At 58.2% G+C, this 91,775-nt stretch carries 72 protein-coding genes and 2 pseudogenes; 52 read left to right on the forward strand and 22 right to left on the reverse strand.

What is annotated here, in order from left to right; genetic code table 11:
* Positions 1-115: 115 nt before the first annotated feature.
* Positions 116-1,462, reverse strand: coding sequence for an orc1/cdc6 family replication initiation protein (locus SM754_RS18485; RefSeq protein WP_323677637.1), 1,347 nt, complete (start codon positions 1,460-1,462; stop codon positions 116-118).
* Between the two features lie 1,286 nt (positions 1,463-2,748).
* Between SM754_RS18485 and SM754_RS18490 the strand changes: the two genes are divergently transcribed.
* The 11 genes from SM754_RS18490 to SM754_RS18540 all read left to right on the forward strand — a co-directional run bounded on the left by SM754_RS18490 (position 2,749) and on the right by SM754_RS18540 (position 20,942).
* Entirely contained in the window at positions 2,749-3,015 is a 267-nt protein-coding gene (locus SM754_RS18490; protein WP_323677638.1) for a hypothetical protein, read from the forward strand.
* Positions 3,012-3,500 (forward strand): DUF7985 family protein, encoded by a 489-nt coding sequence (locus tag SM754_RS18495; RefSeq protein ID WP_323677639.1) that lies wholly within the window; start codon positions 3,012-3,014, stop codon positions 3,498-3,500. The genes SM754_RS18490 and SM754_RS18495 overlap by 4 nt, the downstream gene beginning before the upstream one ends.
* A gap of 72 nt (positions 3,501-3,572) precedes the next feature.
* Entirely contained in the window at positions 3,573-5,630 is a 2,058-nt protein-coding gene (locus SM754_RS18500) for a DUF8186 domain-containing protein (protein ID WP_323677640.1), read from the forward strand.
* Between the two features lie 4 nt (positions 5,631-5,634).
* A complete protein-coding gene (locus tag SM754_RS18505; RefSeq protein ID WP_323677641.1) occupies positions 5,635-6,546 on the forward strand; it encodes a hypothetical protein in 912 nt (303 codons plus the stop codon).
* A gap of 3 nt (positions 6,547-6,549) precedes the next feature.
* Positions 6,550-8,352, forward strand: coding sequence for a TrbL/VirB6 family protein (locus SM754_RS18510; protein WP_323677642.1), 1,803 nt, complete (start codon positions 6,550-6,552; stop codon positions 8,350-8,352).
* On the forward strand, positions 8,352-12,089 hold the full coding sequence (locus tag SM754_RS18515) for a VirB4 family type IV secretion system protein (protein ID WP_323677643.1): 3,738 nt from the start codon (positions 8,352-8,354) through the stop codon (positions 12,087-12,089). Before SM754_RS18510 ends, SM754_RS18515 begins: the two co-directional genes overlap by 1 nt.
* Positions 12,089-16,141, forward strand: a complete 4,053-nt coding sequence (locus tag SM754_RS18520; RefSeq protein WP_323677644.1) for an ATP-binding protein — start codon at positions 12,089-12,091, stop codon at positions 16,139-16,141. Before SM754_RS18515 ends, SM754_RS18520 begins: the two co-directional genes overlap by 1 nt.
* The gene (locus SM754_RS18525) at positions 16,138-17,007 is read left to right on the forward strand and encodes a bifunctional DNA primase/polymerase (RefSeq protein ID WP_323677645.1); all 870 of its coding nucleotides are present in this window, start codon (positions 16,138-16,140) and stop codon (positions 17,005-17,007) included. The genes SM754_RS18520 and SM754_RS18525 overlap by 4 nt, the downstream gene beginning before the upstream one ends.
* Entirely contained in the window at positions 17,004-18,533 is a 1,530-nt protein-coding gene (locus tag SM754_RS18530; RefSeq protein WP_323677646.1) for a primase-associated protein, read from the forward strand. Before SM754_RS18525 ends, SM754_RS18530 begins: the two co-directional genes overlap by 4 nt.
* Before the next feature lie 643 nt (positions 18,534-19,176).
* Positions 19,177-19,722: a DUF8030 family protein gene (locus SM754_RS18535; RefSeq protein ID WP_323677647.1), complete on the forward strand. Its 546-nt coding sequence runs from the start codon at positions 19,177-19,179 to the stop codon at positions 19,720-19,722.
* 104 nt (positions 19,723-19,826) lie between these two features.
* On the forward strand, positions 19,827-20,942 hold the full coding sequence (locus SM754_RS18540) for a hypothetical protein (protein ID WP_323677648.1): 1,116 nt from the start codon (positions 19,827-19,829) through the stop codon (positions 20,940-20,942).
* Between the two features lie 420 nt (positions 20,943-21,362).
* On the opposite strand, the gene SM754_RS18545 is transcribed toward SM754_RS18540, so the two are convergent.
* From SM754_RS18545 to SM754_RS18555, 3 genes are all read right to left on the reverse strand, one after another.
* Positions 21,363-21,656, reverse strand: coding sequence for a DUF3006 domain-containing protein (locus tag SM754_RS18545; protein WP_323677649.1), 294 nt, complete (start codon positions 21,654-21,656; stop codon positions 21,363-21,365).
* The gene (locus tag SM754_RS18550; protein WP_323677650.1) at positions 21,653-23,092 is read right to left on the reverse strand and encodes a lamin tail domain-containing protein; all 1,440 of its coding nucleotides are present in this window, start codon (positions 23,090-23,092) and stop codon (positions 21,653-21,655) included. Before SM754_RS18550 ends, SM754_RS18545 begins: the two co-directional genes overlap by 4 nt.
* A gap of 92 nt (positions 23,093-23,184) precedes the next feature.
* A complete protein-coding gene (locus SM754_RS18555; RefSeq protein WP_323677651.1) occupies positions 23,185-23,724 on the reverse strand; it encodes a hypothetical protein in 540 nt (179 codons plus the stop codon).
* Positions 23,725-23,944: 220 nt separating this feature from the next.
* Between SM754_RS18555 and SM754_RS18560 the strand changes: the two genes are divergently transcribed.
* Positions 23,945-26,254 (forward strand): hypothetical protein, encoded by a 2,310-nt coding sequence (locus SM754_RS18560; RefSeq protein WP_323677652.1) that lies wholly within the window; start codon positions 23,945-23,947, stop codon positions 26,252-26,254.
* Positions 26,255-26,584: 330 nt separating this feature from the next.
* On the opposite strand, the gene SM754_RS18565 is transcribed toward SM754_RS18560, so the two are convergent.
* Entirely contained in the window at positions 26,585-27,622 is a 1,038-nt protein-coding gene (locus SM754_RS18565; protein ID WP_323677653.1) for a hypothetical protein, read from the reverse strand.
* A gap of 135 nt (positions 27,623-27,757) precedes the next feature.
* On the opposite strand from SM754_RS18565, the gene SM754_RS18570 reads away from it, so the two are divergent.
* A complete protein-coding gene (locus SM754_RS18570) occupies positions 27,758-28,579 on the forward strand; it encodes an IS5 family transposase (RefSeq protein ID WP_323677654.1) in 822 nt (273 codons plus the stop codon).
* Positions 28,580-28,643: 64 nt separating this feature from the next.
* On the opposite strand, the gene SM754_RS18575 is transcribed toward SM754_RS18570, so the two are convergent.
* Both SM754_RS18575 and SM754_RS18580 read right to left on the reverse strand, forming a co-directional pair.
* Positions 28,644-28,853, reverse strand: a complete 210-nt coding sequence (locus SM754_RS18575) for a hypothetical protein (protein ID WP_323677655.1) — start codon at positions 28,851-28,853, stop codon at positions 28,644-28,646.
* Between the two features lie 539 nt (positions 28,854-29,392).
* On the reverse strand, positions 29,393-29,593 hold the full coding sequence (locus SM754_RS18580; RefSeq protein ID WP_323677656.1) for a hypothetical protein: 201 nt from the start codon (positions 29,591-29,593) through the stop codon (positions 29,393-29,395).
* Positions 29,594-29,644: 51 nt separating this feature from the next.
* Here SM754_RS18580 and SM754_RS18585 point away from each other — a divergent pair, with 51 nt between their 5' ends.
* Positions 29,645-29,896, forward strand: a complete 252-nt coding sequence (locus SM754_RS18585) for a hypothetical protein (protein WP_323677657.1) — start codon at positions 29,645-29,647, stop codon at positions 29,894-29,896.
* Positions 29,897-30,151: 255 nt separating this feature from the next.
* On the opposite strand, the gene SM754_RS18590 is transcribed toward SM754_RS18585, so the two are convergent.
* Positions 30,152-32,626 carry a PIN domain-containing protein gene (locus SM754_RS18590; protein WP_323677658.1) on the reverse strand — a complete coding sequence of 825 codons (2,475 nt, stop codon included), beginning with the start codon at positions 32,624-32,626 and terminating at the stop codon, positions 30,152-30,154.
* Between the two features lie 1,432 nt (positions 32,627-34,058).
* On the opposite strand from SM754_RS18590, the gene SM754_RS18595 reads away from it, so the two are divergent.
* The 15 genes from SM754_RS18595 to SM754_RS18665 all read left to right on the forward strand — a co-directional run bounded on the left by SM754_RS18595 (position 34,059) and on the right by SM754_RS18665 (position 44,487).
* Positions 34,059-35,090, forward strand: coding sequence for a single stranded DNA-binding domain-containing protein (locus SM754_RS18595; protein ID WP_323677659.1), 1,032 nt, complete (start codon positions 34,059-34,061; stop codon positions 35,088-35,090).
* Between the two features lie 443 nt (positions 35,091-35,533).
* The gene (locus SM754_RS18600; RefSeq protein ID WP_323677660.1) at positions 35,534-35,851 is read left to right on the forward strand and encodes a hypothetical protein; all 318 of its coding nucleotides are present in this window, start codon (positions 35,534-35,536) and stop codon (positions 35,849-35,851) included.
* Entirely contained in the window at positions 35,844-36,212 is a 369-nt protein-coding gene (locus tag SM754_RS18605) for a hypothetical protein (RefSeq protein WP_323677661.1), read from the forward strand. The genes SM754_RS18600 and SM754_RS18605 overlap by 8 nt, the downstream gene beginning before the upstream one ends.
* A gap of 281 nt (positions 36,213-36,493) precedes the next feature.
* A complete protein-coding gene (locus tag SM754_RS18610; protein ID WP_323677662.1) occupies positions 36,494-36,751 on the forward strand; it encodes a type II toxin-antitoxin system HicB family antitoxin in 258 nt (85 codons plus the stop codon).
* A 33-nt stretch (positions 36,752-36,784) separates the two neighbouring features.
* The gene (locus SM754_RS18615; RefSeq protein WP_323677663.1) at positions 36,785-36,997 is read left to right on the forward strand and encodes a type II toxin-antitoxin system HicA family toxin; all 213 of its coding nucleotides are present in this window, start codon (positions 36,785-36,787) and stop codon (positions 36,995-36,997) included.
* 91 nt (positions 36,998-37,088) lie between these two features.
* Positions 37,089-38,048, forward strand: a complete 960-nt coding sequence (locus SM754_RS18620) for a replication factor A (protein ID WP_323677664.1) — start codon at positions 37,089-37,091, stop codon at positions 38,046-38,048.
* 83 nt (positions 38,049-38,131) lie between these two features.
* The gene (locus SM754_RS18625; protein ID WP_323677665.1) at positions 38,132-38,740 is read left to right on the forward strand and encodes a DNA-binding protein; all 609 of its coding nucleotides are present in this window, start codon (positions 38,132-38,134) and stop codon (positions 38,738-38,740) included.
* Positions 38,741-38,968: 228 nt separating this feature from the next.
* Positions 38,969-39,925, forward strand: a complete 957-nt coding sequence (locus tag SM754_RS18630; RefSeq protein ID WP_323677666.1) for a transcription initiation factor IIB — start codon at positions 38,969-38,971, stop codon at positions 39,923-39,925.
* Positions 39,926-40,109: 184 nt separating this feature from the next.
* Entirely contained in the window at positions 40,110-40,616 is a 507-nt protein-coding gene (locus tag SM754_RS18635; RefSeq protein WP_323677667.1) for a hypothetical protein, read from the forward strand.
* 53 nt (positions 40,617-40,669) lie between these two features.
* The gene (locus tag SM754_RS18640) at positions 40,670-41,293 is read left to right on the forward strand and encodes a hypothetical protein (protein ID WP_323677668.1); all 624 of its coding nucleotides are present in this window, start codon (positions 40,670-40,672) and stop codon (positions 41,291-41,293) included.
* An 86-nt stretch (positions 41,294-41,379) separates the two neighbouring features.
* Positions 41,380-42,129 carry a PD-(D/E)XK nuclease family protein gene (locus tag SM754_RS18645; RefSeq protein WP_323677669.1) on the forward strand — a complete coding sequence of 250 codons (750 nt, stop codon included), beginning with the start codon at positions 41,380-41,382 and terminating at the stop codon, positions 42,127-42,129.
* A gap of 2 nt (positions 42,130-42,131) precedes the next feature.
* Positions 42,132-42,272 (forward strand): hypothetical protein, encoded by a 141-nt coding sequence (locus SM754_RS18650; protein ID WP_323677670.1) that lies wholly within the window; start codon positions 42,132-42,134, stop codon positions 42,270-42,272.
* A 56-nt stretch (positions 42,273-42,328) separates the two neighbouring features.
* The gene (locus tag SM754_RS18655; protein ID WP_323677671.1) at positions 42,329-43,192 is read left to right on the forward strand and encodes a DNA polymerase sliding clamp; all 864 of its coding nucleotides are present in this window, start codon (positions 42,329-42,331) and stop codon (positions 43,190-43,192) included.
* 4 nt (positions 43,193-43,196) lie between these two features.
* Positions 43,197-43,481, forward strand: a complete 285-nt coding sequence (locus SM754_RS18660; protein WP_323677672.1) for a DUF8069 family protein — start codon at positions 43,197-43,199, stop codon at positions 43,479-43,481.
* 136 nt (positions 43,482-43,617) lie between these two features.
* Positions 43,618-44,487, forward strand: a complete 870-nt coding sequence (locus tag SM754_RS18665; protein WP_323677707.1) for an ArdC-like ssDNA-binding domain-containing protein — start codon at positions 43,618-43,620, stop codon at positions 44,485-44,487.
* Positions 44,488-44,661: 174 nt separating this feature from the next.
* Here SM754_RS18665 and SM754_RS18670 read toward each other — a convergent pair.
* Positions 44,662-44,775 (reverse strand): annotated as a pseudogene (locus SM754_RS18670) (IS5/IS1182 family transposase); the annotation flags it as partial.
* A gap of 157 nt (positions 44,776-44,932) precedes the next feature.
* Here SM754_RS18670 and SM754_RS20635 point away from each other — a divergent pair.
* The 10 genes from SM754_RS20635 to SM754_RS18720 all read left to right on the forward strand — a co-directional run bounded on the left by SM754_RS20635 (position 44,933) and on the right by SM754_RS18720 (position 51,924).
* Positions 44,933-45,829: an AN1-type zinc finger domain-containing protein gene (locus SM754_RS20635; protein ID WP_501993823.1), complete on the forward strand. Its 897-nt coding sequence runs from the start codon at positions 44,933-44,935 to the stop codon at positions 45,827-45,829.
* A gap of 229 nt (positions 45,830-46,058) precedes the next feature.
* On the forward strand, positions 46,059-46,775 hold the full coding sequence (locus tag SM754_RS18680) for a hypothetical protein (protein ID WP_323677674.1): 717 nt from the start codon (positions 46,059-46,061) through the stop codon (positions 46,773-46,775).
* 200 nt (positions 46,776-46,975) lie between these two features.
* Positions 46,976-47,725: a hypothetical protein gene (locus SM754_RS18685; protein ID WP_323677675.1), complete on the forward strand. Its 750-nt coding sequence runs from the start codon at positions 46,976-46,978 to the stop codon at positions 47,723-47,725.
* A gap of 177 nt (positions 47,726-47,902) precedes the next feature.
* A complete protein-coding gene (locus SM754_RS18690; RefSeq protein WP_323677708.1) occupies positions 47,903-48,574 on the forward strand; it encodes a helix-turn-helix domain-containing protein in 672 nt (223 codons plus the stop codon).
* Positions 48,575-48,689: 115 nt separating this feature from the next.
* Positions 48,690-49,280, forward strand: a complete 591-nt coding sequence (locus SM754_RS18695) for a DUF7342 family protein (RefSeq protein WP_323677676.1) — start codon at positions 48,690-48,692, stop codon at positions 49,278-49,280.
* 3 nt (positions 49,281-49,283) lie between these two features.
* Positions 49,284-49,766, forward strand: coding sequence for a toxin-antitoxin system TumE family protein (locus tag SM754_RS18700; protein WP_323677677.1), 483 nt, complete (start codon positions 49,284-49,286; stop codon positions 49,764-49,766).
* A gap of 250 nt (positions 49,767-50,016) precedes the next feature.
* On the forward strand, positions 50,017-50,319 hold the full coding sequence (locus tag SM754_RS18705; RefSeq protein WP_323677678.1) for a hypothetical protein: 303 nt from the start codon (positions 50,017-50,019) through the stop codon (positions 50,317-50,319).
* 22 nt (positions 50,320-50,341) lie between these two features.
* On the forward strand, positions 50,342-51,409 hold the full coding sequence (locus tag SM754_RS18710; protein WP_323677679.1) for a hypothetical protein: 1,068 nt from the start codon (positions 50,342-50,344) through the stop codon (positions 51,407-51,409).
* Between the two features lie 6 nt (positions 51,410-51,415).
* Entirely contained in the window at positions 51,416-51,655 is a 240-nt protein-coding gene (locus tag SM754_RS18715) for a DUF8129 domain-containing protein (protein WP_323677680.1), read from the forward strand.
* Positions 51,613-51,924, forward strand: coding sequence for a hypothetical protein (locus SM754_RS18720; RefSeq protein ID WP_323677681.1), 312 nt, complete (start codon positions 51,613-51,615; stop codon positions 51,922-51,924). Before SM754_RS18715 ends, SM754_RS18720 begins: the two co-directional genes overlap by 43 nt.
* Positions 51,925-52,026: 102 nt before the next feature.
* Here the strand turns inward: SM754_RS18720 and SM754_RS18725 are convergent, their stop codons facing one another.
* Positions 52,027-52,554 carry a hypothetical protein gene (locus SM754_RS18725; RefSeq protein WP_323677682.1) on the reverse strand — a complete coding sequence of 176 codons (528 nt, stop codon included), beginning with the start codon at positions 52,552-52,554 and terminating at the stop codon, positions 52,027-52,029.
* Positions 52,555-52,776: 222 nt separating this feature from the next.
* Here SM754_RS18725 and SM754_RS18730 point away from each other — a divergent pair, with 222 nt between their 5' ends.
* From SM754_RS18730 to SM754_RS18750, 5 genes are all read left to right on the forward strand, one after another.
* A complete protein-coding gene (locus tag SM754_RS18730; RefSeq protein ID WP_323677683.1) occupies positions 52,777-53,658 on the forward strand; it encodes a hypothetical protein in 882 nt (293 codons plus the stop codon).
* 525 nt (positions 53,659-54,183) lie between these two features.
* Complete coding sequence (locus SM754_RS18735; RefSeq protein WP_323677684.1) at positions 54,184-55,164, forward strand: phage NrS-1 polymerase family protein; 981 nt, start codon at positions 54,184-54,186, stop codon at positions 55,162-55,164.
* A gap of 59 nt (positions 55,165-55,223) precedes the next feature.
* On the forward strand, positions 55,224-56,249 hold the full coding sequence (locus SM754_RS18740; protein ID WP_323677685.1) for a DUF6610 family protein: 1,026 nt from the start codon (positions 55,224-55,226) through the stop codon (positions 56,247-56,249).
* A gap of 107 nt (positions 56,250-56,356) precedes the next feature.
* Positions 56,357-56,653: a PadR family transcriptional regulator gene (locus SM754_RS18745; RefSeq protein ID WP_323677686.1), complete on the forward strand. Its 297-nt coding sequence runs from the start codon at positions 56,357-56,359 to the stop codon at positions 56,651-56,653.
* Positions 56,654-56,814: 161 nt separating this feature from the next.
* On the forward strand, positions 56,815-57,039 hold the full coding sequence (locus SM754_RS18750; RefSeq protein ID WP_323677687.1) for a DUF8139 family protein: 225 nt from the start codon (positions 56,815-56,817) through the stop codon (positions 57,037-57,039).
* A 144-nt stretch (positions 57,040-57,183) separates the two neighbouring features.
* Here the strand turns inward: SM754_RS18750 and SM754_RS18755 are convergent, their stop codons facing one another.
* The 3 genes from SM754_RS18755 to SM754_RS18765 form a co-directional block, all read right to left on the reverse strand.
* Entirely contained in the window at positions 57,184-57,939 is a 756-nt protein-coding gene (locus SM754_RS18755; protein WP_323677688.1) for a CBS domain-containing protein, read from the reverse strand.
* Positions 57,940-58,254: 315 nt separating this feature from the next.
* The gene (locus SM754_RS18760) at positions 58,255-59,631 is read right to left on the reverse strand and encodes a DNA cytosine methyltransferase (protein ID WP_323677689.1); all 1,377 of its coding nucleotides are present in this window, start codon (positions 59,629-59,631) and stop codon (positions 58,255-58,257) included.
* A 47-nt stretch (positions 59,632-59,678) separates the two neighbouring features.
* On the reverse strand, positions 59,679-62,621 hold the full coding sequence (locus SM754_RS18765) for a helicase-related protein (protein WP_323677690.1): 2,943 nt from the start codon (positions 62,619-62,621) through the stop codon (positions 59,679-59,681).
* Between the two features lie 119 nt (positions 62,622-62,740).
* On the opposite strand from SM754_RS18765, the gene SM754_RS18770 reads away from it, so the two are divergent.
* Entirely contained in the window at positions 62,741-63,784 is a 1,044-nt protein-coding gene (locus tag SM754_RS18770; RefSeq protein ID WP_323677691.1) for an HNH endonuclease, read from the forward strand.
* 18 nt (positions 63,785-63,802) lie between these two features.
* Here the strand turns inward: SM754_RS18770 and SM754_RS18775 are convergent, their stop codons facing one another.
* The 5 genes from SM754_RS18775 to SM754_RS18795 form a co-directional block, all read right to left on the reverse strand.
* Positions 63,803-67,966 (reverse strand): Eco57I restriction-modification methylase domain-containing protein, encoded by a 4,164-nt coding sequence (locus SM754_RS18775; RefSeq protein WP_323677692.1) that lies wholly within the window; start codon positions 67,964-67,966, stop codon positions 63,803-63,805.
* A gap of 161 nt (positions 67,967-68,127) precedes the next feature.
* A complete protein-coding gene (locus tag SM754_RS18780) occupies positions 68,128-69,057 on the reverse strand; it encodes a phospholipase D-like domain-containing protein (RefSeq protein ID WP_323677693.1) in 930 nt (309 codons plus the stop codon).
* Between the two features lie 28 nt (positions 69,058-69,085).
* On the reverse strand, positions 69,086-71,044 hold the full coding sequence (locus tag SM754_RS18785; RefSeq protein ID WP_323677694.1) for a DUF8724 domain-containing protein: 1,959 nt from the start codon (positions 71,042-71,044) through the stop codon (positions 69,086-69,088).
* A 6-nt stretch (positions 71,045-71,050) separates the two neighbouring features.
* A complete protein-coding gene (locus tag SM754_RS18790; protein WP_323677695.1) occupies positions 71,051-74,878 on the reverse strand; it encodes a helicase-related protein in 3,828 nt (1,275 codons plus the stop codon).
* A gap of 524 nt (positions 74,879-75,402) precedes the next feature.
* Positions 75,403-76,197: an HhH-GPD family protein gene (locus SM754_RS18795; RefSeq protein WP_323677696.1), complete on the reverse strand. Its 795-nt coding sequence runs from the start codon at positions 76,195-76,197 to the stop codon at positions 75,403-75,405.
* 177 nt (positions 76,198-76,374) lie between these two features.
* Here SM754_RS18795 and SM754_RS18800 point away from each other — a divergent pair, with 177 nt between their 5' ends.
* Positions 76,375-78,621, forward strand: a complete 2,247-nt coding sequence (locus SM754_RS18800) for a DNA cytosine methyltransferase (protein ID WP_323677697.1) — start codon at positions 76,375-76,377, stop codon at positions 78,619-78,621.
* Between the two features lie 380 nt (positions 78,622-79,001).
* On the opposite strand, the gene SM754_RS18805 is transcribed toward SM754_RS18800, so the two are convergent.
* On the reverse strand, positions 79,002-82,106 hold the full coding sequence (locus SM754_RS18805) for a DEAD/DEAH box helicase (RefSeq protein WP_323677698.1): 3,105 nt from the start codon (positions 82,104-82,106) through the stop codon (positions 79,002-79,004).
* A gap of 138 nt (positions 82,107-82,244) precedes the next feature.
* On the opposite strand from SM754_RS18805, the pseudogene SM754_RS18810 reads away from it, so the two are divergent.
* Together SM754_RS18810 and SM754_RS18815 are read left to right on the forward strand one after the other, a co-directional pair.
* Positions 82,245-82,923 (forward strand): annotated as a pseudogene (locus tag SM754_RS18810) (IS6 family transposase).
* A 61-nt stretch (positions 82,924-82,984) separates the two neighbouring features.
* Positions 82,985-84,715 carry a hypothetical protein gene (locus SM754_RS18815; RefSeq protein WP_323677699.1) on the forward strand — a complete coding sequence of 577 codons (1,731 nt, stop codon included), beginning with the start codon at positions 82,985-82,987 and terminating at the stop codon, positions 84,713-84,715.
* Between the two features lie 646 nt (positions 84,716-85,361).
* Here the strand turns inward: SM754_RS18815 and SM754_RS18820 are convergent.
* The gene (locus SM754_RS18820) at positions 85,362-86,468 is read right to left on the reverse strand and encodes a tyrosine-type recombinase/integrase (protein WP_323677700.1); all 1,107 of its coding nucleotides are present in this window, start codon (positions 86,466-86,468) and stop codon (positions 85,362-85,364) included.
* 901 nt (positions 86,469-87,369) lie between these two features.
* On the opposite strand from SM754_RS18820, the gene SM754_RS18825 reads away from it, so the two are divergent.
* Both SM754_RS18825 and SM754_RS18830 read left to right on the forward strand, forming a co-directional pair.
* Positions 87,370-88,365, forward strand: a complete 996-nt coding sequence (locus SM754_RS18825) for an AAA family ATPase (RefSeq protein WP_323677701.1) — start codon at positions 87,370-87,372, stop codon at positions 88,363-88,365.
* A complete protein-coding gene (locus SM754_RS18830) occupies positions 88,362-88,847 on the forward strand; it encodes a DUF7970 domain-containing protein (RefSeq protein WP_323677702.1) in 486 nt (161 codons plus the stop codon). The genes SM754_RS18825 and SM754_RS18830 overlap by 4 nt, the downstream gene beginning before the upstream one ends.
* Before the next feature lie 104 nt (positions 88,848-88,951).
* On the opposite strand, the gene SM754_RS18835 is transcribed toward SM754_RS18830, so the two are convergent.
* Positions 88,952-89,899 (reverse strand): DUF4268 domain-containing protein, encoded by a 948-nt coding sequence (locus tag SM754_RS18835; protein ID WP_323677703.1) that lies wholly within the window; start codon positions 89,897-89,899, stop codon positions 88,952-88,954.
* 147 nt (positions 89,900-90,046) lie between these two features.
* Positions 90,047-90,595 (reverse strand): DUF8170 family protein, encoded by a 549-nt coding sequence (locus tag SM754_RS18840; RefSeq protein WP_323677704.1) that lies wholly within the window; start codon positions 90,593-90,595, stop codon positions 90,047-90,049.
* Between the two features lie 128 nt (positions 90,596-90,723).
* Between SM754_RS18840 and SM754_RS18845 the strand changes: the two genes are divergently transcribed.
* Entirely contained in the window at positions 90,724-91,137 is a 414-nt protein-coding gene (locus tag SM754_RS18845; protein WP_323677705.1) for a MarR family transcriptional regulator, read from the forward strand.
* A 123-nt stretch (positions 91,138-91,260) separates the two neighbouring features.
* Positions 91,261-91,584 carry a DUF6788 family protein gene (locus tag SM754_RS18850; RefSeq protein ID WP_323677706.1) on the forward strand — a complete coding sequence of 108 codons (324 nt, stop codon included), beginning with the start codon at positions 91,261-91,263 and terminating at the stop codon, positions 91,582-91,584.
* The last annotated feature ends 191 nt before the right edge of the window (positions 91,585-91,775 follow it).

Raw genomic sequence — 91,775 nt, forward strand, 5'->3', positions numbered from 1 at the left:
AAATGAAATCTTGCGTACCCTTGTCAGACACTTCTAGTAAAACTTACTACTATTCCGTCGATACCACACCCCGTGTGCGAGATGAATCCGTCGCCGATGTCGAGGACTCTTCGAGTTAGTTGCCCTCGAAGAAATCCTCTATCTGCGCATTGACAACAGGCCGAATCAAATCCTCATCGTGTTCTACCTCTTCGAGTCGAATATCAGCTTGAAGCGTCTCAGCGACCACTTCTGGGTCGTCGACGAAGGTATACTCCTTGTGGACACCGCTCCCATAGCCACGCCCTCGTTTCTGCGAAGTGACGAAGTTGTAGGTCTCCGCCTCGCTCATGTACCGTAAGTAAGAATCCCGGGATTTCTCATCAGCATCGAGTAGGTCAGTGAGGTACTGATATACGCGGTATGCAACCGTGCTAGGAACAGCGTTCAGGTTGCGCTTCGAGTGAACGGGAACGATCGCAGTGGCATAAAGCGAGAGCTTCTTTTGTGTCGATAGACCCTGCATCTGGGTTAAAGTCCGGTCGCGTTCAGCCTCTTTCTGGGCATCGCGAACGTGCCCTTCACGAATCGTGTCTTCACCGGATCGATCCGCAATCTCACCGGCTTTCCTGAACAGATCAATAGCCTTTCGAGCATCACCGTGGTCCTGGGCGGCGAACGCGGCACTGAGTGGAATGATACCGTCCTCTAGTACATCATCTTGATATGCGTCACGACGTCGCTCGAGAATCGACTGCAGTTGGTTCGCATCGTAGTCCGGGAAAACGACATCCTGTGGATTGAACGAGCTCTCGGCCCGGCCGTCGAGATCCTTCATGAACCGGGGATCATTCGTGAGCGCAGCGACCGAAACGTGCCCCTCGATGCGACCGAGCTGTGAGGCTCGAGACAGCTGGTAGAGAAGTTTCGAATACGCCGGCTCGTCGTTCGGATCTCGTTGCCGGCCGACCAGAAGGTCAACCTCGTCGAGGATGATAATGACCGAGTCGAAATTGTTGCTCAGAATTTCGTAGAACCGATTGAGCTTTTGGTCCGTCGAGATGCCACTTTGAGGAATGCCGACTCCGACACCAGCTTCGTCAGCTGCATTCTTCGCCAAGCGATAGACAGCCCGGTCGTGCGATTTGATTGTCTGGCAGTTGATTTTGATAACGCCGAACCGGTCTTCCTGAGAGTTCGCGAGTTCGAGAACCTGTTGACAGACCGCATTGATGATGAGCGATTTCCCGGTCCCTGACGGCCCGTAGAGGAGCATGTTGGGAGGGCGGTTTCCCTGCAGTGCCGGTCGAAGGTAGGTGATGATGTCGTCCAGCTGGTCATCACGACCGACGATTCGGTCCTCGTCAATGACGGCATCTGGGTCGAGAAGTCCTTTATCTCGAAAAACAGAATTCTGAACACCCTCTTGAAGACGGCCCTTGATAGATTGTGAGAGAGACTGTTGATTGTCGCCGTCAGCCATGTTTGCGCAGTTATGTCGAGAGTATAAATAACTATGGGACACCGTGTGCAAGGTTAAATCGGGTGGATTTACGCAATAGAAGCGGTCTTAGGGCGGGTGTCTAGTGGAGTCTGGTGACCGTGGGCGAAGTCAATTACCCGTAGTGACCCCCCGTGTGCGATATGAAATCACAGATGGTTCATCGAACAGCCGTCGATACTGATGGGAGTCAGAAGATCTCGACGGACACCCCTGTATGCAAGGTGAAATACCAGACGTGGTCTCACTCCGGATATGTCCGAGAGTATCTCTTGACGATTCCGAGTGAAATCGGAGCTCGCCCGGTAAGTTACCCCCACACCCCGTGTGCGATATGAATTTGTCGAGAGGGTAGGCAGAGATGGACGATCCAAATAATCCGAGGAATGGACGGAAGAGTTCATGAGAAGACGTAGAACCGACAAAGACACTCAGTCTACAGGGGAAGAAAGCGATAGACGAAACGAGTCATATCACGAAACATATCGTTTCGCTTCGACTGACTCTAGTTGTACTACGGTTTTGGTTGACAGACTGGCTATGTAAAGGTTTCCTTAAGCTATGCCTATTTCGATATTGCTGGTTTTGGAACCTCTCCTCCTTGAAATCGTGAATACTTGGTGTTTCGTGGGTTCTCTCTTCGATACCCCCCTTCCGTCGTTTCCCGAATTCATATCGCACACGGGGTGTGGGGGTTCGCTATCGTGAGAACTGCGATTAACCAACAGACCGTCGTCAACTAACTCAGGTGTTGGTTAATATTGCTCATCTTTCGCGATCACCAGCAACTCCAAAATCTGTGTCTCTACAGCGGCAAAATCGGCACCGAATTTAACCTGAATTCGTCAATCCGGTAGACCGCAAGTGCTTTCAGGTAGTTGTCATCACAGCAGCGAATCCGGCCCCGAACGCGCCAGCCCAAATAAGGCTTGTGCGGTCCAGGATTCGAGTATCTTCCAACCTCTGATGAGGACTTTGCGACAGTCTAAGGCCAGAATCCGACAGTTTACACTTCGAACACGGGGTGTGCCATCAGTGGCGAGACCGAGCAGACCTTCATAGTCAGGGACGAGTCACACCCTCGAACGTGCGGGCGAGTGTGGATATTGGCTTGGTATCTGCGTTCACGAGTGGATCTGACTAGCGTGATTGTCTGAAACCCGGTGAGGGGAACGCTTACACATATTTTCACACACGAACACGGCAATCAGAAGTGTTTAATGGCAATATCCGCTACCTACATTTCGACGAATGACGGTGAAATAAAAATGGGTGGGGTGCCAGACAAGCAATCCACGACGGTCACGATCGACCTTGCAGACTACGTCTACCTCACCTGGGCAGACGACATCAACCGCTCCGGGCTCTTCCGGAAAGCTGTCCGCCGACGGATGCGCGACGACGGCATCACGCCCGCACACCTCCAGGATCGACTCACTGCCGCCCTCGACGCCGGCGTCACCAAGCAAGCGCTCCTGGACACGAACAACCAGTACGAACTCGACCGCCTCCTCACCGACGAACTCAACGGATGACTCACTCGACACCCCCCACCCCCAGCCGCACGTATCGCGTCCTCACCACGACACTCATCGCCTGCATCGCACTCACTGCAGTCCTCGCACTCGCCGTCCCGGGCGTCGCCGCGATGCCCGATAGTGACGGCGACGGTGTCAGCAATGGGAACGACAAGTGTCCGAACCAGGCCGGCGCGAAATCGAACGGTTGCGTCGTCAACGTCAACATCTGTGATACCGGCTTCCTGCCCCAGATCGCGAACGCCATCATCCAGCTGTGTATCTACGGCGGCGGTGCCGGCATGTTCCTCACCGTCATGAGCACGAGCGCGATGGAGAGCCTCCCCAGTCTCGGCGAAGAACAACGCCAGAGCCTCAAACGCGCCCGCCGGTTCTCCATCAGCGCCGGCGGGAAACTCTTCGCCATCGGCCCGATATCCATCCTCATCATCGAAGCCACCGGCATGCCCTGGGCGCAGTGCATCAACCTCTTCCCGTTCTGATCGCTCGGGGACGCCGCGCCATCGACCACACTCGCAAGGATCAACCACCACTCGACGCCTGGGATGCCACCGATGCCACTCTCCACTCGACGCACAACCGCGGGCACGCTCCTCGCTCGAGCGCTGCTCATCACCGTCCTCTTTGGAAGTCTCGCTGTCAGTGCGATCGGCGCGACGACTGCTGACCCCACCACGCCTCGATACGAACAAACACCGGCCGTCGACCATGTCGACGCACCCGCAGTCACCACGACGAGTCCTGGTCTCGCGAGTCCGCCTGACGACGAGTCGGACGGGACGGAGCATCCGATGTGCCAGCATTACGGCGAGAATGGCCTCGCGATCAACGTCTCGGCGGCACTGTTCAGCCGAGATGTCGACCAACTCGACGGCCAGGGCTACACCCGAGTCGAGTACATCGAGCACTGTGGGCACGAGCCGACGTGGGCGACCAACCGCACGCTCGAGTTCGACTACACGAGCATGCAGGCGTTCCCGCAGGTCGGCACGTGGAACCGCCGTGACGTCGGTGACGTCCCGTTCCCGACGCCTCGCGGGCAGGTGAGTCTCCACCCGGAAGGCGAATCGACGTACGACGCGGGCTATCTCAAGGACGCGACCGCGAGCGTGTTCGCGGTCACACCCAGTGTGGCGCTCCGAGACGAAGCCCGCGGCGGCACCACCCTCCTCATCCGCGACAACACCACCATCCATGGGACCCAGTCCTACCGCACACAGCTCCCTCGAGGGCTGAACGATACGAGTGGTCGCACGCACGTCACGTACGACGTCGAACGCCACCGCGTCGTCGGTGCGTGCCTCCTCGACGGCGACTATCGCAGCGACGCCGGTACCCTCCACGAGAACGAATCAGCGACCCTCTGTCGGAGTCACACGCCACTCGCGACGGGCGCCGGTCTGAACACTGGTGGCCCCCACGATCCAGCCGCCCGCCGGAACGCGTCGCTGTCGTTCACGTACACGACCGCGATGAACGACTCCCTCTCGTACGTCGCCACCTTCGAATTCCGACTCCAACGGACCGAGACGGTCTGCACCGACTGGAACGGCACGTCGAACACGTGTAACGGGACGTACGTCGTCGAGGAGTTCTCGGAGACGAGCCAGTACACGTCGGCGGTCGACCACCTCGACGTCGAGTACTACAGTCAACCAACCCCGACCGCCGAGGTTGCTCGCTACCCGAACGGTAGCACCGAGTTCATCCTCGAAGCACGCAACACGTACGGCTACCGCCTCGGCTGGGACGCCCTCTTCTCAGGCGTCCGCTTCCCCGACTCGAACACGCAAGCGGGGTGGACGTGGCGCGTGTTCTCGGCGGAACGCCCATCGTGGCGGTATCTCGTCAACGACAGTCGAACGACGCGAACGAGAGCGCGGTCGCCGGCGCATCCACTCCAGAACTACGCCATCCCAGTCGCAACGACGACCGAGGACGCGACAGGGACGCGTCTCAGCACCCAGGGCGCTGTCCGCGTTCAGGACATCCTTCGGTCGAGTCCTGCAATCACGACGCCGAGCATCGACGACAACATCCTCATCTCCGCCCCTGAACCCCAGTACCGACTCCCGTACGCCGTCGTCTACGAATCACCACACGCGCTTGATTTCTCGCGAGCGGAGGTAATCGGCCTCCTGAATGGGACGAACACGACGGGGGTGTACGTCCAGCGCGAGGTCGACATTCGAGCGACGAACCTGAGCGCGACCGTCGAGCGCGTCAACGACACGCACCTACGCGCGACAGTCTCACTCGCCGGCATCCGCGGGACCGCGAACGGCCAGGTCGAAACGCCGCTGTCGACACGGTCGACACTCGGGTACGTCGTCGTGAACGGTGAACGCATCCAGACCGGAGCCGACGGTACTGCAACCGTCACAGTCCGGGATGCCGCGTACGTCGATGTCCGGTACGAGCCAGCGGGCTGGAAACAGCATCGTCGCAACGTCGGGTACCTCTCGAGCGCGCAGAGCGCTCGCGTACCTGACCCTGGCGCCGGATTCCTCCTCCAGTTAGTGAGCGAGCTGATCCTCCTGTTTTTCCCGTTCCTATTGGTGCTGGTAACGCTCCGGCATATCGCCCGCAACAACCCCGAACAAATTCACTGATCCTATGACACCACACACGACGGATTCGACAGACAGCACGCCAACGAAGACGACGCGACGGCGAACACTCGCCGCCCTCGCAGCCAGCACGCTCGCACTCCCCGCCAGCGCAGGCTGCCTCACCAACGACACCGGGAGCAACGCGACCGATGACAGTGGTACGCGTGACTCACCACAGCTCCCGGACGTCTTCGAGTCGGTCTCCGTTGGCGCGTACGAACTGACCGTTGAAATCTCGACCCCCGAGGAACTGGATTCGGTCGGCCTCCGCCGGCCGACGAGCGGGCTTCTCGACCGCCAGCAAGCCCAGGGCACACACAGCTTCCCGCTGATGGAGGAACTGGACCTATACGAGCCGGGCGAGTTCGTGCTGGAAGCGAAGGCGGACTCGGAGGTTGTCGCCGAGCACACCTTCGAGATGGAACCCGACATCCGAATCACAAACATCGAATTCCTCGAAGATAGCTCTCTGAAGGAACTGACCTCGTCGAGGAGCGAGAGTAGTGGAACTGTCTGTGCTGAAAAAGCGAAAACACACCTGTTCACGGTCGAGAATAGCGGAACCGGTCCAGCCGCAGTCCGGTATCTGAAAGCCAACTTCCCAGATTCGATCACCGGCACCCATCGTTCGAAATGGGAGACTCGAAGGTCGCTGTACTGTCATGCAAGAGAGCGAACGGACTGGACGACGACGCCTGTCCTCGCGCCTGGTCAGATGTTGACGTTTGCACCTATGGGGGAGGCGGAAGCCGGCTATATAAGACAGAGTCTCGAGGCCAAGCACGTTATTCAGCTGTCGCTATTGGAGCAAGCCTCTGATACGTGGTTCACGCAGGACGTCCAGATGGGATTCGAAAAAGCCGGGGATGACACCTACTTCCCGGTCTTCGAGACCGTACAGGAAGCGGAAGACTGACCGATGTTTGAGACGTTCCCCGGAATTCTGCAGTTTGTACCGCTCCAGATCGGGATTAGCTGGGAATCGGTCTTTGATATCTTCACCGACCAGCTTCCGGACATGTACAGGTCGTTTGTCGAATGGTCGTTGACACAGGTAATCGACCAATTCCTTGGAAAACAGGGGGACCTCTTCCGCGTTATCCTGCGCACACCGGCCCCCGAGATGCGCAACGGTGGCGTCCTATTCGGCACTCCGAAACAACCCATCTGGAACCATCTGAAGACGCTATACTGGAGTAAATTCCTGCCCGTCGGCTATCTCGTTCTCTTCTTATCCGTGATGGTCAGCAATTTCGGGAAAGCCTGGGGGGTCGGTAGCGAAAAAACGAACCATCGACGAATCGGCCTCGTCGTCGGATTGTTCCTCATCCCTGGCGGATGGTATCTCGCTGTCGCGTATCTGAAACTCATGAACCTCTTCGCGTTGAGTGTTCTTCCCGCACCCAGCGACCTCCAAGATGTCACAGTGGCCACGATGTCGAATATCCTCAGCGGTGAGATTGTGATTGCGAGCCTCGTCGGTGGAGTCGCGATCGTCGCCTATCTTCTCGCGGTGATTGTACACATGGTCCGACTGTTCGCGATTTGGGTGATCGTGCCAACTTTGCCCTTGGTGATGGGGTTCGACCTCGGTGAATTCCCGATACTGGGGAACTTCTCACGGCGAGCGTACAGCGCGTTCATCGTCTTGGGCGCGGTTCCGATTCCAATCGGAATCGGGACTCGGATTATGCTCTCCTTTCAGGGAATGGCAGACAAGGGCGGGAACGTGTTCTATGCGGGGATTGCGGACCTGATGTTCGTATTGGTGGTGCCGACGTTCGCGGCATTGGTTCCGATTTACGTGTTCTCGCAGGCGGCGGACTACGCGTCGATTCGGGGAGCGACTGCGGCGCTCTCGCTGGTTGCAAAGCCCGCGGGCATTGCCGCGGCTGGCTGGAAAGCAGCTGGCAAGAAGGGCCTCTCGAAGATGTTCGGTTCAAGCTCTGACGATGGGGATACCGACGATGACGGTGGTGGTGGCCCAGATGACTCTGGGCCACGCCCATCGACTGACGATGATGACGGCGAGGGTCGGCACCCTGGTCGAGGGAATGGTTCGGCGACTGGCCGCGGTGGCCTCCCGAAACGTCGGCCGTCGGGTGCTCGCCCAGATACGCGTGGTGGGCCGAAGCCGAATCCAGCGTCTGACGTCGACGCCTCGAACTGGAACCCGGGCACCAACCGCCGGGGGACCTCGACAGCCAGCAGCAACTCGGAGCGTCCCGCCCTCCCGGGGTATCAGCACACACACCCGGCGAGTGCGTACCCCGAGACGACACCCGAACAAGCGCAACGAGCGGGCGACCCGCTCGTCGGCGATAGCGCTCGCGCGGATTACGTCGCTGGCGGCGACGCTCGGTCGGATGTCGATTACGTGAGTGACGGCCGGATGGTCGACCCGGAGGTGTCGTTCGCGACGCACGCTGACCGCGAGTTTGCGCGCTCGCAAGTCATCGCGACCGGGGCCGCCAGCCCCTACTTTCGAACGCAGGCACCCACCAACCAGGGGACACGCCGTGGGTCGAGCGATGGCAGTGGCGGTGGTATCGAGCAATCGGACGGCAGCGAGACGCCTGCAATCGTCGACGAGGCGGCCGCGAGAGCGCGACGCCGCCGCGGGAAGCAGCCAGCCCAGACGAATCGAGCAGTCAAGCAGCACGAACGCCGGCGACGCCGGCAAGCCAGCCTCCGCGACCAGTACTACGGTGACGATTCCTGATGACAGACACGTATGCGACCGCGACGCTCGATGGTACCGACGAACCAGACATCATCCCGTTCCTGGGGATCCCGACGAGTGACCTCTGGCTTCTCATCGGCATCCCCGGCCTCGTCCTGTTCAGTGGACTCGCACTCGACCAGCGCGTCTTCGGCATCCTGTTCGGTGCCGTCGCCTTCGCTGGGGTTGGCGCCGTCGTCTACGCGACGCCATCGTTCCTGACCACACGAGACTGGCTCAACGTCCTCAGAGCGCACTACACGACCGCGAGTACGCACGAGAACCGTGTCGTTCGTGACATCGACCTCGGGGATCCGGGGTCGTTCTTCGAGCGGTTCCAGACCGACCAGAGCACGCGCGAACTCACGCACATCGACCACGTCTATCCCGGTCGTGGCGTTGTCGAGCGCGACGACGGACAGCTCGTCGCTGCACTCGAGCTCGACCCGCCGAATCAGGACTTCGCGGGGTCCCGAGAGTGGGAGCACGTCGCCGCGCAGGCTGCGGAGTTCGCGAACAACGCGCTTGATTTCGACCTGCAGGTGTACCTCACCACCCAGCAGTTCGATATCGAGGACTACACCAACACGCTCGCCGAGCGACTCGAGGACGACGAGGTCCGCGACCACGCCATCCTGAACGCGGTCGTCCAGGACACCATCGAATCTCGCCCGCGAGAGCTCGAGGATGCTGGCACGTCGCCAGTCCATGCGTACCTCATCGTGAGTGTCGACCGGACGGACGTCATCATGGACTCCGGGAGCACGGAGTCGAGTGGGTTCGCGAAACTCGGTGACATCCCCCTCCTTGGGATTCCGTTCCAGATTGCGTCCTCGATGCGCGAAGGATTGAGTGATGCTCGCGAGCACGCGCTCATGTTGAGTCGACTCGACAGTCGACTCACGACGATACGGACGGAGTACGTCAACGAGATCGAGGGGGCGGATGCCCGCCAGCTCACGACTGGGGAGTGGCTGGCGCTGGCCGAGACGTACTGGCAGGGAAGCGAGCGCCACGACCACCCCGAGAAACTCGCCCGCAGGAGTCCCGCCATCACCGCCAGTCCTGGGCAAGCAACCGCTCGCGTCGACTCGTATTCGGCGGAGGACGCGTCTGAGCAGCGTCCGAGCGTCGACGGCGACCTCTCGCTGGGCACACCGAACTCGGAAGCCGCCGGCGAGGAAAGCGAGGCGGACACACCCCCTGAAACGAGTCAAAACGGTGATATGTTCGAGGTGGACGAAGACGATTGGCAAGACTTCGACGAGGCCGCTAGCGGCGATGCGACTGACGACACCGAGGCGTCCGCTGCGGAGAGCGAATCAGGCCTGACACCCGTGGCCACTGGGTCGCGCTGGGCGTTCCTGCCGTGGGTCGAATCGACCGAGCGCTCGGACGAAGAGAAACTCGCGATCGTCGACGACGACCTCGACCGTGACCTCCCACCCAACCCCACTGCTTCCAGTGTTAGCGCTCCCGACGCGGACCCCACGATTTCCAGTGAAATCCCCGCGACTGAAGCACTGCAGGGACGCGAAATCGCGCCTGAGGGAATCGAGCGCGAGTACGACCACGCCGTTGTTGGCGAGCAGTATCGGCGTGCGATGTTCGCGCATGGGTGGCCCGACGAGATTGAACCGGGCGCTCTCCGGCATCTCATCGGCGCCACGCCACATCTGGAGTTCGACATGACCCTCCACTTCACACCGCGAGACCGCGGTCGGGTCCAGAAACAGTTGGAGCGGCGCGCGCAGGGGATGTCGGCGGAGTCGAACGCGAACGATGACCTCGTCGACGGGTTCTTCGCGCACGACCAGCGCGAGCGCGTCGAGCGGACCGCCGCGATGCGCGACCACGTCCGCGACGGCGAACGCCCATTCGACGTCTCGCTCTACGTGAGTGCGCGAGCAGACGACAAGGACACCCTCGACGACGACACCGAAGCCCTGCGGAAAGCACTCCAGGACAAACACTCGTATCTGGGGATGAAGACGGTCACGGGCAAGCAACTCCGGACGCTCGAATCCATCGCCCCCATCGGCAAGGACTACCTCCGTCGCGAGCCCGAACTGGATCCGAGCCAGCTCGCACTCGGTGGTGGCGTCGGCGCGCTCCTCGGGTCGCTCACGCGAAGCGAACTCCTCGAGGACGACGGCGTCGAGATGGGCGAACACGCGTTCAACGGCACGCCACTCATCAAGGACCCCTTCGAGTCCGAGACGAACTACAACTGGGTCGTCATCGGCGACAGCGGCAGCGGGAAATCCTACCAGACGAAACTGAACGCGCTCCGGACGCGAGCGGTCAAGGAGAACACGAAGGTCATCATCCTCGACCCGATGCAGGGCTTCAACGGCATCGCGAAAGCGATGGGCGCCAAACGCATCACCCTCGGCGGGTCTCGCGGCCTGAATCCACTCGAGATCCGCGCACCAACGGAAGCCAGCCGGCGCGCAGCGGGCGAGGACATCGACCCACTCTCGGAGAAAATCCGGGACGTGATGAGTTTCTTCGACAACTTCGCGCACCGCGAAGGCATCGACCTCGGCCCGGAACGCATGACGCTCACCACCGCCATCACCGAAGCCTACGCCCGCAACGGCATCACCGCGGACGTCGACACCCACAGTAATCCGAGTCCGACGCTCGTCGATGTCCTGGACGTCCTGGAGGAGATGGCGACCGAACCCGAGGAGTTCATCGTCCGCATCGAGAGCGAGGCCGAGGAGATTGCGGCGAACGCGACCGACCTCATCAATCTGTTCCGGCCGTTCATCGACGGCCAGTACCAGAACCTCGCGGAGCCCAGCGAGTTCGACCTCCGCGACGAGGACGTCGTCTACCTCGACCTCTCCCAGCAGGAGAAACGCCAGAGTGGTGGCGGGTTGATGATGCAACTCGTGTTTTCGCTGGTGTACGAGCGCGCGAAGGAAACAACGGACAACGTGGTGTTCATCATCGACGAGGCACGGTTCCTGATGCGGGATGCCGCGAATCTCGAGTTCCTCGGCCAGCGTGTCCGGCACAGTCGCCACTACGACACGAGTATTCGCTTCATCACGCAGGAAGTGAACGACTTCTTCGATCACGAGGAGGCCGAGGCGATCATCAACAACTCGTTCGTGAAACTCCTGCATCGAACCCAGGAGATCGGGCAGTGGGCGGACGCGTTCGGGCTGAACAGGCAGCAGGTCGGGTTCGTGAAGAACGCGAACACGGGGGCGAACGGGTACTCGGAGGCGCTCGCGGAGATCGACGGGACGTGGTACCCGATCCAGTTGTTCTCGACGCCCGCCGAGCACGCGGTCGTCGACTTCGACGAGCGCCAGGACTCCGTCGAGGACCTCCCTGGGATGGGTGATGAGACGCGGTCGCCGCTCGTCGAACGACTCCGGCATACGCTCCGGATGAAGCCCTACGATGCTGTGGACGACCCACAGCGAGTGCCGGCCCCACCGGGGTCGTCGACACACCGGCAGTTCCACGCACTGAGTGACCGCCAGCAAGAGTACCTGTCGTTGCTGTCGGACACGGAAATCCTGAGCGTCCTCGAAGCCATCGACGCTGGGCGCGACCCAGTGGTGGCGATTGCGGGTCCAGTGACGGAGAAGCTCAATCGCCTGTTCGGTGGTGTCGACGAACGCGACATCCGCGATGTCCTCAGATCTGTGGGACGGGACGAGGGCTCGCGGTCGGAGCAGTCGTCGGACGCGCCGGTCGTGGAGGGTGACGATTGATGCTCGAAGACCGCCCGTACATTCGGGTGACGCCGTCGAACGACACGCTCGACGAGGCGGCGTCACCGCCGCCGGCAGCGTTTCGGAGTCTACACTCGCTCACTGGCGAGGGGAGTCGTGGCTTCATCGACTCTCGAGACCCGCCCGCCGTGTTCGAGGTGCTCGTCATGTCGCGTGGGGAGGACGCACCGGTCGAACTCTACTACGGGGTGGATACGAAGGCGCACGTGGAGACGGTGAAGCGGAATCTCCGCGATATCTATCCGGAGACGTTCAAGGTCGAGCGTGTGATGCGGGCGCCCTGGAAGCGCGTGCTGACACCAGTTCGACTCAGCAGCGAGGAATTCGTCGACCGCCTCCGCGACGACGACCTCCTCGTCGACATCGACGAGATCGCCGTCGACTCGTCGTCGCCGGTCCCGGACGATGCGAAGCATCCCACTCGCGATGTCGAGTTCGTCGTTGATGGCACACACGTCGCGGTGTCGCCCCCGAGCCAGTTCGAGGGCCGCGACGACGAGTCCTTACTGTCGTTGACGTGGCCAACGCTCGCGCCCTCGGGCGCGATCTACGCTCGCCCTGCTATCGAGAGCGTGGACGCTCGGGGGGTCCGGTGGGAGGCGAGCGCGCAACGCAAGCACGACTGGATGACGTGCTTCGAGACCACCACCATCGGGCGCGACACCGACGACGTCCACATCGACTGGGCGCAATCTGGAACACCGGCTCTCCAGTCGCTCATCACGACCGTCGGCGGCGCCAGCGTCCCCACGGCGGTCCAGCTCGTGTTCGAGCCAAAGGACGACTGGACGGCCGAGGCCGAGTCACGCAAGCGTCGGATCCGCGAGCAACGCGACACCATCACCCAGCGCGTCATGGGCACCATCATCCCCACCGGCGACGCGAACCGGTCCGACGCGGAGTATCCGGACGGGGTCCGCCGTCGCCTCGCGCATCTCTCGGCGAAGCACCCGAAACGAACGTTCACCCTGAACATCCGCGCCACCACCGTTCCAACCCGACCAGCATGGGAGCACGACGATGGTGGCACCGAAGATTTTGGAGAGATCCACGAGAGCGAGCGGGTGCTTGACGCGCTGGAGACGAGTCTGGACGCGTTCGCCGGCGAGTACATCGAACTGAAATCGAACCGCATCCACGAGGAATCTTCACCAACAGCGACGACGCTCACGCGCCGACTGCTTGGTCGAGACCTCGTGACCGCTGGCGACGACGGCCTCGCGAACCGGGTCCTTTCGAGTAGTCGCCGGCGCGCGGGTATCGTCGTGAATCCGAGCGAGCTCGCCCGGCTTGCAACTGTGCCCTCCGGCCAGAATCTCCCCGTGGAGGTCTCCCGGGACGCGCGAACTCGGAAACAGGAATCGGTCCCGCTTCCACGCCCGCTCCCGGAGCACATCGACCCGTTCACCGGCACCGGGATGGCGGTCGGGGACGCCCTCGACGAAGCAGGACGGCCATGCGAGCGCATCCAGATTCCCGAGGTCGTCCTCTCTCGGCATTACGCGCGCTTCGCAGCGAGTGGCGCCGGGAAGTCTGTCGGGATTCTGAACGATATGCTGACGCTGCACAGCGATACGTCGGGCCCGGTCGTGCTGATGGACCCGAAAGGCGATGGCATGAGCCAGGAATACCTCCAGGCGCACTATGCGGCGTACGACACGCTTGAGGACGTCTACGCGTTCACGATACCCGAGGACGTTCCCGCAATCGGATTCTTCGACATCCGTCCCGCCCTCGCGGCCGGACTCGACCGGGCGACCGCGATCAAGGACGTCGTGGAGCGCTTCCATGAGGTGCTGCGCGTCGTCATGGGCGAGGACTACGACCAGGCGTACGTCGCCACCCAGATCCTCGGGAAACTCGTGACCGCGCTGTTCGACCCGGAGTACGGCCAGGATGCGTACACGCTCGACGGCCTCCTGACGGCAGTCGACGACATGCAGCGCAGTCAAGCCCTCCCCGAGTTGAGCGCGGCGTTCGTGGACCTGGAGCAGTCGCTGGCGGCGCACTTCGAGAAGCCCGACCGGCAGTTCCTGACGACGATGGACGCCGCCCGAAACCGCCTCGAACAGCTCGCCGACGACCCGGCACTCGAGGCGATGTTCAACCACGTTCCAGCGTTCGACTGGGAGACCGGGATGTATGCGGCCGACGGTATTGGACTTGACTTCCGGCGACTCCTCGACGAGGACGTAGTCGTCCTGTTCGACATGGGGCAGTTGCGGCCGAAGCCCCAGCGCGGGATGACGCTCGTGCTCGTGAGCGAGCTCTGGTACCGGATCCAACTCGAAGAACAGGCCTACGGCGGTTACACGAAGCAGACGAACCTCATCATGGAGGAAGCCGCCGATGTGGTCGCGAGTGATCTCGTCACGGAGCAGTTGATTCCGAAGGCGCGATCGTTCGGGCTGTCGCTGGGGTTGGTGATGCAGTACCCCTCGCAGGTTCGCGAAGTGAGCGAACGGGCCTATCAGGAGATGATGAACAACGTCCAGACCCGCCTGTACGGGAAGCTCGCGAACGAAGCGGACGTGGAGTCGATGCTTGCGTCCTCGCGCGTCGACCCAGCGGAGGTCCGTGATCGGTTGAACGCGATGCCACGCGGTGAATGGATTGCGGAACTACCGAGCCCGAAGTACGGGTCCGAGCACCTCCGCCCCTTCTCACTAGAAGCCCTCGACATCCCATCGGGACACTCCGAGAGTGACACGCCGGTCGACGCATCCAACCCCGGATTCGCGAACGCCTACGACGACATGACGACGGTCGTCGAGGAATCGCTGAGCGTATCGGTCACTCGCCTGGAGACCGAGCCACGAGATACCGTCACCGCACACACGAACACGAGCGGGGCAACGGAGAGCACGACCGGAACTGCGGATGCGACGCCGAGTGAGTCCTTGAGTCCCGAGGCCGAGTTTGGAACCGACGCAACCGACTCCACGGATGGCGACGAGGAACTGGATGAATGGGAGGAGGTATTGGCGGCACGCGACAGGCTCCGAGAGCAGCAAAACAGGGAGATACACCCCAACGAGGAGACCGAGGAGCCGACTGAGGATACGACGTCGGACCCGCTAGACGGCCCGTGGAACGACCTCGGAAGCGACACCGACACTGTGAACGATGCAGGGGCGGAGACCGATAGCACGCCCGGAGAGACGGACACGAATCGGTATGCAGTCCCACTGGACGGCGACGACGCCGAGACGACCGTCGACGAAAACGGGAGCAAAGGCGCTCCGGGTGAGGATGAGTCGGCCGCCGTGGCAGTCGAGACGGTCGAGCCGCCAGCGTCGCCGCTCCCGGCGGCGTACAGCCCGAAGACCGATGAAGAACTCGACGAACTCGGGCTGACGCGCGACGACGAACACTTCCTCCTGCTCGTGTTGCGAGCGATGAACGGCGAACTCGAGGACTACGATCTCCTCGAGAGCATGATCGATTTCCGGGGCGACGCTGGCAACCCAGATGTCGATATGCTCAAAGAGGAGGGGTACGTCCACCAACATCGGGTCGTCAACAAACGGTACTACACGGTCCTTCCGCGAGGGCGGAAACACCTTGAGCGAACGCAATCCGTGAGTCCAGGGGAAGGCGATCTCGGTGAGAAGACCCCACACAAAGTCGGCGTCGAACTGCTTGCGAGAGCGTTCGAGAAGCGCGAGGATATCGACCACGTGAAGCGCTACTATCGTGCGTCCGAAGACGTCAAGTACGATGTCGCCGGGTTCGATGCAAACGACGAGCTAGTCCGGGTCGGCGAGGTAGAGACGCAAACCAACGACTACGATAGTATTGCGAATGACTTCGAGAAGCTCAAAGAGACCGGTATGACCAGTGTGTGGGCGGTCCAGAACGGTGACGCTGGTCGACTCGTCACTCGAATCCTCGCGAAACGCGGATTCATCCCGGAGATTCCGGAGTACGACCGTGCGATGGATTTGCGCGACGATATTGCAGACCGTGACATCGACGGCCTCCAGCAGCTGGAAACGTTCAAACATCTTTCTAGCCGGGTCGACTCATGATATGGCGCGCGGCGACTCAAGATGAGATTCAGGCGTACTATCGCGATGAGTTCACCCAGCATCTCGCAGCGCGCCCTGCGCACATCACCACGACCGGGCCTCGACAGTACGCACTCGCGTTTCGCGAGCCGTACCCGACGCGAACAGACGGTCGGCCGCCTCGGGACTTCATCCGCCGCGACACCCGCACCGCGGATGGGCAATCCGAGTACTTCGACCATATGGGCGATGTCCTCGATTTCATCCGAAATCCGGTGCGGAACGACCCACTCGACGACCTCGCTGACCCCGACACCGTCGACCAGCGCGAACCAGTCCCTGACGCCGTTTATTACGCGCTCGATCACTGGACGCGGTCGTGGCTCATCATGGTCGACATCGACGCGAAAGATATCGCTCGCAACCGCGCCAGGCATATACTCGAAGCCGAAGCGGTCGACCCAGACGACCTAACAAGCGACGAACTCTTCACGAAAGCCGGCATCCGAGACGGGCTACCAAATGGCTATCCGTATGAGTTCACGGACATCCAGACCGCCATCGAACAGGGGTTCGAGGTAGCGGACGTGTTCGAGACGCGATTCAATGCTGAGGAAACGCAGGTGTTCTATACGGGCCAGGGCGTTCACGTCTATCTCTACGACGACGATCCCGACCATGCCTGGGACGCGGCCTCCCGGGAGGTCCTGAACACGATTCTCACCGAGCGCTACGGGATTGCCGTCGACGAACAGGTCACGGCCGATCGCCGCCGCGTCGCCCGCCTCCCGGGGAGCCTCCACGCCGACGTCTCCCGCATCGTCACACCCATCGACAGCCCAAGATTTGACCCGCGAACCGACGCCACTCCGGAGTTCCTCGCATGACCAACGACGCACCCGTCATTGACGACCACCACGACGCCCTCCACCGCGCCGCCCTCCCGAGCGAGCACAGCCAGCTCGAACTCCAGTACCTGTTCGACCACGGCTACACCGCCTTCCACACCGCGGACGGCGACGTCGATGCGGACGGGTTAGCGAGCGCGGTCGAACGGTTCGCTCTTGAAGCGTTCGAGCCCGGCGACCCGCGAGACCGTGATGGCCCCTTCGTCGAGGATCCCGCCGTGCTCGCGACAATCACGTCGCTCGCGACAGTGTGCGTCACGGACCATCCCGCCCTCGCGGACACGTCCACCGACGGCCTTCAGCTAGTCGCGGACCTGCGTGCGCTGTACGCAGCGACCGTTCAGGACCTCGTCGTCGACGCCGGCGACGATCCCGTTCAGGAGCTGGCCGAAGTCATCTACGCGAAAGACCCCGGCGAGCAGGGACCGCATCTCGGGCGTGTCTGCACCGGTGTCGTCCATGACCCCGAGTTCCTCAACGACGAGGGGACGTTCGTGGAGATCCCGATGCCAGCAGCGTCGCCCAAGTGCATCGTTCGTGTCACTGATACTAGACTCGGCGGTGAGTATGATGCTCGGAACGGGACCGTCGACGGCGAGCTCGCCACGCGAGTCTGGGGAAATAATGTGTACGTGCCCGTCGAAGACTGTCGGCGCAAGCACTGGGAACGCCTGAAACGCGGGTTCGGGGCGCTGGTCGATGCGCAGAACGCGAGCCTCGACGCGGACCAGCGTGAGTGGATTCGGAATCGCGCAGACGGAGTCGGCGAGCGCATCGACCGCTTCCTCCAGTCGGGGCAGGAGGGCCGGGTGTGGAAGGGCTGGGATGGCGACGGCCAACTAGTGCGTCTGTTGGCATCGGCGCTGCACGCGTCGGACGTCGACGTCGACGGCATCTATCCGGCCGAGGTGTTCTACGAGGCCTTGCAGCGGTACGAGCCGTCGGCTGGCTGGGAGGCGTCGCTATGCCAGCGTATCTCGAGTCCAAGCACACTCGAAGCACGCCTCACCGACGCCGACAGTGACCGCTTGGAGGTTGTCGAAAACGAGGCTCGTCGACTGTTCGGGATTCGGTCTCGAAGCGGTGGAAACGAGCTAGTGGTCGAGGCCATTGAGGACCTGTTCGAGTTACCGTGCCTGGGGAAGATGGACGACCGCCTCCTGGAGCGCGGGCCGGTCCGGAAGGACCTGTTCAACTTCGTCCGGATGGTCCTCTGGTTACCCGAGTACGAGTCTGCGTCGGTGGACGAAGTGGTCCGCGATCTGCAGGGTGTGTTCGATCGCTGGCCGTGGCACGACCCGACTGAAACGGAGTATCAGATCAAGTACGAGTTCGGGAATACGATTAGTGGGGAGACGCCACTGCCGATGAACTGCGACAACGACGACATGCAGCGCTACTGCATCGGCCAAGACGAGTGCCCGTACTCTATCTGGGGGAGTGTTCCATTTACTGATAGTATGTACGAAGCGGTCGACGACGATAGTACAACTGCACGGTATTGAATGGAGTTTGTCTCCCCATCTTTTCTCATCGTCAGTCGTTCTAAGTCGTATACTCTGAAAGACAGTTCTGTTGGCGAGCCACATCCCGGGCCGGAACAACCGTCAAAACCCACCTCCCGCTAAATTAGAAGCACCGGGAACCGATATAATGCGTTCTCAGGGGTTCCTTTGAATCTGGACTCCCTCTCGCTCTCGACATCCGTCCATTAGATTCCTCTCCCAGTAAATTAGAGGCGGCCCTACCGAATCTAAGCGGATTTACGGCCGTTACATTGGTATTCGAAGTCCCGAGCGTGGGTCTATACGGGGTGTTTCCGGGTGCTGATTCGATAAGAAGGCCTGAGAGGTGCGAATTCGACGGTCCTACCGGAGCTGGCTAGGTTCTACTATGTCCTACCGAATCTAAGCGGCTTAAATTCGATGGGGAGCGATTAGAATCGGTGGGGTGCTGTTTTGGCCTGGTTTTCAGGTGGTGAAAGTTCCGAAGGAGTGGGGGTATCGGGCTGTCGCGAGGGGTGTGCGTGGCCGTGGGCACAGAGGAGGGTGGATGTGTATTGGATGGTGGATACTCGGGGTGTTGTATCAGACTGTTGATGATGTGTGGGTGGGGGTTGTTTGTTGGTCTCCGGGAGGGGGTGGAGAGATGAGTAGTGACCTTGGTGGTGAGGATCGTGGTGCATCGAGCAGTGAATATATCAGTTTTATGATAAAGGCGGTGGGTGACCTTGCGGATGGTGGACTCGGTGAAGTAGTGTCGAGTTCGGAGGTGTCGAGAGACGGGGTGCGTGCTGTGCATGCGCTTCCGTTGCGTATGTCAGGTGAGCGAACGCTTTCGCTGGTCGAGCACCTCCTGGTAGATCTCGAGTACGAGCCGGTGGGGGTGGCGTATCGCCGTCGAACCGTTGGTGGTGTGGAGCGGATCGAGTACCTGGCGGTGCCGGGGTCGAGCGGAGAGGTGTTCGAGCGACATCGGTACGTGCTACGGCATGGGTGGGTAAGTGAGACTGTGTCGCGGGCGACGGTGCGCGAGGACCTAGTGACGGTGTGTCACCGCGACGAAGACGCCGAGCTCGTAGTTCGGTGTCGGGAGTCGCTGGAGAGCGTCCGTGGCGGGTTCGCGCTACGGCCGTGGCAATCGGGTAGTGGCAATCACAACGGTGACGGGGGAGCGGGGATGGCTGTTTGTTAACCCGTCTTCTTTGATGGAACTTTCTTGGTTGAGCATTCAATTTATGTTCGCGATATTTCGAATCCCGGGACAATCATTAAGCATATTTGACTTCTAAGCCCGGTATGCCAGTACTTAAATCGTACTCTGATTCTTATCATAAGGATGGATTCTATGTGCACGCGTCCGTAGAATCCCTCTCTCATCCACTCCCCTTACAGACTCCAAGCGTCACAGCCAATTTGTACAAAAAACTCGGATACCAGGCGGGCGATCAAGTACCGGGTGAACTAACCTGGAAACTCTACAACGCGGGGCTCCACTGGACCGAGAACTCCGGCCCCACACTTGGGAGTGCACCTGCTATTGAATCAGCAATCCGTGGCGGAGACGGACCTCAATTCTCAAATCAAGAGGCAGAGATTCTATTTTCACTTATCGACTCGTATAGAGGAGAGTTCAAGCAAGAACTCCAGGAGTTTGCCGATACTCTTCAGCGAGACAGCTCTATCAAAGAGTCCGGTTCTGGCACCTCCACTCCAGAGTCCACCTCTCTTATACGAGAAAGACTAGATAACCTTTCGAATGTCGATTCGTACCATCCGAGTCTCGAAGAGTACATTGCTGCTAAAGACGGGGAGGTCTCTGATATCGAACTCCAGATCCTCGCTGGTGCCAGTACTCCGAAACAAATCGACCGCATGACCGGCGAGACCTTCGGAGGAAATGGAATCGGCACGACAGACGAGTACTATCGGAAACTACGCGAGTGCTCAAGAGTTGCTGAATCGCTCTACGGACTTACGGTTGGTAGTCCACTTCCGGTTGACTATGTCGTCCCGGTATCACCAGCTATCGGGTATTACTTTGATCTCGAATCAGTGGAGGATGATTCGGAGCTATACTCAGGGCTGACCCATCTCGTGGTCACTGACTATCGATTCACAGAGTCGACGGAGAAAGAGTTCCAAATTACCATTACTCAAACCGGGGTCGGGATATCCGCGTCGATAGTTAATAATCATATCGCGGATTTCACTGCCTATCTAGACCATCATGACCTCGGGAACCTTGATCAAGAAGCGATTCAGGACATCGAACTCGGCGGTGTAGAGCCCGAACAAGTGATGCATCACGGACTCGGCACACTGGTGCAGTTCAGTAAGATCGCGGAGGACTTCTTCGAGGGCATTCCGGAGTATACACTATGCGGAATCACGCCCTTCGCATCCAAGGACTAACAGTACCCCGAGGCAATCAACGTCGACCTTGATCCCGGGTTTCGATTAGATGACGGTGAGAACGCCATCGTCACGCTGGAGAAAGAACTCGAAGCAGACTGGATACTGTGCGACGAGTTTAATCAACTCGGTCTCCACGCGTCACTCGAAGAACGAGACTCATCAGAACACCCACGCTCCTCTCTGCTCTCATCTACCCCGACCACTTTATGCCCGAGCAGGCCCGAACCCACCTCGAAACAATCGATACCTCCCGAAGCTGGCGCTCGATTACGTACGTTCAATGCGCTGGATCCCTCCCCTTGGAGATAAACCTGCCTGCCATTCTGTCTGTCTCACCCCGAGGCGTCAACCGCTTCGAATTCACCGGCCCTATAATACGTCGTCTCGGTGCCATACTCTCGGAGTCACACAGCGTTCCTACGATTCGTCGTCTTCGCTTGGCGGGCGACTCGATAATCGATCAAAGCGATTTTGAGCGGCCTCTTGACGCTCCTCTGTCTCCGCCGGATTGTAGGTCCAGTCGATGACCTCGCCGTCGAGGACGTCGACTGTAAAGAGAGCGTCTGCGTGCCGCCCGTCTTCTGGAAGGTCGCCTGCGTCTCGGACCTCGCTGGCGACGTCCTTGCCGTCTTCCTCGTAGAAGATGGTGGCGAGGCCATCCTCGATCGAATCTACAACTGCCGTGTAGGTGCCGTCATCGAGGTCGATCATTCGTACGTGTACTCAAGGATGACGTCACCTTGGCTATTCCGCACGATCACGGTATCATCACCATTGTTCCAGATGGGGGAGCCACTGCCCCAGTAGAGGTCAGAGGCTGTATCGGACCCACTCCCGGTGTGCACGGTTAGGGTGTCACCCGAGGCAAGCGTTGTACCCTCGGGGACGGTGTACGTGTGGCCGGCTTCATCCGCGATCGTCCACCCGGAGAGGTCGAGTGTGCTGCTGCCAGTGTTCTCGAGGACGACGTACTCGTCGTTGAGATTCTCCCCATCAGCGCCTTCGGCATCCGCATGCACCTCCCGCACTGCGAGCGCACCACCAGCCCCACTCATCGTAGTCGTGCCACCGTCCGTCGCGACCGTCGTCGTAGTCTCCGTCTGCAGACTGCGTCCGTTGAGGACGGTGCGTTCGACAACCTCGCCACTCATACTCGGCTCTACCGGGTTACCCTCTCGAAGCTGATCGGGGTCCGTCGGTGCCTCTGCCTGAGTTCGAACCGACACTCGCTCACCATCACTTGCGAGCACGATATCACCGTGCGTCGCCGTCCAATACGCCGGAATCCCACGCGCACTCAACCGGTCAAGCATCTCCGACGTCGGATGCCCGTACTGCGAGTCGTACGCACTCGAGATGACCACGATTTGTGGTTGGACTGCATCCAGCAAGCCGGGACTGGTTGAGGATGAGGACCCGTGATGCCCTGCCTTCAGGACTGTCGCATTCAGCCGCTCACCGTACTCCGAGACCAAGTACGCCTCCTGGTCATCCTCCGCATCACCCGTCAAGAGCACGCTCGTCTCCCCGAAAGCGAGCTTCAGCACGATACTGTTCTCGTTACGTGCTTCGCTCTCCAGATACGGCTCCGGCGGCCCGAACACGCCGACATCGACGCCCTCGAACTGGATCGAATCCCCCTCGCGCGTCTCGTACAGCGTCACGCCGTGCGCTTCGATCGCATCCAGGTACTGGCTATACGTCTGCGTACTCGCCGCAATCCCTGGATCATACACCGCACCAATCCCGTCCGCCTCCGTCTCGAAGTACTCGATGATCGCCGCATTCCCACCGATGTGATCCGCATCGTTGTGCGAGACGACGAGGTGGTCGATTCGCGTGATGTTGTGAGCCCGTAAGTACTGGAGGACGTGCTCGCCATCGTCCTGATAATGCCCGGTATCATAGAGGAGCGTCTCCCCCGTCGGCCCGATAACGAGGACACTCAATGACTGTCCCACGTTAATATAATGCACCTCCAGCGACCCATTCACCCCACCACCACTACTCGTCCCCGCGTCTGCCGTCGACTCACCCACATTCCCACCCGGCTCAGTCTCCGTCACGGGAACCGCACTCGAACACCCCGCCAACACCACCACGAAAACCACCAAGAGTACACGTAGAGTTCGCCCCGAGATTTCCATACTTCCTCCTACAACAGCCAGTGTAAAGAGCCCCATCCAACCTTCGTGCTCAGGTCCCGTGAATAGGTTCCGTATCTCTTCGATCTCGTTCCCTACTCGTCGTCGCGCGCGTCGATCCCGACATTGAGATTGAACTTGACGTCCACCGGTTCTGCGTTTGGTGACGTCTGTGCCGTGGTGTGATCCAACGCGAGCACCCAATCACCCTTCGGTAAGAGTTGTGCGGTCGAGTGTGACGCAGTATTGATTTTTGAAAGCACTACTCTATATTCGGCATCACCGTCGTTTTTCTGCCATTTCGTGTAGTCCTTGGAATCCATGAAGAAGATGTCAATCGGTCCGCCCTTGGAGATGGCTTCGTATTTAATCTGGCCCGGTTTCTCGGCGGTAATTTGGTACGGTTCAAATTCAGTGGGCGGGATTGTCACTGATTCAGAAATATCGATAATTTCTTTCGATGCCGCAGCATTATCGGGATAATCGTCCTCTGATTTGGGAACACCGTCGTAGTCCAAATCCTTGATTTCGGTTTCTGTCGGTTCTTCCGTCGATTCATTGATGCTCGACAAACACCCCGACACCGAGACCAGTAACCCACTCATTGCCCCGAGATACCGACGTCGCGATGCCATGGCCTAACCCACAAACCTTCAGGTTTTGAATATACCGGCCGCATAGAACGAGTACGCTACGCTCGCCCCGGGAGCTCTACCTACGTTAACCTATTTGTCGTCGCGCGCGTCAATCTCTCTGCGAAGGTACTTCCGCCCCTTCTCCGTGATACGATAGTTGCACTCAGATTCCGATTTTGCCTGCCACAACTGTTATCAGACTGATGAGTAAGGTACGACCATGACGCTTGATCGTTTGAACCGAGTAACACTCCTGTTCGTGATAGGACTTGTAGTGCTTGCACCCCCAATAACGGGCCTCACAGCCGCTACTCACACCTCCACTAACTCTTCCGGACTCGACGTCTCATTGACCCTCCCCTCACAACCAACGGCTGGCGAACAAACCACGATCGGCGCCAGTGCCACCGTCCCCGACCTCGTCGGCTCGTACGAAACCGAACTGACGTTCACCCTCCTCGTCGATGGCAACAGCGTCAGCGAACAAACCGTCACCGTCGCCGATGGTGACACCACACAGACCACGTTCACGCACACCTTCGCAAACAGCGGCAGTCACGAAGTCCGCGTCACCGCAGGTACCGAGATCGCTGGCCAGAGCTTCAACGCTGGTGTCACCAAAACCCTCAGCGTCGAGAGTCAATCGACCACGACACCCGATATCGGCTCCCTCGAGCTGTCAACGTCCGCACCCTCGACGACCACAGTCGATCAATCCACGACCATCACGAGCACCGTCAGCCTCCCAACAATCTCCGGCACCACTGTCTCAGGTGACGTCACAGTCGCTCTCAAAGCAGACGGTCGAACGGTCGCTTCGAAAACCATCACACTCAGTGACGGCGACTCGAAAGAGGTGTCGCTCTCACACGCCTTCACCTCGAGTGGCGAAACAAAACTAACGGTCTCCGCCACCGGGACGATCGCCGACCAAAGCGTCTCCGCGAGCACCTCTCGGACGATCACGGTCGAGTCACAGACGGAGACGATCGACACTACCGGAGTCGTGTTCAAGACGCCGACATCGCTCGAAGACGAAGTCGAGAGCTATCGCTCCCAGCTCGGGCTCGACGGATCGATGAATGCGTTCGTCCTGGCAACGCAGGACTCGCTAACGCTCGTCTTCACCACGACTACTCCCAAGAAGGGGATCGCCAGCGTTCAGGGCCAGGGCACCGATGCAGCACTCTCGTATCAGGACTTCACACTCGACGTCGCAATCGCGACCAGCGTCTCGTACGACCAGACTGGCCGCGACGCGACTGTTCAAGCAATCCAAGACACGCCTGACGACTACCGACTTGACCTCGTTCGCGTCTCCACCGAGTACCGCCGCGTCTCGGTACTGACCGACCCCGACCAGGGCGATGACGTCACCGCAAGTACGACGATCGGGGCGCTCGTCGCAAACCCGAAAAGCGCCACCTCACTTTACGAGGACTCGACGAAGCAAGCGCGAACCCTGGCCCAATACCCGAATGCGACGACCGCCAAGCGCGTCCTCCAGAACCCCGAAGCGCCCTATTTGCCGACGTTCACCTTCGAAAACCAGTACTGGGCGAGCGCACCAGCAACCGTCGACGGCGTCGTCCTCAATCCATCGAGTCGCGCCTACGAGTTCGCTACCACGCTCGACACGACTGGCCTCATCTCGTACGCCGACGAACGCGACGCACCCTCACTCTACGTCGTCGACTCACAGTTCCAGTCCAAACAGTACAATTCGGTCTCCGCGATCACGTCGAATGCAGCCGATTTGGACGGCAATGAAGTCACCATCACCGGTCGCGTCTATCAGACGCGAGTCAGCGTCCAAGAGACCGCCGAACACGCAACGACGACACAGTGTAGTGAAGACATGCTCACTGTCCAGACGCCGAACGGTCCTGCCTGTGTGAACGTGGCCGTGGACGTCCTCGCTGACGGCGGCATCATGTGGACGACCGTCCCCGAGACTCGCGACGACGTCCTCCCCGTGATCGGGCTCTCAGCCACCCATCAAGATACACCCCTCACTGAGGAGAGTGGTCGGTACAAACTCACGGGCGAACTCGTCTCGACGAGCCGCATCAACGAAAGCCTCCCCGAGGGATCCATCCTCGTCATCCACGAAACCGAACGCGTCGGCGACATCGACTATCAGACCGTCGCGACTGAAGCCCGTACCCTCATCGAGGAACGCGCCACCCACCTCCAAGCCTACCACCAACGCAGCGCTGGTAAACCCCTCTCGCAACAATCCACCCCCCAACCAACCACCACTACCACGACCACCACCGCACCAACTATCAGCTCAACCACCACACACACAACCTCGACAACGACCACGCTGGCCGACCAATCAACCAGCGCAGCTCCGAGCACGCAACCAGAAACCAAACAGACCCAGTCCACCACGGAGACGAACCCCAGCGACTCACCGCAAGAACCCGGCAACGGAGACGGACCCCTCGAGGATAGCCCTGTCCCTGGATTCACCCTCCTCCCCGCCATCCTCGCAATCCTCTTCATCGCAGCCCGACGCACCTAGCACCTCTTCTCTGGCGGACTCCACCTGTAGTCGACACCACCAAGCAAGCCCTCAGCCGGCTCGCGGGCGCTCCACGACATATCCGCGCTCCCCGCACCACGAGCGCGGATAGGGGTCGACGGAGACGACCACGCCCGAACGGGCGCGAGCCGGCTTCGCCCTTGCATCCACCAGGACACCGGGAGTTCGGTCGAGCGTTCGCGGCAGGTTTGCGTTACGGGCGTGAACCGGCTGGTCAGAATCACGACGCCAATGCAAGTGTGGCCTGACTATCTATTGTTGAAATGCGAAGCGAAGCAACCTTCGAAATGCCCTAAGCGAATTAGCTTCCTACGCTCGTATTATCCGTCGCGCTTGGAATAGATGATCAAGCCCCTTATTGAACGCATTCTCTCGCTTTTCCCGGGCTTTCGAGGTGTCACACGCCTTGATGAGCATCTCAATTCCGTTTCGGCGTCGCTTGAATATCTGTTTATAGTCGCCAAGGGAGACGGCACCCCTCCTGAGGGTGTACTTCTCGTTGTCTTCCCGAATCTCCACGGTTGCTGCTCGATTCGCTTCGACGAATTTCGACTTGGCTTTGTCCAACTTTGACTGCTCGTGGTGTCGGGCTCCGGCCTCGATTTTGGCTCCCGACTGGAGATAGGACCGCTGAGCCGCCCTAAACGTTTCAAAGATCTCTACCTGTCCGGTTACTTCGGTCCGCACCACGTCAGTGGCTGGCAACAGTCGACTCAGTCGCTGGTCGTCTACAGCATCTGTATTTACGTCCTGTATCCGTTCAATCTCCTCAACTCGATTCTGGAGATGGTCCGTCTGGAACGTTCCTGGAGGGCTGCGTGTCAGAGTGCCCGTGTTATAAAGCGCGGTAATTTCGTAGTTGCCAAGCTGTTGTTGTAGATGACTGCTCGCTTGCAGTGCTTTCAGTAGTGATTCGTAATACTGGACGCCTGCTTGGAGGGTCGCTATTCTCCGTGCAGTGCGAGATCGGTCGTCTGAGCTTGTTTCGTCTCCACTCAGGACCTCCGAGAGATCGCGTTGAGTGCCCGCAATCACCTCTCCATCTTCGACTGAATCGCTACTGAGTGTCGATTTTACAGACTGAACGCGGTCACGAATCTCACCGGACAGCCCCAAAACTCCTCTCGGATCTCTCAAATCAGTCTCGTCCACCTTCTCCGACAAGGCTTCCAGCCGATTTTCTTCCCTTGTGAGTTGTCGGTCGACAGCACCTGGTATCGGAATCGCATGCCACCCGAATGCCGCCACCCCAGTCCCCACCAATAGCTCTCGTCTCCCTATCCTTTCGAAAGCTTGTCTCACTCTCTCAACTTTCTCATGTGGGGGTTCATCTGCCTCCTGTCCCATCTTCTCCTGTAATGTTAATATTCGGAAAGGATTTAAATCCGTTGCACACGCATACCACATTATGAGCACATTAGATCCTGGACGGCTCTGTTGAAATCCTCAGAGGGTTACAGGTTCGCCCGGTAGTTTGACCGAATGCAGGCCCTACCGAAGTCGCGGTTACTCCGGTTTGTTGAGCAGGCGTATCACTTGGCTCGGCGAGCTATCGCTCGGTACTCCTCGAAGTTCTCAAAACGCCGGTACACACTCCACCAACACATCGTTCTGCTGTGTCTCAAGGTTCGGAAGAATACGACGTACCGAACGCTTCTCGACGAACTCATCGAGATGCCCCGGATTCGAAGCGCCATCGATCTGGAGGAACTCCCGTCTCCCTCAACGCTATGTAAAGCGTTCAACCGACTCAATATGGCTGTCTGGCGTGTCCTTCTCAATCTCTCGGTCACACTACTCCCGACCAACGGTGTCGTCGGTATCGACGCCTCCGGTTTCGACCGGATTCACGCCTCAAAACACTACACGAAGCGGACGAACCTGACGATTCAGCAGTTGAAGGTCACACTTCTCGTAGACACGAGGTCGAACACGATTCTCGACATACACGTGACGACGACGCGAAAACACGATTCGCAGATTGCTCCGTGGCTCATCAAGCGAAACACTGGAGAAGTAGCAGTTCTCCTCGGCGACAAGGGATACGATGATAAGAAGATTCGTGCATTAGCCCGTGAAACTGGTGTTCGTCCGCTCATCAAGCACCGCGAGTTCTCGTCTCTTCACAAGGCGTGGAACGCTCGGTTGGATGCCGATCTCTACGGTCAGCGCAGTCAGAACGAGACCGTGAACTCTCGCCTCAAACGCAAATACGGTGCATTCGTCCGCTCACGGCACTGGTGGAAGCAGTTCCGTGAACTAGTTGTCGGCTGTCTCACTCACAACATCGACAAGTCACTCTGAACGTCAGATATATTCGGGATGTATCGCTCTCGAATCCCACACAAGAGTTACGTTCTGTTGCTATTCACCACTTGTCCACGTTTCCACAGTTTGGACACTTTGCCTTAATCTTATCACTCCTAATCAGTTTAGAGTCCTTTTTGACGTTCCCGATATTTTTGAGGCATTCCGAGTGGAATGCGGCTTCACACCGGGGGCATCGTCCGCCATCACTTTTCGTTACTTCTGACCCGCACACGGTGCAGGGGTATGTATCACTGCTGAACAGTCCCATACGAATTGATTGTTAGAGTGGTGTATAATAAATGTTTCCCAGATATGATTTGCCATGCTATCGCATGGCAATTCGAGTGTATCAATCACACGCCGACCGGACGTTTATTCTATTGAGGCAAATATTGGATCAATAGGATTTCAACAGAGCCTCCTGGACGTATTTCGGATATTGAAACCAGGGTTGAGTCTGGTCTCCGGCAACACGCAACGAGTCGCCAGTCAAAAACTCAAGCTATCCAGCTGGCAGACCAGATTGCGTCCGTCGGTGAAACGGCTGCGGACGCCGAACTCCTCGATCTTGATGCTGCCCAGACAGTCCAACAGTCTTTCAACCAGATTACTCCTGACACGCTTCGTCGGCTTCGCAAAATCACTGAGGTTGTTGAAGACAGTTTTAGTATCGACGTTGGACACAGTAAATTTGCCCGAGCAGCAGCCACGGCTACAAACCTCTCCTCAATAGCCGCATTCGTACTCGCAGGACAGAACCTCTTCATCAGCGCGACCAAACTTGATCAAGCACATGAAACAGCAGACTCAGTAAACAACATCAAAACCAAACTCTTCTTCGACTTCTACGCCTCCGCCTGCATATTCATCGCAGAAGGCTTCCTCCTGACGACTCCGTTCAATTTCAAGTTTGCTTGGAAAGGAACGCGCTATCTGAACAACCACTATTTCTACCGGCTCCGAAAATACAGCTCTGCCCTCTATCGATTGATACTCAGCGAGATCCACTACGCCATCCGAGGAATCATCCCCGCAGCTCTCAGAGACACCGACGCCTTCGTGACGTACCTCTCCTCAATGACCGTCCAGACAATCAAAATGCTAGACCAGGTTTCTACCAACGGCATCGAAAACCTCCACCGCGAAGTCGAGAACTCCGTAACTGGATTCAAACAATTCGTGGAAACCAAATACGAAGTCGTAACCCCCGATGTGAACCTCCAAAAAGCCGCTCTTAAAATCTATCAACGCATTCTCGATGAAGTCGACCTCTCTACAATCCCCACCGTCTGGTCTCCTTCAATGCGGTGACATCGAATGAGTGACAGACCGGGGGATTATCGGACCCTATATAATACAATGGGATTCAGTGGGTCAGAATAGGAACAATACTTTTTTGTACGGACGGTAATACTCTAGGTACACGATGAGCGCAACTGACCACTCCCACCAGCACCAGTCATTGACTCTCGAAGATCTCAACGGTGCAAAGCTCACCTACGAGGATGCTGAGGGGGAAACGGTCGTCGTTGAGTTCGACGAATAGGCGCTTTTTCCTACCGTTCTCTACTCGCTTTTCGATTGTTCGATGGTGACAACGTTAACCCCAAGGAGCTTCGAGAACTTCCAGAGTCCGGATTGTGTTTCCGGAAGGAGTAGATACGCTGACTCCGAGGTAACCGCCAGACACAGGGCGAGATAATCCTCGCGACTCAAAAACGCCGCTCCAGCCCCGGAGTCATCCTCATCGCTGTTGGTGGTGCTTCCCAGTGTCTCAGGTGTGAGCCCGGAGCTGAGTACGGGCATTGATTCGTAGTTCGCGTTCGGTGCCTCACACAAAGCGAGTAAATCTTGGTTAAATTCTGAAGGCCGATTACTGTTGGAAGCATTATCAATGATATACTCCGTCGGAATTCGGAAGGTGCAGTATGGGAATTCTGTGTTATCAACCTCGTTCATCTCTGCAGATAGCTGAGAAAGTAGGGACACATCGAGATGATTTTCCGAAATATAGTCCGGGATGAGACGGAGGGCGGATTGCGTCGGGATGACAACGACGTCCTCTAGGTGGCGGTAACTGAGATCGTCAGCATCCGAATCGTAGTAGGGAAGAATTGATTCAGAGGAGACCCAGGTGTTGAGTATTGATTCCGGGGTTCGGGTTGACTGTCGCCCTGAATTAGTGACGGGCAGCGTTGCGTTCGGGTTGATCATGTCGCTGATAGCAGCGAGGATGTCAGCTCTGGTGTGGAGGTTAACACCGATCTGTGGGAGGATATCCGATTCAGGAGAGCTACCGTCTCGAATTGGGGATGAGAGACCGTTGAAATGTCGGATATCGACAGCGGAGATGTCTGTGAGTTGAGCGAGCTCTTGTAGTGACCCGTCGCCGGTTACGAGTTGTGCCTCGGTGTGCTCTGTATATGCGAGTATGTGGAGATCTGCGATGTCGTTGTTGTCGAGATTTGCGTGGATTCGTTCGGGGAGAGGTTGGAAGTGAACGGATAGGAAGTCGAACTGTTCTAAGGTTCGGAGCATCGAGAGGTTTTCGAAGCCCTGGTCGTTGGTGGCTTCTGTGGCGCTTCCCGATTCAGGATGTTTGTTGAGTTCGTGGATGACAGCGTAGGGGATGTGAATGGTGCTGCCATAGAAAAAGTCATGCGTGTATAGGGTATGGAGAATGCTCGTTGGTTGATTATCGACGTGGTCGTGATATAGAGCGTTTGTGTCGAACACCCAGTCTTGGTGTTGCTGTCGCTGATAGCGGGGATATTCTGGGTTTTGGAACTCATATGTGTCACAGCCCAGCTTTTGCTTGATCATATCGGTGACTGCCTTCTTGATCGTCTCCACGCGCTTGATGCCTTCTGGGGCTTCCCACGTGATGCGGTTGCCATTGGCCTCAAGTACCAATGTAACCTGGTCGAACAGAAACAGGAGTTGGTCCCCGGTTTTTCGGATGGGGAGACCCTCGGTCTCTGCAGAGTGCCGCGAGTGAGTTGCTAGATCCGAGAATTGGGGGTTCGCTTCCTGAATTGCCGTATGGACGGTATCGACATCAAGATGAGGCACGTTACCGTCTTCTGCCCCGAATATCACAGGCTGCTTTATTCCTGGAACAATCTGTAGTGCATCGTCAGTGACGCGGATGACCTCCGGTGTTGGATCAGTGGTGGTCGGTCCGACTAAGGCTGCGTATTGTGGAATCTTGTAGTACCACGACGATTTGAACACGCCATAATCGAGAATCTCCTCCCTCGCTTGTTGTGCTTCGTCCGGAGTTAATTGCTCGGTGTAGCACGTGAAGTAGACTTCTTCTGGTTCGTGGACCTCTTTCCGGTAGAGCTCGGTATGCGTCAATTCTGGTCTATCACCGAGGAAATAGTCACGAAAATAGTCCGCCTCCAACTCGAAATAAGGAGTTGAGATCAGGTTGGATGGGTTCCGTTCTCCATGCAGGACTTCGATGATACCCACACCCACCATCATCTGGACGCCATCGATGCAATTCTCGAAAATATCTTCTACTGTCTGGATGAACGAGATGAATTCATCCGCGCTTGCCAGATTCGCTCGACCGTCATCAAGCGTTGGAAGCTCTTCGAATGCAGCGTGAGTAGACTGCTTTAACGCACGTCCAGCATGATAGGCCCCCTGCACTCGGGCATGACGTTCAGTTCCCCCTGGTGAGACCATTTCCTCTTCAATCGGTACAACACGTCCGTATGTCGACTCCTCTCTATCCCCTACAGTGAACGATAACTCTAGTACATCACCCTCCTCAAGCAGACACTCTTCAAACATCCCTTCGGGTAAAAGAATCGAGTACGGGTGAGCGAAGGAAACTCCATACTCTACATCTTGAAACCACTCCAGTTCGGCAATCAGTTCCCCGCGATTTTGGACCACATCTCGAACATAGGAAGCCGAACAATCAACGCGGTCAGCTAGTTCGACGTAGGATAAACCCGGGTGAGCAGCCGACTGATGTAAAATCCGACGCTGTAAGAACGTAAACCCATCGGGGCTATCAGCATCCATCACTCACCCATCCAAGGTCACCAACAAATAGGTTCTCACCGATGCCGATTCAGACTCCAACTCAGAACCAACAATCCTCCCCAGACGAAACGCTCAGCGACAATTCAATCTCAACTCTCAATTGCGGCCCCATGCCAATCGCTTCCCCCTCAGCGAGCACATTCCAATACACTTCGCTAGTACAATCCGGAAAACCACCACTTCTACTTGCCAGAATCACCGCAACCTCAGATCACCGACCCACCGATTGCTCATTCCCCCACAAACTCGACGATATCCACTACCCTCCTCATCTCCCAAGGAACACCCAGCAAGCCCTCAGCCGGCTCGCGGCCGCTCCACGACATATCCGCGCTCCCCGCACCACGAGCGCGGATAGGGGTCGACGGAAGCGACCACGCCCGAACGGGCGCGAGCCGGCTTCGCCCTTGCATTCCACCAGGCCCGCACGAATCCGGCCGAGCGTGCGACCGTCCTTTGACCGGAGGTGAACGACGACGGTGGCCGATCGGCCTAGCATTCGCCGGTGACCGCCGGTCGGATCGATCCAGCATCGGCGTTTCCTCGCGGCGCCCTCCTCGGGAGTCGTCGCGCACGCGCTGAGCGCGCGCACGGATTCCAGTATCGACCCCATGCGGGGTCGCGCCTCGTCGGCCGCCGCGAGCGCTACGCCTCGCACGCCGCCGACCGCTGGCGGCGTGCTCGCCCACGGCGCGTCCGCCGCGCCCACCCATATCCTCCAGGCTTCTCTCTCGGCGCGCCGCCCACGGGGTCGCGACAGCGGTCGCGACTTCCGTTGCGTTCACGACGACCTCGACTCCTCGCCTGGCGGCGAGGTTCTCGACCGTCGTGACGGACGGGGCAGCGCGCCGTCGGAGACACCTCACCGTACGCCGGGGCCGACGACCGCGCCGGCCCCGACGCACGGGTTGCGGTGCCACTGTGTGGCTTCCCGAGGCGCTGTCGCGCCAGGGGTTCCAAAGAAAACCCCTTGAAGCGGTCGATAGCTCGCGGTCCGCACCGCCCGCGAGCGATTCGCGACCCACGCACGTCGCGTCCCGCACCGCGTGCGACGTGCGTGAGTCGCGATCTCGACCCAGCCGGCCGCCGTGGATCGGACGCGCCCACCACGAGGGCGGGCGCGTTGCGCTCCAGCGACGACCGGCAGGCGTCGAGACGACCAGCATCAAGGGGTTTGTCTTTTCGAAACTTCCAGGTGTGGTTCCCGGGGTGATGACAGCCCGCAGGGGCCGCCAGCAATCGCTGTGGTGGGCGGTCGACCAGCGCGCGGACGGCGTGCGAGATCGGTCGGTCGTGCTGCCAATTTATGTGCCCCTGACGGGGTGAGGGGCGACGTAGAGACCTCTCTCGGCGGTTGTGGGAACGAGGCGTGGTAGAGACACGCCTCAAGCGGAATCCAGTGAGAATTCCAATGTACGATAACAGTGATTTCGGTAAGACGGTTTCGGTCGAAACGAGCGAGAATGACGAGTTCACGCGGTCGGTACACGAGCAAGCGCCGCACCTGCGGGAGACGCCAGTCGCCCAACAGGTCGAGGACCCACAGGGCGTGCTGGCGGCAGCGGCGGCGGAGACGGCGCGCGGTGAGGAACTCAGACCCTCGAACGCGCAGGAGTTCGAGGGCGAGCGCGACTACGACTGGAGTACGCGCCCTGGGCTCGACCACCCGTGGGGAGCGACGCTCGCTCAGGAAGAACGTCGACTCGCCGAGGAGCAGGAACTCAGGGAGCAGCGCAAGCGGGCTATGTGGGCGCACGAAGCAGGCGTAAACAGGGCAGGGTCGAGTCGTGTGCAGTGCGAGCGAGAGGCGCGCGAACAGCGAGCGAGGATGGTCGAGCGCGGCCTGGACGACGAGGTGTCGCCGATCCGGGCGGACCCGCGGCCGGAATTTGACGCGGACGTCATCGCGGAGTGCAACCGAGACGCAGACAGACTGTCGAAGGCGCGGTCGTGTGCGCCGACTCGGGCGGCACTCAGTCGGATGCTCGCCGAGCACCGAGCGGACGGGAAGGACGCACTCGCAGCGGTGCTGTCGGTCCAAGAACAACTGGACGGGATGAGCGGCGTCCCACGCGCGATCGAGTCGTTCGAGTCGTGGATGGGGAACCCGAAATACGACGTCCGGGTGACGGTCGAGGCGCGCGTCGAGACGTTGTACTATCCACACTCGACGAGCCAGCAGCAGGTCGCGATCCTCGACGATGGAACGTCGAAGGCGAAGTTGACGGTGTGGCGGCGCGCGCTCGAGGACGCTATCCTCCGTGAGGGCGACAGGGTGCGGGTGACGGGCGGACTCGCAGGATGGTACTCGGGGCAAGCGCAGGTGGCGGTGGATTCGAAAACGCGCATCAGCATCCTCGAAAGCGGCGACGGGCCGGCCACCCGGCGGAGCGACGGCACCGTCTTCGGGGCGAAGTACCGCAAGCGCCAGAACCGGGCATAAACACGCCGCTCTCATTTTTATTGGGCGACCGCCTCCCCGCCCACCGCTCCCGCCCCCTGGCGGGGGCGGCAGCCACGACCCCGGCGACCGCACCGTAGTGACCGCAGAAAACCCACCACGTGCGTCGATGTCGCACGCGTGGAAGTCATACGCGGACAGCACGACGCCACCTCCCACCCGCCTCCAGGTTCCGGGCGACTCACTCCGTCGGGTTCGTCGCCGGGCTTTCCCTCACGTCACCACGTCCACTTTTCAGTGCCTGACAAGACTAGTGTGTTGGTTAGAAAGGCTGCGTACAGCACAACGGGTCCGTTCTATTCACAGACAACGGTCTGAATCCCTCGTATAGTAGGCGTGCATATTTTACAAGCAACTCTCACCATCCCTTGTTTCCTCCGAGAAAGGGGAAACCAGTTATAATGGTTGAATTACTATACATTAGTATGACAGGATGCCGACTGAAGTGGTGCCGGAAAAGCAATGCCCCGCGGCCCGAAGACCAGTACGATTGTGCTGCGCGACAAGAGGCGGTCGAACAGCAGCTCGCCGAGGTCGACGGTATCGACATTGATGACGTGAAGTACGTCAACCCACCACGCCACCTCTCCGGCGATCTGGGACCGCTGTACGACGTCTGCGAACTGGTCCTGGATAACCCCCTCGACTACTATCTCCTGTACGAGTTCCTTACCAGTGACGAACAGAACCAAGTCGAACCGTCCGACCCAGATGTCCTTGATGAGGTCGAGAACGATGAGTGAAGCGGTCGCCGAAACAGAAGCCGATATACGGGAGATGGGCGATTGCGAGAAGTGTATGTCCGAGATTCCGATAATGGCGGAGAGGTGTCCGGATTGTGGCTACGAGCCGTCAAGCCACGGCATCGTCGGCGGGCTGCTACTTGGGCTGCTCTTGGTGAGTTCCATCCTCCTCGCTGGCTTCATTATGATTATCTGGGTTGCGGCCATTGCGTCAGCCCAGTTCGGCATATCCGGCGCTCTGACGCTTACCGCTGTTGTTGGCATCTTCCTCGCTCCGATGGTGTGGATTGTCTGGAAGAGCGCGAATGCGGAGCGCAAGACCGCCACCGGGCATATCCGGGACTGGGATGAAGTCACGTAGGTTCAAAATTGCCGATATTCCAGACCGACGTGGTATAATCTAATTCTGTATCTACCGATTCAGTGGACCACTGGTACTACCCGAGTGGACGCCGATCCGCGACCTGTCTTCATCATGACGTCGGAGCTCCTTCGTGGCAGATCGTTCCCACAGGGGCGAAGGTTTGCATCGCGGGTTGGATCCGTGATTGGTTTCTCACGGCCTTGACGGTGTTGGAGATGCTCGAAACTGAATCCGACCGGGAGAAGACTTTTCCACCGCGTTCCCCTACGGAGACGCGTATGAGTTCCTCGCGCGAAATTCGACTGATCGATGAACCTGATGGTGGCTGGAGTGCCATCGATGTCGATACGAACGTCGCCAGTCAGGGTGACACCCGCGAGGAAGCACTCGACAATCTCGATGAAGCCCTCGCCCTCCACAAGGGCGAAGCCGGGGAGCCGATCGAGGATGAAGAAGCGTTCCTCGAAGAACTTGGTATCGACCCCGATGAAGTCACGGGCGAGAATGAAGAAGACCGACCGCCGTTCCTCTCCTGAGACGTGCGTCGCGATTTCTCTGGTCGCGATCTCGTGAAGGTCCTCCGGAAGCACCGATTTCGACCCATCAATCGCACTGGGAGCCACGTACAACTTCGCTTCGAAGACCCGGAGACCGGAGAGGTACGGAACGTCACTGTCCCGATGCACGAATCGATCTCGACCGGGACCCTCCGCAGTATCGCCTCTCAGGCGGGTGCCGATGACTTCGACGCCTTCTGCGAATGGATTGACCGACACCGCTAACCGCATTTTGTCATCCCCCGGGTGTGGTGCGGGGAGAGATGTGCTGTATCCCGTGTGAGTGATTTCAATGCCTGCAAGTGACTTCGCAGAGATGGCTGCAGAGATTTCCGAACAGTTCGAGGACGCCGGCGCCAACCTCATGCACAGCGAGCGCGAGATCGCCGAGATGCTCGCGACGCTCGTCGACGGCTACCAAGTCCAGCGTAACGAAGCCCTCTCGTCCGTCCAGCATCGCCTCTTGGAGAACACCGACCTCGATGCGACGTCGTTCTTCGGCGGGTCGAATACCTCGCTCGACGCGGGCGAGCTCGACGATTCAAACGTCTGGGGCGACATGGAAATCCAGGTACTCCAGCTCTGGGATGTCGACCACGAGGCGATCGCGCAGAAGGGCCTCATCGGCGACCACTCGGGGACGACGATGTTCACGGCGTTCACGTCCAGTGACCTCCCGCGCTTGGAGGAGGGTGCGTCGTATCGGCTGACGAACGTCGTCACGGACGAGTACGAGGGCGAGTACTCGGTGAAGCTCAACTCGAAGACCGGCATCGAGCCCCTCGGTGAGGACGTCGAAGTTGCGGAGACAGTGACGACGCTGGAGGGCGCGCTCGTGGCGATCCAATCGCCGAGCGGGCTCATCAAGCGCTGCCCAGAGGATGACTGCTCACGTGTGGTGGGGTCGGGGTCGTGTCCGGACCACGGCGACGTTGCCGGCGAGTTCGACATGCGTCTCAAGGCCGTCCTAGACGACGGTGAGGACGCTCACCGGGTGCTGTTCGACCAGGAGGCCACCGAGGCCATCACGGGGATCTCGATGGGCGAGGCGAAACAGCAGGCGATGGACGCACTCGACACCTCGGTGGTGGAAGATCGGATGCGCGACCTCCTCGTCGGCCGGTACTACCGTGCGGAGGCCCGTCAAACAGGGTCGTGGTACCTCGTCGACGAAGTCGAAGCGTTCCACGAGAATGCGGACGTGGCGGCACTGCGGGCTGAAGCCAGCTCACTCGCCGAGCAACTGGGGTCGGAGATGGCGGACGCCGCAGCCTAAACGGCAGACGCGCCCTGATTTATATTCCCCTTGTCGGGGTGGAGGGGTGAGAGATGCCCCGACGCAATCGAGGTTCACTATCTATGGAACGACAACCAGCGGTTCGACTGTTCGCCGAAGAGCTGACTGACTGCACCGACGAGTTCACGGAGTCCGACGAAGAGCGAGCGCCGTCGTTCGTGACGCTCCCCACGGGCGGGAAGGCCAACCGGGTGTTCCTCGTGGGGACGCTGACGAACGTCGAAGACATCGGAAGCGATTCCGAGTACTGGCAAGCCAGGGTGGTCGACCCGACCGGAGCCGTGAACGTGTACGCCGGCGAGTACCAACAGGAAGCGATGGCGACACTCCGCCAACTCGAAGCCCCAACGTACGTCGCGGTGACGGGCAAACCTCGCGTGTACGAGCCCGAGGACAGCGACGAGGCATACGTGTCGCTCCGGCCGGAGTCCATCCAGGTCGTTGACGAACCGACGCGGGAGACGTGGGTGGTGGAGACGGCCGCCGCGACGATGGAACGCATCGGCCGGAGCATCCACCCAGACGAACCCGAGGGCGAGCGCGCCCAGAAAGTCTACGACCACCTCGACGTCGGCGCGTACCACGAGAGCGTCGAACGCGCACTCGAGAGCCTAGAAGTCGACGCTGACGCGAACGTCGGTTCGGCTAGGACGCCGGCGAGCGCGGACTAACCAGGGGCGGAGCGAGACGTTTTCGCAACGGAGCGTCGCGCACGCTGGACGCGAGGTACTCGTAGAGAAAGCCCTCCCACGTGCGTCATGGTCGCGCGAGGAATCACAGGCCTTGCGCCGCGGCTTCCCCACCTCCCCACCCTCCGCTCCGTGCTCGCTTCGCTGCGCGCGCAGCCACGACCTCCCCGCACCGCCTTGCGTCACGCCGTTTCTCACTCGCCCTGCGGCGTGCCCGAGACGATCTGTCTCAGCTATCGAATCATGTCTCAGACAACCACAACCACTTGCGAGTCTACGAGCCGATCCGGTCAGCAACCCCTGACGTGTCCGGAGTGCGAGGGCACCATCGCCACAATCGGCGGCGAATCCGTCTGCGAGAGCTGTGGACTCGTCGTTGACGAATATCGTATCGACCATGGACCCGACTGGAGACGCGACGAGACTGACCGACAGCGGCGGACTGGCGCCGCCCGTACCGAGACACTTCACGACCACGGCCTCACCACTCAGATCGGTAGACATCGCGATGCGAACGGCAACGAACTCACCGCGCGCAAACGGAGCCAGCTCGGACGCCTTCGTCGCGAGCAGAAGCGCGGAATGTTCGAATCCAAAGCCGACCAGAACCTCGCGACCGGAATCACGGAGGTGCGGCGGATTCTGAGCTGTCTCGACCTCTCGAAGAGCCTTCGCGAACAGGCCTGCCGGCTCTTCCGGACCGCCCAGTCCGAAGACCTCCTGGTGGGTCAGTCCATCGAACGCGTCGCTGCCGCGACGGTCTACGCTGCATGCCGGTGCAATCGGACACCCCGAACCATAGGCGACGTCGCCGAGCACGCGAAGGTCGACGCCGATAGCCTCCAGTCGACGTACAACACGTTGAACGCCGAACTCGACATCCCGGCCCCACCACGTCCGCCGGTTGCGTTCGTCCCCCAGCACGCTAGCGAACTTGATGTCCCCGACTGCGTCCGCATCACCGCTCGTGATCTCGCCACTGCGGCCACCGAGGCGAACGTCGCGATGGGCTGTGACCCGTGCGCGTTCGCCGGTAGCTGTCTCTACCAGGCCGCTTGCGACCACTCGTATTCGCTTACCCAGGACGAAATCGGCGATGTCGCGGACACGTGCGCTCAGACCATCCGGTCACATCTCGAACGGTTGAACCAGCTCAAAGGACCATAGCAGCACACTCGGAGCACGGTTCGAAGCGCAGTGGCCCACGTAGTGGGCACTCAGATTCAAGTTGTGTTCGCTCAACGAGAGCGATTGGAATCCATAGTTACCCCACGAACGAACTCGATTAGAATATTGTGGGGTAACTTGGTCTCGCTCGTTTCTCGCCCGCCATGCCAGGTGGCGGAGAGCCATGACTGAGAACACAGCGGTCGACGCACTCGACGTTCCCGAGTACCACATCCAGCACATCCAACACCCTGATACTGGCCTCGCCGTTCGTATCGAGGGGCACACGTACGTCCCCGACCCGGAGACTGAGACCGTCGAGGCAGGTCGTTACCACTACAATTCCTGGGACGGCGTCGCCGAACTCGTACTCGCGGTCACCGACGAGGCCGTCCTCGTGACGACCGGTGTCGGCGACCTTGACCTCCGGACGCGTGAAGAGTTCGTGGTCGACCAAGAACGCATCCACCCGCTCCGCGAAGATCCCGACGCGTTGGCGCCGCGAGTCGACCATGACGATTGCGAGTTCTCCGTCGAGACCGAGTTTGGGACCGTCACAGTCACGCTTGAGGACTCGGCGGCGACGATTCCGACCGCCGCCACCACGCCCTGGTGCGAACTCCCCGAGACGCGACGGGCGGTCGCACTCCTGTGGTACGCCGTCTCGGTCCTCGACACCCGGACCGCCTAACTCTCGCGATGGGGTTTGTTCCTCGCCGAGCGAGGTGCGCGAGCCTACTAATCATGTCCACGACAGCCCAGAACCCAGATGCAGCCAGCACCGCCACCGAACCCGACGCGCCCCTCGACTGGAGCGCGTTCACGCTCAAAGCCAGCGGGCCTGCTACCCGACTCGCCGTCGATGAAGACGGCGACTGGTGCGAACAGACCGAGACCACCCTCCACGTCAAACGCGATATCGATGACTACGAGGACCTCCTGGCCTTCATCAACCAGCCCCGGAAGGGCAAGCCCAAACTCGGCTGGGGGGAGACGTCGGAGAACACGAACCGGAGCGACGACTACCAGGACCGCGTCGTCGAGGAACTGTTCGAGGAGGCGAGCGACGAGTACCGCCTCGGCGGCCACACAGCCGAGGACTGGGAGGTCACCGTGACCGCGCCGATCAGTGCGTGGGCTGACCTCTACAACGCGCTCGATCGGCTCGAACGCGAGGTGAAAGACAGCGACGACAGCCGGCAGAGCTTCCTCGAGATGTCCCAGCAGTACGGTGTGGCCGGGCCGAACCTTTCGCTGGTGCTCGCTGCAGCGGCCACGCGTGAAGGGAAAGCGTACACGCAGAGCGACCACCTCATCGAGTACTCCAAGCAGACCGATCTCGGCGAGACGCTGATGGTCGCCGAGTAAGCCCGAGTCGTTTTTCGTCTGCCAGGCACGGATGGCAGTCCAGAATGAGGTGGTGACGTGCCTCGGTTGGGCTGTCGGAGCTCTCGATGAACTTCCACGACACCATCCCACGATTGCTCGACGCGCTCCAGGACGACGACAGCCACACCGAATACGACCCCTGGACGATCCACCCCAGTCAGGCCGCAAAGTGCCCGCGTCAGGCGTACCTCTCCAAACTAGGCCTCCTCGACCACTCCGACCTCCACGGCACCTTCCAGGTCGGCAAACTCTTCCACGCGTTCCTCGAAGACCACGCCGACCGCCTGACGGACCTCGACGCTGGCGCGACGAGTCGCCTGCAGTTCGAGCGCGACGTCTCCGTGCGCGTCGACGACGTCCACTTCGTTGGCACCTACGACTGCTACGACCCCCACGAGAACGCCCTCTACGACTTTAAGACGCATGGGAACTTCCGGTATCTCGACCGCCCGGTCGAACGCCATCTCGACCAACTCACCATCTACATGCAGGCTCTCCGGGTACCGAAAGCCCAGCTCGTCTACATCCAGAAGAAAGACTTCGAGATCGCAACCTACCCCGAACAGGAAAGCGACGACGAGTACGTCGAGTTCGACCCCGAACGTCTCGACGCCATCGTCGAGCGCGCCCGCCAAGTCTGTGACGCGGTCGCTGACTACGGCATTCCACTCGACGAAGCATCGATTCCGTTCGAACAGTGCGGGTGCTTCATGTGCGAGAGCGAAACGCTGGACCTCCCGGACGTCGAGACGGTTGACGAACTCCTCGCCGGCGGCCCAGACCTCCCCGTAACGGCATCGAAGACGAGCGCGTAGCGATGCCAGTCAACGCCGTCGTCCTCGCCACGGTGAGCATCCTCGCCGCACTCGCGTTCCTCGAAGCTGTCGCGTATCTCGACGACGGCACTACTCTCTGCGGACTCCTCTACTCGCGACTTACCGCACAGACTGACTGCTGACCGACGATACGTCTCCTCGTTTTTCGACCCCCTCGCTGGGCGGAGGACAACCAACGATGAGCACGACCGAAACTACTCCCAGTGGAACCGACGAACCGACCACGCCGAACCAAACCGACGCCGGCACTGAACAAGACTTAGACGACCAAGAACAGGCGTTCTTCGATACCGAATCGGCCGCTGACGGCTTCGAAGCGACCATCGATGCGAGCCTCCTCCAAGACGTTCTCACGGCGCTAGGGGCATTCGTGGACGAAGCTCGAGTCCACCTCTCCGACGAGGGGCTGGGTATCAGGGCTGTGGACCCGGCGAACGTCGGCATGATCGAGATCCGGATGCCCAAGCTGGTGTTCGAACATTACGAGACGCCGGGCGGCCTGGTCGGCCTCGACCTCGAGCGCTTCGCGGAGGTCATCGGGATGGCAAACAAGGGCCAACTCGTCTCACTCGCACTCAACGAGGAGACCCGCAAAATCGAGGTCGAAATCGACGGCCTGGAGTTCGAGTTATCGTGTCTCGACCCGAAAACCATCCGGCCAGACCCCGAAATCCCCGACCTGGAGATGAACGTCAACGTGACGTTCGCGAAGGCTGAGTTGAGTCAGGGGTACAAGGCGGCGAATCTCATCGCCGATCACATCGAGGTCGCAGGCAGTCTCGAAGACGAGGCGGTGGTGTTCGCTGCCGAGGGCGACAGCGACGATATGCAGTACACCGTCGACGACTTGGGCGCGATCGATGTTCTCGCCGAGAGTTCGTCATTGTACAGCCTCGACTATATCAAGGACGCCCGTAAAGGAATGCCCCGGTCGTGCCAGGTCGAGATGCGCTTTGGCCAGGACAACCCAATCGAGTTCACGTACGAACTCGGGGACGCCATCGACGTCCGGACGATGATCGCCCCGCGCATCCGCCACTGACTGCATGACTGACCAGTACGTTTCCCCGCCAGGTCGTGCCGTCGACGACATGGAGGTGTTCGAGCGTGAGCAACTCGTCCGAGATCGAGACCGCTACGATACCATCTTCGAGTTCAGCGAGTCCTACGCTCGGGACGTCGTCGAGGGCCTCATCGAAGACGCACTCGTCGAGGTCGTGCCTGACGCCCAACAGTACGTCCACATCGCGAGCGGCGAACGCTTCAAGTCCGTGCTCGCCCTCGCGTACTTCCAGCAAGGCTGGGAGGCACGCGACGACGCCGATTTGTAGCCCCCTCACTGGGTGGAGGGTTCAAGATATGGCCACGACACCCCCTGAATCCGAGTCGACCAATCCAACTCCCGAACGCGACCGTATTGCGCCAGGGAGCGAATCGTTCACTGACGTCGACGACCGCCGGGATGCGATGCACGAGACGATTGACGCCTGGCTTGACGAGCTCGCCAGCGGTGTCGACGACGCGCAGGCGAGCGAGCAGTTCCAGGCGTGGCTCGACGTCCAATCCCGGTTCCACGACTACTCGCTGAACAACACGCTCCTTATCTACGCGCAGATGCCCGACGCGACCCGGGTTGCGGGGTACAACACGTGGCGCGAGGAGTTCGACCGCCACGTCCAGGAAGGCGAGTCTGCGATCTGGATCTGGGCGCCCATCACCACCGCGAAGTGCCCGGAGTGTGGGAACAGCCCGTCGTATCACGACAGCATCGACTGCGAGTACGACGACACCTCACCAGAGGAATGGTCGTCGGGCGTGGTGGCGTTCAAACCCGTGCCCGTCTTCGACGTGAGCCAGACCGAGGGCGAACCACTGCCCGAACTCGACACCACTACCCACGGCGACCCCGGCGACCTCCTCGAGCGTGTCCGTGCGGTCGCCGTCGAACGTGGCCTCTCCTTCGACGTCGTCCCGAGCGAAGAGTGGATGCATGGCGAAGCTGCTGGCGTCTACCAGCATGACCTGGAAGCGATCGAGGTGGAGGAACAATCGAACGACGCAGATGAAGCCCGCGTCGCCGTCCACGAGCTCGCCCACGCCGTCCTCCACGAACCGGGCCTCGAAGAGGACGAACGTCCGCGGCGTGAACTCGAAGCCGAAGCCACCGCATATGTCGTCGCCCGGCACCACGGACTCGACGCCGAGAACTCGCGGTTCTACCTCGCCGCATGGGCCGACCAGGACGACGAGGACGTCCGTGAACGCCTCGACCGCATCCAATCCACCGCGACGTCTCTCATTGAGCGTCTCGACGACGCGCTCGAATCACATCGTTGAACGCCAATTGGTTCGACTGATTCCATACTGAAACTGCTGGTAAGTAGGACTGCCTACCTACCGGCTGTTTCAGTGGAAGGTGTTTCGAACCAATAGGCTTTCAACAAAGCCATCGAGATCTAGGGCGGCACAAATACCGGGCATTTCGATGAGTTCGTCAACGGGGTCACGTTACGTCAAGGTCTTCTTGACTTTCAAGCAAAGTAGGACGACGTATTGCCGAAGAGTGTATCGTTTCTGCGATTATCACGTCGAAAACCGCGCAACAGCACGGCGAGCCAGCATCATAGCTCGTTCAACGAAGGCGAGGAGCCATGATTTCGGGAGGTATCCATCGTAGTCGAAGCTATTCAGCAGTAATGTAAGTTAACAAGGGTTTCAACAATGCCACTGCGTCTAAACAAGGCCATTGAACTTATTACTACTCTTCAAGATGTAGAAATAGATGCCGCCGTGCCACATCTGCGGGGACAACACCGGCCTCACATACACCTGTAACGAATGTGGCAAAAAATACTGTAGCGACCACCGGCTACCGGAAGCCCATCGGTGCAATGCACTCGCAACTAGCTCTGCGAAACCCCTTGGGCCAGATGCGCACTCTAGTAAAGGACTTTCTGAGCATGCAGCGCGTCACGAGCGAGTTCGAAACAAACACGTCGAAAAAACGGACTTTCGAACGGACATCACGGGTAGGGAGGCGTCAAAGAACCGCTCGCGGGAGCGGGAAAAACCACCAGAAGAAGACCAATATCAGTGTCCAAACTGCAAGGACTATTTCTACATCAGACGTGCCTGCAACGTGTGCGGGACGCAGTACTGCAATGACTGTCGCCCACCGAATAACCACGTTTGCCAGGACACACCGGGAGCAAACCCAAACGAGCGTTCGGCTAATAACGGCCATGCCACGAACTCCTCAAGGGCAGGGTCCACGTCGTGGGCAACACATTCGGATTCTCCAGAACACCAATCAGGCGGACAGGGCCATCGGAGTGGCCGGCGGTACAGTATTTGGGCCATGAACAAGATCAAGTCTCTATCTCCCAAATCGGCACTCAATTGGTTTAAAATAGATTACTGGAAGTTGTTAATCGACGTTAAAATTGAGGCACAGAAAGCTATGGGCTATGCATTCTATCTGGCTGCGACGATTACGTTAGTTGCCATCCCGATAATTGCATGGTACATGTCGGACTCTTTTGCAGTGTTCGCAGGTATGTCCCTATTTATTTTTGTTGAAGGTGCGGTGGGATTCTTGATTGTATGGGGCATCATTTCTGCAATCTTGGTTCCAGTCTGGTTGATCGTTTGGGGGTCCAGGCAGGCACTAAATATATAATGATAAACTCATCCCTATTTGCATAGATTGGTGGGCCATAGCGAAATCGGCTTGTTGAAGGCATCCTCTGTATCTCGCACGGAGCTTCTGACAAGAAGCGAGGCTATCACAACCCGTCGCGTTACGTCCTTCGCCTGTATCTATCAATTGCTGCCTCTGGGATTTAGGGTGTGAACGTACGGGTTAACCAACAGAGAACCACTATCCTCACCGTTGTTGGTTAATTCAGATGGAGGCTTCGAATCTATCCCGCCGAATAGAGAACGCAGTCTCCACGGGAGGCGTTCAATGTCGAGTCCGGCGGCGAAGAGCATACTCGATACTGTTTCTCTCGTCCCGTACGGACTGCGACACATCACTCATGACTGAGACGACTCCCAGTTCGATCCACCAGCAGTTCGCGTTCACCGACGATGGCGAGCTCGAGCCGACCAGCGAGTCCGTCGAGACCTCGCTGGCGGATTTCGGCGCAAATATCGACGCGCGTGAACGCAAATCACGACCTGACCAACCCACTGCCAGCAGCATCTTCTGTGACGACCGCCCACTCGACGACACCAGCAGAGAAGGCGAGCAGGAGACGCTGTATCCCGACGTGGACGACGACCAACAGGCCCTCGACGGCAGCCAGACGAGCACCATCTCGACATTCTCGACCGCCGAGAGCACCGAGACGTCGCCTGCCCCACGCTACGATCGGGCACTCGCCCAAACCGTCGAGATGCACGACGTCGATACGGCGTTGTGGGCAGTCGACGGCATCGGCGAACACACCACGAGCGTGCTGATGTTGGCGGGTGTCACCGACCAGGTCGAACTTGCGATCGCCTGGACTGACCCGAACGAGCGCGCCGATCTCGAACGTACGCTCGAAGCGCTGCCGGAGAACTGTCAGTATACCGTCCGCGAGACCGCAGCCAGCCTCTGGCGGTATCTCCACCGCTAACTCCTCTCGCGTTCTCTTCACCTCTCCTCTGCCTCATGTTTAAATACGATTCCGCGTACAGACACGGTAGCCCGATGGTCACGGACCCAAACCCACTCTATGACCCCAAAGACGTCTATGGTACCGGCGCCGTCACCGACCCCGCCCTCGACGACCATACCCAACGCGACCACCAGGAATGCCCTGGGTGTGGCCAGCCTATGCCCGCCAACCGTGACCAGTGCAAAGACTGCCAGATTGACCACAGTAGCTCCAACCCCACGAGCACGCCATCGGCCACGTACGAGTGGCAGCCCGACCGCGTCGCGGTGGTCGTCGTCGATGAAACGCTGGACACGCTCGCGCAAGCGCTCGCCCGGACCGCTTTCCGGCGGCGTGGTCTCGAGGGCACTACGCCATCACGCTCGAAGGCGAGCGTCCGCCTCCTGGACGATCTCGGCGCGTTCGAACTGAGTCATCTTGCCGGCGCCGACTGGCGTGACATCGACGCGCTCGCCAAGCCAGGAACTAGCGACGCGCAAGCCCTCCTGAATGCTGTCCGCGAGCAGGACACCGCCCAACCCGTCGTGTACGACCCCGATGGCAACCCGCTCGAGAACGTCGCCGACGTCGACGATGGATGGCTGGTCGCCGGCGTCCTCCGGCACAAGGTCCGAACGTTCGAGAACCGTCCGACGCGTGTCCTCGAGTGCCGTAAGTGTGGAACGACGCCGCACGCGCACCGCGGCCGCGAGCGCGTCGACGCTCGCATCGACGACCCACTCCTCACCGCTCCCGATCTCTGGACGTGCAAGGCCTGTCGCCGAACGCGAACCGGACCAAAGCCCGAGTCCAAGACAGATAGCTGTGACCGGGAGTGGCCTGACACCATCGAGCAGGAACGCGCCCACGAGGACGACGCGATCGGCACCGAGATGGCCGAGTACATCGAGACGCATCGTCGCAACTGAACGCAGTTACTGATGTGCGTGGTGATTCTCGGTCTCTGAAGGGCTGACAGGCGGTTCACCAACACTGTCCAGTGGTCGGTATCGCCGCAAGTTCTATAGTCTACTATCTCATTAGAGATACCTAAGCGCGAGCCAATTGACGCGGCTATCGAGAGGATCCACACAATGATAGATATGATGGATGCCACCGCTGCAAAGATCGTTTTAGGGATACAGCGTGGTGATTCTATCAATCGTGTTGCGAGCAAGATTGGTGTCTCGTACTCGTGGGTGTACGACTGGATCGAACGGTTAGAAGCTGCAGAGATTATCGGTAATGATGATAATGGACTTCGAGTTGTCGACCATGAGTTGCGCCAGCAGTACGCCGAGATGATGGCTGCATTGTACAGTCGCGACACCATCTCCCAGGAGGATGCGTACGTGATCCCGCACTTCGCCGGGATGGAGTTCGCGTACACGGAGATTGACGCGGCGTACGTCTGGACGCACGGCGGCTACCAGATCGCCCGTGGTCATGACGACTATCCGGTCTTCATCGAAGTCCACGACAGGGACGTAGAGCGGTGGATCGCCTTCTTCGACCAGTTCGGTGTCGACACGACGATCAATGAGCGTCCCGATGCCAGCGCCGTCAACGGGAACGTCCATTACGTGTTGTTCCCGAAGACCGACGGAATCGAAGCCGAGTGGGTCGACGGCAATCCCGTCATCCCGTTGGACGACGCCGTCGACCAGATGATGGCGAACCGGCCAGCGTACGAGCCCGCCTTGGAGATCATCGCCGACGAGTACGACAGGGATATCGACGCCTCACACCACGGGGCGACGAGCACAGACGGTTCCTAGCTCCCAACCTGGTATGGAGATCATTTCGCCGGGTGTGCGAGCTGGTGCGCACTGAATCTATGGGGATATAGTGCTGGTCGGAAGTCCTATATTCCTTCATTGTGATTGGTGAGATATGAGGAATCCAGCGGATGCGCCACCATACGAAGATGTAAACGACGCCGTTACGGACGACTGGGTCGACGAGACGACCCCGTACGAGCGTGTTCGACAGGTGGTCGCGCACACGTACTCGCCAGTCACAGCTGAGGCGGCCGCTGACCAGGCCCAGACTGCAACGAAGACTGCACGCAAGCATCTGGACGCGCTCGCAGACGAGGGCTTCGTCACAACTACGCCGGGCAAGCATGGAGCGACGACGTACCGTCGCTCGCCCGAGTCACTCGTCGTCGAACAGGCCGCCGACATCCTCCAGCACGTCTCGACAGACGAACTCGTCTCGCGAATCACCGACATGCGGGAGCAACTCGAAAACTTTCGGGCCGAATACGGCGTCGACTCCCCCGAAGAGCTAACGGTCGCCCAGACGAATCAGACGCTAACGGATACCGACGAAGAGCAGACGAGGATTGATCCTGAGGTTTTACAGGAGTGGCAGACGACGCGACGTAACCTCGCGTTTGCAAACGCCGCATTGTCGATCGCGAATGCGGAGCGATTCGTCGATGGGGACCGACAACACATGGACGGCAGTCTCACCGCCTGATCGATGGCGGATATACCGAAAACAGACGAATCCCACTCTCTTCGGGGCCCGATCGACCGCGCAGCCCTCCTCACGATTCGTGACGTCATCGACCGCGAAGAACCACTCGCCACGCCAGCACTCGACGACTATCTGAATCCGACGACTGTCGAGGTCCAGTTGGATGACGGCCTTCAGGCAGCGACGGCTGCGCGCATCGACATCCAGTGGACGACCAGAGACGACTACAAATTCCACTACACAGACACCGAGGACGTCAACTTCCGCTGGGGGAACCATCCTCACGACGGCGACTACATCAACGCATATGGACTAGCGCACTATCATCCACCGCCGGACGCATCCTCGAACCCTGAGGGGGTGGAGGATTCCTGTATCGAGCAGTCCCTCGAAATCCTGGTCACCCGTGCCGTTCTGAGACTCTGGCGGACAGCCTACCACCGAGAGTCGTATGAACCACTGAACGCCGCTAGCAACCCTCCTTGACAGCCGCCTTAGCCCATCTATGGGTGACAGACGTCGTGGAGGCGCAGGACCTCGTGGCAACCTGACGTTCTCGCTTGCGAGTACTGTTTATCAGTCCCCTGGCGGAGTGGAGGAACCCTTAGATGGCAGCGAACCCACCAGCCGATAATCCAGTAGTGCCTGCTCTCCGACTCAAGCTCCCACCCGCAGTCGAGCATCAACTTGCTCAACGGACGGGCGAGATCTTCACTGGCGGCCCGTACCAGAATCGATGACGACGGTCGCCCTCGACTCCGGTGACGACATCACGGTCCCGAATCCCAGTCTCGACACCGGGCAGTCGCTCGCGAGCGGGCTGACGGCGGCACGCCAGGACGTCCTCGACGCAGACCCCACTGACCCGGACGAGGCCGTCAGCGCGACGCTGCGCGCCCTCGAACGCCACCTCCCAGAGATGTCGCTCCCGGACGTCCTCGAACTCCGGGTGCTCGTCGACACCGACGCGAGCGACCCCGAATCGGCGTTCGTCGCCACGACCGAACAGGCACTCGACCACCTCTCAAACTGGCACTAGACAGCCCTCTCACCCTTCACGAATGTCCACGCAATCCACCCATCAGTCGACCGTATCGTTCACCACCCGCCACGACCTCACGTTCACGCCGACCGAACCCCCGGACGACCACCGCTCGTTCTCGCGAGACACCATCGTCGAGGGCGTGGCGTGCACGCAACTCAGCGGTTACCAGACCGTCAAAGGCCGAAAACGCGAACTCAGCTGTTCGCCCATCGACGGCTACTGGGTCACCGACGACGCCGACGCAGTACGCGAGTACGTCGACGCGTTCGGCGACACGGTGTGGCCGATTCCGGAGACGTACACGGCGTTCGATGAGTTCGAACGGTATCTCGGCGAGATGGACGGCGCGAGCCGCCGGTACGGCTACGGCATCGACGCCACCCAACTCGAGAAAGCCCTACGACTGCTCACCGGCGGTGGCCACTACGACCACGACGCGTACACGCTAGTCGCGTGCGGCCGCAAACCGTTCGTGCTCGCTGGGCCCGAGGGCGTGCTGCTCTCGCGGCCGGGACACATCGCGCGCCCCGAGGATGAGTCACAGTGCCCGCAGCGGACCATCACCGGGTCGCTGGCGCGTTCGGGGGGCGAATACGCCCTGGATGTCGAAGAGGCGAACCCGTCGATTCTCGACGGTATCCAGCGTCTCATCAAACTCGCCGACGACGCCTACGAGCAGTGCATCACCAGCCACGAGGGAGCGCCACACTCAGCATCGTCGTTCCATTTCTTCGAAACCCAGAAAGGGGCGTCCGTGAAGGTGAGCGCCGAGACGCTGGAGACACTCGGCCGACTCAAGACCCACCACCGTGACGTCTCCGTCTACGGGGGCACGACTGTCGACGTTCCAAGAGCGTCAAAGACGGTCGACGTCGCATGGGACGAACCCGACCAACTCGTCGGCGACACGCAACATGGCGCACCCGTGGTCGGATACGACGTCGAGTGGGAGACGCGCGGCCGACGCCGCTTCTCGGTACTCGTGGTGCGAACGCACCGGCTCGTCGAACGCGAGCAACTCGACACGACGCTGTACGTCCTGCGCTCGACCTCGCACGAACTCGAGCGCGTCGACCACTGGTAGCCGGAGATGTCTGCGACGACTGACCGGACGCCAGACGATCGAACCGTGCCGGTGTTGGACGCCCTCCCACCAGAGACGCTGGTCGAGACCGCGAACCCGGACCTGATTCGGGCCGCTCTTGAACTCCTGGAGTCTGTCGACGACGTCAAACGCGTGGTCGCTGCCGAGAACCAGCACCGCGCCCGCCCAGGCGTCCTCCGGCTATGCCAGGAGCGCGCCAGGCAACTCCGTCAGTCCTCGAACTGACCGAACTTGGATGCATCCGGGTCGACACCAGCGGCGAGACCGCGAAGGTATTCGGCGACGATCGATCGTTCCTCGGTCGAGAGGTCCTTGCGAACACGGACTTCGGCGAGACCCCGATTGTCGTCACCGACGTCCGTCGGAACGTGATCGGCGAGGTCGAGTCGGTCAACGTGCCACTTGGTCATAGCACGAGAAGCGAACAGAGACACCTTGGAGGTGTTGACTTCGTTCTCCGTCGAGAGACTAAGATGAGTTCGCTAGTATACTGAATACGGGGAATGAATCGACGATTAGTCGGAATCATGGTGCCGGGCCTCTGAATCGATGGATACAGAGTCCTCGTAGATCGGCAAATGTTTTCTCGACTAGTCTCAGGTTGTCCGGAGAACTTGATGTTTGGGCTCGTAGACTTCCCCTTTCTGTTTCAGCTTCTCAATCTCTATTTCGGCCCGTTCTTTAGTCAGACCAGCTGCAGTCAACATTCCTAGAACCTCGCCCAAAGGAGCTCCATCGTCGTTCCTCTCTTCAACTTCATCGATAACCTGCTTTATCGCCCGGGTTTTTTGACGACCGGACTTCACTTCGCCGTCTTCAGTTACGGGGAATTGTTCGCTGATGTTCTTAATCACGACTCTTTCGTCCTCTACGCCCACGAAATACGGTAGTTCTACTCGCTCGTTGATTCGGCTCGTAATTGTGTCGTAGGGGAGTTTAGCCTCGATACGACCCGTCTCAATGTCGTAGGAGGTCTCCACAGTTGCGTCTTCTAATTCTTCAGTAATAATCTCTTCAATGTCATCAGCAAGTTCATCCAGAAGGCCGTCGACACGTTCGAGATGATCGTGAGCCATTTCGAGCTTCTCGGCAATGCCCTCGGTCGCTTCTCCCCTCGTGTTCATACACTTGGCAATAGCGGCAGATAGTATAAAATTGGGTTCTATGCCAGCCCTGTCACACTCCACAACCTTGTTTCGCTGAAATAATCGTTAGATCTGTAGGTATGCCTAACGGGATTTCCATCGTGTCGGTGTCTGGAATGCGTGACGAGACAGACTCAGGCCGAATGAGAACTGTAGATTCAGTTGCAGAGGTTATAAACCAGCGACCCGTTCCGATTAGTAATGAAACCGGCTGAGATGCCGTACGAACCCGGTGAGATCGTCCATATTCGTCACGACGGGGATTCCGAAGGGCGGACGCATCGCTTCGGCTGCGAGGTTCTGAGCGTTTCAGTGGCCGACGAGGTTAACGACTACACGTACACGCTTTTCTCGTTCGGCTGGGAGCGTGTTCTTGGTACGGATTATAGACACTCGCAGCTATACCCGTCACCTCGCGGCTATCCGAACATCGACGAGTTCCTTGGTGACGGCCACGTCCAGGGCGAGAGGCTTCTGGGGAAGTTCAAGCGGCGCGATCTGGAGGTGATCGATGAGTGCCTGATGGTGGTGGACAATGAGGCCGACGCGACGAAGGACTGGTTCAACGAGCTGCGGAAGGAGAATGTCGACCGCATCAATTCCGTCTTTGCGGAACTCGTGCTGTTGTATCACCTACGGACAGTTTACGGGCGTGAACGGGTGTCGTTGAACGCGCGTGTTGGCGGGAAGGATTTTGATTTGCGCTTGACGACGGAAGAGGAAGACGTGTGGATCGAGGTGACGAAACCGGACTTCGCTGATTCTCTGTCCGAAGGTTCCGGGTGGGGGCTTCCGAAGACCACGCAGAACTCCATCGACCGTAAACTCAAGAGCAAGTTTGAGGAGGCCCGCGATCGCGCTCCCGAGGATGCTGTCCTGATCCTTGGGATATACTGCGAGGAGCAGATAAATCAGGGCTTTGCGATGGGGCAATGGCTGGACGAGGAGTATTACGACGTTGGCGAGATTTGTGATGGGTGGCTCTCATATACTCACCTGATCGACACGCAGATCGGGTATCAGTCCTTCACAGACGCCGGTGAGCGATGTCGGACTCTGTTTGACTGGATGGTCGAGGAGTGAGACTTGATCCCCCCTCGGTTATTCCAGCGGCGATAGCCGCATCACCGTAGTTCTTCCCGTCGATGTGCTGCTGATGACCCTTCCGGCAGCCAGTCGTGAATGGTGAATTCATTGATGCGCACTCTTACTTGACAGACGATTCAGAGCGTGTTCTACAGAGAAAATCTCTCTCCAATTGAATTCACCCCCGTATCCATCTAGGCGTTTGTTCGAGGACATTTACCCCGTAGGAAGGGGAGAGATGTTTATCTCGCCCCCTCGCTGAGCGGAGGTCTCGATGTCACAGACTCACCCCAAACAGACGATTCAGCCATGCACGCCAGCCGAGCCACTCCTCGCGGTCGACAACCACGGTCGCGTCCATGGCACCTCACTCCCCGGACGGACGCAGCGCGCGCTCGAGGAACCGATGATAGTGTCACTACACGCCAGCAACGGTACGTACCGTGTGGAGAAACAAAGTGGCTCGACGTACCTCGTCGACGTCCTCGAGGAATCGTGTACGTGTCCGGACCGACACCGTCGATGCAAGCACCGGCGCCGGGTCGAACGCGAACTCGCCCTCGACCGCCTCCCAACACCAGGTGGTCGCCTCCCGTGACACAGTCCAAATTCGACGTAGGTCAAGTCCCGCCGTCGCTCCTAGAGCGAGCGCAGTGGATCGTCTGGCGCACGGAACGGCGTGACGGGAAGCGTACGAAGGTGCCGTTGGACCCGTCGACAAAGAGGTGTGCGAGTGTCGACGAGCCCAGCCAGTGGGTGGACTACCAGACCGCCCACCAGTCGCGCCACGTGGACGCCGTCGACGGCCTTGGATTCGTCTTCACCGACAGCGACCCATTCGTGGGTGTTGACCTTGACGACTGCCGCAACCCCATCACCGGCGAACTTTCGCCGCTCGCCCACGACATCACCACCACACTCGACTCCTACGCCGAGGTTTCGCCATCCTGCCTCGGCGTCCACGTCCTCGCCAAGGGCGACCTCCCCGGAACACGCCGCCGACGCGGGAGTCTTGAAGTCTACGACGATGCCCGCTTCTTCACCGTCACCGGGCGGCATCTCGACCACACCCCACAGACGATTCGCGAGTCCAGCGACGCCCTCGTACAGATCCACGAACAGTACCTCAGCCGAGACGACACCACCGACCAGCGCGACGAGCAGGTTGCCGTGTCCGGCACCCAGAATTTAGGCGACGTCGGTGACGTCGACGGGAGTAGTGACGCGGTGGCGGCCGTCGTCGCACGCGCTCGGAACGCCGCTAACGGCGCAAAGTTCGACACACTCTGGCGTGGCGACACCTCGGGATACCCGAGTCAGTCGGAGGCCGACATGGCACTCGCGTGTCTCCTGGCCTATTGGACGAACCAGAACCCCGCCCTCGTCGACGCCTGCTTCCGCAAATCCGAACTGATGCGCGAGAAGTGGGATACGGTCCACTACGCCGATGGCAGCACGTACGGCGAGCGCACCATCGAGCGCGCGCTCGCCTTCGTCGACTAACCCCCCGTTCTCACCATGCTCCTTGAGGTTGTTTGTCAGCAGCCGGGCCAGCCCGACTGATGGCCATCTCATCACAGACCACTGGCGATGCGCCCACGAGGGAGGCGATCGAGCAGGCTCGCCAAGTCGAGTATGCCGCGTTCCTTCACCGCGTCCCGTTCGCTCTTGACGCTCACCGCCTCGGCTACGCGACTGGCGTCTGCGAGGACTACACCCTTCAACAGTCCCAGTACGCGAACGTCGACGTCCCGATATCAGTGCTGGATAATGATTTCCGAGACCCCGACGTTGAGCGCTGGACGCGTGTGTTCAAGCGCCACGAACCAAACGTCGGCATCATCGGAGACGCCTTCACCGAAGCGGAAGCCCAAGAGTACGTGGAGGTTGCTCGAGAGCTTCGGCGAGCGTATCCGGATGCGACGCTGGTGATTGTGCCCAAGTGCGAGGGTGCGTTCGATGTTATCCCCGACTGGATTGTGCTCGGGTATCCGGCGGGGAGTCACGCTGGGAAAGCCGACCGCACCCCCGAGGAGTATTCAGAACTCGCGGATTGGCGTGGTCGTCGCCTCCACCTGCTCGGCGGCGCACCACAGCGCCGCTGGACGCTCATCCAAGAGCTCACTCAGCCGACGCTGACCTGCCTCGAACCCGCGGATATCGTGGGGATGGACTACAACGGGTTCTTCGCGAACGCCCTTCGGTTTGGCGACGTCTGGTATCCCGAACAGCCCCACTGGCGAACCCACGACGACAGCTCACTCCGTGAGCGAATCCGATTGAGCCTCGAGCACGCGAAAGCGTACTGGAAGCAGCGCGACGTCTGGACGAGTCACGAGAACCAGAGTGCGGTACTTGAACCAGACGACCCCGTCTTCGCAGCTACCGGAACGCACTTCGACCCGACCGAAGCAGAACTGTTCGATTGCGAGTTCGGTCCAGATGATGGCGCTGAAGGTCGTGGCGTCCTCGTTGAATACGACGATGGGACCGTGCTCGCCTATGCCAGCCAGAAGCATCGAGGGTTCCTCGAGCACCGTGCTGGCGTCCGTCGTGAACATGGCCACCCACACCGAGTTCGTGCGTGACAGGCCATCTGTAGCACAGAGCCACCCTCAACCAGAGACGCGAGTCCATTGGTGATTGCTATCAACCCTCAGAAGATTCATACCGTTCGATACATCTAGAGCTAGTCATGCACGACCTGACCGGATTCCAGCGCGACCTTCTGTACGTCATCGCTGGCCAAGACGAACCACACGGCCTCGCTATCAAAGACGAACTCGAGAACTACTACGAGAAAGAGATCCACCACGGTCGACTCTACCCCAATCTCGACACCCTCGTCGACAAGGGCCTCGTCGAGAAAGGTGAACTCGACCGCCGGACCAACTACTATACCATCACTCGCCGTGGCCGGAGGGAACTCGAAGACCGCCGGAACTGGGAATCCCAGTACGCAAAATTGTCCGTACCTCAGGAGACCCAGTGAAACCCGGAATCACAGTCCATCTGGAGTCCGCTCCGCCGTCGAATTCCTGTGCAGGGTTTTTAGTCCGAATTAGATACATTGCAGATGGATCTTCCCTCTGTAGACCAAGAGGCATAGAAACATCGATACGGCCAAATCGAGGGACACCAATTTCACGTTCTATGGAAGCTTACAGTTCTGGCGACAGAGTTCGTCTTGATATTCCGGACGAGACTGACCCGGACCATGCTTACCACGGCAAGCACGGAGAGATTATCGAGCTTCTCGAAGATGACGCCGGCCTTGAAACGGGAGACAAAGCTGACGGCATAATTTATCGCGTTCGCTTAGATGACGACACCGTTCTTGACTTTCGGGCACACGACCTTCGTCCGCCAATTCACTGACCAATCCCTCAATGCAATACACAGCGGACAGCGAATTGTGCTACAATGTTACGTTCAACGTGCCTGCTGGACGTTGAAACTATTCACAGAAGCAGGTACACTACAAACTCAGATCGGCTAAATGTGTGTCACCACCACCTTTTCTCATTGGTTACGGTGAAGTGATGTGAAGTAGCCATGTGCAAAATGAATGACATCGAGATCGAGTTCCTCTCGGTTATCTATACGGAAGTGAAACAGGCGGTTACGATTTTCACCGAGCCGGTTGATGAGATTGCGCACGAAATCAGGACGCTGATCAAAAAAGTCCTCAAAACCGTCTTCCCAGTGCTCAGAGGTGAACTGCACATAGTGTCCGAAACTACAATCCTCAATCGCATCCACTGTCTCTAGATGCTCCGCACCTTCGGTCATCGTTCGTAGCGCCTTGGAGAGCTCACCATCAAACTCCGACCGGATTATACCCCGAATCGCAAGTTCAGTTTCTTCGATTAAAAGAAAGGGCTCGGTTGCCTGGCGCCAGAACTCACGCAGATCGTAGTCCGTGATAATCCGGGTCGACCCCTCTTGCTCTTCGACAAGCACATATGACCGTTCACCAAGGATGCTGAACAGGTCCGTGAGGCTGTCGTCCTCATGGACTGTCCGGGGCCGTTCCACGGCTGTTTCAACAGCTCTGTCACTGAGTTTTCGAGGATCGTCATAGAGTTCCTCTGCCACAAGCACGGTTCGACAAATCGACCGATAAGACACGGCACCTATCAACTCACCGTCCTTAGTGAGCCCAAGCTGAGAGAAATTCTTCGAGAGCATCTCGTCAACTGCATCACGAATTGTCGTGTCAGCTGGGACCGTTTTGAACGCGGGTGCGTCGATTTCGCGAACAGGAATCAGAACCATCCTTATGCCAGTTGCAGTCAGCTCCTAAATATGTATTCCGGCGAATGTACTCTCTCGGAACTAACAGCTCATGTCTATGCTCCGATTGTAGAACCGTACGGATACCTCCTAATCTGAGTTTTCATTATCAGACAGGAGACATTGACCACATTATTGTTCCTGAGCCCAGACGTTAGCGGGAAATTGTACGATCCGATGAATTCTGTTTTCTCACCGGTTTCAGGACAACTGGACGTGGTTCTTCGTATGAGCGATTGTTGTCGGCAGAGGCACAGCGTTCCGCTTCAGAACGGGTAACCCGCGGAATATTTACCCTCAGTCGTCGGTATCAGTCGTTGAGAGGATTCTTTCACGAATAGCGACGCCGACTGCTTCGCCGAGTCGAGGAGGGACAGCGTTTCCAATCAGGCGGTATGCGTTCGTTCGACTCTCCGGGAACCAGTAGGTGTCGCGGAAGGTCTGGAGACGAGCTGCCTCTCGAGGTGACAGAGATCTCGCCTCGGTAGGATGAATGAACATATGTCCGTCCTTCTGAATGTGAGCAAGTATCGTCGATGCCGGCTCTGCAGGATTCTGTTTCTTGTACTTATCAGGGAAGACATCATCCCGATAGGGCTGGAGCGACGTACTCACCTGACCGATATTCCACCCGACACCGTGGCCGAGGAGCTTGTAGATCGAGAGGTCGAGATGATTATGCCATCTCGCCTCGTGATTTCGAAGTGGCTGTTCCTGCCACTCCTCATCCTCAGGAATATCGCGAGCCCACTCCTGGTACGGTGAGACTGGTGGAAGCTGATACTCTGTCGCCCGCTTTGGTGGCATGTCTCCTTCTGGCGAAATTGGAGGCAGATCCATAATTGCGTCCGCGACGGTGAGGTAGGGATGCTTGTAATCGCGATTCGGTTCGAAATCTGGGAGGACTGACGTCGAACAGGTATCGAGCGTCTCCTGGGCTTTGTCCGCACCCTCCTTGAGTTCAGGTCGTACCTGCATCGGCTGTTCCTTTTCCCGATCACTCGGCTCTCGGTGGGTCTGCCACCGCTCAAGGTCGGGGAGCACCTTACCTGATCGTCGACCGATAAAGAAGAGACGTTCTCGATGCTGCGGCACCCCGAAGTCTGCCGCGTCAATCTTGAACCAGTCGGCGGAATAACCGAGACTCTTCATCTCCTCCAGAATAATCTCGGGAACGGGGACTTCCTCACCGACCGGATGTTGATCCGTTTCCTGTTCTACTCCAACAGGGAGTGATTCCTGTACGGTGTCCGACTCAACGGTGGCCGTGTCAGCCAGCATCCCGGGCACATTTTCCATGACGAACGCGCTCGGTTGGAAATGATCGACGTAGCGGAGAAAATCGAGATACAGCATGTTCCGATCGTCATCGTCAACGGATCGGTCCTCAAGAGAGCCGAGCTTCGACTGGCCAATCTTCGAAAACGTTGGACAGGGCGGCCCGCCAGCAACGAGGTCGAGTTCACCCTGCTCAATATTCGGGCCATCTACAGCAGGGTCAGTGTCACGGATATCCCCCTGAATGGCGTGATTTCCGTGGTTTTTACGGTAGGTTTCGACAGCAGACTCGTTGTGGTCGATCGCCCATTGAACGTCGTAGCCGGCCCTCTGGAGGCCTTCAGAGAGTCCTCCCGCGCCACAGAAGAGATCGATTGCGGACGGCTCCGAATCCATTATGCAGTAGCAAAGGCGGGCATGAAGAAAGGGATTCGGAATCAGAGTCAGTGCTCGAAGGCGTCAACGACGACAGCCATGTTCACCAGATCGGGCTCGTCAGGAACGACCTGTTTCTCGTTTTCGAGTCGAGCCAGCTCTGCATTCTTCTTCGCTCGCAAATCAGCAAGCTCGCTATGATGTTTTGCCAGAACGGCACTCATGTCCTCGCCGGCACGATCACGCTTCTCGAACTGCTCGATTCGATCTTCAAGGTCATCGATGCGGTACTGGAAGTAGTTCTCAGCGTGTTCTCGTCGAATCCGGACCTCCCGCTCTCGTTCGGCTCGGGCTTCCTGTGCGAGATCGTCCACGAGCTCCCACGCCACTTCCTCAGCCGTCGAGACGAGCTGACTAGCCTGTGAGGTTACGGCACCGATTGAGGGATGGTCCTCGACAGCGGACGGCGGGAGACCACCCGTAATGTCGATGCCCTGGGTCAGGGTGGTCCCACTGGGTGTGACGTAGACCTGAGCAAGTTGTTCAGTGACGGTATCTCCGGTCCCCGAGAGGTAGCCGATTCGATAGTGACAGAGGAGAGCAGGCGTCTCCAGTTGCTCCCCACCAGTGAGGACCGCTGTCTGTCCACCGACAGCATCCGTGTCGAGACAGTACGCCATCATCGCCCGAACCACAGGATGGTCCAGTGTGATGAATTCGAGAGTGTCGTCGACAAGCGCGTTCTCACGGTCGAACGTGGCGCCGTTATACCGGCTCTCGACGTCATCGCCAGTGAGCCGGTCAGGCACAACCAGATCGAACACGTCACCACCATCTTCTGCAGGACCGGGACGAACGTTTTCGATGCCGCCCTCGAACTCTCGACAGACCGTTCTGACGAGGTACGCGACGTCCTCATCACTGATTGTATCGGCAGCGCTCTCTTCGACAATATCGAGGATATCGCGGTCTTCCTTGCTCAAATCGAACTTATCCCGAATCAGGAGCTCTTCGTCAACACGACGGACCGCCTCCTCCTGGTCTTCGATAATCGCCTCGATATCGTCGACGACAGTGTCGGGACTGTCTCCCGCTGCGAGCGCAGACATGATCTGCTCCTCGAGATTGACGTCGTCGAGCACGAGTCCGAGCACGTCAGAACTCATCCCCAGCGTCTCCTCAATCTCGTCAATCTTCTCCAGAAGCCGCTCGAGGATGATACTCTCCCGGGTATCCTGGAAGAAGAGGTTCCGAATCTCAACCGTCTCTTCCTGGCCGTAGCGGTGGAGGCGCCCGATTCGTTGATCGATACGCGTCGGGTTCCACGGCAGGTCGTAGTTCACCATCAGATGGGCGAACTGCAGGTTCAGGCCTTCCCGAGCTGCATCCGTGGCCAGCATGATGTTCGCTGGACCTTCGAACTTCGCGAACTGCCGCTGGCGCTCTGACTGTGAGAGGTCGCCGTATATTTCGGCGATGTCACGATCGCTGAACACGCGTCCTTTGAGATACTCGAGCGTGTCGGTGTACTCCGTGAAAATGAGGATCTTCTCGTCCGGGTCTTCCTCCAAGATTTCGTCGACGTACTCTCGCAGCTGCTCTGCCTTCGAGTCAACCGGAATGGCCTTTGCCTGATTATAGAGGTCCCGAACCATCGAGAGCTCTTTCTCAATCTTCTCCGGGTCACCAGAGGCGACTGCACCACCCAGTTCCTCCTCAACGTGTTCCCGTTGCGCCTCCGTGAGCATCTCCGGGTCCTCCCGATATTCATCCAGCAGACTCTTTGTAACCGGTGAGAGGTCGCCCGGGTCTGCACCGCCTGCCTTGATGGACTCCATCCGGTTGCGGAGGGATTGCTGAATAGCGTAGATCGAGGAGACGAGGCGCTTCTGATAGAGCACCATCGCAAATCCTGCAGCGTCGTTTTCCTCCTGGGTTGCGAGATTATAGTGTTCAGTGATGTACTCCGTGATGTCGTCGTAGAGTTCGCGCTCCTGCGGAGTGAACGTGACCGGGAGCGTCTGGATGTTCTTTTCCGGGAACATCTTCGAACCGTCCGCCTCGTACATTTCGTCCTTGAGACGGCGAATCATCAGGTCTTCCAGTCCCTCCTTACTGACGTCGTGCTCGTCGCGGAACCGATAGGGGTCAAGGAGCGAGATCATGAAGTAGAACTGATCCCGTTTTCCGTTATGAGGCGTCCCTGTGAGGAAGAGCAGACCGTCTGAAGTTTCGGAGACTGCTTCACCGACTTTGTAGCGGTCAATCTTATTGACTCCGTGCTTGCCTTCACGGCGTGCTGTGAGATGGTGTGATTCGTCGAAGATGGCGATATCCCAGTCTTCCTGTACGTTCTTCAGCGCCGACAGCATGTCCTCCTGTTTGGCGAAGTCGATAGAGGTGATGATTCGATCCTCGTGTGACCAGACGTTCTCCGCAGGGTAGGCATCCCGCTTGGCTTTGACGTAATCGCGGTCGTAGATGACGTAGTTCGTGTCGAATTTCTCGCGGAGTTCTTCCTGCCACTGGGTGGTCAGTGGAGCGGGGGCAACGATGAGGACCCGGTCAGCCTGTCCGCGGGCGGCAAGTTCTTCGATGACGATTGCGGCCTCGATGGTCTTCCCGAGCCCCACCTCGTCGCCAATGAGGTAGCGGTGGTCATACGACGTGAGAATTTCGTGAGCCGCTTTCACCTGGTGGGGGGCGATGTCGATGCGGTTGTTCTCCAGCGCGACGAATCGGTCCTGTCGGTGAGCCAGATCGAGTTCTGCTGCGCGAGCCCGGAGATTGAACCGCTCAGGGTCATCGAACTCCCCTTTCTCAAGAAGCGTGTCGCTGCTGTCAATCAGGTCAACGACCGCGGTCGGGAGTTTTTTCGACGAATCATCATCGGTCAGGATATGGAGAAGACACTGCCCAGAAGATCGGTGATTGATTTTGACAGCTTCACCCTCACCGCCAGCAAAGCTCACTCGGTCGCCGATCTCAAAGCCGCATTCACAATCAGACACTGCTGAAAGCAGATGTGGTGTCTCAACTTAACGTTCCGGTATGGGACCCAAGTTCACTACCGCAAATAGGTATATTATCCGGAGTGTTTTTGCCGACAGATCGTCATGAAATGGATATCATGGAGCACGCGTTCCGGGTTGGCGAAACCTATCGAGACACCGGGACCTTCAGGAACGCAGAAGACCAGTTCCTGCGGTGGATTCGCGGCCCACTAAACAGCGGAATCAAGAACACGGGTGGAATTCGGGACTTGGGTGCGGATCGCTCCGAGACGCCCGCGGCACTCGTCCTCGTTTCGAACGATGCCGGTGTTTCGCAGCATGATGATCCGTGGGAGGATACGCTGGCAGTCAACGCCGGGTACGTGAGCTACTGGGGTGATGCGAAGAAGGACCTCGGGTATGACGAGTCACCACAGAATCGGAAGATCAAGGATGCGTTTGACAGGGCAGCCGCAGGCCGGCGTGAGGAGGTTCCTCCTGTTCTCGTGTTTCGGAAGCCGGAGAGTGGCGTCGTTGAGTTCTGTGGGCTCTGCGTCCCGGATCACTTCGAGGTGCAACCTTATCAGGATGATTCAGGGGAACAGATTCCGAACTATCGGTTTCACTTCTCAATCCTTAACACCCAGGCAGTCCCAGTCTCGTGGCTCCACGAGCGTGCGCAGGCGAACGACGACGACAAGGCGCCCGAGGTCTGGAATCAGTGGAGAAGGGAAGGAGAGGTCTCGCAGTGGCCGACAGGCGAACTCTTGGATACGGGAGGGAAGATTCGACGGTATGAATCGATCGAGACGACAGTCAGTGAAGCATTCCGAGCGGAGACGTTCGAACGATTTGGGCACGCTTGCGCGATGACCGGTATTCGTGAGGAGTCGCTACTCGACCTGGCGCACGTCCTGCCACGGAGTCAGCACCCCGACCTCGCAGAACACTCAGAGAACGTATTGGTGCTGAACTCGCTACACCATCGTGCGTTCGACGCCGCGCTGTTCACAATCGACAGCGAGTACCGAATCCGGACGAGCCCGTCCTTCGAGCCTGCCCACCCGTTCCTCAGGGAGACGATAGTTGAACAAGAAGGCGAACAGCTCTCGCTCCCCTCGAACGCACAGCTCCAGCCGGGGTTCCTGGAAGAATTGAACGGCGGGCTTTCGTGGCTGTAGTTTTTTGAGGTTCGCTATTCAGCCTTCGTTTACTGCCTCTTCCACGATTTCGATTTCTTCCTCAGTGAGGTCGTAGAGGTCGTAAACGATCTCATCGATGAGCCGGTCGATATTCCAGATCTTCTCGTCGAGTTCGTCGGCGCGTTCTTTCGCCTCAATGTACCGCTGGAGGTCGTCAGCGACGTCATCGGGATCAGGGAGAGTCATTCCTTTTAGGCGGTCAATCAGGGAGTTGGTCTTGGTGGCGTTGTCTCGGAAGCCGCCAATTTCTTGATCGACGGCAACAGGGACGAATGCCTCGATAAGAGCGGCCTCACCCTCGCTCAGGTCTGTGAGCGTGAACGCTTCGAAGAAATCTGTCTCCGTGTAGCCGTAGGTATCGGTCTCGAACTCATCCTCCTCTTCAGGCTTGTAGCGCGCCGTCGCATGGATGGTGACGGATGGACCCTCACGCGTCGTGCGGGTACGCTCGATCTGCAGTTTCTCGTAGTCCTCGGTGGTTTCATCGAGATATTCGGGGTTACTGGGCTGGAAGATCCCGATATCAGGGAGTTCCTGACCTTCTTTGTATTTACCGAGATAATCTAGTAGATTGAGGTTGATTGATTGTCGTAGTTGCTTGTTTTCTTCAATATCTTTACTAAGTGAGCTAAGTATCTTTTCGGTTGTTTCACCCTTCTCTATTTGTATATTGGCGTCAGTTACGGACACCGGCTCATCTTTTTTACTTTCCGGCGGGAGTGGGAAAGATCGGACCGATTTTGGCCATACGTCAGAATAACTTCCTTGAAGAGCACCAGTTTCAAATTTATTTTTAAACACCCAGCTCATTAGTGAGGAATTAACTATTGAAAGGAGGTACCGAAGAGATGGAGATGTACTATATCTTTCAAAGCCTTCAAAATCAATAGAAGCTGTGGTATCCTCTAAGTTTTCGTATTCGCAACAAACTAAAACTGTATCATCACAGTACATCCCGCTCTCATCGCACCCTGCCGAAAGAATTCCCCCTTTATTTGTACGCTTTCGAACTACAATCTTATCATTTTCAAACATTTCCGGCGTCCTTGGGCCAGACATCTCTTGTTGGCGATAATCCAACCATTCTCCAGACCAGTTTACTGCCCACCTTTGGACATCTGAGCCTTGGAAGAATTTTTTAGCATTCCCTTTTGGAGAGTCAGAGACCACGTCATCCTTTTTGAAACTGTATGAACCCTTGCCAGAGACAGTTGCACCAACATTTACATATAAATAATTCCCTAAACAGACACCACTATCATCCACTTTATCTATAAGTGGCAATGATTGAGAAATAAAATTATCATCAATTCTTATTTGATAATTATAGACGTTCAGCCAAACTTCTGGGTCGATCTTGCCAATGTTCTCATATCTAAATGGAATCGTTTGAGTACATCTGCGAATCTCATGAGGGGAAGAATTGGTTGTTCGTTCAACATGATATGCAACAACCTGCCTCTCTACATTTTGGAATACATCTAATTCTTCGAAGTCAAGAATACTGAGCAAATTATTCTCAGACAGAATCGACTCTCTCAAGTCTTTTGTGTATTTCTCGGTGAGCAATGTGTTTGGCAATATGAAGGAATGAGTCCCTTTTTCCTTACATAATTTTAGAGACTTAATGACGAATGGAACATACAGGTCCCAATGTCCAGATAGCGTATCTGCATCCGAGAACAGCGATTTAATTGCGTCTCTTAGTTTTGGGGATTTTTCAGTCATCCTCCATGCGTTCAACCAAGGTGGGTTTCCAATCACCGCATCGAACCCAGCATTCGCCTTTCTCTCCCCATCTTGGTCGTAGAATGCCATCGGGAACTCTAGTTCCCAATGGAAGAAATGTTCCTCCTCAGCTATCGATCGGGCGCTCTTGAACCAGTCTTCCCCCTCAATAGTTTCCCAATCGTCGCTGTTGAGCGCCCGGGCCATCCGCTCGTCAGCGTCGTCTGGGACGTTGAGACCGAACGTGTCGGCAGTGTGTACGTTCGACATCGCCAGTAACTTCCGATAGAGAGGATCCTCACGAACCTCGTCGTAGACTGCCTCCATTTCCTTTGCATCCTCCAAAGTCTCGTTGTCGATGGTGAGGAGATCTTGGAAGCGATCAGTAACATGCTCCATTGCACGCTTTCGCGTGTGGTCAAAGGACTGCTGAAGGGTGAGCTGGCCATCTTCCGTGGCAACGTCTTCGCCGTTGCTGAGCACCTCCTCGATATCGCTTCCAACGAGCGAATTCCCGGTCTTCAGGTGATGATCGAGGAAGGCGAGAGGTTGCTCGGCTGCAAGAGTACGTAACCAGAGAGAAACCTTCGACAGTTCAGTGGCTAGCGGGTTGACGTCGACGCCGTAGATACAGCGTTGGGCGACCTTTCGACGGGCCCAGTTGATGTCTCGCAGCTCTCCTTCCTCAGTCCTCGGGGATCGGACTTCTTCGTCCTCGGCCTCCAGTGCCTGTCTGTCTTGACGTTCTTGAGCATCGATGATTTCCCGCGCGAGGTAGTCGACCGCGTTGACAAGGAAGTGACCGCTGCCCATCGCCGGGTCCAGAATCGCAAGATCGAAGACGCGTTCGGCGAAGTCCTCCGCGAACCCACCTTCACGGCTATGGGTCGTGTCTGCACTCTGAGACACTAGGTCCTGTCGAATCTCCTCGACCAGTGGCTCAAGCGTCTCGTCGACAATGTACTCGACCACATACTCCGGCGTGTAGTACGATCCAGTCACCTTTCGTTCCCCGTCGTCGGTACGGAGGTAGACATCACCCTCTTCGACAATGACGTCGTTATCGTCCCCGGCAGGCACATACTCGCCGTCTTCGACGGTCAACGGCCCAGTAGCGATATCGAGTTTATACTCAAGCAGCCCCTCATAAATCGAGCCGAGGTTCCGCTCATCGAGCGACGAATAGTCGACGAAAACCTTTCCGGCGCCTTCGGAAGCGTCGTGACGAGTGAGTAATTCGATGACCTCCCCGAGATAGGCGTCTCCGACCTCATAGGAAGCAAGAAACTGCGACTCGACGGGGTCCCCCGAATCAGGGTGCGTTCGGAATAGCCCTCCGTTGTACGCGGGGATGTAGAGGTCCTCCTTCGGGATGTCCTGTCCCTCGCTGCCCTCGTCGATGAGGACGAACAATTGCTCCAGTCGATCCCAGAGTTGCGTCTGCCACGCTTGGTAGTGTTGCTGGGTCTCGTTCCGGTTCTCGACGACAGTCTGCTTCAGCTCATTGAGACTGAAGCTCTCGCTGTAGATATCATTGTCCGTCGGCAGCAGATTCCGACCCTCACTCTCGGCGTAGAGGACGAATATCATCCGATATAGATAGATGAGAGAACTATCGTGAATCAGATCGAGGTCATCCTCATCAAGCTCCTCATTGGTGTCAAGAAACCCTTCAGCGAGAACGCGAATCGCCTCATAGATGTTTTCTTGGAGGTCCTCACCGAGCTCTTCGGCGAAGACACTGGACTCGTCATACACATCGTCAAGGAAGCAATCCCCCGACTGATCAGGGAGGAACGCCCCTTGGCGGAAGAAGAGGTAGAACTCTTTGAAGGCCTCAAGATCGCCGTCTTCTGCAACGACGTCGAGGAGCTCGGGGAGGTCAATCTCATAGAAGGAGTCGAGTCGGTGGCTTGTGGGCCCGTAGTAGAGACGCCACTTTTCACCGTTCGTCAGAACCGCCCACTCCGTCGGCGTTTCCTGAAGGTATCGGTGAATCTGGTAGCTCGGGTTCTCGAAGTCACGCTTTTCCTCACCACGCGTGTCGAGCTTCCGGCCCCAGCGCTTCGCATCAGCAACAGCAATCGCCTCCTCGTAGAAGTCCTCACGATCAAACGCCGCATCGGCCGCTTCGTCGCTCGGGAAGAACCCATAGTCCGGCCGTCTGGCGTTCCGCATAACCGTCTCCTCGATTTCGAAGGGAATATCTAGAATCTCGAAAATCGGTCGGATTACGTTCCGCTCGAGTTGCGCCTCGTTATAGTCATCAACGCGGACTCGCTTGTCCTCAAGAAGTTCACTGATCTCGTCGTACGCCGCTTCAACATCTGCGTCGGATACCTCGTTCCACGGTTCGGTATCCCGAAGGTGGTCGTTGAGGTAGTGGTTCGAGAACAGATCGCGGTTCGTTCGATAGGTAGTTGGATCAGTCATTGTATCGTATCAAAAAGCGGTGGAGTACCGTACGTCAGCTATACACTACCCGGTATGTCCCAGCCAGTTAACCCTTTCCAAGAATCCACTCAAACCGCCTATGTCGGGCGGAATAAACTGCTGAGTTTCGGGAATAAAGAAGCTGTTTGAAACGGGTCGAGTCAGAGAGTCACCGAAACAGCTCCATCCGAGCCAAGCAAGAACTCGCAGAGGTCACGGAAGGAAGCCACCTTCGACCCCTCGAGAAGCACCCCGAGTTCGAGATATCGGTCGAATCCGTAATCAGTGATGTTTGCACTCCCCACGTAGGCTGCTCGGGTATCGAACAGCATCACTTTCGCGTGCAGCGTGAACTTCGGGTTCTCACCCCCCTGACGGCGTTCTGAAGCTGGCGTATCGCTACTCCAGACGGTATAATCAATCAGCGAAACCATGGATGCGACACCTCGCTCTGCGGCTCGCTCCATGAACGACTCGATAACGCCGTAATTGTGCGAGTCTGGATCCAATAGATACCGGGTCACGATTGTGAGTTCGACACCGCGCTCAAGCGCGTCAAGAAGGACATCGGCAAGCCGGCCGAAGCCCTCGCCCTCGAAGAAGGGCGCGAGGAGCACGATCTCGTGCTCGGTACGCTTGACCTGGCTCGCCAGGGTCGAGAGCAACCCTTCCATGCCCATTGAAGCGGGTGTCGCCTCACTGAATTCGGGATCGTCTGGGAACGTAACAAGCGGAGTTACCTCCGTTATTGGAACCCGATCACGGTGGGCGTCGATTATCCGAATCGACTCCTGAGTGTGTTCGAATATCGTTCGGGCACGTCCCGCATCAACACTGCATGGTGTTTCCACCAGTTCAGCATCGTAGGTTGTCCGCTGAACGACGTTTCCCTCCAGCAGCTGTCGGAAGAGATCGGTCGCCGCTTCGCGGCTCAGCCTCGTATCCCGTGCGACTGCGGCCGGGGAGATACGCTCGGAACGTCCCGCGGCGACAAGCAGAAGCCCTTCTAACTCATCGAGAAGTGCCTCTTCGTGATCGACGATATCCGCGATGGCGAGCGCACGGTCGGTATCTGGTGAACGTCGGGTCATGTCATGGATTAGAGTGAATCGTAGGGGACTAGAGACGCCAGAGTCCCTCGATGGATCTGTCGGTGTTCGGGCGACTACCGAACAGGTAGTCCCGACAGAGCACCTGGTTGAAGTACGAGCAACTGATCTCGCTCACGTGGAGACAGGACAGACAGGCCCCGTCACGCTGTGAGCAAACTGGATCCATCATACACTCGTTTCCGTGGGCTCGAGCCTGGCCGAGCAGGTCGTCCAGTTGTTGCTCGACCATCGTGGTCATGCCGCCGATATTGAACTCCTCGCGGTTGTTGGTGTAGATCACCAGCGAGAGCGCGCGCGGGAAGAGGAACTCGCTCAAGTTCGTCCGGTCGAACCCGCTGATGGTGCTCGCCTGCTTCAGCAGGATATGCGAGAGCGTGTGCAGCATCTCGAAGACGTACTTCGTCACCTGCCCCTCGACCGTGTCGTCGGTGCTGGTCTCGAAACGACCGTACTGGTCGACGGGGTCGAGATGGTTCAGCAGGAACGCCCACTGCTCCGCGCGAGAGAACTCTTCGATAGCCGCTCGCGCCCGGTCGAGGTCAGCCGCCTCGGGGTCATCCGGCAGTTCAGGGAGCGTGATGTCGCCGCGAACTTCCTGCTCGTTGCTCGTCTCGGGGATGTTCACGGCCAGCCAGAGGAGCACCGCTTCGGGGTCGAGGTCGAACTGCGTTGCTTCCGTTTCCGAGGTGTCGACGAAGATGGGCATACCATCACCGCTACTTGCGTTCTGGGAGAAGGCGTTCAGCTTCGCCTCATCCTCCTCTCGGCCACCACGCGTGTACCCGTAGACGAACGTCTGGACGGGGAAGTCCTCGATCACGCGGACGTCCTTGAGACCGAGCCGGTCGAGATCATCGGTGTACGTCGAGATCTTGTCCGCCTTCCGGGGGAACCCCTCATCTCTTGCATCCTCTTCAAGGTCAGCAAGCGTGTGTGCCGTGAGCTCCTCGAGGCTGAGGACGTACTGGAGGAGTTCATCACCAGCATCAACCATCTCGAAGCTATCCTCGCCGGCTTCCAGATCGATAAGCTCCGTGATGGTTTCGCCCACGGTCTGACTGTCGATCTCGCCCTGTTCACGGAGCCAGTCTTCAGCCGCATCAAGCGAGTCAACCTCGGGCTCGGTCTGATACACCTCGATCTTGCGGTCGTCGTCGATCTCTGCTCCCTCGATGCCCTCGTCCATATCGACGTTCTTCAGGCGGGAGTTCGAGAGACCGAGCTGCTTGGCGATCGCCTTTCGGGAGCCGTCCTCACTCCCCCGGAGGTGACCGATACCCGACGTGTGCAGGTTGACCGTGGTCAGGTAGTGCGGGTAGTACGTCGACCCCGCACGGTGGACCGTAGTGTACATATTGTCGTCATCAGGATCATCGACCGAGGGCGGGACGTAGTCACAGCCACAGTTCTGGTAGTAACTGACCCGAGTCCCCCACCCGCAGATGTCACAGCGCCAGTGGAAGTTCTGGGCGCGCTGACTGTCCTGCGTGTCGAGGACGATGTGCTGGTCACCGTGATCTGGGCACTTCTGCGGGTACAGGCGTCGCAGTTCGCCACAGCTGTGGACGCTGACGAACTGATACTGCTTGAGGTCGCCGTTACAGCCCGAGCGCTCGCACTTCAGCGCCTGGTTCTTCCCGCTGAGGTCATCAGCGGAGTAGTACCCGTGGGCCTTCTGACAGCTCGTACAGTAGAACGTCGTCGGGAACGGACGCGCCCGAACCTCGTCCGGTGCTGCGAAGTCGTAGTGGCCGGACTTGCTGGAGGTGAAACCCTGCTCACCACCATCCCAGTTCTTCGCGCGGGCGAAGACGCGATCGACGATATACTCCCGGTCGACTTGGCCGCTCGCGTCGGTAGTCTCGAGGCGGTTCACCTGCCAGATGCCACGCTTGTCGCTGTAGTCGAACGTGTTCCCGGGAAGGAACTGGTACAGGATCTGGTGGCGGCTACGTTGCATACTCATTGGTGGTCACCGGTTGTCAAGCGTCTCGAAAATCTCTCGGTAGCGGTACTCCGCCCGGATTGGAAGCTGTTCGTCGACGTCCCTGAGGCTCCGCATCGGTGACCGTTTGATCCGGCCACTCGTCCACTGATCGTCGTCGAGCCGAAGCTGAGAGAGTGCCTCCTTCGTGAGGTCCTCGATATCTCCCTGGAACTCCTCGTGGTCATCCGGGTTGCCGAACATTCCAAGCATCTGCTGGCGCAACTGCCCCTCATCGACAGAGTCGGCGAACTCCTCGGCGTTGTCACCGAAGTAGAGGTTCCCGGCCCCCTCTTGGTACATGTAATGATTGAGTAACAGCCCCATGAACAGTCCCGGATGGGTCTGTTTGACGCTGTTTTTCGCCCACCGGTTGATCGGCACGGGTTCGACCAGGCGGTCCAGGAACGCGTGGTACTTCTCGAAGAAGTGGTAGTGGCTCAGGTCGCGTTCCCGGATGGGGTGCGCGACGTTGAACACGAGACCAGGGCGCGAGCGCCCTGCACGGGAGCTCGCCTGGATGTATTCCGCGGTCCCTCGTGGCATTCCGAAGAACGTCATCATGTTGAACCGGTCGACGTCAACCCCGTGGGCGATCATGTTCGTCGCCGTGATGGTGTTGAGGCGACTCGCCAGTAGCCAGGCGAGTGCTTCCCTGTTCTCTTCACTGGCCCGGGCCCGCTCGCCCTCGAACTGCTCGCTGTCGACCACCTCGTTCTCTTCATCGAGACTGGCCTCCAGCGTGCTACGGAGCGAGAGAACCGAGTCCGTCACGTCCTCTTCGAGCACGCCGCGCTCGATGAGTCGGCGGAGGATCTTTTCGTCGGCCTCCTCGTCCCAGGGATCCTCGACGATATCCAGGACCTCCATGATGGTCTCGAACCCGGTTCCGCCAGTCATCCGCTCGGAGGCCAGCGGGGGACGACCGTCCTGCTGGAGGTACGCGTCGAGCTGGGAGACAATGGACTGATCGAGACGGTCACCGTCCTTCTTGGAGAGCAGATAGGTGATGCTGGTGCTGTAGTAGCTGAGCAAGGCCAGCACCTCGTCGATCGAATCCGCCTCAAGAGACGCCGTGGTCTCGGTCCCCTCCAGCGCCGCACCAGTCAGGATCTGACTCGGATCGTTCAGCGCCTCGCGGAACAGGTTCTGAACCTCCCGATGGTAGTAGAACAGCAGATCGATGATGGAGTTGATGTGCGTCTTCCCGTGCGGAATCAACCCGATGTAGTAACGCTGAGTCTCCGGACGCTCTTGGGCGTAGAAGTTCTCACGCAGGTACGGCCCCGGCGACGGGAAGCGCTCAGCGGGCCGCATGAACAGATTATGTACCTGGTCTTCGAAGCCCGTGATCGTCGCTGTCGGCGCGATGACCTTGGTCGTCCCAGCCTCGACGAGCTCCTGAAGCTGGGCGATTCCGGTCTCGTAGTGCCCGTCGAAACTCCCCATGCTCTCCTCCAGCAGGTGGAGCTCGTCGGGGACCATGAGCGACGGCGCCGGGTCGTACGGCTCGACCGGCTTGGCCATGGCGCTGAAGTCGTCCTTGTCGATCGGACAGCCATACTTCTCGGTGCACTCTCCGAGACTCGCGAACCCGTGGATGGGACACTCCAGGTCCATCTCACCCGTGATGAGGTGCGCGAACTTGCGCTGGTACCCGATCGCGGTGATCTTGTCGATCGTCCCTGCGATGATTGTCGGCGCGTAGCGATAGAGTTCGTTGTCGACGACGTGGACCGGGAGCTCTGCCTCTTCGTAAGTCTCACTGGAGGTGAGCGAGCGCGACTGCCAGGGACAGTCAAAACTGCTCCCTGTACAGCAGTGCGTCAGTCGGTGGTCGTCCTCGGTGATTCGCACCTCCACGTCAGATCCGCAGGCCGGACAGCTCGGCACCACCTTCGCCTCACGCCGGAGACTCTCCCCGGCAGGACCCTGATACCGCTTGTAGTTGTTGTTGTCGTACCCGGTGAGCGCGTTCGGCGTGTTCGCCTTCCCTACGAGATAGCCCATCGAGAACGGGCGTGAGGGATGGGAGCCGATGTCCGACTGCTCGCGACGGACAAGGTCGGCGTACATCACAGTTTCCGTCATCCGCTGGAACTGCTGCAGCGAGAGCAGTCGAAGCGGGAACTTCGTCCAGGCGGTGACGCCGAAGTCCTTCCCGCGGAGCCGATCGAAGAACATACTCCAGACGGCGACGCCGAGGAACGCCTCCGTCTTCCCACCACCAGTCGGGAACCAGAGAACGTCCACGACGTCGAGTGCCGAGTCTGCGTCCTCTGCACGGTCCTCCGTCGAGCCGTCTCGCCAGTCGACCTCCGTCCACTGGTCGTACTCTCGGCTCGCCACGTCAGGGACCTCCATGACGATGAACACGAGCTGGAAGAGCCGCCACCCCGGGAACTCGTGCATCCGGTCCATCGCCTCGTTCATCAGCTCGAACGCGCGGCCGACGGTCTCGGAATGCTGCCGCAGACAGCGAACGCCTCGCTCGAACCGCAATATCTCGCGCTCGAACGCATCGCGGTCCTCGTTGAAGTCCGCGAGATCGCCCGTCTCCGGGTCGTCGTCCCAGTCCTCTCGTTTCCGGTACTGCTCCAGTGCAGCGTCGTACTCCTCGCTGAGGTACCGACGCATCTCTGCGGCGATGTCGTCGAGGACATCAAACCCCCCGCCGTCCAGGTCAGCGAGCTTCTCGAACTCGGCGTCCACATTCCGATCGGCCGATTCGTAGACAAGCTGGCGGTACTCTGGAATGAACTGCGTCTCGAGCCGGTTCGCTGTTGGCGTCGCAGCAGGGGCCCGTCGACCGGGTGGAATACCGTCTTCGTTCACCTCCTGGTCGTTCCGCTCAGGGGCCGTGATGGTGCAGTTCCGGCCGTGCCCCCAGAGGTCGCGATTGTACCGGAAGTCCTCCGGAAGCGGATCGAACGTGAACGGGACGAACTCGAGATCACCGTTCGTCGTGAGTTCGAGCTCGACCTCGAACAGCGTCGGATCTCGAATCGTGTACACGGCATCGTCTCGTGAGTGAATGGCCTCGTTGGCGAGTTCGAGGTCCACGATCATCGATTCTCCGCCGTTTTCCTCGTCGCTGATTACTTCCACAGAGAGGGCGGCATGCCAGTCCGGGAGTGCCGGCGTCCCCTCAGCGGCACGCTCGCGGAGATAGCCGTTGAAGCTCTCCTCGTCCTCGAGTGCGGCTGTCGGGACGGTGTCGTCGTCCTCGTCCCTCTCGTGGTAGAGGTCGTAGTTCTCGCGGGCTCGCTCACGTGCATCCGCGAACGCATCGTTGAGTGCCTCACGTGCACGCTCCTGGACGACGTCGGGCGTGGAGCGCGCCGGGGTCTGTAGCACGCTCGCGGGCATCTCGATCGAAGGGACCTCAATTTCGAGGCGTTCGAAGACCGGGAGCAGACTGTCGCCCTCGTCGTCGTCGTCACGGTCACCCAGCGCGACGAACGAATCCCGATCAATCATCTCCTCGTACGTGGGGTTAACGCGCACCCACACACTCGCGGTGATATCGATGTCGAGCGAGTCGTCGGGCTGCCCTCCTCGGACGCGGACGGTGGCTCCAAGACCGTTTGGCTGCATCTTCGACTGCAAATCGTCGTCGGGGTCGTCAAGCTGGTCCTCGCTTTCTGGCGCGAGCGCACCAGCGAAGAACCGATCGCTCGGGAAGTCGCGCTTGACGCGTTCGTCGATGTCACCGCGGACCTGTTTCAACACCGTCTCGCGGAGGTGTCGGGCGATGCGTTCGTCGTCAGCGGGAGTTTGTTGCTCCCCGGTCGCTATATGTTGTTCAGATGCCATCGTGGCTTACTCAGTGATGTCCTTGAGATGCGACTCGGGGATGATCGTCGGCATCAGCGTGGGGCCGTTCGCGATCAAGAACTGCTCGGCGAATTCTTTCATCGCGTCGCCCGCGTGGCACACACGCTCGCTCATTCACTACCACACGACACGGTCGTAACGTCGTGGCGGGACGTCGAACGGTTCTGCGCGCCTACAGCGCCGTTCCAGCGGCCCACACAGGTGGGGTTATAGCCCATGCTCACCCTGTTGTAGAGCATCCTACAAAAAGTTTGGGCAGATCGCGCCCTCTCAAGTTCGGGCGCGATCTGGTCGGAAGTTCAATCACTATTCGCACACGTGGGTGCGCGTTGCGCGTGCACGCCCACATGCGCCACGCGCGCGCTTGCGTGCTGGCCCCATCGAGCCCGAGTTCCTGATACCATCCTCTCTCAGCCAACCGGATTAGGATTCAAGCCCTCACCGAGAGATAGCCGTTGCCCGAAGAGATCGTACAATAGTTGAGTACTCATAGGAGGACGATGCTAATCGACTCCCAGTCCTTCCCCGACTGACCCATACAGACAACTTGGTTGGATTGGGCAGGCACTACAGTCCGGATTCGAGTTCGTGCATCGAAGAGCGCCGAGATCCAGAAGTGCGAGGTTGAAAGCTCGCGCCAGGGCCGGTTCATCTGGGACCAGCGCATCGAGGAACCGGTACACAGCTTCACTCTTGTGGGGTTGTTCTGGCAGTGGGTATCCGAAAACGCGTTCCGTTATCCGGGCTGTGTTCGCATCAACAAGGGCTAAGGGTTCCTGGAATGCGAACAGGAGACACGCACGAGCTGTATAGGGGCCGACACGCCACGGCCGCTGCAACGCTTCGAGATCCGTCGGGACCTGCCCTTCGTTCTCCACAACGCAGAGGTCTGCCGCCTCACGGAGGGTACGAACCCGATGGTTGACGAATCCCAGGGACCGCACTAGGTCGCGAAGATCGGCCTCGTCTGCCTCTCGGACAGCGTTCGGGGTCGGAAACGCCGAGAAAAACGGATTATAAATCTCGGCAACTGCGTCGCCCCGAGTGCGTTGTAGCAGAATCTCGGTCGCGAAGACTCGCCATGGATCGGTTGTATATCGCCAGGGGTACTCGCGACCGTGGACAGACAGCCATTCAAGCAGTTCGGGAACCGTCTCGAGTACGGCGTCGAAACGCTCTCTGGCGTGGTCAACGTCGGCCGCAACCAGTGCCTCCGTAGCGGCCGCCGCGTCTACATGTGATCGTAGCTCCACGGCCGTGACGCTCGTCTGGCCAAACGGCAACGCTTCCGAAACCATCACAACAGTGGTTTATCAGCGACCACCTTGAGCGCCCCGCTGATGAATCAAAGAAAAATTCGACCTATTCACCTGTATCATCCGAGAACCAGAGAAACCCGATGCAGTCTCCGACCAGACAGGTTCCGTGAAGGCATAGACCAGGGATTTATCCCTGGTGCCAGTATACGGCCAAGTATGTCTGAATTGGTCACGTCTCGCGATTCTCCGTTGGCGCTTGTTCGGTCGGCGTCGACCGCGGAGCGTGACACCCACCGCAATCTGCTTCTCGAGAATATCGATTTCCTCATCGACACGCTGACCGCAGCGCATGCTCGTCGACACCGGATGAATCCAGCAGGCTGTCCGGGCGCGACGCCGGAACGGCTCGCTCGCAATGGGACGGCAATCGGTGACACCTGCCGGTACATGCTCATCGACCACAGTAATCCAACTGAAGATGACGACGGCTGTCCCTGCAATGATCCACTTTTCCATAGTGACGACCCGCTAGACGCTGTCGCCGCTGTGGTCCTCGGGAGCGAGACTGAGGCGCCTGCAAATCGGTTCTTCCAGCGGATCCCTCGACGGACAGTCGCCCAACTCCGAGACCAGTACGGGACCTGGGAAGACATCGCTGCATTCGACCACAGCGCTCTGACTGAAGCACTTGAGGATGCCTGCCCGCGAAAAGGTATCAGCGAAGACCGTATCACCCGACTCGAAACACTGCTCGCCACTGTAGACAAGACTCACTATACGGACGGAGTGACGCTTCGTGGATTCTCGAACGTGCGCTATGAGACCTACGTCGATTTCCTGACGCAAATTCCGGGAATCCAATCGGAGGATGCCTGGTGGCTCGTGCAGACTGCGTTCGACAAACCAGTGTGGCCAGCCGATCCGCTCGTTGACGAGTTCCTCTGTGCGCTCGGCCTCCTGAAACCGGAGGACTATGAGACCGAGGGAGTGCGACGGGAGTCTCTGGAGAGCGCACTCACCGACCGTCTGATTGCGCCACTGTATCGTGCCTTGGCAACTCATGCAGTCACCGAAGGACCGGACGTCTGCGGACCGAATTGTGAACTCAGGAAGTTCCTCCTGACACATCGCCTCCGCGAGCAGCAGAAAGACCATGACGGTCCAACGGTAGTTGATCTCTTCGCTGGTGCGGGCGGTCTCTCATGTGGGCTGTCTCGGGCTGGCTATGACATCCGGTGGGCTATCGACATCGAGCCCGACGCAGTCGCGACCTATCGCCTGAACCATCCAGAAATTCCGCATGAAAACGTCGTCTGTGGAGACGTCCGCGATGTCGATATAACAGCACGGATACAGGACGCAGTATCAAAGCCGGACGTCCTTGTCGGTGGACCACCATGTCAGTCTCTATCCCAGGCAGGGTACCGGTCGCGGCGAGCCGCAGACGAGGACTACAGTATTCTCGACGATACCCGGACGACACTCTACACGCAGTACGTGAACGTCGTCGACGAACTACGCCCGAAGGCGATTGTAATGGAGAACGTGGAGGGAATGGTCAACGAGGTCGGCGACACCGGTGTTCGAGTCATCGACTGGGTCCTCGAGGACCTGGCTGCACTCGATGACACTGGGATGGGCTATCACGTCGGCTTTCGTGTGCAGGACATGAGTGAACTTGGCGTCCCGCAGCAGCGAGAGCGTGTCCTCTTGGTCGGTTTGCGAGAAGATCTTGCAGAGTCCCAGGACGAAGTGACTGAACTCTTGGAAAACCTGTCTGATACTGGAGAGCCTAACACTCTCCAAGACGGATTATCGGGGCTGCCTCGGCTCCGCCGTGGAGAGGGTGGGCGTGTGCTTTCGACAACACCCCGCGGTGGACCGAGTAGCTACCTTACTGAACACGAGCTCCACAGAGATACAGCTCTGTGTTTTAATCATCAAGCCCGTGAGCACCCAATGGAGAAGGACCGGATCCTCTTCGATGAGGCGCTGAGACCGGGTGATACCGGATGGGATGTCAAATTTGGAGGCGATGGAGAGTACGCAGAATATATTGAATACGATGTTGGAACAGAAGACAATCCCCGATTCAAGGATAAATATCGGATGCTAGAATGGACGGAGCCATCGCCAACAATCGTCGCCCATCTCGCGAAGGACGCCAACGCCTATGTGCTGCCAGATTACTATCAGCACGCCCGTCCTGACCAAGAGCGCTCGGACGCAAAACGGAACCGTGGCATCACCCCTCGCGAGGCTGCACGCTTGCAGTCCTTCCATGATGATTACATCTTCCTCGGCCCGTTCACCAGCTGGTTCCGACAAATCGGAAATGCTGTCCCTCCAATCGCTGGGAAACGTCTCGGAAAGGCTCTACACCAGACGATTACTGGAAGACCAGAGGCTGTAGGGAAGGCACATGGTCAGTCGCAGACGTCCGAAGCGGTATCCGATGACTGAGTGACGCTATCGAGGTGAGAGTTGAAATGGAGCGGCGATATTCAAATATGCACTGAAGCTGAGGAAGGACATTTTCGAGATCTTCCAGACTCAAGACGCCATTCTCAACGAGGTCTAGGCGAGGTCGAATTAGTCATTGTGGAGCGCGAGGCAACACCACTTTTGTTGAGGAATCTAACTGTTCAGATTCATTTTACTCATGTCTATCTTTCAATTACGTTTCGGTCCTCGGCCGTTCATCGGGAGGTCACAGAGCGCTGGAATCGGCGGATTTGCTTGCGTTTAGACGTCAGATCAGTTAACAGGCCAGCCACACGCAAGAACGCACCACTCGCCAAACTAACGTGTGCCCCCAGCCCGAGGGATCGGTGTTCAGGCTATCACCAGTCGGTACTGGGAATGACCACAGCAGCATTCACCAGTTCATTTGTCTCCGGATACACCACCTCTTCTTCATCAAGCCGTTCGAACGTCGCTTTCCGTTCTTGCCGCAACTCCTCTAATTTGTTATTTGCTCGCCCGATGTTCCCGCGCATTTCCTTGCCCTCCTTGAGTTTCTGCTGGTAGTCTGCCAAGCGATTCTCCCATGTCGCAATCGCATTCTCGAAATACCGCGCCGCATGCTCTCGCTTCTCGGCCACGACAGTTTTCCGCTCGTTTTCAGCCTCGCGTGCCATCTGCTGCACCCGTGTTTGTGCTTTCTGCCTTGCTTCCTCAACCAAATCGTCTGCTTTGCCCATGACCTCGGCCACAACCGGATGGTCTGCCGCATCCTCATGTGCCAACGGTCCGAGTGCTTCAGGAGAGTCCTCTCTGATCGAGCCACTGGCGGTTACATAGATTGACTCGAAGACCTCCGTCTCCTCACTCCCGTCACCGGTCACATGTCCCAGCCGGAAGTTACACAGAATTCCGGGCTCAAGCTTCGGATCGCCTGCCTGTTTGGCAGTTGTCTTTCCATCAATCCAGTCTTGGCCATCCAGACAGTAATTCACAATCCCACGTACGAGTGGATGGTTGACAGACAGGAACGTCACGCCAGAATCATCTTTCGCCACCTCTTGATCAAACGTCACCCGTGGATACGAACTCAGAACCTCATCGCCCTGCAATTCAATTACGCTCGGTGTCTGAATTTTGTACACATCGCCCTCTGGATGGCCATCATCGGCCAGTTCCATCGCTCCATCATTCTCATCGATAAATAACTCGAGCAACCGTTGTACTTCAACCTGTCCGACGTATTCGTCTTTACTATCTTCAATCACTTCCTGTACTTCTTCGAGATCAGATTCGTTGAACTGATCCTCAATCAGGAAGTTCTCTTGCAGGGTTTCCACCGCTTCTTTACGTTCCTCGATGATCTCCTCAAGATTGTCGACGACATCCCGTCCAGACTCGTTATTTACTACAGCTTCCATGATTCGATCTTCGAGATCGAAATCGCTTCCTTCTAACACCATCCCGAGGACATCGGAACTCATGCCGAGGTCCTCTTCGATCCGATCTATCTTCACTGTCAAATTCTGTAAAATATCGCTCTCCCTGGTGTCCTCGATGAATAGATTATAGATATTCACCTTCTGATCCTGTCCATACCGGTGCAGCCGACCCATCCGCTGATCGATCCGGATCGGATTCCAGGGCAAGTCATAGTTGATCATAATATGTGCAAATTGTAGATTCAATCCCTCTCGGGCCGCATCGGTCGCCAGCATCAGATTCGCTCCCCGACGGAACTTTTCAACCTGCTCTTGGCGGTGTTTCTGACTCATTCCGCCATGAATCTCGGCCACGTCATATGCATCCAAGACCTCATCCCGCAGATATTCCAGCGTATCCGTATACTCCGTGAAAATGAGGACTTTCTCGTCTGGATCTTCAGCCAGCAACTTCTCAATGGCACTTTTTAGTTTTGCAGCCTTCGAATCCTCATCGATAGCCCGTGCCCGTTCAATCAGATTCATCACGGTCTCGAGTTCCTGTTGCCGATCCGCTTCGCTCTGGTCACCAGAAACCTCTTGGAGTTCCTCCTCGACCCGTTCGCGCTGCTGATCAGTCAACGTCTCTGGATTTTTTCGATACTGATCCAGCATACTACGGACCACTGTGGACAGTCCGTTCCGGCCGTCTCCTCGAAGTGTCGCTGCTCGCTTCTCGAGGGATTTCTGTATCGACCGAATGCTCGATACCAGCCGCTTTTGATAGATCACCATCGAGAATCCGGCGGCGCGAGATTCTTGATCTTCACCAAGCCGATACTCATTTCTCAAATAGTTCGTGATATCTTCATACAGCTGGTCCTCTTCCTCGGTGAATTCGACGGAGAGCGTGTTGATCTCCTTCTCGGGAAACATGGGTGTGCCATCGGAGTGGACCATGTTCGGGTTGTCTTTGGTCCGCCGAATCATCAGCTCGTCCAGCTTCTCGGGGCTGATATCGTGTTCGTCTTCGAAGCGGTACGGTTCGAGCAGATCCATCATGAAATAAAACTGGTCGTGCTTCCCTTTGTGAGGGGTGCCGGTCAGGAACAGGAGTGCGTCTGTCTTCTCGCTCACGGATTCGCCAACTTTGTATCGGTTGGTCGGTTCCTTCCGGCCATCCGAACGCCGCCGAGCGGTTAGATGGTGGGCTTCGTCGAAGACAGCAACGTCCCAACTTGCCTTTTCGAAGTCCTCGGGTATACCGTCGTCGCCAGCCTGTTTTACAAAGTCGATAGAGGTAATGATGAGATCGTTTACCTCCCAGACGTTCTCGCTGGTCATGGCTTTGATTCCATTCACCGTCTCCCGATCGTAGATGGTGAAGTCCCGGTCGAATTTATCCGCCATCTCTTGTTTCCACTGTCGTTTCAGGGAGGCAGGGGTGACGATTAGGGCTCGTGAGGCGCCTCGTGCTAGGAGTTCTTCGATAATGATGCCGGCCTCGATGGTTTTGCCCAGGCCGACTTCGTCGCCAATAAGGTAGCGTCTATCGTGGGAGTTGAGTATTTCGTATGCAGCCTCGACTTGGTGAGGTGTGACGTCGATTCGGTTACCGGAGAGTGAGAGGAACCGGTCGAATCGATAGGCCATGTCGAGCCTAGTTGCCTGGGATCTGAGATCGAACCGATTGGCGGAATCAAACTGACCGGTCCGGATCCTGTCTTCGACCCTGGCTTGTTTTTCAATGCCTTTCTGATCGGCTGGGATGGTCTTCAGACCATTCGATTCGGTGTTGACAAATAAGAGATCTGCGCCGCTGGGCTGTGGTTCTATTTTGAGTATTTCGCCTTCTCCCCCGGGAAATGATACTAACTCGCCGCTTTCGAATTCTTCTTTTTTGGACACCATTGGTAAATCTGAACTCTGTTCGACAATCCGCCCATCGTCAGTATGGATATGGAGTAGATTTCCTTCGATTTTCACGATGGTTCCGCGGCCGCTCCCCTTATCGTCGAAGTATGACACTCGGTCCCCTGGCTTGAAAGTGTTGTCCGCACTCACGTATGTTGATGTTTAGATACGCGCCTGAATTAATACTGGTTTCATATTCATGGTATAACAGTAATAAAATATAGTACGGCTAATGGCACTGTCTAGTTGAGGGATTGAGGAGCGAGCAGGTCGTAGTGAGTGGTGCCTATGACACTCGGAGATCTGCTCAAAGAACGCTTAGATATCTGGAATCAAGACGCTTGGGAAAACGAGCGCACACCGACACGCGTGCGCTGTTTCGGGGTTCGACTTCACTCGATGGGGCTGTCGTACCGTGAAGTCGAGGCCGTCTTGGACTGGTTGGGTGTCGATCGCTGTCATCAAGTCGTCTGGAATTGGAAAGAGACGCTTGCTGAGACACAGAGTGACCCGCCGACGGCAACGCCGTCGGCGGATCGCCGTCGACGAGAAACAGATCACGGTTGACGGTGACGAGAAGTGGCTCTACGCCGCCATCAACACGGAGTCGAAGCTGCTGTTGGAGGTCGGCGTCTACAGCCGCGGGACTGATCCCGCAGCGACGTTCCTCCATCGACTCACCGAGAAACACGACGTCGCCGACACCGAGTTTCTCGTCGATGCTGGTGGCTATCTGACTTCCCTGGCTCGGCGCGAGTTGAGCGGTCAGCTCAACTATAACGAGCGGAACCACATAGAGAAATGGTTACAGACTGTGGCGATGTGGATCGACCGCTTTCACTCGTTCTAGTGGGGCAGTCAGTCAATCGTGAGACGGTGGCTGCAGCGGTTCAGACACTACTACAACCGACATCAGACGAATCAGGCATTAGATGGACGAACACCAGCCGTGGAGGTGCTCAACTAAACAGTGCCTTAACACAGCATACGTAAGTGGGTTTCAAATACACGGAGTTCAACATATTAGCATGGCAGTTGATGCGTCTCATGCTGACCGGGCTGAAATGCTGCTTGAAGACCCCTCGCTGTTTGAGGAACTCGTTCAGGAGTATGACGATGGCACGAAGTTCTATGAAAAAACCGCTCGAAAAGTTCCGAGGGTGGACGCTCGGTTTGAGGCGCTCATTGAGTACCACCGCATCTTCATTGACCATGGGCCATCGGAGTATATTTATTATCGACTGAACCGGGACACCGCCCGTAGTATTAAGAACATGATACTTGGTGGGAGTCGGGCGGGACGAGCGTACCGAGTCCACACCCTCGCTGAAGCCCAAGACCGTGTTGAAGCATATTGGGAGCTCGGAATGGACGAGACAGCACTCTCACTCACCCGAGTAGTCGAGACCACCCTCGAAGAAATATACCTCGATGACGACTACCGGAGCCAGGCTTATTCGATTCTCAACACGCTCCTCAACGACGTCACCGACGTCAACCGCGAGGTCATCGAATTCGTAGCTCGAGCACAACTCGTCGACCGACTCGACAACGGTCAACGAGAGGACCACCAGCGCGCAGCGCTCGAGACGTACCTCAAGCACGTTCCGAATCCGCGTCCCGAGGCAGAACGATCAGCCGAACAACTCCGTACGGCTGCAGAACAACACGAGTACGGCGACCCGGATCGGCTTGAGTTTCATGAAGCTGCACTTCATCACGCAGCGTCCCTCGACGCCCTCTTTGAATACCTCTACGTCCGTAGCAGAGACGTCGCCGAACGGTATCGTCATGCCAGCCGTGACAATCCATCGACAGCAGAGTTAAGTATAGGCCAGCGCCAATTGGCAGTGCTTCAGGAACTCGACACCGAGTGGGGCCCAGAGCGCGAAGCGTACAGTCGAAGCTATCAACATCTGCTGCAGGCGCAGCAACACAGCGGGTTCGAATGGCACAGCGAGCAAGACGAACGAAAACGTTCCGCCTCGAATTTCGCGCGGGCCGCCCAAGAGTACCAACGGGCTGCTGCAGAAATCGAAGACTGGCACGACCGCAGAAGACTCAAATATCTAAGTAAAGCGTTCCGGCACGCGGCCAATGCAAGCGACACGTGGGAAGCCAAGCGGGATCTCCACGACAACGCCATCGTCCTCTTGGTCAAGACGGTGCAAAATCAAGACACTGGTCAGGACACGCTTGAGCTCGCACTGAAACGCCATGAGTTATGGCGGGGCATTGCCGACGCATATCTCGCACTCAAGAACAACGACCCCGATAGCGCGCACAGTATCGCATTAGAGTGCGAAGACCGCCTTGCTGATATTCCACTATATGATTCATCCCCATATCATCTCGACCGCGTCAAACTCCTCGCCGGGGGTCGGCTAATGGAAGCCGAGGGTGACTATGCCGATGCCGCTGACCACTACGCCTCGTTTGATCGGGAGGACGACTACGTCCTTCTTCATCGTACGCTAGCCCAACTTAAAACGCGAGTTGACGACGGCGATGCCAAGGGAGCACTTGAACTAGCTGAAGAGGAGTTCAATGACGACTCGTTACTATGTACGACTCTCCGTGTCCTCGCGCAAGAATCAATTGACTCGATTCGGTCTCATGGCGTCCTTCCAGACGGCCTGATACGAGCCGATTCCGCAAATCAAGAGACAATCGAGTTACTGATATCACTCAACGTGAGCACGAACTCATCAACTCCCGAATTATACAATCTGCTGCGTATCGCGTTTCTCGATTTGTAACTACCACCCGTGTTTTCGGCAACTGAACTCTCCTTCTAACCAATAGCAACCAACATCGGTTATAAACTTCGAGACCACTGTTCACGGAGATCGTCAACGACCTCACGGACCTCCTTCCGTTGGACCTCTGTGTACGATTCTTTCGTCGTCGAGGCGTCCTTGTGCCGAAGTAACTCTGTCGCGGCGCCTGGTTTCTCGACGAAGACCTCGCGGCCGAGCGCTCGCCGTCCCCCGTGAGGCTTGAGATATTCACCATCGACATCGACGTCGGCGAATCCACAAAGGCGTTCCATCACGCGCCGACCACCGTTCGTCGAGAGACTCGGAACGTCCACGTCGTACCTGATACACAGTCCCCCGACACCCAGTTCGTCCAGCAGTTCGTCGACGCGATCGTCACCCCGTTGCTTCCGCGCCGCTCGCGAGAGCGTCGGTCGATGTCGCGTCGGGAACACCGGCCAGTCCTCGGGCACGCTATCGAACACCTAGGACTCGGAGTAATACGAAACTCTATTCTTCCAAGCTGTAGAAAGCATCCTTTCCCCGTTCGGATGGCGCCGTAAAGATCTCAGAGAGGCACTGGCAGAGACTCAAGAGACTAGTCTATCGCGGTACGGTGCCGTCGTTCAGGGATTTTGAGCCTGAACTACTTTTCGTCACCAAATAGGACGTCTTCGGCCTGCTGTTTCCGGTCCGCTGCCCGAACCTCTCGGTAACTCTCGTGAGTTGTCCCGATGTCCTGGTGCCGGAGCATCTCTTGTGCTAACTCGGCCTGCTCGCCGTATAGTTCGTGGCCGAGTCCACGCCGGCCACCGTGCGGCTTGAGGTACTCGCCGTCGATGTCGACGTCCGCCGTCTCGCAGTGCTTTTGCATCAGGTTCCGTGTGGACTGCACGGAGATAGCCCTCGGGTCGGTTCCGCGATCGCGCATGACCGCCATCGGGCCGTCCGCCCTCAGTTCAGTGTCCACACACCCATCAGCTGCCTCACGCACGTGCGAGTAGAGGTTTGGCGGGTGGAAGGTCATGAAGACCGGCCACGATTCTGGCGGGTCCAGCAGTCGCTTGTAGCGCTCCAGGCGCGTCCGTGCGGGCTCGAGTATCGACACCTCCTGTCGTTCGCGCGTCTTCCCGAGGACGTCCACGACGCCGGCATCAACGTCGACGTCGCTCCAGCAGATGCCGTTACGATCGTCATCGTCCGGGTCGCGCACTATCTCCGCCCCACGGGCTCCGCTGTACGCGAGCATGTAGACGAGCGCCCGATCTCGGTGCACCTCCAGCTGGGCGAGGCGGTCACCAGCGTCGTTTGCCTCGTCGACGACCTTGTCCATGTGCGCGAGCAATCGGTCGCGGACATCCGCACTCCAATATTGTCGGTCGCTATCGCCCTGGTCCTCGGGGAGTTCCTCGGTGGCGCGTAGCTTCTCGGCTGGATTCTCGGGGATGCGTGCGTCGCGGACGCACCACGCAAGCCATGCCCGGACGATGTCGTAGTACGTGTTGGCGCTGCTGGCCGCGAGTTCGTCGGCGTCGACGCGGTCAGCGAGGTCCTGGGCGTAGCGACGGCAGTCCGTTTCGGTGACGCTCTCGAGTTCGTGGACGCCTCGATCGCGGACGAACTCGGCGAAGTCTGTGAGCACGAATTTTGAGTTGCGTGCGTAGTTCCCGGAGTCGACGCGCTTGAGCCGTGCGCGGATGGCGTCTTCGAGCGTGCTACCGCCGGGGTTAGCCCCCTCAGGTTGCCGTTCCATCCTTCGTGCTTCCCCTACAGCGTGGGGGTACTAGTATCTGGTTGCTCTTTGTGTCCTAAGCGAAACCAAACATCTGTATCTTAATTCCGCCATTCTAGGCCTTCTACCTCCATTGAAGGCAGGAATAAGAGTATATTAAACTGTATATCGCTATACGGAATGGTGGCCGGGGATTGTGAATGACGCGGAATGATCCATAACGAGGTCAGCTGCCCTCGTCCCGACGGTAACGCTGGTGATCATGCCCAGAGCGATTCGTCCGTATAGTGCCATGACGAAGTTCGACGGTTCGACCTCTAAGACGGTACCTCGGTTGAACTGATTATGGACGCCCCATATCTCAATGGCTTCTCCTTCCTTGTGAACGCGTAATACGGTTCGCTACTAAGCGGAACGGACGATTGATTTGTGACGCCCTCAGGCACCTCACTCAGACTTCCTGTACCCGGCCCGGCCCATGGAACAACCGGTACTCCAAATCCCCAATCTTCTATAACGGCTTTCTGTAACAGTTATCTGTTACAGAGATTCGTGATGGCTGTGGCCTCTACAGTTTGCCTGTGAGTTTCTGGATCGTCCGGATCAGGGCCGGTACAGAAGTCTGTTACAGACGCCCGGTACAGTCAGCCCTTGCAAAGGCCAGCCCAGGCGCACAAATGTCTGGGGCAACCATCCACCACATATATCTGCACCGTATTTCTGTAACGGCTGTCTGTCCCGGGAGTCTGTAACGGATATTTGCCCTCCTTCCAGTTGCGTTTTTGCAGGAAACCCAGGAGCCAGTATCCCATAGAGCCGTTGCAGACATGAGGGACGGATGTCTGTAATAGGTATCTATCTGTAATGTCTGTCTGTAACGTCTGACACAGACTTATGGCACAAGAGCCCGGAAGGTGGTACTATGATAACAGCCGTGGTCTACTCAGAGTCAGGTGGGACGTACAAGACGACGATGACGGCGAACCTCGCCGTTGCACTTGAGCGAATGGGTCAAAACACGCTTGTAATCGACCTCGATCCACAGGAGGGTAATTTGACGAGCCTGTTCGAGGCCGGTGAGAACCGAAACGACCCCAACGCAGACAACCTCGTTAAGCACATCCTGGATATGCCGGACGGGGACTTCCACGACCTCATCGAAACGACATCGGAAGGCGTCGATATCATCCCGAGTCACGACATGCTCGGGGACTTCACCTCCAACCTCGAGCAGAAAATCTCCTACGAAACGGGGATGCAAAACATGAGTCGCGACGAGTATCCCCGCTTCGAACTGTTGTACGATCTCCTCTGGAACACCCACGAACTCAACAAGGAATACGACGCAATCCTCATCGACCCGAACGCACGCGCCGAAGACCTCCTCTACAACGCTATCTTCGCGCTCCGAACACTCGTCGCACCCGTCAAACCCGCAGGGAAAGGCAACCTCAGCCTCGACGGCCTCGGCGAACTCGTCGGGAACATGGAAGCCCAGCTCAACATCGAAATTGGGCTTTCTTGTGTGGTGCCCTCTGGCGTCGGCCAAACCAATGCCCACCAGCAGTACCAACAACAGTTCGAGGCGACCGACGCATTCGCAACGCCAGTCACGATCGGGAACAGAGAAAGCCTCATGGATGCGATGTGGGAGGCACACGGCTCGGCGTTCAAAGTCGTCGAAGAACGATGGAAAACCTTCGAGCGGGACGGAGAGATGGTCAGTGAACCGGGACAACGGCGCGTCCGCGACAGAGAAATCGAGACACTGCAGAAACTCGCGACGCTCGCCCAGTTCGTTGCCACAGAGACGTTCGACGCAACAGTGGACCCGATACTTGAACTCGACATTCAAGACTCCGAAAATCGGACTCTCGATCTGAGTACGCCCGACACCACGGAGGCGACCACCGCATGAACAACTTCAAATCCGGGTCCGGAAACCTCGACTTCGGGGCGGACGATGACGATGCCGATGCCAACGAATCCGAACCAGAGAGCACCCTTGCGGAATCCACCACTGATGACGCTGGGGCAGAAGCAGACTCCAACGTGATCCCAGAGACGGAAAGCACTCCCGCCCCGAACAGTCCGGGAAGGGACCGACCCGAACAGTCCACCACCAACGACCCTTCCTCGAGCACTACGAGCGAACACAACTACCCGTATTTCGTCCGACGGAGTAACGTCGGCGACGAACGGGACAAGCGCCTCGAGATCCACGTCCGAGAACAAGTCTCTGACGAAGAGGGGAAGTTCCGGAACCAGCTCGCAGAGATTCTCGACACCAACGAGGTCTCGAAGACGGACGCCCGTGAATTCGCACTCCTCGCTGCATTCCAGCATCCAGAACAGGTCGCCGAACTCATGCAGGAGGAAGGCTTCGGAGCTGTGAACTAGCCTGTAAAAGTCGAGTGAGAGCAAGGGGTACACCTCTATCGATGTGTTCTCCAGAAGGGTGGTTGCCGCCTAGCGTTGAGGAGTCGCACTTTCGATAGGGCTCGTCAGTAGTGTTGTATGCGGTCGTAGAATACACCGTGGAACTGTTCACCCATCTCTAGCATCCACTCGGTATACTCGTCCCAGCGTGTTTCATCTTGGACGTCAACGTGTTTGGTGGCGGTGATCTTGCTGCGGGCTTTGCCCGCTCGTGTCTCCTCTGGCTCTTCCCATGCAACCTCTTGGCCGAGCTGGCTCTCGATTGCCTCCCGCTCGCCAGCGAGGTGGTGGTATAGGTCGGCGTCGTCCCGAATGACGAGTGCGACGCCGAGTTCGTTCTCGGTGGCTTTGATGGTGAACTGGAGTTCGACACCCGCCTTCCCAATCGGGTTGTTATAATAGTAGTCGGGGAATGGTTTGCGAGCGCTCAATACTGAGTTCTCATCTTCGATGCGATCACGGAAAGCCGTCCAGTACTCTTCGCGCAACGTCTCCGTATCGCTCAGTTCGTTCTCCGACCGTTGGGCTTTCTCTTTCCACTCACTTGGCTCCGCAATCGGATTCAAGCGAACTGCAGGCTCGGAGTCACCGATCCGCCAGACCTCCAGCCGAATCGCAAACAAGTCGACACCTTCCCGACTATTCTCATTCAGCCATTGCATCGCATCGCGATGTTCGTCGTAGAATCGGGGGGCAATCCAGACGATGATGTCGGCATTCACACCCGAAGCGTACGCGATCGATTTCCCAAGATGGTCATGGTCAGAGGATTGGAGTTGATTCTCGATTATCACTTTGCGGTTGTCATCAACTACCTCTGCGAAGATGTCGACGTTATATCGGCCGACACTCTTCTCTTCCTCGAGCACTGCAAGATCCAGTTCCAGGGCTTCTTCTAACTTTGAGGCGGGTTCTGCACGAATCTCGTCTGCCAGCCATGGCGTGAAATCGTCGGCTTCGTGTTCCCAATACGAGCGTACCTCCTGTGATTCCAGGGACCCAAACTCGGGCATACTGCCCTCCTTACCAGCCAGTTATAAAAACATCCCCTGCCCCAGAACTATTGAGACGATGGCTGCAGGACGTATCTTCGTGAATCACGGGGAATCGAGAATTACCTCATTCGTTGGTTAACGCAAACAGTCACGGTCCTACCGTCCTCAGGGAAGGTCTTCTGCCACGTCGACGAGTTCCTCCTCGGTCTGCCAGCGATACAGCCGCCCCTCCTGGTCGAACAACTCGAAGACGCCATCCTGCATCCAGCCAAAGGAGTGCTCTTCGTCCTCGTACTCTCGCTTCAGGACGTGGCTCTTCGCGAAGAACTCCGTCGTGCCGACGAGTAGGCCTTGCTCAACGAGGAAGTCACTCGGCTCTTTCTCAGCGACGCCGACAAGGTGGGTCACGATGTCGGCGATCAGGCAGAACTTCTGAATGCTGTTGTCCCACTCGCCGCGAATATCGACCATCCGGAATGCGTAGGCGTCCTGACGACGGTTGAGGCGGTCGACCACCAGGTTTAGGCGGCGAATCGGCTCCCGGTCATAGTTCCCGAGTACGAAGTACGACCGCTTGTTCTCGTAGACGGGGGTCAGCTCGCTTAGAGCATGGAGAATCTCCTCGTTGTCAGCGAGCGAGATCTCTTCGTCGTCGAGTTGGTCCTTCGCGCTCGTGAGAACCTCCTCGGGGACGGGCGGCTCCTCCTTGGACATATACGAACCCCCTCATCGCCGTGTGATATGGTTTATGGAGTAAATCACCAGCTCAACTAAGCGTGGTTTACTCCAGAGTGGTTTACTCCAGGGTAAACTACTTATTTCTAGGCCGTATATCTTGTCGTATGAGCACTGACTTGGGGACTTCTGAGGGGGTGGAATCCCGCGAACTCGTCCACTTCGTCACCCAGCAGACGCGGTTCGCGCTGATCAACAACATCCTCCAGCACCCCGACCAGCTGCCCTCGATGTACGAACTCGAGGAGCTCAACCCCAGCGTGAGCGACGCCACCGTCTACAAGCATATTCAGAAACTCATCGACGCTGGCATCGTCAAGGAGGTGGCGCTGGACGACGACCAGCGCCGGCAAGGCTATCCCTGGAAGTTCTACGGACTCACCGACGAGGGTCGAGACTTCCTGGCGGAGCACAACCTGCTCGCTGCGGAGGAGACACTCCAGCAGATCTACGACACCATCTCCGACAAGCCCGAGAAGATGGTCAAGTACGAAAACGCACCCCGTCCCGACAGCGTCTAACGCCACATTCTCTTCCGGAATAGCTTGCTAACCGTGCTCTTCAGACCGTGGCAAGACGATATCTGATTAACCAACAAATCTATGCCGATAGGGTCGTTGTTGGTTAACACGAGGCGACCGCTCATGTCCTATGAACCCCCAACCCCACCGGCGAACCTCACGACGGAGATCGTCAACACGCTCAACGAGTCGACCCCGGAGCAGCTCCGAGACGTTGCGACGTACGCTGAGGCGCTCGCCGAGCACAAGGAACGAGAGTCCCGTCTCGAGGAGGCGGCAGATCAAGAAGAGGTCGAAGAGCGACCAGACGATCTCCCAGACGACGTCCCTGCCAAAGCGACAATCACGATCAAGAAGATCAACGACAATCGCTACTACTACTGGCAGTGGCGGGAGGGAGACAAAATCAAGTCCAAGTATAAGGGGCCAGTCAATCCCGACGAGTAGGAGGGTCTCTGGCGTGGTTTCGGAGGAACCGCCCCGCGTGTGCGAAATGAATTGGCAGAGGGCGACGAATCAAGACCCTCCGTGTGCGAGATGAATTTGCTCTCATCGTCGGGGACCCCGTGTGAGAGATGAATCAAATGATAAATCTCGACAGCGACACCCCGTGTGCGAAATGAAATCTTGCGTACCCT

Origin of the sequence: Halorubellus amylolyticus, from assembly GCF_034808145.1 — an archaeon.
Taxonomy (GTDB): Archaea; Halobacteriota; Halobacteria; order Halobacteriales; family Natrialbaceae; genus Halorubellus.

Bases quoted from the DNA above. Each gene is read 5' to 3' on its own strand.
- SM754_RS18735 (WP_323677684.1), top strand. From the start codon at position 54,184: ATGCAAGCACCGGCGCCGGGTCGAACGCGAACTCGCCCTCGACCGCCT.
- SM754_RS18755 (WP_323677688.1), bottom strand. From the start codon at position 57,939: ATGGTTCTGATTCCTGTTCGCGAAATCGACGCACCCGCGTTCAAAACG.
- SM754_RS18835 (WP_323677703.1), bottom strand. From the start codon at position 89,899: ATGCCCGAGTTTGGGTCCCTGGAATCACAGGAGGTACGCTCGTATTGG.
- SM754_RS18490 (WP_323677638.1), top strand. From the start codon at position 2,749: ATGGGTGGGGTGCCAGACAAGCAATCCACGACGGTCACGATCGACCTT.
- SM754_RS18730 (WP_323677683.1), top strand. From the start codon at position 52,777: ATGAAACCGGCTGAGATGCCGTACGAACCCGGTGAGATCGTCCATATT.
- SM754_RS18575 (WP_323677655.1), bottom strand. From the start codon at position 28,853: ATGGGACTGTTCAGCAGTGATACATACCCCTGCACCGTGTGCGGGTCA.
- SM754_RS18550 (WP_323677650.1), bottom strand. From the start codon at position 23,092: ATGGAAATCTCGGGGCGAACTCTACGTGTACTCTTGGTGGTTTTCGTG.
- SM754_RS18520 (WP_323677644.1), top strand. From the start codon at position 12,089: ATGCTCGAAGACCGCCCGTACATTCGGGTGACGCCGTCGAACGACACG.
- SM754_RS18565 (WP_323677653.1), bottom strand. From the start codon at position 27,622: ATGGGACAGGAGGCAGATGAACCCCCACATGAGAAAGTTGAGAGAGTG.
- SM754_RS18700 (WP_323677677.1), top strand. From the start codon at position 49,284: ATGGCGGATATACCGAAAACAGACGAATCCCACTCTCTTCGGGGCCCG.
- SM754_RS18745 (WP_323677686.1), top strand. From the start codon at position 56,357: ATGCACGACCTGACCGGATTCCAGCGCGACCTTCTGTACGTCATCGCT.
- SM754_RS18535 (WP_323677647.1), top strand. From the start codon at position 19,177: ATGAGTAGTGACCTTGGTGGTGAGGATCGTGGTGCATCGAGCAGTGAA.
- SM754_RS18560 (WP_323677652.1), top strand. From the start codon at position 23,945: ATGACGCTTGATCGTTTGAACCGAGTAACACTCCTGTTCGTGATAGGA.
- SM754_RS18525 (WP_323677645.1), top strand. From the start codon at position 16,138: ATGATATGGCGCGCGGCGACTCAAGATGAGATTCAGGCGTACTATCGC.
- SM754_RS18685 (WP_323677675.1), top strand. From the start codon at position 46,976: ATGCCCGCCAACCGTGACCAGTGCAAAGACTGCCAGATTGACCACAGT.
- SM754_RS18590 (WP_323677658.1), bottom strand. From the start codon at position 32,626: ATGGATGCTGATAGCCCCGATGGGTTTACGTTCTTACAGCGTCGGATT.
- SM754_RS18705 (WP_323677678.1), top strand. From the start codon at position 50,017: ATGACGACGGTCGCCCTCGACTCCGGTGACGACATCACGGTCCCGAAT.
- SM754_RS18760 (WP_323677689.1), bottom strand. From the start codon at position 59,631: ATGGATTCGGAGCCGTCCGCAATCGATCTCTTCTGTGGCGCGGGAGGA.
- SM754_RS18665 (WP_323677707.1), top strand. From the start codon at position 43,618: ATGCACGAGACGATTGACGCCTGGCTTGACGAGCTCGCCAGCGGTGTC.
- SM754_RS18750 (WP_323677687.1), top strand. From the start codon at position 56,815: ATGGAAGCTTACAGTTCTGGCGACAGAGTTCGTCTTGATATTCCGGAC.
- SM754_RS18770 (WP_323677691.1), top strand. From the start codon at position 62,741: ATGGAGCACGCGTTCCGGGTTGGCGAAACCTATCGAGACACCGGGACC.
- SM754_RS18710 (WP_323677679.1), top strand. From the start codon at position 50,342: ATGTCCACGCAATCCACCCATCAGTCGACCGTATCGTTCACCACCCGC.
- SM754_RS18690 (WP_323677708.1), top strand. From the start codon at position 47,903: ATGGATGCCACCGCTGCAAAGATCGTTTTAGGGATACAGCGTGGTGAT.
- SM754_RS18790 (WP_323677695.1), bottom strand. From the start codon at position 74,878: ATGGCATCTGAACAACATATAGCGACCGGGGAGCAACAAACTCCCGCT.
- SM754_RS18695 (WP_323677676.1), top strand. From the start codon at position 48,690: ATGAGGAATCCAGCGGATGCGCCACCATACGAAGATGTAAACGACGCC.
- SM754_RS18680 (WP_323677674.1), top strand. From the start codon at position 46,059: ATGGAGGCTTCGAATCTATCCCGCCGAATAGAGAACGCAGTCTCCACG.
- SM754_RS18510 (WP_323677642.1), top strand. From the start codon at position 6,550: ATGTTTGAGACGTTCCCCGGAATTCTGCAGTTTGTACCGCTCCAGATC.
- SM754_RS18650 (WP_323677670.1), top strand. From the start codon at position 42,132: ATGCCAGTCAACGCCGTCGTCCTCGCCACGGTGAGCATCCTCGCCGCA.
- SM754_RS18820 (WP_323677700.1), bottom strand. From the start codon at position 86,468: ATGGAACGGCAACCTGAGGGGGCTAACCCCGGCGGTAGCACGCTCGAA.
- SM754_RS18515 (WP_323677643.1), top strand. From the start codon at position 8,352: ATGACAGACACGTATGCGACCGCGACGCTCGATGGTACCGACGAACCA.
- SM754_RS18530 (WP_323677646.1), top strand. From the start codon at position 17,004: ATGACCAACGACGCACCCGTCATTGACGACCACCACGACGCCCTCCAC.
- SM754_RS18500 (WP_323677640.1), top strand. From the start codon at position 3,573: ATGCCACTCTCCACTCGACGCACAACCGCGGGCACGCTCCTCGCTCGA.
- SM754_RS18785 (WP_323677694.1), bottom strand. From the start codon at position 71,044: ATGAGTATGCAACGTAGCCGCCACCAGATCCTGTACCAGTTCCTTCCC.
- SM754_RS18635 (WP_323677667.1), top strand. From the start codon at position 40,110: ATGACTGAGAACACAGCGGTCGACGCACTCGACGTTCCCGAGTACCAC.
- SM754_RS18555 (WP_323677651.1), bottom strand. From the start codon at position 23,724: ATGGCATCGCGACGTCGGTATCTCGGGGCAATGAGTGGGTTACTGGTC.
- SM754_RS18815 (WP_323677699.1), top strand. From the start codon at position 82,985: ATGGCAGTTGATGCGTCTCATGCTGACCGGGCTGAAATGCTGCTTGAA.
- SM754_RS18660 (WP_323677672.1), top strand. From the start codon at position 43,197: ATGACTGACCAGTACGTTTCCCCGCCAGGTCGTGCCGTCGACGACATG.
- SM754_RS18545 (WP_323677649.1), bottom strand. From the start codon at position 21,656: ATGATCGACCTCGATGACGGCACCTACACGGCAGTTGTAGATTCGATC.
- SM754_RS18780 (WP_323677693.1), bottom strand. From the start codon at position 69,057: ATGACCCGACGTTCACCAGATACCGACCGTGCGCTCGCCATCGCGGAT.
- SM754_RS18830 (WP_323677702.1), top strand. From the start codon at position 88,362: ATGAACAACTTCAAATCCGGGTCCGGAAACCTCGACTTCGGGGCGGAC.
- SM754_RS18840 (WP_323677704.1), bottom strand. From the start codon at position 90,595: ATGTCCAAGGAGGAGCCGCCCGTCCCCGAGGAGGTTCTCACGAGCGCG.
- SM754_RS18540 (WP_323677648.1), top strand. From the start codon at position 19,827: ATGCCAGTACTTAAATCGTACTCTGATTCTTATCATAAGGATGGATTC.
- SM754_RS18595 (WP_323677659.1), top strand. From the start codon at position 34,059: ATGTACGATAACAGTGATTTCGGTAAGACGGTTTCGGTCGAAACGAGC.
- SM754_RS18495 (WP_323677639.1), top strand. From the start codon at position 3,012: ATGACTCACTCGACACCCCCCACCCCCAGCCGCACGTATCGCGTCCTC.
- SM754_RS18850 (WP_323677706.1), top strand. From the start codon at position 91,261: ATGTCCTATGAACCCCCAACCCCACCGGCGAACCTCACGACGGAGATC.
- SM754_RS18570 (WP_323677654.1), top strand. From the start codon at position 27,758: ATGCAGGCCCTACCGAAGTCGCGGTTACTCCGGTTTGTTGAGCAGGCG.
- SM754_RS18605 (WP_323677661.1), top strand. From the start codon at position 35,844: ATGAGTGAAGCGGTCGCCGAAACAGAAGCCGATATACGGGAGATGGGC.
- SM754_RS18625 (WP_323677665.1), top strand. From the start codon at position 38,132: ATGGAACGACAACCAGCGGTTCGACTGTTCGCCGAAGAGCTGACTGAC.
- SM754_RS18800 (WP_323677697.1), top strand. From the start codon at position 76,375: ATGTCTGAATTGGTCACGTCTCGCGATTCTCCGTTGGCGCTTGTTCGG.
- SM754_RS18485 (WP_323677637.1), bottom strand. From the start codon at position 1,462: ATGGCTGACGGCGACAATCAACAGTCTCTCTCACAATCTATCAAGGGC.
- SM754_RS18640 (WP_323677668.1), top strand. From the start codon at position 40,670: ATGTCCACGACAGCCCAGAACCCAGATGCAGCCAGCACCGCCACCGAA.
- SM754_RS18795 (WP_323677696.1), bottom strand. From the start codon at position 76,197: ATGGTTTCGGAAGCGTTGCCGTTTGGCCAGACGAGCGTCACGGCCGTG.
- SM754_RS18620 (WP_323677664.1), top strand. From the start codon at position 37,089: ATGGCTGCAGAGATTTCCGAACAGTTCGAGGACGCCGGCGCCAACCTC.
- SM754_RS18610 (WP_323677662.1), top strand. From the start codon at position 36,494: ATGAGTTCCTCGCGCGAAATTCGACTGATCGATGAACCTGATGGTGGC.
- SM754_RS18725 (WP_323677682.1), bottom strand. From the start codon at position 52,554: ATGAACACGAGGGGAGAAGCGACCGAGGGCATTGCCGAGAAGCTCGAA.
- SM754_RS18655 (WP_323677671.1), top strand. From the start codon at position 42,329: ATGAGCACGACCGAAACTACTCCCAGTGGAACCGACGAACCGACCACG.
- SM754_RS18715 (WP_323677680.1), top strand. From the start codon at position 51,416: ATGTCTGCGACGACTGACCGGACGCCAGACGATCGAACCGTGCCGGTG.
- SM754_RS18825 (WP_323677701.1), top strand. From the start codon at position 87,370: ATGATAACAGCCGTGGTCTACTCAGAGTCAGGTGGGACGTACAAGACG.
- SM754_RS20635 (WP_501993823.1), top strand. From the start codon at position 44,933: ATGCCGCCGTGCCACATCTGCGGGGACAACACCGGCCTCACATACACC.
- SM754_RS18600 (WP_323677660.1), top strand. From the start codon at position 35,534: ATGACAGGATGCCGACTGAAGTGGTGCCGGAAAAGCAATGCCCCGCGG.
- SM754_RS18775 (WP_323677692.1), bottom strand. From the start codon at position 67,966: ATGACTGATCCAACTACCTATCGAACGAACCGCGATCTGTTCTCGAAC.
- SM754_RS18845 (WP_323677705.1), top strand. From the start codon at position 90,724: ATGAGCACTGACTTGGGGACTTCTGAGGGGGTGGAATCCCGCGAACTC.
- SM754_RS18505 (WP_323677641.1), top strand. From the start codon at position 5,635: ATGACACCACACACGACGGATTCGACAGACAGCACGCCAACGAAGACG.
- SM754_RS18740 (WP_323677685.1), top strand. From the start codon at position 55,224: ATGGCCATCTCATCACAGACCACTGGCGATGCGCCCACGAGGGAGGCG.
- SM754_RS18645 (WP_323677669.1), top strand. From the start codon at position 41,380: ATGAACTTCCACGACACCATCCCACGATTGCTCGACGCGCTCCAGGAC.
- SM754_RS18720 (WP_323677681.1), top strand. From the start codon at position 51,613: ATGCCAGGAGCGCGCCAGGCAACTCCGTCAGTCCTCGAACTGACCGAA.